The organism is Vibrio sp. 10N.239.312.D08, from assembly GCF_041466145.1.
GTDB lineage: Bacteria > Pseudomonadota > Gammaproteobacteria > Enterobacterales > Vibrionaceae > Vibrio > Vibrio crassostreae_C.
Map to the genome: position 1 here is coordinate 57,672 of NZ_JBFSSD010000010.1, position 89,443 is coordinate 147,114.

86 protein-coding genes (1 of these 86 running past the window's edge) are annotated in these 89,443 nt (G+C 45.8%); 51 read left to right on the forward strand and 35 right to left on the reverse strand.

Annotation, left to right across the window (positions count from 1 at the left end):
• Together AB6D58_RS07655 and aspA are read right to left on the reverse strand one after the other, a co-directional pair.
• A protein-coding gene (locus AB6D58_RS07655) for an anaerobic C4-dicarboxylate transporter (protein WP_017061168.1) crosses the window boundary here: on the reverse strand, positions 1-1,046 show its 5' portion. 262 nt of this gene lie to the left of the window's left edge; 1,046 of the gene's 1,308 nt are visible here — the first part of the coding sequence; its start codon is at positions 1,044-1,046; its stop codon lies beyond the left edge, outside the window.
• Positions 1,047-1,226: 180 nt separating this feature from the next.
• A complete protein-coding gene (aspA, locus tag AB6D58_RS07660) occupies positions 1,227-2,678 on the reverse strand; it encodes an aspartate ammonia-lyase (RefSeq protein ID WP_017063668.1) in 1,452 nt (483 codons plus the stop codon).
• Positions 2,679-2,962: 284 nt separating this feature from the next.
• On the opposite strand from aspA, the gene AB6D58_RS07665 reads away from it, so the two are divergent.
• Positions 2,963-3,487 carry an FxsA family protein gene (locus AB6D58_RS07665; protein WP_012604974.1) on the forward strand — a complete coding sequence of 175 codons (525 nt, stop codon included), beginning with the start codon at positions 2,963-2,965 and terminating at the stop codon, positions 3,485-3,487.
• 182 nt (positions 3,488-3,669) lie between these two features.
• Here AB6D58_RS07665 and trmL read toward each other — a convergent pair whose 3' ends face one another.
• The 4 genes from trmL to AB6D58_RS07685 form a co-directional block, all read right to left on the reverse strand.
• Positions 3,670-4,149 carry a tRNA (uridine(34)/cytosine(34)/5-carboxymethylaminomethyluridine(34)-2'-O)-methyltransferase TrmL gene (trmL, locus tag AB6D58_RS07670; RefSeq protein ID WP_372156914.1) on the reverse strand — a complete coding sequence of 160 codons (480 nt, stop codon included), beginning with the start codon at positions 4,147-4,149 and terminating at the stop codon, positions 3,670-3,672.
• An 83-nt stretch (positions 4,150-4,232) separates the two neighbouring features.
• The gene (locus AB6D58_RS07675; RefSeq protein WP_372107234.1) at positions 4,233-4,850 is read right to left on the reverse strand and encodes a superoxide dismutase; all 618 of its coding nucleotides are present in this window, start codon (positions 4,848-4,850) and stop codon (positions 4,233-4,235) included.
• Positions 4,851-4,926: 76 nt separating this feature from the next.
• Positions 4,927-6,306, reverse strand: coding sequence for an envelope stress sensor histidine kinase CpxA (gene cpxA / locus AB6D58_RS07680; RefSeq protein WP_017061164.1), 1,380 nt, complete (start codon positions 6,304-6,306; stop codon positions 4,927-4,929).
• The gene (locus AB6D58_RS07685; protein ID WP_017061163.1) at positions 6,306-6,995 is read right to left on the reverse strand and encodes a response regulator; all 690 of its coding nucleotides are present in this window, start codon (positions 6,993-6,995) and stop codon (positions 6,306-6,308) included. Before AB6D58_RS07685 ends, cpxA begins: the two co-directional genes overlap by 1 nt.
• A 187-nt stretch (positions 6,996-7,182) precedes the next feature.
• Here AB6D58_RS07685 and AB6D58_RS07690 point away from each other — a divergent pair, with 187 nt between their 5' ends.
• The 3 genes from AB6D58_RS07690 to pfkA all read left to right on the forward strand — a co-directional run bounded on the left by AB6D58_RS07690 (position 7,183) and on the right by pfkA (position 10,045).
• On the forward strand, positions 7,183-7,692 hold the full coding sequence (locus AB6D58_RS07690; RefSeq protein WP_229647415.1) for a CpxP family protein: 510 nt from the start codon (positions 7,183-7,185) through the stop codon (positions 7,690-7,692).
• 164 nt (positions 7,693-7,856) lie between these two features.
• Positions 7,857-8,765: a CDF family cation-efflux transporter FieF gene (fieF, locus tag AB6D58_RS07695; protein WP_136977490.1), complete on the forward strand. Its 909-nt coding sequence runs from the start codon at positions 7,857-7,859 to the stop codon at positions 8,763-8,765.
• Between the two features lie 317 nt (positions 8,766-9,082).
• Positions 9,083-10,045 (forward strand): 6-phosphofructokinase, encoded by a 963-nt coding sequence (pfkA, locus tag AB6D58_RS07700; protein WP_017061160.1) that lies wholly within the window; start codon positions 9,083-9,085, stop codon positions 10,043-10,045.
• A 370-nt stretch (positions 10,046-10,415) separates the two neighbouring features.
• On the opposite strand, the gene AB6D58_RS07705 is transcribed toward pfkA, so the two are convergent.
• Together AB6D58_RS07705 and tpiA are read right to left on the reverse strand one after the other, a co-directional pair.
• Positions 10,416-10,769, reverse strand: coding sequence for an endonuclease domain-containing protein (locus AB6D58_RS07705; protein ID WP_136979819.1), 354 nt, complete (start codon positions 10,767-10,769; stop codon positions 10,416-10,418).
• A gap of 142 nt (positions 10,770-10,911) precedes the next feature.
• A complete protein-coding gene (tpiA, locus tag AB6D58_RS07710; protein WP_017061158.1) occupies positions 10,912-11,682 on the reverse strand; it encodes a triose-phosphate isomerase in 771 nt (256 codons plus the stop codon).
• A 249-nt stretch (positions 11,683-11,931) separates the two neighbouring features.
• Between tpiA and AB6D58_RS07715 the strand changes: the two genes are divergently transcribed.
• Positions 11,932-12,279 (forward strand): 5-carboxymethyl-2-hydroxymuconate Delta-isomerase, encoded by a 348-nt coding sequence (locus AB6D58_RS07715; RefSeq protein ID WP_017061157.1) that lies wholly within the window; start codon positions 11,932-11,934, stop codon positions 12,277-12,279.
• A gap of 45 nt (positions 12,280-12,324) precedes the next feature.
• Positions 12,325-12,753, forward strand: a complete 429-nt coding sequence (locus AB6D58_RS07720) for a DUF805 domain-containing protein (protein WP_372128622.1) — start codon at positions 12,325-12,327, stop codon at positions 12,751-12,753.
• Between the two features lie 61 nt (positions 12,754-12,814).
• Here the strand turns inward: AB6D58_RS07720 and AB6D58_RS07725 are convergent, their stop codons facing one another.
• The 3 genes from AB6D58_RS07725 to glpX all read right to left on the reverse strand — a co-directional run bounded on the left by AB6D58_RS07725 (position 12,815) and on the right by glpX (position 15,111).
• The gene (locus tag AB6D58_RS07725) at positions 12,815-13,162 is read right to left on the reverse strand and encodes a DUF3135 domain-containing protein (RefSeq protein WP_017061155.1); all 348 of its coding nucleotides are present in this window, start codon (positions 13,160-13,162) and stop codon (positions 12,815-12,817) included.
• A 122-nt stretch (positions 13,163-13,284) separates the two neighbouring features.
• On the reverse strand, positions 13,285-13,905 hold the full coding sequence (locus AB6D58_RS07730; RefSeq protein WP_017063674.1) for a metalloregulator ArsR/SmtB family transcription factor: 621 nt from the start codon (positions 13,903-13,905) through the stop codon (positions 13,285-13,287).
• Positions 13,906-14,103: 198 nt separating this feature from the next.
• On the reverse strand, positions 14,104-15,111 hold the full coding sequence (gene glpX, locus AB6D58_RS07735) for a class II fructose-bisphosphatase (protein ID WP_017061153.1): 1,008 nt from the start codon (positions 15,109-15,111) through the stop codon (positions 14,104-14,106).
• Positions 15,112-15,435: 324 nt separating this feature from the next.
• Here glpX and zapB point away from each other — a divergent pair, with 324 nt between their 5' ends.
• Complete coding sequence (gene zapB / locus AB6D58_RS07740; RefSeq protein ID WP_008219652.1) at positions 15,436-15,678, forward strand: cell division protein ZapB; 243 nt, start codon at positions 15,436-15,438, stop codon at positions 15,676-15,678.
• Positions 15,679-15,775: 97 nt separating this feature from the next.
• Here zapB and rraA read toward each other — a convergent pair whose 3' ends face one another.
• From rraA to hslV, 4 genes are all read right to left on the reverse strand, one after another.
• Positions 15,776-16,294, reverse strand: a complete 519-nt coding sequence (gene rraA / locus AB6D58_RS07745) for a ribonuclease E activity regulator RraA (RefSeq protein ID WP_017071322.1) — start codon at positions 16,292-16,294, stop codon at positions 15,776-15,778.
• Between the two features lie 73 nt (positions 16,295-16,367).
• Positions 16,368-17,285 carry a 1,4-dihydroxy-2-naphthoate polyprenyltransferase gene (locus tag AB6D58_RS07750; protein ID WP_017061151.1) on the reverse strand — a complete coding sequence of 306 codons (918 nt, stop codon included), beginning with the start codon at positions 17,283-17,285 and terminating at the stop codon, positions 16,368-16,370.
• A gap of 155 nt (positions 17,286-17,440) precedes the next feature.
• Complete coding sequence (gene hslU, locus AB6D58_RS07755; protein WP_137001064.1) at positions 17,441-18,781, reverse strand: HslU--HslV peptidase ATPase subunit; 1,341 nt, start codon at positions 18,779-18,781, stop codon at positions 17,441-17,443.
• A 58-nt stretch (positions 18,782-18,839) separates the two neighbouring features.
• Entirely contained in the window at positions 18,840-19,388 is a 549-nt protein-coding gene (hslV, locus tag AB6D58_RS07760; protein WP_004729692.1) for an ATP-dependent protease subunit HslV, read from the reverse strand.
• Between the two features lie 298 nt (positions 19,389-19,686).
• Between hslV and AB6D58_RS07765 the strand changes: the two genes are divergently transcribed.
• Positions 19,687-19,947 (forward strand): hypothetical protein, encoded by a 261-nt coding sequence (locus AB6D58_RS07765; protein ID WP_017061149.1) that lies wholly within the window; start codon positions 19,687-19,689, stop codon positions 19,945-19,947.
• A gap of 108 nt (positions 19,948-20,055) precedes the next feature.
• Here the strand turns inward: AB6D58_RS07765 and AB6D58_RS07770 are convergent, their stop codons facing one another.
• The 3 genes from AB6D58_RS07770 to priA form a co-directional block, all read right to left on the reverse strand.
• Entirely contained in the window at positions 20,056-20,595 is a 540-nt protein-coding gene (locus AB6D58_RS07770; protein WP_372131950.1) for an SPOR domain-containing protein, read from the reverse strand.
• Positions 20,596-20,717: 122 nt separating this feature from the next.
• Entirely contained in the window at positions 20,718-21,722 is a 1,005-nt protein-coding gene (cytR, locus tag AB6D58_RS07775; RefSeq protein WP_102393044.1) for a DNA-binding transcriptional regulator CytR, read from the reverse strand.
• 240 nt (positions 21,723-21,962) lie between these two features.
• Positions 21,963-24,164 carry a primosomal protein N' gene (priA, locus tag AB6D58_RS07780; protein ID WP_372131952.1) on the reverse strand — a complete coding sequence of 734 codons (2,202 nt, stop codon included), beginning with the start codon at positions 24,162-24,164 and terminating at the stop codon, positions 21,963-21,965.
• Positions 24,165-24,495: 331 nt separating this feature from the next.
• Here priA and rpmE point away from each other — a divergent pair, with 331 nt between their 5' ends.
• Together rpmE and AB6D58_RS07790 are read left to right on the forward strand one after the other, a co-directional pair.
• On the forward strand, positions 24,496-24,714 hold the full coding sequence (gene rpmE / locus AB6D58_RS07785) for a 50S ribosomal protein L31 (RefSeq protein WP_004737142.1): 219 nt from the start codon (positions 24,496-24,498) through the stop codon (positions 24,712-24,714).
• A 333-nt stretch (positions 24,715-25,047) separates the two neighbouring features.
• Complete coding sequence (locus AB6D58_RS07790; protein ID WP_372131954.1) at positions 25,048-26,337, forward strand: malic enzyme-like NAD(P)-binding protein; 1,290 nt, start codon at positions 25,048-25,050, stop codon at positions 26,335-26,337.
• Between the two features lie 166 nt (positions 26,338-26,503).
• Here the strand turns inward: AB6D58_RS07790 and metJ are convergent, their stop codons facing one another.
• Complete coding sequence (gene metJ / locus AB6D58_RS07795; protein ID WP_004415993.1) at positions 26,504-26,824, reverse strand: met regulon transcriptional regulator MetJ; 321 nt, start codon at positions 26,822-26,824, stop codon at positions 26,504-26,506.
• A gap of 208 nt (positions 26,825-27,032) precedes the next feature.
• On the opposite strand from metJ, the gene AB6D58_RS07800 reads away from it, so the two are divergent.
• From AB6D58_RS07800 to metF, 3 genes are all read left to right on the forward strand, one after another.
• Positions 27,033-28,214, forward strand: a complete 1,182-nt coding sequence (locus tag AB6D58_RS07800; RefSeq protein ID WP_017063681.1) for an O-succinylhomoserine (thiol)-lyase — start codon at positions 27,033-27,035, stop codon at positions 28,212-28,214.
• Positions 28,215-28,216: 2 nt separating this feature from the next.
• Positions 28,217-30,628, forward strand: a complete 2,412-nt coding sequence (locus tag AB6D58_RS07805; protein ID WP_372122100.1) for a bifunctional aspartate kinase/homoserine dehydrogenase II — start codon at positions 28,217-28,219, stop codon at positions 30,626-30,628.
• 297 nt (positions 30,629-30,925) lie between these two features.
• Complete coding sequence (gene metF / locus AB6D58_RS07810; RefSeq protein ID WP_229647419.1) at positions 30,926-31,825, forward strand: methylenetetrahydrofolate reductase; 900 nt, start codon at positions 30,926-30,928, stop codon at positions 31,823-31,825.
• Positions 31,826-31,963: 138 nt separating this feature from the next.
• Here metF and AB6D58_RS07815 read toward each other — a convergent pair whose 3' ends face one another.
• The 3 genes from AB6D58_RS07815 to argE all read right to left on the reverse strand — a co-directional run bounded on the left by AB6D58_RS07815 (position 31,964) and on the right by argE (position 36,902).
• Positions 31,964-32,503, reverse strand: a complete 540-nt coding sequence (locus AB6D58_RS07815) for a PadR family transcriptional regulator (RefSeq protein WP_017061141.1) — start codon at positions 32,501-32,503, stop codon at positions 31,964-31,966.
• Positions 32,504-32,876: 373 nt separating this feature from the next.
• On the reverse strand, positions 32,877-35,513 hold the full coding sequence (gene ppc, locus AB6D58_RS07820; protein WP_372111371.1) for a phosphoenolpyruvate carboxylase: 2,637 nt from the start codon (positions 35,511-35,513) through the stop codon (positions 32,877-32,879).
• A 252-nt stretch (positions 35,514-35,765) separates the two neighbouring features.
• Positions 35,766-36,902 carry an acetylornithine deacetylase gene (gene argE / locus AB6D58_RS07825; RefSeq protein WP_009848891.1) on the reverse strand — a complete coding sequence of 379 codons (1,137 nt, stop codon included), beginning with the start codon at positions 36,900-36,902 and terminating at the stop codon, positions 35,766-35,768.
• A 153-nt stretch (positions 36,903-37,055) separates the two neighbouring features.
• Here argE and argC point away from each other — a divergent pair, with 153 nt between their 5' ends.
• From argC to argH, 4 genes are all read left to right on the forward strand, one after another.
• The gene (argC, locus tag AB6D58_RS07830) at positions 37,056-38,060 is read left to right on the forward strand and encodes an N-acetyl-gamma-glutamyl-phosphate reductase (RefSeq protein WP_372111368.1); all 1,005 of its coding nucleotides are present in this window, start codon (positions 37,056-37,058) and stop codon (positions 38,058-38,060) included.
• A gap of 12 nt (positions 38,061-38,072) precedes the next feature.
• Positions 38,073-38,861: an acetylglutamate kinase gene (argB, locus tag AB6D58_RS07835; RefSeq protein WP_017063686.1), complete on the forward strand. Its 789-nt coding sequence runs from the start codon at positions 38,073-38,075 to the stop codon at positions 38,859-38,861.
• Positions 38,862-38,974: 113 nt separating this feature from the next.
• Positions 38,975-40,186: an argininosuccinate synthase gene (locus tag AB6D58_RS07840; protein ID WP_017061137.1), complete on the forward strand. Its 1,212-nt coding sequence runs from the start codon at positions 38,975-38,977 to the stop codon at positions 40,184-40,186.
• 347 nt (positions 40,187-40,533) lie between these two features.
• Complete coding sequence (gene argH / locus AB6D58_RS07845; RefSeq protein ID WP_048659175.1) at positions 40,534-42,408, forward strand: argininosuccinate lyase; 1,875 nt, start codon at positions 40,534-40,536, stop codon at positions 42,406-42,408.
• 255 nt (positions 42,409-42,663) lie between these two features.
• Here argH and AB6D58_RS07850 read toward each other — a convergent pair whose 3' ends face one another.
• Positions 42,664-42,912, reverse strand: coding sequence for a DUF3624 domain-containing protein (locus tag AB6D58_RS07850; RefSeq protein WP_372156918.1), 249 nt, complete (start codon positions 42,910-42,912; stop codon positions 42,664-42,666).
• A gap of 87 nt (positions 42,913-42,999) precedes the next feature.
• Here AB6D58_RS07850 and AB6D58_RS07855 point away from each other — a divergent pair, with 87 nt between their 5' ends.
• Positions 43,000-43,347 carry a RidA family protein gene (locus AB6D58_RS07855; protein WP_004729674.1) on the forward strand — a complete coding sequence of 116 codons (348 nt, stop codon included), beginning with the start codon at positions 43,000-43,002 and terminating at the stop codon, positions 43,345-43,347.
• Positions 43,348-43,671: 324 nt separating this feature from the next.
• Here AB6D58_RS07855 and AB6D58_RS07860 read toward each other — a convergent pair whose 3' ends face one another.
• From AB6D58_RS07860 to AB6D58_RS07870, 3 genes are all read right to left on the reverse strand, one after another.
• Complete coding sequence (locus AB6D58_RS07860; protein ID WP_102370803.1) at positions 43,672-45,138, reverse strand: dihydrolipoyl dehydrogenase; 1,467 nt, start codon at positions 45,136-45,138, stop codon at positions 43,672-43,674.
• A gap of 275 nt (positions 45,139-45,413) precedes the next feature.
• On the reverse strand, positions 45,414-46,142 hold the full coding sequence (locus AB6D58_RS07865) for a glutathione peroxidase (RefSeq protein ID WP_017061133.1): 729 nt from the start codon (positions 46,140-46,142) through the stop codon (positions 45,414-45,416).
• A gap of 44 nt (positions 46,143-46,186) precedes the next feature.
• The gene (locus AB6D58_RS07870; RefSeq protein WP_017096544.1) at positions 46,187-46,366 is read right to left on the reverse strand and encodes a hypothetical protein; all 180 of its coding nucleotides are present in this window, start codon (positions 46,364-46,366) and stop codon (positions 46,187-46,189) included.
• On the opposite strand from AB6D58_RS07870, the gene oxyR reads away from it, so the two are divergent.
• Positions 46,365-47,258 carry a DNA-binding transcriptional regulator OxyR gene (gene oxyR / locus AB6D58_RS07875; RefSeq protein ID WP_017061132.1) on the forward strand — a complete coding sequence of 298 codons (894 nt, stop codon included), beginning with the start codon at positions 46,365-46,367 and terminating at the stop codon, positions 47,256-47,258. The two genes, AB6D58_RS07870 and oxyR, sit on opposite strands and share 2 nt — an antisense overlap.
• A 111-nt stretch (positions 47,259-47,369) precedes the next feature.
• Here the strand turns inward: oxyR and AB6D58_RS07880 are convergent, their stop codons facing one another.
• Positions 47,370-49,931 carry a penicillin-binding protein 1A gene (locus AB6D58_RS07880; RefSeq protein ID WP_032546261.1) on the reverse strand — a complete coding sequence of 854 codons (2,562 nt, stop codon included), beginning with the start codon at positions 49,929-49,931 and terminating at the stop codon, positions 47,370-47,372.
• Between the two features lie 151 nt (positions 49,932-50,082).
• On the opposite strand from AB6D58_RS07880, the gene pilM reads away from it, so the two are divergent.
• From pilM to AB6D58_RS07970, 18 genes are all read left to right on the forward strand, one after another.
• Positions 50,083-51,108 carry a type IV pilus assembly protein PilM gene (pilM, locus tag AB6D58_RS07885; RefSeq protein ID WP_017061130.1) on the forward strand — a complete coding sequence of 342 codons (1,026 nt, stop codon included), beginning with the start codon at positions 50,083-50,085 and terminating at the stop codon, positions 51,106-51,108.
• Positions 51,092-51,691, forward strand: a complete 600-nt coding sequence (locus AB6D58_RS07890) for a PilN domain-containing protein (RefSeq protein WP_372125056.1) — start codon at positions 51,092-51,094, stop codon at positions 51,689-51,691. Before pilM ends, AB6D58_RS07890 begins: the two co-directional genes overlap by 17 nt.
• Positions 51,684-52,313, forward strand: a complete 630-nt coding sequence (locus tag AB6D58_RS07895) for a type 4a pilus biogenesis protein PilO (protein WP_017061128.1) — start codon at positions 51,684-51,686, stop codon at positions 52,311-52,313. The genes AB6D58_RS07890 and AB6D58_RS07895 overlap by 8 nt, the downstream gene beginning before the upstream one ends.
• The gene (locus AB6D58_RS07900) at positions 52,300-52,818 is read left to right on the forward strand and encodes a pilus assembly protein PilP (RefSeq protein WP_017063694.1); all 519 of its coding nucleotides are present in this window, start codon (positions 52,300-52,302) and stop codon (positions 52,816-52,818) included. Before AB6D58_RS07895 ends, AB6D58_RS07900 begins: the two co-directional genes overlap by 14 nt.
• A 35-nt stretch (positions 52,819-52,853) precedes the next feature.
• Positions 52,854-54,572: a type IV pilus secretin PilQ gene (locus tag AB6D58_RS07905; protein ID WP_032545762.1), complete on the forward strand. Its 1,719-nt coding sequence runs from the start codon at positions 52,854-52,856 to the stop codon at positions 54,570-54,572.
• 176 nt (positions 54,573-54,748) lie between these two features.
• Positions 54,749-55,267 carry a shikimate kinase AroK gene (gene aroK, locus AB6D58_RS07910; RefSeq protein WP_017061125.1) on the forward strand — a complete coding sequence of 173 codons (519 nt, stop codon included), beginning with the start codon at positions 54,749-54,751 and terminating at the stop codon, positions 55,265-55,267.
• Positions 55,268-55,292: 25 nt separating this feature from the next.
• On the forward strand, positions 55,293-56,381 hold the full coding sequence (aroB, locus tag AB6D58_RS07915) for a 3-dehydroquinate synthase (protein WP_017061124.1): 1,089 nt from the start codon (positions 55,293-55,295) through the stop codon (positions 56,379-56,381).
• A 79-nt stretch (positions 56,382-56,460) separates the two neighbouring features.
• Positions 56,461-57,978, forward strand: a complete 1,518-nt coding sequence (locus tag AB6D58_RS07920) for an SPOR domain-containing protein (protein ID WP_017063695.1) — start codon at positions 56,461-56,463, stop codon at positions 57,976-57,978.
• 69 nt (positions 57,979-58,047) lie between these two features.
• Positions 58,048-58,896 carry a Dam family site-specific DNA-(adenine-N6)-methyltransferase gene (locus AB6D58_RS07925; protein WP_017061122.1) on the forward strand — a complete coding sequence of 283 codons (849 nt, stop codon included), beginning with the start codon at positions 58,048-58,050 and terminating at the stop codon, positions 58,894-58,896.
• 200 nt (positions 58,897-59,096) lie between these two features.
• Positions 59,097-59,771, forward strand: a complete 675-nt coding sequence (gene rpe, locus AB6D58_RS07930) for a ribulose-phosphate 3-epimerase (protein ID WP_010435263.1) — start codon at positions 59,097-59,099, stop codon at positions 59,769-59,771.
• A gap of 102 nt (positions 59,772-59,873) precedes the next feature.
• Entirely contained in the window at positions 59,874-60,560 is a 687-nt protein-coding gene (locus AB6D58_RS07935) for a phosphoglycolate phosphatase (protein ID WP_017061120.1), read from the forward strand.
• A 150-nt stretch (positions 60,561-60,710) separates the two neighbouring features.
• Positions 60,711-61,727: a tryptophan--tRNA ligase gene (trpS, locus tag AB6D58_RS07940; protein ID WP_016796005.1), complete on the forward strand. Its 1,017-nt coding sequence runs from the start codon at positions 60,711-60,713 to the stop codon at positions 61,725-61,727.
• Between the two features lie 385 nt (positions 61,728-62,112).
• Positions 62,113-64,707: an ExeM/NucH family extracellular endonuclease gene (locus tag AB6D58_RS07945; protein WP_372156920.1), complete on the forward strand. Its 2,595-nt coding sequence runs from the start codon at positions 62,113-62,115 to the stop codon at positions 64,705-64,707.
• A 200-nt stretch (positions 64,708-64,907) separates the two neighbouring features.
• Entirely contained in the window at positions 64,908-65,486 is a 579-nt protein-coding gene (locus tag AB6D58_RS07950; protein WP_009848915.1) for an aminodeoxychorismate/anthranilate synthase component II, read from the forward strand.
• A gap of 464 nt (positions 65,487-65,950) precedes the next feature.
• Entirely contained in the window at positions 65,951-67,162 is a 1,212-nt protein-coding gene (locus AB6D58_RS07955) for an aspartate aminotransferase family protein (RefSeq protein ID WP_372156922.1), read from the forward strand.
• Positions 67,163-67,269: 107 nt separating this feature from the next.
• Entirely contained in the window at positions 67,270-68,289 is a 1,020-nt protein-coding gene (gene astA, locus AB6D58_RS07960) for an arginine N-succinyltransferase (protein WP_372156924.1), read from the forward strand.
• A 39-nt stretch (positions 68,290-68,328) separates the two neighbouring features.
• Complete coding sequence (astD, locus tag AB6D58_RS07965; protein ID WP_017066203.1) at positions 68,329-69,786, forward strand: succinylglutamate-semialdehyde dehydrogenase; 1,458 nt, start codon at positions 68,329-68,331, stop codon at positions 69,784-69,786.
• A gap of 297 nt (positions 69,787-70,083) precedes the next feature.
• Positions 70,084-70,875: a DUF1338 domain-containing protein gene (locus tag AB6D58_RS07970; protein WP_010435216.1), complete on the forward strand. Its 792-nt coding sequence runs from the start codon at positions 70,084-70,086 to the stop codon at positions 70,873-70,875.
• Positions 70,876-71,052: 177 nt separating this feature from the next.
• On the opposite strand, the gene crp is transcribed toward AB6D58_RS07970, so the two are convergent.
• The 6 genes from crp to AB6D58_RS08000 form a co-directional block, all read right to left on the reverse strand.
• The gene (gene crp / locus AB6D58_RS07975; RefSeq protein ID WP_004729651.1) at positions 71,053-71,685 is read right to left on the reverse strand and encodes a cAMP-activated global transcriptional regulator CRP; all 633 of its coding nucleotides are present in this window, start codon (positions 71,683-71,685) and stop codon (positions 71,053-71,055) included.
• 239 nt (positions 71,686-71,924) lie between these two features.
• The gene (locus AB6D58_RS07980) at positions 71,925-72,794 is read right to left on the reverse strand and encodes a phosphoribulokinase (RefSeq protein WP_010435210.1); all 870 of its coding nucleotides are present in this window, start codon (positions 72,792-72,794) and stop codon (positions 71,925-71,927) included.
• A 77-nt stretch (positions 72,795-72,871) separates the two neighbouring features.
• On the reverse strand, positions 72,872-73,084 hold the full coding sequence (locus AB6D58_RS07985; RefSeq protein ID WP_010435208.1) for a YheU family protein: 213 nt from the start codon (positions 73,082-73,084) through the stop codon (positions 72,872-72,874).
• A gap of 95 nt (positions 73,085-73,179) precedes the next feature.
• A complete protein-coding gene (locus tag AB6D58_RS07990) occupies positions 73,180-74,172 on the reverse strand; it encodes a hydrolase (protein WP_019825349.1) in 993 nt (330 codons plus the stop codon).
• A 206-nt stretch (positions 74,173-74,378) separates the two neighbouring features.
• Positions 74,379-74,849 carry a TIGR02444 family protein gene (locus tag AB6D58_RS07995; protein ID WP_017061113.1) on the reverse strand — a complete coding sequence of 157 codons (471 nt, stop codon included), beginning with the start codon at positions 74,847-74,849 and terminating at the stop codon, positions 74,379-74,381.
• A complete protein-coding gene (locus tag AB6D58_RS08000) occupies positions 74,846-76,768 on the reverse strand; it encodes an ABC transporter ATP-binding protein (protein ID WP_017061112.1) in 1,923 nt (640 codons plus the stop codon). Before AB6D58_RS08000 ends, AB6D58_RS07995 begins: the two co-directional genes overlap by 4 nt.
• 174 nt (positions 76,769-76,942) lie before the next feature.
• Here AB6D58_RS08000 and kefG point away from each other — a divergent pair, with 174 nt between their 5' ends.
• The 5 genes from kefG to AB6D58_RS08025 all read left to right on the forward strand — a co-directional run bounded on the left by kefG (position 76,943) and on the right by AB6D58_RS08025 (position 81,535).
• Complete coding sequence (kefG, locus tag AB6D58_RS08005; RefSeq protein WP_017071307.1) at positions 76,943-77,527, forward strand: glutathione-regulated potassium-efflux system ancillary protein KefG; 585 nt, start codon at positions 76,943-76,945, stop codon at positions 77,525-77,527.
• A complete protein-coding gene (gene kefB / locus AB6D58_RS08010) occupies positions 77,514-79,310 on the forward strand; it encodes a glutathione-regulated potassium-efflux system protein KefB (protein WP_372156935.1) in 1,797 nt (598 codons plus the stop codon). The genes kefG and kefB overlap by 14 nt, the downstream gene beginning before the upstream one ends.
• A gap of 156 nt (positions 79,311-79,466) precedes the next feature.
• Complete coding sequence (locus AB6D58_RS08015; RefSeq protein WP_029235422.1) at positions 79,467-79,667, forward strand: YheV family putative zinc ribbon protein; 201 nt, start codon at positions 79,467-79,469, stop codon at positions 79,665-79,667.
• Positions 79,668-79,761: 94 nt separating this feature from the next.
• A complete protein-coding gene (gene slyD, locus AB6D58_RS08020; protein WP_017061108.1) occupies positions 79,762-80,352 on the forward strand; it encodes a peptidylprolyl isomerase in 591 nt (196 codons plus the stop codon).
• 217 nt (positions 80,353-80,569) lie between these two features.
• Entirely contained in the window at positions 80,570-81,535 is a 966-nt protein-coding gene (locus AB6D58_RS08025; RefSeq protein ID WP_372156927.1) for an isoaspartyl peptidase/L-asparaginase family protein, read from the forward strand.
• A gap of 115 nt (positions 81,536-81,650) precedes the next feature.
• Here the strand turns inward: AB6D58_RS08025 and AB6D58_RS08030 are convergent, their stop codons facing one another.
• A complete protein-coding gene (locus AB6D58_RS08030; RefSeq protein WP_009848930.1) occupies positions 81,651-81,878 on the reverse strand; it encodes a SlyX family protein in 228 nt (75 codons plus the stop codon).
• A 5-nt stretch (positions 81,879-81,883) separates the two neighbouring features.
• Positions 81,884-82,861 carry a WD40 repeat domain-containing protein gene (locus AB6D58_RS08035; RefSeq protein ID WP_372156937.1) on the reverse strand — a complete coding sequence of 326 codons (978 nt, stop codon included), beginning with the start codon at positions 82,859-82,861 and terminating at the stop codon, positions 81,884-81,886.
• A gap of 131 nt (positions 82,862-82,992) precedes the next feature.
• Here AB6D58_RS08035 and fkpA point away from each other — a divergent pair, with 131 nt between their 5' ends.
• The 9 genes from fkpA to AB6D58_RS08080 form a co-directional block, all read left to right on the forward strand.
• Complete coding sequence (fkpA, locus tag AB6D58_RS08040; RefSeq protein ID WP_372156929.1) at positions 82,993-83,769, forward strand: FKBP-type peptidyl-prolyl cis-trans isomerase; 777 nt, start codon at positions 82,993-82,995, stop codon at positions 83,767-83,769.
• Between the two features lie 205 nt (positions 83,770-83,974).
• Positions 83,975-84,700 carry a transcriptional regulator gene (locus AB6D58_RS08045; RefSeq protein ID WP_004729851.1) on the forward strand — a complete coding sequence of 242 codons (726 nt, stop codon included), beginning with the start codon at positions 83,975-83,977 and terminating at the stop codon, positions 84,698-84,700.
• Positions 84,694-85,083, forward strand: a complete 390-nt coding sequence (tusD, locus tag AB6D58_RS08050) for a sulfurtransferase complex subunit TusD (protein ID WP_017063709.1) — start codon at positions 84,694-84,696, stop codon at positions 85,081-85,083. Before AB6D58_RS08045 ends, tusD begins: the two co-directional genes overlap by 7 nt.
• Positions 85,080-85,436, forward strand: coding sequence for a sulfurtransferase complex subunit TusC (gene tusC, locus AB6D58_RS08055; protein WP_372156931.1), 357 nt, complete (start codon positions 85,080-85,082; stop codon positions 85,434-85,436). Before tusD ends, tusC begins: the two co-directional genes overlap by 4 nt.
• An 8-nt stretch (positions 85,437-85,444) precedes the next feature.
• The gene (gene tusB / locus AB6D58_RS08060; protein WP_017063711.1) at positions 85,445-85,720 is read left to right on the forward strand and encodes a sulfurtransferase complex subunit TusB; all 276 of its coding nucleotides are present in this window, start codon (positions 85,445-85,447) and stop codon (positions 85,718-85,720) included.
• A 182-nt stretch (positions 85,721-85,902) separates the two neighbouring features.
• Positions 85,903-86,277, forward strand: a complete 375-nt coding sequence (gene rpsL, locus AB6D58_RS08065) for a 30S ribosomal protein S12 (protein WP_004737194.1) — start codon at positions 85,903-85,905, stop codon at positions 86,275-86,277.
• A gap of 107 nt (positions 86,278-86,384) precedes the next feature.
• A complete protein-coding gene (gene rpsG / locus AB6D58_RS08070) occupies positions 86,385-86,855 on the forward strand; it encodes a 30S ribosomal protein S7 (protein ID WP_010435163.1) in 471 nt (156 codons plus the stop codon).
• A 166-nt stretch (positions 86,856-87,021) separates the two neighbouring features.
• Positions 87,022-89,118 (forward strand): elongation factor G, encoded by a 2,097-nt coding sequence (fusA, locus tag AB6D58_RS08075; RefSeq protein WP_017061101.1) that lies wholly within the window; start codon positions 87,022-87,024, stop codon positions 89,116-89,118.
• A gap of 147 nt (positions 89,119-89,265) precedes the next feature.
• Positions 89,266-89,443: GTP-binding protein (locus AB6D58_RS08080; RefSeq protein ID WP_262630474.1), on the forward strand; the 178-nt coding region annotated here is incomplete at its 3' end.

An 89,443-nucleotide genomic window follows, 5' to 3' on the forward strand; every position in this document is an offset into this window, starting at 1 on the left:
TGAGAGTAAAGCAGCATAGAAGCGAAGAACAGAACAAGAGCCAGCATCCATGGGTAGTCAGCCAGTAGAGCGCCTGCTACGTCTTTGATTTCAGCAACGTGTGCGTTTACAAACGTTGAACCTAACCAAGCCACACCAAGTACACATACACATGCCGTCATACCAGAACGGAACGTTGGTGCTGAAGAAATCTTCGCTGCATCAATCTTAGTGAACATCACGATAGCCGCTGCTGCTGCCAGCATTACAGACATGATCGCTTCGTTACGACCTAGCGCCGGGTTTTCAATTAGGCCAACAGAGCTAGAGATAGCCGCTGCGTAACAAACCACGAAACCAATTGCAGCTAGGAAGATGTACGTTGCTTTCTTCGCTGTAGGTAGAATTTCGCGTTTCTCTTCTGTTGCTAGCTTGATTAGACCTTTCTCTAGACGTTCTTGATAAACAGGATCGTCTTTCAATTCGCTACCCATGTAGTTAGCAACAACCGCACCAACCATACAAGCGATGAAGGTTGTTGGGATACAAACCATCAATAGCGTTAGGTAATCAACACCAAATGGTGCCAACATTGCTGCGAAAGCCACAACTGCAGCCGAGATTGGCGAAGCTGTGATAGCAATTTGAGAAGCGACAACTGCGATAGACAGTGGACGAGAAGGACGAACACCTTGGCCTTTCGCTACTTCTGCAATAACAGGAAGCGTAGAGAATGCTGTGTGACCAGTACCCGCCATTAATGTCATTACAAAGGTCACAATCGGCGCGTAAAAGGTGATGCGTTCAGGGTGTTTACGCAAAAAGTTTTCGGCAATTTGTACCAACCAGTCCATACCGCCAGCAACTTGCATTGCAGCAATTGCGGTGATAACTGACATGATGATCAAGATTACGTCGATCGGGATGAAAGATTGGCTTGTTGGAACGCCAAGAATAAGTGAAAGGGCAATAACACCAGCACCACCGGCAAAACCAATACCGATACCGCCAATTCTGGCCCCCAAAAAGATAAAGAGCAGGACGACAAACAGTTCTACTGCAATCATAAGTAACACCTCATTTAGATTTTATTATGTGAACATTCGCCGCTGGAATGTTCACATAATAGTTCTATGGTTTAGATTCAATTTGGCAAAAGCGCAACCAACGGAAATCCACAAAATAATCATGGTTAACCGTATTGGAGCCTAAAAAAGGGCTCCGTTTGGAACCCTTTCTCGCTAACTTTATTCGTAGCGCTTCGCTTTATACTGAGGATGCATCAAATTTTCAACAGAGAAAATGTCATCAAGTTCTTCTTCGGTTAATAAACCGCGTTCTAGAACTACATCACGAACACTCTTACCTGTTTCTGCACAGATCTTACCAACAATGTCACCTTCGTGGTGGCCAATGTATGGGTTTAGGTAAGTGACGATACCGATAGAGTTAAATACGTGCGCTTCACATACTTCTTTGTTTACCGTAATGCCGTCTACACACTTGTCGCGCAGGTTCACACAAGCGTTTGTCAGAATGTCTAGAGACTCAAACATGCTTTGTGCAATAACAGGTTCCATTACGTTCAGTTGAAGTTGACCACCTTCCGCAGCGAAAGAAACCGTGTTGTCGTTACCTAGAACTTTGAAGCAAACTTGGTTTACTACTTCAGGTACAACTGGGTTTACTTTAGCAGGCATGATTGAAGAACCTGCTTGCAGTTCAGGTAGGTTTAGCTCGTTCAAACCAGTACGTGGACCTGAAGAAAGTAGACGCAAGTCGTTACAGATCTTAGATAGCTTAACTGCTAGACGCTTAAGTGCGCCGTGCGTCATTACGTATGCGCCACAGTCAGACGTTGCTTCGATTAAATCTTCAGCCGCTACACACTCTAGGCCTGTTACTTCTGCTAGGTGTTTCACTGCTAGGCCTTGGTAACCCGGTGCTGCGTTCAGACCTGTACCGATAGCCGTTGCGCCTAGGTTTACTTCAAGCAGTAGTTTTGAAGTGTATTCTAGGTTTTTGATTTCTTCATTGATGGTTACAGCCCAAGCGTGGAACTCTTGGCCAACCGTCATTGGAACTGCGTCTTGAAGCTGAGTACGACCCATCTTCAAAATCGTGTTGAATTCTTGGCTCTTAAGCTCGAATGCACCTTTTAGGTATTCGATCGCATCAATCAGTTTACGAACGCTGTTGTAAACAGAGATACGGAAGCCAGTTGGGTAAGCACAGTTTGTAGATTGGCTGCGGTTTACATGGTCGTTCGGGTTGATGAACTCGTATTGGCCTTTTTCTTTGCCCATAAGTTCAAGAGCCACGTTCGCAACAACTTCGTTTGCGTTCATGTTTACAGAAGTACCAGCACCACCTTGGAAAACGTCCGATGGGAACTGATCCATGCACTTACCCGTGTCTAGAATTAGGTCACAAGCTTGGATGATGTATTTAGCCACTTCGCTTGGAATTACACCTAACTCTTTGTTTGCTAAAGCCGCTGCTTTCTTAGTCATCACCATACCGCGAACGAATTCAGGTACATCTGAGATCGTTACATTTGAGATGTTGAAGTTTTCAACTGCGCGTAGAGTGTGGATGCCGTAGTAAGCATCAGCCGGAACATGACGTTGACCTAATAGATCTTCTTCGAGACGAGTAGCTTGAGGAGCTTCAACTTGAGCTTCTGATTGAGTAGCCATAACAGGATCCTTAGAGAATTATTCTGATTATATAGTTAGTTATTAGCCTATTCTGTGTGCAAATACTCCGTTCGCTAGAATATTGGGCTGATAAATCCGTCCTGACTTATGTGGCACATGATACTGTACTTAGCGCATAAAAATATTAAGTGGATCACCTTTTTCGGTTTTGTTTCGTCAATATTTTGCAAAGTTATTCTTGGTCAATAAACACGCTTATTTACAGGATAAATTTGAGATTGTTAGGGCTTTCAGCGTAAACTGCAAGTAACAAAGGAGGGCGTGTGTTTCCTATCTTATTATTACTATTTATCTTCGTACCCATCATTGAGATTGGGCTATTTATTCAAGTTGGTGGCTTCTTAGGATTGTGGCCAACTATTGCGTTGGTTTTGATCACTGCATTTGTGGGTGCATCGCTGGTTCGTAGCCAAGGCATTCAGACACTTATGTCTGTGCAAGGTCGTTTGCAACAAGGCGAAATGCCAGCACAACAGATTCTTGAAGGCGTGATGCTTGCAGTTGCCGGTGTATTGCTGCTGACTCCGGGTTTTATGACGGACGCACTCGGTATGTTGGTATTATTGCCAGCACCAAGAGCGATGATTGCCAAGAAAATGATGGAAAAAATGGTGGTGACCAACATGTCTGGTGGTTTCCATGCCGGTGGACAAGCTGGTTTTGGCCAGAGCCCATTTGGACAAGACCCATTCAATCGCGATCCATCTGACCAATCAAAAGACGGCAACACCTTTGAAGGTGAGTTTGAGAAGAAAGACGACGACAACGATCGTAACCGCTTAAACTAATTAATTTTTTCTCTCTTTAGATAGAGGGAAAACAGAAAAGGCTCTTACCTTTATCCTTCGCAAGAAAGTGATAATGGTAAGAGCCTTTTTTATTGTCTGTCGCTAGCTGTTACTTACTGTTTACTATCGATAACAGATAACAGATAACAGATAACAGATAAAAGATAAGCTTGAGTGTTCGGTTATACCGCGCCTTCAAAACCCATTTGTCGCCATGCTTCAAAAGCAATGATTGCCACTGCGTTAGACAGGTTGAGGCTGCGCGCGTCTGGCATCATTGGAATACGAATGCGTTGTCCCATTGGCATGCTTTCAATGAACTCAGCAGGCAGGCCGCGAGTCTCAGGGCCAAACATCAGCACATCGCCTTGTTGGAATTTCGCATCAACGTGGTGGCCTGTCGTTTTTGTGGTGCAAGCAAAGATGCGGAAATCACCCTCACGTTCATTCTCTAGATACTCAAGGAAAGCTTCTAGGTTCTTGTGACGCTTAACTCGCGCAAGGTCGTGGTAATCCAAGCCAGCACGACGAACCTTCTTCTCTTCAAAATCAAAGCCAAGCGGTTCAATCAGGTGCAGATTTGCGCCGCAGTTAGCACATAGGCGGATGATGTTACCCGTATTGGGTGCAATTTCTGGTTCGTATAGAGCGATATCAAACATGTTGGTTCACAAGAGTAATCAAAGATAGCCCGAGTATACGGTGGCAAGCTGAGTGAGTACAGTTCGCCACCGTCACCATTCGCTTACGCTTGGTTCGTTAGTGCTTGCGCGTAGTTTTCAGATACGGCATTCCAATTCACCACATTCCACCATGCATTGATGTAATCAGGACGACGGTTTTGGTAGCTGATGTAGTAGGCGTGTTCCCAAACATCGAGCGCGAGAATCGGTTCGCCATCACTCGCCACGGTATCCATCCACGGATTATCTTGGTTCGAGGTTGAGATGATCTTCAGTTGCCCTTGCTCTACCACTAGCCAAGCAAAGCCGGAGCCAAAGGTATTGATCGCCGCTTGGGCGAACTGATCTTGGAATGTCTCGAAATCTCCGAAGGTACTCTTGATAGCCTCACCAAGCTCGCCCGTAGGTTCACCACCGCCGTCTCGCGACATGCAGTTCCAGTACAAGATGTGATTGTAGTAGCCACCGCCATTGTTACGAACAGCCGGGCTGTGCTGAGATATGTTGGCAAAGATCTCGGTCAGAGATTGCTGTTCTAGCTCGCTGCCAGACACCGCCGCAACAAACTTATCGTAGTAGGTTCTATGGTGCTTGCTGTAATGCACTTCCATTGTCTTAGCGTCAATGTAAGGCTCTAGGGCATCGTAAGCGTAGGGTAAAGCAGGGAAAGTGTGCGACATGGTAAATCCTCCTTAATTAGAGGATTTACCATAATGGTAATGATAATCATTATCAACTGCGATCTTTGTGGGGGTATTACACCGGTAAGATAGGCAGGGTGATTTCGAGTTGTAATCCACCGAGCTGGCTGCGGGTCGCCGTGATGGTTCCGCTGTGTTGGCGAATCGCACTTTCAGTAATGGTTAATCCAAGCCCTGTGCCGCCAGAGTTTCTGTCACGCGCTGTTGAGACACGGTAAAAAGGTCTGAAGATAGAATCGAGTTCATCCTCTGGAACACCATCACCATTATCATTGACGCAAATTGTTAGCTGATCTTGAACCACATGGAACTGTACATCCACTTGGTCTTTACCGTAGTAGATGGCATTGCGTGTAATGTTGTCTAGCGCACTCATCAGCAGTTTAGGGTTCCCCGAAATAGAGCGTTCTGGGATCTCCGAGAACGTCAGTTGTTTGCCCATCTGTTCGGCTTCAAACTCTGCGTCTTTTAAGATCTCTTCCCACAGGCTAGAGATAGGCTGAACCTCACGAGTAATATGGCTGTCGACCTGCATACGAGATAGCGTCAGCAGCTCACTGATCATCTGTTCCAAACGCTGTGCTTCGGTATCGATACGTTCAAGTTCTTGGCTCTCACCCTGTTTACGAATTGCCAGTGCGTTGGCCATACGCAGGCGAGTCAGTGGTGAGCGTAGTTCGTGTGAAATATCAGAGAGTAGGCGTTGCTGCCCGGAGATCATCTGGTTTACCGCTTCGACCATCTGGTTAAAGCTCTCACCAGCTTGTCTGAACTCTGAAGTACCTTTTTCGAGTGTTGGATCGACCTCGAATTGACCTTTCGCCACGCGTTGTGCCGCGCGTTCTAGCCTGCGAGCGGGTTGACTCAGTGCCCAAGCTAGCCAAAGCAATAGCGGGGTACTCGCCAGCATAACCGCAAGCAGTAACTGCAGAGGTCTATCAAACAGGCGTAACAAGAACGGAGGTGGTTGAGTCCACTTTATTCCGGCGTACATCAACAACTCTTCACCCGCGAGTTTGATGGGTACTGGACCTGCCACCATGTAGTGTCCGTACAGTTTTTGTTTCGGCACTTCAGGGTTATCTATCGAGGTAACAAAGTTGCGAATCGCTTTAAGTTTGTAGTCTGAATGCCTTTTCGAGGTAAGGACTGCGCCCTCAAGATCGGTCAGATAGATGCGAGCGCGAGAATCCTTGCGGCTGCGTGGTGCCTCAAGTTGGAAGACAATCTTGCCCAGATTTGGTTCTTTGGCGTAGCGTTTCTCTGTGATTTTAGCGATACGCTCGAGTTTATCGAGGTGATCTGCAGGCACATCGCGCGCGACTCGAGGGTCTAAATGGGGAAGTGACAGCACCGACAAAAGCACCAGTAACATGGTGAACCAAAAGATAGCAAAGATACGTCCATATAAGCTGGTGATTTTAGGTATACGCATTAATCTTCCTCTACCAATAAGTAGCCACGGCCTCGTAAGGTTTTGATGCGTGATTTACCGTCAGTGCGCTCAGGAATTTTCTTACGCAGGTTGGAGATGTGCATGTCTATCGCACGGTCAAACGCTGCGAGCCTTTTACCTAATACATCTAGGCTCAATGCTTCTTTGGTGATCACTTGCCCTGGGTTTTGGATAAGGTGACTCAGTAGGGCGAACTCGGTTGTGGTGAGGTCGATGAGCTCCCCATTGCAGTAGGCTTCTTGTTTGCCAGGGAAGACTTCGATGTCTTGATATTGAACTCTATCACTGGCCGCCTTAGGTGCGGTGTTGGTTTGAGTACGACGCAAGATAGCTCGAATACGAGCTAACAACTCTCGGTCACTGAAAGGTTTAGGCAGGTAATCATCCGCGCCAAGTTCAAGACCAATCACACGGTCGATCTCTTCGCCTTTTGCGGTCAGCATCAGCACTGGTGTTTCCCAATTTTCTCTCAGTTTCTTTAGTGTTTCCATGCCATTAAGACGCGGCATCATCACATCCAAAAGAATCAGGTCAATCTCATCATTGATAGCTTCCAGCCCTGCATAGCCATCATTGGCTTCGGAAACAGTGAAGCCCTCAAAGCTCAGAATGTCTTTGAGTAAGCTGGTTAACTCGGTGTCGTCATCAATAAGAAGAATGTTCGCCATTGGGAAGCCTTAATCGGTTATCTACTATTTACAGGTTAATAATACTGCTAATTATTCGTCAACTTTCACTCTTTACGATTCTTTACGCTTTCTAAACGTCACTTTACGAGGGAAAGACTAATCTATATCTAAGCGCTGAGAAACAGACGCAACACATGACTTATTATACCGAATTGAGGCAACAATTATGAAAATGACTAAGAAACTTGTACTAGCAGCTGCGGCACTTCCACTAATGTTAGGTACAGCAAGCGCGTATGCTTACGGTGGTGGTGATAAAGGTGACCACAAAGGTATGCACGACAAGTGTGGCGGTTTCGATAAAAAAGTAATGCGCCAACTAGACCTAACCGACGCTCAAAAAGAACAGTTAAAAGAGATGCGTGAAGCAGACCGTGCTGAGATGAAAGCAAAGCGCGGTGCAAACAAAACGGCAAAAATGGCGCAAATGAAAGCGCATCACGAAAAGGTTCAAGCATTGGTACTTGCTGACAACTTTGACGAAGCAGCAGCAAACGACCTAGCAAGCCAAATGGTTGAGAAGCAAACTGAGCGTCGCGTAGCAATGCTTAAGAAGCAACACCAAATGATGAGCGTACTAACGGCTGAGCAAAAGACTCAACTGAAAGAAATCCAACAAGAGCGCATGACTAAGTGTGCTGACAAAATGGGAAAACGCATGAACAAAGACAAGTAATTCATTGCTTGAAAAATCAGCGTTGAATGAAAGTGTTTAGAAAGAAGCGGCCGAGTGTCGCTTTTTTTGATCCTTAAAAATGAATGTTTCACATCATGGCTGTCATATTCAATTGGTGGTTTGCAGGTTATACTTTGTGCTATCAGTCACTTTATAGCCAAGTTATGAAACAAGAATACGCACGTTTAGTTACGCTCGCCGCTTGGGCAGCCACCACCATCGCCACTATTTTATTGATAGTGAAAGTCGCAGCTTGGTGGGTGACAGGTTCCGTGAGTCTGTTGGCTTCCGTCGTGGATTCAATGCTGGATATCGCGGCCTCTGTCGTTAACCTTATCGTGGTTCGTTACTCTCTGCAGCCTGCCGACAAAGAGCACACCTTTGGTCATGGTAAGGCTGAATCTCTCGCTGCATTAGCGCAGGCAATGTTTATTTCAGGCTCTGCATGTTTCCTTATTCTCAATGGTATTGAGCGCTTCTTCCGACCTCATGAACTGAACTCTCCAGAAATTGGTATCTACGTCAGCTTATTTGCGATGGTGATGACCTTCGGTTTGGTTCGATTCCAAAAGCATGTGGTCAACAAAACAGGCAGCCAAGCTATTGCGGCCGACTCTCTGCACTATCAATCAGACCTTTATATGAACGCCGCGATTATGCTGGCACTGGCATTGAGTTGGTTTGGGCTTGGCCAAGCGGACTCTGTATTTGCGGTGGGTATAGGTATCTACATTCTGTACAGCGCTTATCAAATGGCGATGGAAGCGGTTCAGTCTCTGCTTGATCATAAGCTGCCAGATGATGAGCTGAAACAGATTAAAGAGACATCATTGAGCGTGGAAGGCGTGTTGGGTGTGCATCAATTACGAACGCGTCGCTCGGGGCCAATACGCTTCATCCAACTGCATCTAGAATTGGAAGATAATATCCCACTTATTGAAGCGCATCGCATTTCTGACGAAGTAGAGGCTAAGCTTATCTCCGTGTTCCCTGATGCTGATGTATTAATTCACCAAGACCCGTATTCGGTCGTATTTGGACCAGAGAAGCAGCAGAAATTCCACTCGTGGTAATGCGTGCTAAAAATCAGCGGGCAAATGGTAAGTGAGTGGCTTTTGAACTAAAGTGAGTAAAAATTATTAACTGTTAGGTGATTCAAAAACCACCTTAGTAACAATTAATGTTGATTCTGATGTGAATCAACAAAGTTATTGAGTAAAACTGTAATACTCTTACAGAAGTAGAAATGTTACATAATTTTACGCGATTTGAGTGCTATTCCTGTTGAGGAAATGTAACATAACGCACAAATATAGATTTAAAATCTTGTTGATATACAATCAGCAAGAACAAGAATTGAATAATAGATTCCCAAAAATCGAGGGTGAGCATGATTAAGAAGATCGGTGTTTTGACCAGTGGTGGTGACGCTCCAGGTATGAACGCAGCAGTTCGCGGCGTTGTTCGTACTGCGTTATCAGTTGGCATTGAAGTTTACGGTATTTACGATGGCTACCAAGGCCTTGTTGAAGACCGTATCGAAAAGCTTGACCGTTCAAGCGTATCTGACGTGATCAACCGTGGTGGTACTTTCTTAGGTTCTGCACGTTTCCCTGAATTTAAAGACGTTGCTGTTCGTGAGAAAGGCATTGAGAACCTTAAGAAGCACGGTATCGAAGCACTTGTTGTTATCGGTGGTGACGGTTCTTACATGGGTGCTAAGAAGCTGACTGAAATGGGTTACCCATGTATTGGTCTTCCAGGCACAATCGATAACGATATCGCGGGTACTGACTACACAATCGGTTACCTAACAGCGCTTAACACTGTTATTGATTCAATTGACCGTCTACGTGACACGTCTTCTTCTCACCAACGTATTTCTATTGTTGAAATCATGGGCCGTCACTGTGGTGACCTTACGCTTATGTCAGCAATCGCGGGTGGTTGTGAGTACATCATTACTCCAGAGACTGGCCTAGATAAAGAACAGCTTATCAGCAACATCCAAGATGGTATTGCGAAAGGTAAGAAGCACGCAATCATCGCTCTAACTGAGCTAATGATGGATGCTAACGAACTGGCTAAAGAGATCGAATCTTCAACTGGTCGTGAAACTCGTGCAACGGTTCTTGGTCACATCCAACGCGGTGGTCGTCCTACTGCTTTTGACCGTGTATTGGCTTCTCGCATGGGTAACTACGCTGTTCACCTTCTTCAAGAAGGTCACGGTGGTCGTTGTGTGGGTATCGAGAAAGAAGAACTTGTTCACCACGACATCATCGATTGTATCGAGAACATGCAGAACCCAGACCGTTCTGAGCTGTTCCGCGTTGCAGAAGAGTTGTTCTAAGCCACGCTTAGCGTTCGCTTAAAGAATTTAAAAACCGCTGATTATTCAGCGGTTTTTTTGTGCCTGCCGTTCTTTAGATTCATTGTAAAATCCCCTCCTAGCCTCCCCTTATGTCAGGTTTCTAGATCCCTTTAGCTTTCATTGGAAAGGGGAGGAACCGTTCCGTAGTTGTTGGAGCATATACCGACTACAACTAATTTTAGCGATTAACGTAAGCTTTCCTATTAGCGATTTATTGAACATTTTATGGTTTCAGTAAGCCTAGGAACCTAAGTGAACAAAGAAAGTTCTCCCCCTTTACCTTAGATCGGCAGGGTAATCGAAAATGTTGAAATAAGGGGGAGTTAGAGGGGGATGCGTACACAGAAGTTTATTTGGGGATTGAATTCATGATTTTCACCAAAACTTCTTCAAGATTCTGATTAACTTCATTATTGGTAAAGCGAAGCACCTTGATTCCAATCTTGTTTAAGTCTCGTGTACGCTGATGATCGTAAGCCTGTGCTTGTTCTGAAAAGTGGCTATTACCATCTATCTCAATGGCCAGTTTTAGTTCACAGTTGAAGAAATCCACGACGTACTTTCCGATGCTATGTTGTCTGCGAAACTTAATACCAAGCTGCTTGTTCCGTATATAAAACCATAGCTTGCGTTCTGGTTGAGGCATGTTGTTTCGGAGCTGTTTTCGAAATGTGTTTAGATGAGCTTGTGTATAAATCTTCATAACGCAGTCTAATAAACCGGAATGTTATTAAGTTACAAAGAGCTCAGTGCAAAAAAGAGGTTGGGAGTGGCGGTTTTCGAGCGAGATCAAAAAAGGCCAACCTAAGTTGACCTTTCATCTAATCTAAACGGTGAGGTTTAAATTAAGCTTTTGCTTCAGCTGCTGCTTTAGCGATAGCTGCGAAGCTTTTCGCGTCTAGAGCTGCGCCGCCAACTAGAGCACCGTCGATGTCTGGTTGTGCGAAGTAAGCTGCTGCGTTTTCTGGCTTAACAGAACCGCCGTATTGGATAACAACTTTCTTAGCAACTTCTTCAGATTTCTCTGCGATGTGTGCACGGATTTGAGCGTGGATGCGCTGTGCATCTTCAGCTGTAGCTGCTTTACCAGTACCGATAGCCCAGATTGGTTCGTAAGCGATGATAGCGCCTTCAAGAGCTTCAACACCTTGAGTGTTGATAACAGCGTCAAGTTGACGAGCACATACTGCAACAGTTTCGCCTGCTTCGTTTTGTGCTTCAGATTCACCGATACAAAGAACTGGAGTTAGGCCGTTCTCTTTTAGGAATGCGAATTTCTTAGCTACGAACTCATCTGATTCGTTGTGGTATTCACGACGCTCAGAGTGACCGATGATGATGTGAGATGCGCCGAACTCTTTAAGCATTGCTGGAGACATGTCGCCAGTGAATGCACCGCTGTTGTTTAGGTCAGAGTTTTGAGCACCTAGGATGATCGCGCTGCCCGCTTCAGTAAGCGTACGCTCTGCTAGATCAACGAAAAGTGCTGGTGGAGCAACTGCTACGTCTACGCCTGTTACGCCTTCAAGTTCAGCGTTAAGACCGTTTAGTAGATCAACAACCATTTCTTTGCTGCCGTTTAGTTTCCAGTTACCCATAACTACAGGATGACGCATAGGAATATCTCCAAAGTATTTAAATAAATCGAATGTAAAAAAGTAAACTTTATTACGAAATAATATAACAGATTAATATCAACAGATCATGACTGTGGTCATGACTTTCTTGGATCTTACTCAATGGTCAGAGTAGATTTTGAGCATATATCAGTGATCCGGCAGACAGAATAATAGCTAACTTCTCGGATTTTTCATCGTTAGTTGTTATTAAGGGACAAACGATTGCGTTAACAACAGGAAGTAACAATGCCGAATCTAGTTCTAGAGTACTCCAATTCAGTGGATGAGCGAGTAAATATCCAAGGCTTACTGGAAGATCTCCACCAAGTCGCTCTCACATGTGGCTTGTTTGATGTGCCGTCAGTGAAGTCTCGTTCACTGCGTTGCCATAATTGGTTGGTCGGTGATGAGGAAGATAGTGTAGACTTTATTCATATCAGCTTTGAGTTACTTTCGGGACGAACGGAAGAGCAAAAGCGAGAATTGTCACGATCGTTAATGCAGATCCTGCAAGAACAAGCGAGTCATGTAAGAAGCTTAACGGTGAATATTCGTGATATGGATAAAAGTTGCTTTCAAAAAGTAATAAACTAACCATTGCTGCTGACTTTTAGCGGCGTATAAATTTGAGTATTTAAGATGTCGATGAAAGAATTACTGCTCTCTTTCAAGGGGAGAATTGGTCGTAAGACTTACTGGATTTGGAATGTTTTCTACTACATAGCGATTACCGGTTTTGCTTCAGGTATCTCTGTGTTGTTCCCTGCTTACTCTTATATCCTGCTACCAATCATCCTATTGATGCTTGTGATCCCAGACCTTGCGGTAACCGCTAAGCGCTGGCACGACCGCAATAAGTCTAATTACTGGCTACTATTGAATGTGCCATTAGTATTGGGTCGTTTAGCTTCGCCAATGGTTGCAACGACGACAGAGTCGGTATCGCCAATTCATATGGCGGCAACCGTCGCGGCATTAGTGTGTGGTTTCTGGATTCTGATTGAGTGTGGTTTGTTGAAAGGTACAGAAGGCCGTAATGACTACGGCGAAGACCCATGTGAATATTGAACAGCGAACCAATAAGAAGGGGGCATTACGCTCCCTTTTTCTTTTTAGTGCTTTGCTAATTTCAGTACATTTTAGGTTCGGTATTCGGCTTAAAAGGCACGACATTTTCAGGCAGAGATTCTTCAAAGCCGCAGCGCCCTTCGAGTGCATCTTGGAACTTACAGACCTGACAGCGCAGCTCTTGCATGAGTACGACATTGGCGTGGTGTGGGTTTTTACAACGGCTAACCACTAAGTCGATGTGACTTTGCTGCGCACGAAGTCGGTCTTGCATCACGTCTGAAGCCGAACAAATCATCTGTTCGCACATCTCGTGTTTGAATTGATTGAATGCTTTCGGGTCGCTTTTCGCGAGTTGGACAAGTTCATCAAAGGGTGGCAGTTTTTGAGCGGGTTGTGGATGCGCCATCATTCCTTCCTTAGCATTAAGCGTGTTTCATATGCTCTAAGCTTAAGAAAGAAATCTGTACAAATTTTAATCTATTTGTATTTTCTCAATATTGAGACGGTATTAGCCGATTACCTTTGCAATCAAAGGGCGGGTGTTAAGGTGTAAGTGCAGCGTCGTTCGCCAGCAATGATGTGCTCTGTACGGCTCACGTGACACTCATCTTTTAGTAACTCAGTAAACACGTTGAGCTCAGATTGGCACAGGCTAGGGCAGCGAGTTGCAGCCTTACAGATAGGGCAGTGGTTCTCAATCAAGATGTAGTGATCATCATGTTCTTGAAGCTCAGCCATGTAGCCTTCGTCTTCACGAAGCTGGGTGAGTTTTTTAAGCTTGCTGATGAGTGAATCACAGCCAGACAGCGCAGTTTGATACTGCTTAAGAGTGTGTTGTTCACGCTCGGCAGCAACCTTAGCCAGCCCTTCTTTACCAAATAGATTCTCGACAGCATCAATCACTTGAATAGTGAGTTCACCATGTCGGTCTGAAAATTGGTTATGACCTTGTTGAGTCAGGGACCAGTGGCGAGTCGGGCGACCCACTTTCACTTTCACATCATGAAACGCAAGAATACCGTCATCTTCCAGGCTTTGCAGATGTTGCCTTGCCCCCATTGTCGTCATGCCAAATTCTTCTGACAGTTGTTTCGCGGTTACCGCGCCTTGACGCTTAATGGTCTGTAAGATTCTGTCGCTTGTTTTCATACTATCCCTACCTAATGAACCTTACTATTATGAGGCAAGGTGTTTATAAAGCAAACCATTTACTATATTGATGATAATTTACTCTATAGATAGCGTTTTACTCTATTGGCTGCCATGGTCAGATTCTGGTGCGCTAATAAAACAAAAGGCTGATACTAGGTATCAGCCTTGGAATATTCTGTTTCACCGAATTTAGGCTTACAGGATATGACCTACTACTTCTGGATCTTTACGCTCTAGGTAGTGGATAGATTTGATGCGGCGAATTGTACGGCAGCGGCCACGGATAAGCAGGGTTTCTGTGGTTGCGATATTACCTTGACGAGAAATACCTTCTAGCAAGTCACCCTTAGTGATGCCTGTTGCTGAGAATACAACGTTGTCGCTGCGTGCCATGTCTTCCATCTTCAATACGATACCCGCCGTTACGCCCATTTCTGCGCAGCGCTCAAGTTCAAGTTCACCGTGCTTGCGGTTCTCTTCTGTGTCGCCTTTCACTTCGTGGCGAGGTAGAAGACGACCGTGCATGTCGCCGTCGAGTGCGCGAATTACCGCCGCCGAGACCACACCTTCAGGTGCGCCGCCGATGCAGTACATGACGTCTACTTCACTGTCTGGCATACAGGTTAAGATAGAAGCCGCAACATCACCGTCTGGAACAGCAAATACACGAACGCCCATTGCTTGCATGTCGGCGATGACTTGATCATGACGAGGCTTAGCAAGCGTGGTTACGACTAGAGTATCAAGTGTTTTACCTAGTGCTTTAGCGATGTTTTCTAGGTTTTCTGTTAGTGGCAGTTCTAGGTCAATCACGCCTTTAGCGCCAGGGCCAACAACCAACTTTTCCATGTACATATCAGGCGCTTTAAGGAAGCTGCCTTTTTCGCCCGCAGCCAATACAGCCAATGCATTTGATTGGCCCATTGCTGTCATGCGTGTCCCTTCAATTGGGTCAACTGCGATGTCGACAGCGTCGCCGCCCACACCTACGTTTTCGCCGATGTATAGCATAGGTGCATCATCGATTTCACCTTCGCCGATAACAATCTCACCGCTAATTTCGGTTTTGTTTAATAGGCTACGCATTACTTCTACAGCAGCGCCATCTGCAGCGTTTTTATCGCCACGGCCAAGCCACTTGTAACCAGCTAGTGCTGCACCTTCTGTGACACGAGAGAATGACATTGCTAAATCGCGTTTCATGCGGACTCCAAAATTTTCAAAGGGGGAATAGAAATTTCGCGGCGAATTTTACCATATCCAAAAGGAAACGTTTGCCTTTTTGTTTTTTGGAGATTGCTCTCGATCAATTCGCAGTGGAAAACAGTTATTATTCATCAAAATAATCGGTTTGCCGTTGTGGCGGTAATCGTTCACGTCAATATTCGGTAAAAAGCGCTGTTTTTTTCATCGAATGGCGCAAAATATCGAATATATTGAGTGTTTATCCTTGCTCTGCTGAGTAGAATGGGGAAATAAGTGGAGTGAACCTTCACCATCAAACGGATAACTTAAAGGTAGGCCAGAATGTCTTTTGAAGTACTAGAGCAGCTAGAAGCAAAAATTCAAACAGCAGTAGATACAATTGCACTTCTTCAAATGGAAGTGGAAGAGCTTAAAGAAGAGAAACAAGCACTAGCAACAGAAGCTGGTGAGCTTAAAGCAAGCCGTCACGAGCTAGAGCAAAAAACTCAGCAAATGCAGGAAGAGCATTCAGCATGGCAAGATCGCATCCGTAACCTTCTTGGTAAAATGGATGAAGTAGAGTAATCGACTCTTCAGATTTAAAAAAACGCCCGCTACTCAGTAGCGGGCGTTTTTGTTTGTGTTCTTATGATTTGTTTTATTATTTGAAGCTGAGTGAGAGTTACTCGACCTCTTCTTCCTCGACATCCAAATCGAGTTCTACATCTAGAGGTTCGGCAGAAAGAATGATGCCAGTGTTGTCTGCGTAGAGGTAATCTTCAGGTAAGAAGGTCACGCTGCCAAAGTTCACTGGAACGTCTAATTCACCGACACCTTCTTGGCTCGCACCAACAGGGATAGAAGCCAAGGCTTGGATACCTAGGTTCATGTCTTCAAGCTCATCGACTTCACGAACGCACCCGTAAACCACAATCCCTTCCCACTCATTGTCTTCGGCAAGTAGGGCTATCTCAGCATCGATCAGCGCTTTACGTAGTGAGCCGCCCCCATCGATTAACAACACACGCCCCAGACCGTCTTGCTCTAGTACAGAGCGAATCAAAGCGTTGTCTTCAAAACACTTTAATGTCGTGATCTGTCCTGCGAAGGATGCACGTCCACCGAAGTTGCTGAACATTGGCTCCACGACATCAACTTGATCCAAATATATGTCGCACAGTGCTGAAGTGTTGTATTCCATTAGTATACCTTTTGAACAATGAGCTTACTTTGAGTATATCGGCGCTTGATCCCTTTGCAATGATTAGTCTCATTTAACTCAATAGAGTTTGAGCTACGACAACCCCTGCAAACAATAGGTTAGTGACCAGTGAGCATTTCACAATCACGGGCATCATTGGTGCAATTTGCGCTGGCTTTTCGGTTTCCCAAACGGCTTTGCCATGCTTGTAAACAATAATAATGCTCAGCAAAAACGGCAGGCTGATCCAGACCGGCTTTTCTTGAATAAGCAGGTAGATAGCGAAAGACGCAAGGGCGAGGCCAAGCAGAGCAAAATGATAGTGTTTGGCTTTGCGTTGTCCTAGGCGAACCGCCATGGTGCGCTTACCACATTCGCTGTCGTTTTCGATATCACGCATGTTGTTGATATTGAGTACCGCAACCGCCATCAAGCCACAGCCCAATGCCGGAAGGAATAGGCTTGGTTCAACATGGCCAGTGTGCAAGAAGTAAGTCCCTGAAACACCTAATAAACCGAAGAAGATAAATACCGATAAGTCGCCAAGGCCAATATAGCCATAAGGCTTATTACCGACGGTATAAGCGATGGCAGCAACAATGGCTAATATGCCTAACGCAATGAAAGATAAGATACTTTCAATCGAGGTTAAGGCATGAAAAATAAGAATCAGCCCAGCGACCATAGTAAACACGATGTTGAGGATGATCGCTTGCTTCATGGTTTTCGCTGTTACCGCGCCAGATTGCATGGCACGTGTTGGCCCCAGACGATTTTCGTTGTCTGTGCCTTTTACGGCGTCGCCATAGTCATTGGCTAGGTTCGATAAAATCTGTAATAGGGTGGCGGTTAAAAATGCCAGTAGGGCTATCGATAAAGAAAACTGACCACCGGCGAACGCTAAACTACTTCCTGTAAGAATAGAGACAAGTGCGAGAGGCAGAGTTTTTGGTCGTGCGGCATCAAGCCAGATCAGTAGAGATTGTTTCATCGTAGGTCTAATTCTTTGTAAGTCTTCGTTTCATACTGTGATTTGAGTATACGCCCATTTTTCGGGTAATAAAAAGCCCACTCGAAAGTGGGCCTTGAATTCGCTTATTAGCTGCTATTTCTTTGAGATAGAGCAATAAGTTAGAGTTTGGTGTGCTACAGGATGAAGCGGCTTAGGTCTTCGTCTTCAACGAATTCGCCAAGTTTCGATGTTACGTAAGCTTCATCAATCACTAGCTTGCTGCCAGCTTTGTCTGTTGCTTCGAATGAAATCTCATCCATTAGACGCTCCATCACTGTGTGTAGACGACGCGCACCGATGTTCTCAGTGGTTTCGTTTACGCGCCATGCTGCGTCCGCAATCTGGTTGATGCCATCTTCAGTGAACTCAATGTTGACATCTTCTGTTTTCATTAGGGCAATGTATTGCTCTGTTAGAGATGCTTTTGGCTCAGTTAGGATGCGTTTGAAGTCATGTGCTGATAGTGCTTCAAGTTCTACGCGGATTGGTAGACGACCTTGTAGCTCAGGGATCAGGTCAGATGGCTTAGCCACTTGGAATGCGCCTGATGTGATAAACAAGATGTGGTCAGTTTTAACCATACCGTGCTTGGTTGATACTGTGCTGCCTTCGATAAGAGGCAGTAGGTCACGCTGAACACCTTCGCGAGATACATCTGGGCCTGAACTGTCGCCACGCTTACAGATTTTGTCGATCTCATCGATGAATACGATGCCGTTGTTTTCAGCGTTGAAGATCGCGTTCTCTTTCAGCTCTTCTTGGTTCACAAGCTTCGCAGCTTCTTCTTCCGTCAGTGCTTTGAATGCGTCTTTGATTTTCATCTTACGCTTTTTCTTGGTGTCGCCCGCTAGGTTTTGGAACATGCCTTGCAGCTGGTTTGTCATCTCTTCCATGCCTGGAGGTGACATGATTTCAACGCCCATTTGCGGTGCGGCTACATCAACTTCAATCTCTTTGTCATCTAGCTTACCTTCACGCAGTTTCTTGCGGAAAATCTGACGAGTGTTTGAAGAGGTTGTCTCTTCAGTTGATTGCTCGTTCTGACCCCAAGCATCACGCGCTGGTGGTAGAAGGGCATCAAGAATGCGTTCTTCAGCTTGTTCTTCAGCGCGGTATTGTACTTTTTCCATCGCTTGTTGGTGCGTCATCTTGATCGCAACGTCCGTTAGATCACGGATGATGGTTTCAACTTCTTTACCAACGTAACCCACTTCGGTGAACTTAGTCGCTTCTACCTTGATGAAAGGCGCGTTTGCTAATTTCGCTAGGCGGCGAGCGATTTCAGTTTTACCTACACCCGTTGGGCCAATCATCAGGATGTTTTTTGGCGATACTTCAACACGTAGGCTTTCTTCAAGCTGCATACGGCGCCAGCGGTTACGAAGAGCGATAGCCACTGAGCGCTTAGCGTTGTCTTGGCCGATAATGTGGCGATTGAGTTCGTGAACAATTTCGCGAGGAGTCATCTCAGACATGGTTTTTCCTTAATTCTTTAATCACTGTTGAATACAACGTTATTGATGGAAGCGGTCGTTACTCTGGCTTTGGCAGCTCAACGGTGCTTTCTAGTTCTTCAATAGTGTGGTGATGGTTGGTGAAGACACAGATGTCGCCTGCAATGTTCAGCGACTTTTCTGCGATTTCACGCGCATCTAAATCAGTATTTTCTAATAGTGCAGTAGCGGCTGCTTGAGCGAAGTTTCCGCCCGAACCGATCGCAATCAGGTCGTTCTCAGGTTGAACTACGTCACCGTTACCTGTGATGATCAGTGAAGCGGTCTCATCCGCTACTGCTAACAGTGCTTCTAACTTACGTAGAGCACGGTCGCTACGCCAATCCTTCGCTAGCTCAACTGCCGCTTTGGTGAGATGGCCTTGGTGCATTTGCAGCTTGCTTTCAAATTTTTCGAATAGCGTGAAAGCATCAGCCGTACCGCCAGCAAAACCGGCCAGTACTTTGTTGTTGTATAGGCGACGTACTTTACGGGCGTTGCCCTTCATTACTGTATTGCCCAGAGATACTTGTCCATCACCCGCGATGACGACTTTATTATTACGACGTACAGATACAATGGTAGTCACGAGTCGACCTCTTTTGATTATTATTTATGGTTACTACTTATATGTGGCTCCACTATCATGAATTCAAGTGCCACTTTTAATGGTATGTCATATCAAAAAAACTAAATGTTACCAGTTGTTTCAAGCATCCATTACCTGTTGAGCCTATGTGTGGCAAGGGTTGGTGGGTTAATAGTTTGTGATAAATATAAAAAAAGATAAAACAAATTTCTAACGTGAAATGGTTAACACTTTTTGTTTGATTTATAAGGAATGATGTTCACTAATCAGTGGTATTCACTACATAAGGAGTAGTGTGATGAATAGTGACAATATCAGTTTTTTTAATAGAGATATGGATCTGGATGAGCTGTCTATACTGCATCATCTGATGTATCAGGAGGCGGGCGAGTGTTCAACAGAACATCTAAAAAACTCGGTCAACGTTTTTCTTAAACGTCCATTTCCTAACGTTTTAGCGCACTTGGATTTTTTTGGTTACATCGAGATAAATAAGGAGCAGGTCTACCTGACTGACTTTGGGCTTGAGTACTACGAACAAGTACCTCAGTTTCGTTAAAACGCACTCTTTTGATTAACATACTGGTATTGCTTGTGCGATGAACTATTGAACGCTTTCAAACAGCAATAGGGGGAATCCTCTTCCCCCTATTATATATTGAGTTGATTAAGACCCGTCTTTCCAAATAGCGCAAGGTTCAATTTTCGCTCGTTGCAGCTTATGGCGATCGCGTTCTGCGTCACGCTTCAACTTGTATGGCCCTAAAACCACACGGTACCAGCTACTGCCATCTTTCTTGCGGATCTCACTTGAGATACCTTGGAAGGCAATATCCAACTTACGCGTTTCTGCCTGCGACGAGGTTTTGTAAGCGCCACACTGCATGATGTAAGGGATCTTAGAGATCTGTTGCTCTTTGGCTTTTACTTCAATCTCGCGGCTTGGCAGCGTTTCAACGTAGTCCCACTTCTCTTCAGGAGGCGGCGGAATCACTTTCGCTGGTTTTGGCTTAGGTTTTGGTTTGGTTGCCACAGGCGTTGGTGCAGGCGGCTCAGGATCATTACTCAATAGGTAAAGTCCGTAACCAAAACCACCGGCAAGGAGGATCGCCAAAAGACCACTGCGCCAAGGTTTACGGCGAGGGGCTTGTTTTTTGGTCGGTTTTTTCGTGCCACGACCGCGCTTTACATAATCTCTATTAGCCACAAGACAATTCAATAGTTGCTGATTCTGCCCTCATGGTAATCCAGATTGCGCGAGGATAATAGTGCAGAAATGGAAGCGGCACATCAAAATGTGCCGCAGATTTATAAGGGTATTTCTAAGGGTTATATTCGAGGTGGCGCTGTACTGCCTCGAACCACTAATTTAGCTTCAAGCAGACGCGAACCTGCTTGCACATCGTTGCCTTTTAATAGATCAAGCATCATCAACATCGCTTGGCGTCCAATCTCATAACGAGGCTGAGAAATGGTGGTTAGCGGTGGATCGCAGTATTGAGCGAATTGGATGTCATCGAAGCCGACAATCGATAGGTCTTGAGGAACGCGCAAGCCCAGCTTCTTCGTTTCTTGAATCGCACCAATCGCCATCGCATCGTTGTGACAGAAGATAGCTGTAGGTTGTTCAGGAAGTGCCAGTAATTGACGAACCGCTTGAGCGCCCGCTTCAAAGGTGAAGTCACCGACCGTGCTATAGGCTGGATTCATTGAGACTCCGGCGCGACGCAGCGCTTGCTGGTAGCCTTGTTGGCGGAACTTACACAGTGTTGCCGATACTGGTCCTGAAATTTGAGCAATACGCTTATGACCTAACTGAGCTAGGTAGTTCACCGCTTCAAAGGCAGAGGTCAGGTTATCGATGTGTACCGTAGGCAGTTCAAGCTCAGGGGCAAACTCACACGCCATCACCATTGGTGGTAAATTCTTTTGTTCAGATTTACTGACATCAAATGGATGGTCAGTGCCAAGCAATAGCATACCGTCAGCTTGTTTGGTGAAAACTAAGTTAACAAACGAAGACTCACGCTTCTTTTGTTGGCCGCTATCACCCAGTAAGACAAGGTAGTCATTTTCTACTGCGGCATCTTCGATACCACGAATGATCTCGGCGAAATAAGGGTCACAGATATCAGGAACGATAGTGATGATGGTTTTTGATTCGTTGCGACGTAAGTTTCTAGCTAATGTATTGGGTGAGTATCCAGCTTCAAGTACTGCTGTTTCCACTCGTTTACGAGTCGAAACTGAGACTTTCTCAGGGTTCATCAATGCACGTGATACCGTGGCTGTTGAGACGCCTGCTAGCTGGGCAACATCCTTCATTGTCGCCATAAATTAAACCCTCTTTTAAGTTCCTTTGTCGCCTAAGTATCTAAGGCGTGAATAATAAATGTAATCGAATAGATATTATGAAAGTGTTGCTAACACTTTTTTTATTGCAATATTTTATTCGTTTAATCCGTGTAAAGTTACGGCTAGATTAACAAAAATCACATGACTCGTGTGAACTTGCTCACGAGAAATATGAAATATTTGTGAACAAACTTATCATTAGTTTTAACCCGAAGGGGTTTAGCTCAGATCTTGCGGCTCAATATCGAGTGACCAACGGACTTTTTTCGCAGCAGGTAACATATTGATGGCCGGCTTGGCACTCATTAATAGCTTCTGCATTAACGAGCGCGTCTGAGTTTGTAAGATTAACTGCCAGCGAGATTTGCCCGCTCGTTTTGCTAACGGAGCCGGGGTTGGCCCTAACACCATGCAATATTGGTCAAACAGCGGGTGCGATTCCAATGTGTGACGAACCTGACGCAAGAACTCTTCCACCAAGCGAGTGTCATTGGCTTCTGCTCTAAACAGCGTCATAAAGGTATAGGGCGGTAACATTGCCTGCTTACGTTCTGCTAGCGCCGTCTGAGCAAAGTGGTTATAGTCTTTGTGTAGCAAGGCTTGCAACAACCCATGTTCTGGGTGGTGAGTCTGTAAGATCACTTCACCGGGTTTGCTTGCTCGTCCTGCGCGTCCCGCTACTTGGATGAATAGCTGCGCAAGACGTTCAGAGGCACGGAAGTCACTACTATATAAAGAGCCATCCACATCCAATAACGCCACAAGTGTCACGTCAGGGAAATGGTGACCCTTAGCAAGCATCTGCGTGCCGATAAGAATTTGGAATTCACCCTTACGAATCGACTCGAGCGCGCTTTCTAAGCTGCCTTTACGGCGGGTGCTGTCGCGGTCAATACGAATGGTTTTGTATTCCGGGAATAGTTGACCAAGTTGAGCTTCTAACTGCTCGGTCCCGACACCCACTGTCACTAAGTTTGCAGATCCACAGCCTTGGCAATTGTGCACGATATGCTGCTGAGAACCACAGTGGTGGCAGCGCATCTCATTGCTGTATTGGTGATAGGTGTAGTAAGCATCGCAACGTTTACACTCGGCCGTCCAACCACAATCGTGACACATTAATGCCGGAGAAAACCCTCGACGATTGAGGAACAGCATCACTTGGTTGCCAGCTTTGAGGTGTCTTTGCATCTCTGCAATTAACGACGCAGACAAACCACTTTCTAGATATTCACCTTTAACATCCAACACCTTATTGGTGGTCGGCAGTGCGACACCCGCACGTGAAGTCAGGGTGAGATAACTGTATTTGCCGATCTGAGCGTTGTGCAGGGTTTCGAAGGCTGGCGTTGCTGAGCCTAATACTACTGGAATCTGCGCTTTGTGCGCACGCATGATCGCCACATCTCTCGCATGGTAGCGCAGGCTATCTTGTTGTTTGTAAGAGGCGTCGTGCTCTTCATCGACAATAATAATGCCCAAATCTGCAAACGGTGTGAACAAAGCCGAACGGGTACCAATCACAATGCCTGCAATCTTATCGCGAGCCGATAGCCAAGCGTTCAGTCGCTCTGAATCGTTTAAACCAGAGTGGATAACCTCAACAGGCACATTAAAGCGTCGCTTAAAGCGGTTAATGGTTTGCGGTGTTAGGCCGATCTCTGGCACTAGCACTAACGCTTGTTTACCTTGGTCAAGAATCGGCTTAATCATATTCAGGTAGACCTCGGTCTTACCTGAACCTGTGACACCTTCGAGAAGGAAGCAACCAAAGTTGTTTTGACTATTTACTGTTGCAATCGCTATGGCTTGCTCTTCATTGAGCTTAGGTTTGTCTTGGTCGTTTTCGAGCTCGGCAGGCCAAGGTTGGCGCTTCGGCTTTTTCTCAACCGATTCAATCCAGCCTTTTTCTTCTAGCGTCTTGAGTACGGCGCTAGCCACTTCTTCATCAATGAACTCTTGATGAGGTACCGGGCCGTGCTCAAGCATGTGCATCACTTTGGCTTGCTTAACGGCGCGACCAAATCCTTGCATCAGTTGGTCGCGGCCTGATGGCGTTAACTGCCATTCGACGAGTGTTGCGAAGTCTGCTGCTTTGCCTTTGCGTAAAGCACTCGGTAGCGCATTAGCAAAGGTTTCGCCGAGTGGGTATTGATAGAACTGACTGCACCAGGTTAATAGTGAGTAGACAGATTCAGGCCAAACAGGTTGGTTATCCAATAGCGCTTTTATTGGCTTGAGCTTATCTAACTCGAATTCTGATTCGTTAACTAGAGCCGTGACAATCCCAGTTAAGGTTTGTCGTCCAAAAGGCACAGAGACTCGACCACCAATAATCGGGAATAGGTGGTTTGGAATCTTGTAATCGAACTGCTTGTCGAGTGGAACAGGCAGCGCCACACGGGCAATCATTGGACGCATAAAGGGACGGCTTTATCTGAATTGACGAGAGCGAACAGTCTAAAGGATAAGGCGGTTAAATTCGAGAAGCAGTTTGAATGTGATGTGGCAGAGAAGCGGGTGAGGTTGGGGCCAAGCCAAGAATCACAGTCAGCAAAGGAAATAATGCCGATATTGGCGAAAAATGTATCAAATCAGTTGATCCTACTTCACAGATTCATTACTATACTGCGCCTTAAAGGTATGGCTTCGTCGCGCTTTAGTGATGAGCGGTGTCTTTATTTCTTTTTTAAACTACGTGTGGTGTGCGGCTTAGAATCGTATAGCGACACGGCCTACTTGAGGTTATCCCATGAAAGCTGGAATCCACCCAGAATACAAAGCAGTTACTGCTACTTGTTCTTGCGGCAACACTTTTGAGTTCAACTCAACGCTAGCAAAAGAATCAATCCACCTAGACGTATGTGACAAATGTCACCCGTTCTACACTGGTAAGCAACGTATCGTAGATACAGGCGGCCGTGTTGATCGCTTCAACAAGCGTTTCGGTGCTCTTTCTAGCAAGAAGTAATTCTCGCTATTTAGACATAAAGAGGACACTTCGGTGTCCTTTTTTGTTGCCTGAAATCCGATAAAATACAAACTTTCCCTTCAAGCTTTCACTCTCTTCAACAATAAGCCGCTTAACTGAATATTATCGGGTCATTCTTGGCTTATCGCTCACCACTGTAAATCCGCACGAAAGTTCAACAAGCGATAGTAATTTCAACTGCTCACTGGTCTTATTAGTAGTGAAATCTCGTTTTTTAATGAGACAGAGGCTTTTACCACCTAGGAACTTTGAAGTACATCCATTAACATGAACAAGATCCCCCAAATAATAATATCCTAGGAACCTACACCTATGTCTGAAGACAGCCGCCAAGATCAATCCTCTCAAGAATTATCACCTCAAGAACAATTCCGTCAGCAAGCTCTTGATTATCATGAGTTCCCAATTCCAGGCAAAATTGCCGTAGAACTGACGAAGCCTGCAAACTCTGCAGAAGACCTAGCACTTGCATACAGCCCAGGCGTGGCTGAGCCTGTTCGCGAGATCGCACAGAACGTTGATAACGTTTATAAGTACACAGGTAAAGGCAACATGGTTGCAGTTATCTCTAACGGTACAGCGATTCTTGGCCTAGGTAACCTTGGCCCTATTGCTTCTAAACCTGTTATGGAAGGCAAAGCGCTCCTGTTTAAGCGTTTTGCTGGTTTAGATTCTATCGATATTGAAGTAAAACACCGCACAATCGATGAGTTCGTTGATACAGTTGCGAATATCGCAGATACATTCGGCGGTATTAACCTGGAAGACATCAAAGCACCAGACTGTTTTGAGATTGAACGTCGCCTGATTGAACGTTGTGATGTTCCGGTATTCCACGATGACCAACACGGTACTGCGATTGTAACGGCAGCGGGTATGCTGAATGCGATCGAGCTTCAAGGTAAGAAACTTGAAGAGTGTAAGATCGTTTGTTTAGGTGCTGGCGCAGCGGCGGTTGCTTGTATGGAACTACTGATTAAGTGTGGCGCTCAGCGTGAAAAAATCTACATGCTTGACCGTAAAGGTGTGATCCATACTCGTCGTGATGACCTAAACGAATACAAAGAGCTGTTCGCAAATAACACTGATAAGCGTACGCTTGAAGATGTTATCGAAGGCGCTGACCTGTTCTTGGGTGTATCGGGGCCGAATCTACTGCCTGCTGAAGCACTAACGCTGATGGCTGATAAGCCTGTTGTGTTTGCATGTTCAAACCCAGATCCAGAGATCAAGCCTGAGCTTGCACACGAAGTTCGTTCTGACCTAATCATGGGTACAGGCCGCAGTGATTACCCTAACCAAGTAAACAACGTACTTTGTTTCCCATTCATTTTCCGTGGTGCACTAGACGTGCGTGCGAGCGAAATTAATGACGAAATGAAGCTAGCGGCGGTTAAAGCGATTCGTGAACTGGCGAAAGAAGAAGTTCCAGCTGAAGTACTAGCAGCTGCGGGCGAGACTGCACTGGAGTTCGGTAAGGGTTACATCATTCCTAAGCCAATGGACCCACGTCTACTTCCTCGCGTAGCACGAGCAGTTGCGGAAGCGGCTGTTGAATCTGGCGTAGCTCGTATCGAGATGCCTGCTAACTATATGGCTTAATAGCTGTTGCTCTATTGAGCCAAAAAGAATAATAAAAAACCGACTCATCTGGAGTCGGTTTTTTTATGTCTATCATTCACAGCGCAATCATAAAAAGCTATGCGCGATGTGATAAATAAGGTTCAGCTAGAGCGAATCAATAATGAAGGCAGTGACTGAGTTGTTTTTATTCTTCGTCAAACGCTTCGAACTCGATACCCATCTCTGTCATCAGCTTTTTCACTTCAGCAGGAATATCGTCTGGGCGGTCTTTACGAAGGTCTTCATCCGTTGGTAGTGGTTGGCCTGTGTACGCATGTAGAAAGGCTTCGCACAGTAGCTCACTGTTTGTTGCATGGCGTAGGTTATTAATCTGGCGGCGAGTACGCTCGTCAGTAAGAACCTTTAACACTTTTAGAGGGATAGAAACTGTAATTTTCTTTACTTGTTCGCTTTTCTTTCCATGCTCAGCATATGGGCTTATGTATTCACCATTCCAGTCGGCCATTGCGTACCTTCATCACTTTAGTTGTTAGAATAAATTAATAGTGGTGATTTTAGCGGGATTTACTGCCATAAGCAAAGACATATAGACGTCTAGAAGTGTTGACGTCTCACGTTTATGAAAGTAAAGTGAATAACATATATCTAACACAGCCGCAAAATGCCGACAAGCCGCTGTGATTCTCAGACGCAAAACTTGTAAGGAAGCACCTATGAGCAGCCGGAAGCCAGCAACAATCGCAGTACGTACTGGTATCGAGTCAGACACGCAACACCATGCCGTTGTCCCACCCATTTATCTTTCGACTAACTATGGGTTTCCCGCTTTTGGTGAAGTGCCAAAGTACGATTACACCCGTTCTGGTAACCCAAACCGCGGTTTATTAGAGACGGCACTGTTTGAGCTTGAATCAGGCAAAGGCGCGGTTGTGACTAACTGTGGTACTTCGGCGCTTAACTTATGGGTTTCGGCTTTCTTAGGCGGCGATGATCTTATTATTGCACCGCACGATTGCTACGGCGGTACTTACCGTCTGTTTAACACTCGCTCGCTAAAAGGTGACTTCAAAGTTCTGTTCGTTGATCAATCGGATCAAGCAGCGCTGGATGCGGCGCTCGCGCTTAAGCCAAAGTTGATCTTAATTGAAACCCCATCGAATCCACTGGTTCGCGTGGTTGATATTGCAGAAACTTGCCGTAAAGCGAAAGAGGTTGGTGCTCTGGTTGCTGTCGACAACACGTTTTTGACACCTGTGTTCCAAAAGCCTTTAGAGCTGGGTGCTGATTTTGTTATCCACTCAACCACTAAGTACATCAATGGACACTCAGATGTTATTGGTGGCGTTGTGGTCACTAAGACAGAAGAACACGCTGAAGAGTTAGCATGGTGGGGCAACTGTATTGGTGCGACCGGCACACCATTTGATAGCTACATGACTTTACGTGGTATTCGTACGCTAGGTGCGCGTATGCGTGTTCACGAAGAGAGTTCACGTGAAATTCTGGCGTCTCTACAGCAACAAGATCTCGTCGGCACTATTTACCACCCAAGCCTTCCTGAACATCCGGGTCATGATATCGCGAAGAAACAGCAATCGGGCTTTGGTTCCATGCTCAGCTTTGAGTTTGCGGGCTCATTCGAGGCGCTTAAATACTTTGTTGATAAGTTAGAGCTGTTCTCTTTGGCAGAATCATTGGGCGGTGTTGAAAGTCTGATTTGTCACCCTGCGTCGATGACTCACCGCGCGATGGGTGAAGAAGCCTTAGCAGAAGCGGGTGTTTCTCAGCAACTACTGCGTCTATCTGTTGGCCTTGAAGATGCAGAAGACCTAATCGATGACCTCAAGCAAGCGTTTGAAAGAACACAGCGCTTTATCGCTGAAGGGGAGGGTTAATAATGGCAACCTTTCGCCAGCTACATAAATTTGGTGGCAGCAGTTTAGCGAATCCTGAATGTTACCAACGCGTGGTCAACATTCTTAGAGAATACTCATCAGCATCTGATTTGGTGGTGGTATCGGCAGCAGGCAAAACAACCAACCGTTTGATTGAATTTGTTGAAGCGCTCGACAAAGATGGTCGTATTGCCCATGAATGCCTACAAGCACTTCGTCAGTTCCAACTCGATCTGATTGAAGCACTGCTTGAGGGTGAATCAGCCGCACAACTTACTTCAACCATTCAACAAGAATTTACCGCTTTGGGTGAGCTAACGGCTCCCTTGAGCGAAGCACAAAAAGCAAAAGTGCTTGGACACGGTGAGGTTTGGTCTTCACGTCTACTCGCGGCTTTGTTGTGCCAGCATGATTTACAAGCCGTTGCTCAAGATGCGCGTGCTTTTTTACGTGCAGAAGTGGGCGCTCAGCCTGAAGTCGACCGCGCACGTTCTTACCCTCTGATCAAAGAAGCCTTGGCGCAGCATGCACATTGCCGCGTGGTGATTACGGGCTTTATGGCTCAGAACTGCGAGGGTGAAACGGTATTGCTTGGCCGTAACGGTTCGGATTACTCAGCAACCGTGATTGGTGCTTTGGCTGAAGTTGAACGCGTGACGATTTGGAGTGATGTGGCAGGCGTTTACAGCGCTGACCCTCGTCTGGTTTCAGATGCGTGTCTATTGCCTCTACTTCGCCTTGATGAAGCCAGCGAATTGGCTCGTCTTGCCGCTCCAGTGCTTCACAGCCGAACGCTACAGCCTGTGGCTCAAAGTGCTATGGATCTCAGCTTACGCTGCAGCTATCAGCCGGAGGCGGGCTCTACACAGATCGAGCGTGTACTGGCATCGGGTCGTGGCGCAAAAATCATTACCTCTTTGGATGAAGTGCTTATCGTGCAACTGACCTTTGGTCACGGCCATGATTTCGACCGTCTAGAGAGTGAAGTGCTTGAAGGGCTTAAGCGTGCTCAACTTGAGCCGCTTGCTTATGAGCTTGAACCGGATCAACACTGTTTGCGTCTTGCCTACACAGAAGAGATCGCTGGTGGTGCATTAGAATATCTCCAAGACCATGCGATTGAAGCGGAAATTAAGCTAAAAGAAGGTTTCTCTCTGATTGCTGCAGTGGGTGCAGGTGTGACTAAGAACCCGAACCATTGCTACGGTTTCTACCAGCAGCTTAAGAGCTCGCCGGTTGAGTTCATCTCAGAAGCGAACTCTGGCTTAAGCTTGGTGGCTGTGATTCGTAAGAGTGAAACATCAAGCCTAGTGAAAGGCATTCACTCTCAATTGTTCCAAGCGCAGAAGCGTGTTGCGATTGCCTTGTGTGGTAAGGGCAACATTGGTTCAAGCTGGTTAAGCCTGTTTGCTGAGCAAAAAGCGGAACTTGAAAAGCGCCGTGGAATGAACTTTGAATTGGTTGCCGTGGTTGATAGCCAAACCTATTGGTTCGACGATCAAGGCATTGATGCGACTTCGGTAGGTAAGCGCTTTGACGACGAAGCTATTGCTAACAATGGTAACGACTGGTTAGAGCGTTTGGGCTCTATTCAAGGTTATGACGAAGCAGTGGTTCTGGATGTGACTGCGAGCCCAGTGCTTGCAGCAAAGTATCTGCAAATCGCACAACAAGGTATTCACCTAATCTCGGCGAACAAGGTGGCAGGTTCTGCATCGAGCGAGTATTACCATCAAGTACAAGATGCTTTCGCTAAGATCAGCCGTCATTGGTTGTACAACGCGACAGTGGGTGCTGGATTGCCGATTAACCACACGGTACGTGACCTACGTGAAAGTGGCGATGACATCATTGCGTTGTCTGGCATTTTCTCGGGCACGTTGTCTTGGTTGTTCCAACAGTTTGATGGCACCGTGCCGTTCAGCGAGTTGGTTGACTTAGCATGGCAACAAGGCCTTACGGAACCTGACCCTCGTGCTGACCTAGATGGCTCAGACGTGATGCGTAAGCTGGTGATTCTGGCGCGTGAATCTGGTTTGGATATCGAACCTGAAAACGTAAAAGTGGAATCACTGGTACCTGAAGAGTTGCAAGACCTGTCGGTAGATGACTTCTTTGATAAGGCTTCTGTGCTAAGCGAAGAGTTGGCGGAGCGCTTAGAGAAAGCGCACTCTCAACAGAAGGTTCTGCGTTACGTAGCGCGTTTAGAGAAGAATGGTAAGGCAACCGTAGGTGTTGAAGCCCTATCTAAAGAACACGCTCTAGCGAACTTGCTGCCTTGCGATAACATCTTTGCGATTGAGAGCAAATGGTACAAAGATAATCCGTTGGTTATTCGTGGCCCAGGTGCCGGTCGTGAAGTAACGGCAGGTGCAATTCAATCTGATCTAAACAGAATGTCTAGTCTGTTCTGATACTCATATCGGTTGGTTTGAAACTCAGATCAATTGTTTTAGTACGTAAATGGCATACTATTCACTAAGATAAATAAGGCTGAAAGCACGATGTGTTTTTCAGCCTTTTTTCTACATTATTTCTGCTTTGCGACCCATCTAACGACTTGAGTTTTACTCACGATCTACTTGAGAAAAATTCATAATGGATCTGTTGACATTAAATCGTATTCAATACATTCTACAGACATATAGACGTCTAAACGTCGTTTAAGGATTTGAGTTTTTAGTGGTTGCTTTTGCCACAGGGAGAGTAAGATGGGATACACACACGCTAGTCATATCGACGCTTTAAATCAGAATATCGCTGAGCTTTCTGACAACATCAATGTGTCATTTGAGTTTTTTCCACCGAGCAGTGAGAAGATGGAAGAGACCCTGTGGAACTCTGTTCACCGTCTTAAAACACTTCAACCAAAATTTGTATCGGTAACTTACGGTGCAAACTCGGGCGAACGTGACCGTACCCACTCAATCATTAAAGAAATTAAAAACCAAACTGGCCTAGTGGCTGCACCGCACTTAACGTGTATTGATGCGAGTCGCGAAGAGCTGATTCAAATTGCCGACGATTACTGGGCAAATGGTATCGAGAGTATTGTTGCGCTGCGTGGTGACATTCCAGCAGGCGGCGGCGCGCCAGAGATGTACGCATGTGATTTGGTTGAGCTACTTAAATCTCGCCACGATTTTGATATCTCAGTAGCGGCATTCCCTGAGGTTCACCCTGAAGCAAAAAGCGCTCAATCTGACCTTATTAACCTTAAGCGTAAAGTGGATGCGGGTGCTAACCGTGCAATCACTCAGTTCTTCTTTGATGTAGAAAGCTACCTACGTTTCCGTGACCGTTGTGTTGCGGCTGGTGTGGATGTTGAGATTGTACCGGGCATCTTACCGGTTTCTAACTTCAAGCAAGCATCTCGCTTTGCAGCGATGAACAACGTAAAAGTACCTGGCTGGATGGCGAAGCAGTTCGAAGGTTTGGATGATGATCCAACCACTCGTCAGTTAGTAGGTGCTAGCCAAGCGATTGATATGGTTCGTACGCTGAGCCGTGAAGGTGTGAAAGATTTCCACTTCTACACGCTAAATCGTGCAGAAATGACTTACGCACTTTGCCATACGCTAGGTGTTCGTCCACAAGTCGCTGCGCTTTAAGCAAAGTCTAAGAAGTAAAGCCTAAGCACTTGTAAAAAGCCTCTGGCAGTAACATTTCAAATCCTATAGATACAAAAAAGGCTTAGACTCATAGAGTTCAAGCCTTTTGCTTTTCTAGCTTCTAGCTTCTAGCTTAACTTAAGCTAGAGCGCCAAGTTCAAGCAGTACTTCTTCAGCCCATACAATCCATGCTTCACGGATAAGTAGGTTACGACGAAGTGTTAGACGCTCAAGGCGTGCTTGCTTGTCTAGTGTTGATGGCGTTGCGTAGTAAGCTGCTTCGATTTCACGGTAGTGAGAAACCAGTTTGCGAGACTCTTCTACTAGCTCAGCAAGTTGTACACGGTAAGCGTCAGAAGGTTGTACAGCACAAGCCATTAGCTTAGCTGAGAACTCGTCACGAACGGTTGGGTGTGCAGTTGGTTGTTCAAACCATTCACCTAGCGCGCCACGGCCAGCATCAGTGATAGAGTAAACTTTACGATCAGGTTTGCCTTCTTGAGGCTCAAGCACGCAAGTTACCTGGTCGTTCTGAGCCATTTTATTTAGCTCGCGGTAAACTTGTTGATGGCTAGCTTTCCAGAAGTAACCAATGCTTGCGGAGAATTCTTTTGTGATATCGTAACCAGTAGCATCGCGTGTACTTAAAACGGTTAGAATTACGTGTGGTAATGACATGTCTGAAATCCAAATGGTAAACAGTAAACAAATACTTAAACAACAAGTGTGCTTCTAATGGCACGTTATATTGGTTATGTCTAAGTAGCACCAACTCATCGGTTGGTTATGTCACCTTACAAAGCCGTTTATCACCTAGGTTGACCAGTTTATTGGTCAAGTTGCTGCAGATTATTTTTTTGGAGTGCTTCCGCAGCGGAGCAGTAGTATATCTAAATAATAAGCATAAAGTAGAATACATGGACAAAATAACCCAAAAAACTGACAAAATACTTATTAGTGGTTATCTTGCAAAATAAAAAGGTCGCACGTGGCGACCTTTTGTTCTTTTTTTAGATATAAATGCTGATCAGGTTATAGTAGGAATCACTAATTAACCAGTGTTTCGCATACCTGCTGCAATGCCTGCAATCGTCACCATTAGCGCTTCTTCAAGCTCTGCTGGTGGTGTTTCACACTTACGAGTACGGTAAAGCAGTTCAGCTTGAAGCATGTTTAGTGGCTCAACGTAGATGTTACGTAGGCGGATTGACTCAAGTCCCCAAGGGTCGCTCTGCATTAGGTTCTCGTTGTTCTCAACATTTAGCACGGCTTTGATGTCTTTTTGCAGCTGTTCACGCAGTAACTCACCTAATGGTAATAGCTCTTCGTCAACAAGGCGTTGGTCGTAGTACTTAGCGATTTCCATGTTGCACTTCGAGTACACCATTTCCAACATACCGAGACGGGTAGAGAAGAACGGCCACTCGCGACACATCTCTTCGAGCAGGGCTTGATGGCCTTGATCTACAGAGTACTGAATCGCTTCACCAGCGCCTAACCATGCAGGCAGTACCAAACGGTTTTGGCTCCAAGAGAAGATCCATGGAATCGCACGTAGGCTTTCTACGCCGCCGTTCGGGTTACGTTTCGCAGGGCGAGAGCCAAGAGGCAGTTTACCTAGCTCCAGTTCAGGTGTCGCTTGACGGAAGTAAGGTACGAATTTCTCTTCGCCACGAACCACGTTGCGGTAAGCCTCACAAGATACTTGAGATAGCACTTCCATTAGGTCGCGCCACTCTTGTTTTGGCTCAGGTGGCGGCAGAAGGTTCGCCTCTAGAATCGCGCTTGCGTAAAGGTTGAAGCTGTTTACAGCAACGTCTGGTAAGCCAAGTTTAAAGCGGATCATTTCGCCTTGCTCTGTTACACGTAAACCGCCTTTCAAGCTCTTAGGTGGCTGAGAAAGAAGAGCAGCGTGCGCCGGAGCACCACCACGACCAACCGTACCGCCACGACCGTGGAATAGAGTCAGTTCAATGCCTTCTTCATCACAAACCTTAACCAGTTTGTCCATTGCATCGTATTGAGCCCAACCTGCAGACATTACGCCCGCATCTTTCGCTGAGTCAGAGTATCCGATCATCACCATTTGGTGATTCTGGATAAAGCCACGGTACAAGTCGATGCTCATTAGCTGTTTCATCACTGCTTCTGAGTTGTTCAAGTCGTCTAGCGTTTCGAACAGTGGACACACGTCCATGCGATACGGGCAACCACACTCTTGCAGCAGCAAGTGAACAGCCAGTACATCCGATGCAGTACGAGCCATAGAAATCACGTAAGCGCCGAAGGCTTCACGAGGTTGAGCAGCGATGACCTTACAGGTGTCTAAAACCTCTTTAACCTGTTCAGATGGCTCCCAATCACGAGGAAGTAGTGGGCGCTTAGAGCTTAATTCATTGGTTAAGAAAGCAATCTTGTCTTGCTCGCTCCACTGGTCGTAGTCGCCAATGCCTAGGTAGCGAGTCAGTTCAGACAGCACATCTGAGTGACGTGTACTTTCTTGACGAACATCGAGACGCACTAGGTGTACACCGAATGCTTTTAGGCGGCGCAAGGTATCAAGTAGAGAACCGTCTGCGATTACGCCCATGCCACATTCGTGCAGCGATTGGTAACACGCGTAAAGCGGTGTCCAAAGTTGCTCGATGTTCTGTAGTGTTTCTTTCTTCGGTACTTCAGCATCATGCAGTTTTGCATCGAGCACTTCTAACGTGTTGTTCAGCAGAGTACGTAGGCTCTTTAGGATTGCTCGGTAAGCTTCATGCTCATCACCCGCTAGTTCACGAACGGCATCATTACACTTAGTCATCGATAGTTCGGTAATCAGCTCGTTTACGTCACCTAGGTAAAGGTCAGCGGCTTTCCAGCGAGATAGGCGCAGTACTTCTTTGGTGATGGTGTGCGTTACGAATGGGTTACCATCGCGATCACCGCCCATCCAAGATGAGAAGTGTACCGGGCGCGCATCAATTGGTAGACCTTCACCAAGGTAGCCTTTTAGTCGGCCGTCCATTTCACGTAGGAAATCTGGTACAGCTTCCCAAAGTGAGTTTTCAACAACCGCAAAGCCCCATTTCGCTTCATCAAGTGGCGTAGGGCGTTGCTGACGAATCACATCTGAGTGCCAACCTTGAGCGATAAGTTGCTCTAGGCGACGTTCTGTTTTCACGCGCTCTTTGTGTGATAGGTCGCTTAATTCTAATTTAGACAGACACTCGTTGATCTTAACCAATTTGTTGATCATGGTGCGACGAGTGATTTCTGTTGGGTGTGCAGTCAGAACGAGTTCAATGTTCAGGTCGCGAACGGCTTGAGCCGCATCTAGCTTGCTGATGTCATTCTGGTTTAATTTGGAAAATAGAGATTGCAGCACGTCTGGTTCGCAAACATGCTCCTCACAGTGGCGAGAGATGGTGTGGTACTGCTCTGCCATGTTGGTGAGGTTGAGAAATTGGTTAAATGCACGAGCAACAGGAGTGAGTTGTTCGTTCGGCAGGTTTTTGATTTCTTCAACTAGGCTGTCACGGTCAGCTTTGTTGCCTGCGCGGGCGGATTTGGAAAGTTTACGGATAGTCTCCACTTTCTCTAAGATAACGTCACCATGTGCATCTTGGATTGTGTTACCTAGCAAGCGTCCCAGCATGCTTACGTTACTCTTGAGAGCGGCGTATTTCTCGTTCATTGTCATCCTGCCTCGTAAAAAAATTACATCCATTGTTCCTTGTTAAGTACACAATCTAGCGAAAAGTGCTGTATCTAGTCAAATAAAGCATTCTAAGTTTGCAATTATTAGTTTTCGAAATGCGGGAGAAGTAAATTTCCCAATAGTTCGGAATTAAAGTGAAATTTAATTACAAGATCAGGCTGTGTCTGGGATAACAGAATAAAAGCCACCTTTTCGGGTAGCTTTTATACGAAAATATTGGAAGAAAAGTAATAACTAGAAACAATATTTGCGGATCGACTTACTCAGAACATCAATCGTTGGATCGATAAAATCGAAGCTTAGGAACTCATCTGGTTGGTGAGCTTGGTCGATTGAGCCTGGACCCAGCACTAAGGTTGGGCAAAGTTCTTGAAGGAAAGGTGCTTCTGTACAGTAGTTCACGGTTTGTGATTCAGTTTCGCAAACTGATTCCATGCCACCGATAAATGGATGGTCATGTTGGCACTCGTAACCCGGGATAGGTTCGTGCAGTGGCGTAATCTCAATTCTGCCCGGCCATTTTGCTTCTACTTCTTTGAGTGCGCTGCGCAGCATGTTATCCAAACCATCTAAGCTGATACCCGGTAAAGGACGTACATCGTAGTGCAGCTCACAGCAACCACAGATACGGTTCGCGCTGTCGCCACCGTGAATATGGCCAAGGTTTAGAGTGGGGCTTGGAATTGCGAAACCCGGGTGGTGATACTCTTTGACTAGCTTGTCACGCAGTTGCATTAAAGCGAACAACACTTCATGCATGATCTCGATGGCGTTGACACCTAATGCAGGATCAGAAGAGTGACCTGATTTACCCGTTACTCGCACAGCGTTAGCAACATGGCCTTTATGGCCACGAATCGGCACAAGGCTGGTTGGCTCACCAATAATGCAGTAATCCGGTTTAAACGGTGCATTTTCAGTGAAATGACGCGCACCCAGCATGGTGGTCTCTTCGTCACAGGTTGCCAATACATATAGCGGCTTGGTCTGTTTGCTCCAATCCATCTTCTTTGCCGCTTCATAAACGAAAGCGAAAAAGCCTTTCATATCGGCTGTGCCTAATCCATAGAAGCGATTGTTGTGTTCTGTTAGTGCGTGAGGGTCGAAGTTCCAACGTCCTTCATCAAATGGCACTGTGTCGCTGTGTCCTGCGAGTAGCAAGCCACCTTCGCCCGATCCCATCTTAGCGACCATATTATGCTTGCCGGGTTCGACTTCCACGACTTCAACGCTAAAGCCTACGTCTTTAAACCATTGAGCCATTTTTTCGATCACTTTCTCGTTGCCATGATCCCAGCTTGGATCGGTCGAGCTAATAGAGTCTGTGGAAATTAGGCCTTTGTAGACCTCAAGAAAACTCGGTAATTGCATAATAACTTCACTTCTACTATTGACAGGAAAACCATAAGTCGGTAAAACACATATTAAATCATATTTAATGCATAAGAAATCAAATAAAGCTAAAAATCAAGTATGAATAGTCAAATTTGAAATGTAACTTACCTCAAAAATGGATGTGTTGAGATGTTGAAAACCACGATCATTGGCGCAAGCGGCTACACAGGAGCAGAACTGGCTCTAATGATAAACAGACACCCTGAGCTCACGCTATCAGGTTTATATGTCTCAGCCAATAGTGTAGACGCAGGTAAACCTATTGCGGCACTGCACGGTAAGTTAGCTGGTTTGATTGATATGCCAGTACAACCTTTAACAAATCCGGAAGAAGTAGCTAAACAGTCTGATGTGATTTTCTTAGCAACGGCACACGAGGTTAGTCACGACCTAGCGCCAATCTTTCTAGAGAACGATTGCCAAGTCTTCGACCTATCGGGAGCATTCAGAGTTAAAGGCGAAAACTTCTATCAAGAGTTTTACGGTTTTGAACATCAACACGAACAATGGCTAGACAAAGCGGCTTACGGTTTAGCGGAATGGAACGAACAAGAAATTAAAGAAGCTCAGCTTGTCGCTGTCGCGGGTTGTTACCCAACGGCATCACAACTGGCGATTAAACCTTTGGTTGAGGCCAAGTTACTGGATGAAACCCAATGGCCAGTGATTAACGCGACTAGCGGTGTGACTGGTGCAGGCCGCAAGGCGACGATGGTTAACAGCTTCTGCGAAGTAAGCCTGCAAGCTTATGGCGTCTTCAATCACCGTCATCAACCTGAAATGGCTGCACATTTAGGATGTGATGTGATTTTCACTCCACACCTCGGCAACTTTAAGCGCGGTATTTTAGCGACCATCACCATGAAACTGGCTGAAGGCGTGACAGAACAACAGATACAAGATGCCTTTGAACAAGCTTACCAAGGTAAACCAGCAGTGAGACTACTCGAAGAGACACTGCCAAGAATTCAAGATGTAGAACAGACACCTTTCTGCGACTTAGGTTGGAAGGTTCAAGGTCAACACATCATCGTTGTTTCAGCGATTGATAACTTATTAAAGGGTGCATCTAGCCAAGCGATGCAGTGTTTAAATTTACGTTATGGTTTTGCGCCATTAACTGCGTTAGTGTAAGGAAATCTAGATATGAGCCTTAATAATCAACCATTAATCATAAAGTTAGGTGGCGCAGCGCTATCTTGTGGTGAAACACTTAGCAAGTTATTTGGTGCTATCTCTGCTTACCAACAACAGGCACAACGACCAATCGTGATTGTTCACGGTGGCGGTTACCTTGTTGATGATTTGATGAATAAGTTGAATCTAGAAACCGTTAAGAAAGAAGGGCTACGTGTTACTCCTTATGATCAGATCCCAGTGATCGCTGGTGCATTAGCGGGCACGGCGAATAAATTACTTCAAGGTCAGGCAATTAAAGACGGTATCAATGCCGTTGGTTTAAGCCTAGCAGACGGTGGTTTATGCAAAGTGAGCGAACTGAACCCTGAACTGGGGGCGGTAGGAAAAGCGGAGCCGGGCGACTCAACCGTTCTGCAAGCGATTCTTAATGCGGGCGCACTGCCAATCATTAGCTCAATTGGTCTTACTGAGCAAGGTCAACTGATGAACGTCAATGCCGACCAAGCTGCGGTTGCCGTTGCGGGCGCACTTGATGCTGAACTGGTACTGCTTTCTGATGTAAGTGGTGTGTTGGATGGCAAAGGCCACCTCATTCCAAGTCTTAATCAACAGCAAGCCGATGACCTTATTGCCGGCAAAGTGATTACCGACGGCATGATCGTTAAGGTTCAAGCTGCACTAGAAGCCGCTAACGACCTTGGACGACCAATCGAAGTTGCCACTTGGCGATACCCAGAAAAGCTAACACAACTGTTTTCAGGTAAAAGCATAGGAACACAGTTTTTACCTCAGTAGGTCTCACAACGAGTCACTACTTAAAGAATTTAGACAAATTAAATAAACATATAATTATGAAGTCATTTCCAACGCTGACCGCCATGTGCAGTATGGAAACTAGGAGAAAGAAAATGAGCAAAGTTAACGTAAAGAAAGTTGTAGTAGCCTACTCTGGCGGTCTAGACACATCAGTAATCATTCCATGGTTGAAAGAGAACTATGACTGTGAAGTGGTTGCGTTTGTTGCGGATGTTGGTCAAGGCGACGAAGAGTTGATTGGTATCGAAGAGAAAGCAAAAGCTTCTGGTGCATCTGAGTGTTACATCGCAGACCTTAAAGAAGAGATGGTTGCTGACTACATCTACCCAACGCTGAAAACGGGCGCTTACTACGAAGGTAAATACCTACTAGGTACGTCGATGGCGCGTCCAATCATCGCGAAAGCACAGGTTGAAGTCGCACGTAAAGTAGGTGCAGACGCACTGTGTCACGGCTGTACTGGTAAAGGTAATGACCAAGTTCGTTTTGAAGGCGCATTTGCTGCACTAGCACCTGATCTACACGTAATTGCACCATGGCGTGAATGGGATCTAGTGAGTCGTGAAGAGTGTCTAGATTACCTGGCTGAGCGTAACATCCCTTGTACGGCTTCTCTTACTAAGATTTACTCGCGTGATGCAAACGCATGGCACATCTCAACAGAAGGCGGCGTTCTAGAAAACACATGGAATGCACCTAACGAAGATTGCTGGGCTTGGACTGTAGACCCTGAGCAAGCGCCAAACGAATCTGAAACAGTGACATTGAAAGTTGAAAAAGGCGAAGTGGTAGCGGTAGATGGTGAAACAATGACGCCATACAACGCACTGGTTTACCTAAATGAGAAAGGCGCTAAGCACGGTGTTGGTCGTATCGATATCGTAGAGAACCGTCTTGTTGGTATGAAGTCTCGTGGTTGTTACGAAACTCCGGGTGGCACAATCATGATGGAAGCACTGCGCGCAGTAGAGCAACTGGTTCTTGATAAAGCGGCATTCGAATTCCGTGAAGAGCTGGGTGTTAAAGCTTCTCACCTTGTATACGACGGTCGTTGGTTCACTCCACTGTGTAAGTCAATCCTTGCAGCGACAGAAGAGCTAGCACAAGACGTGAATGGTGAAGTGGTTATCAAACTTTACAAAGGCCATGCAACGGTGACTCAGAAGCGTTCTGACAACAGCCTGTACTCAGAAGAGTTTGCAACCTTTGGTGAAGATGAAGTTTACGACCAAAGCCACGCTGAAGGCTTCATCCGTCTTTACTCTCTATCAAGCCGTATCCGTGCTCTGAATAGCCAAAAGTAATGCTAACAATGAGTTAGTGAACTAGCCTTTAGCGAAAGGTTGAAGGCCAGTAAACAGACATGATTATGCAAAGCCCATTCACTATTGATTAGTGAGTGGGCTTTTTACTTTCTAATCGTCTAATAAATCAGCTTCGGTTTTTACTATGTGATGGCATATAATTCGCGCTCCACGCTGAAAATAATCAATGGATTCAATTTGCGGTGAATAAATATGTGAAAATAATGAATTAATACTTTATTTTCATTTTGAATTGCCGTAAGTTTAAACCATCAGAAAAATACTGAATCTTAATCAGAATTATCATTTGCAAAAACAGTGAGCACTGTGCAATTAGGAGATACACAATGGCATTATGGGGCGGTAGATTTACCCAAGCAGCAGACACCCGGTTCAAAGATTTTAACGATTCTCTTCGTTTTGATTACCGATTGGCTGAGCAAGACATTGTGGGCTCAATTGCCTGGTCTAAAGCTCTACTGTCGGTCAACGTATTAACAGAAGAAGAGCAACAGAAGCTTGAGTTAGCGCTGAATGAGCTAAAACTTGAGGTGATGGAAGATCCTGAACAGATTCTACGTTCTGATGCAGAAGATATTCACAGCTGGGTTGAGCAACAACTTATCGGCAAAGTCGGTGACTTGGGTAAAAAGCTTCACACGGGACGTTCTCGTAATGACCAAGTGGCGACCGATCTGAAACTATGGTGCCGTCAGCAAGGTAACCAACTACTGCTAGCGCTTGATCGTCTGCAGAGCCAAATGGTGAACGTTGCCTCTCAGCATCAAGAAACCGTGCTGCCTGGCTACACTCACTTACAACGTGCTCAGCCGGTAACTTTTGCTCATTGGTGCTTGGCTTACGTTGAAATGCTTGAGCGTGATTATTCACGTTTGAATGATGCGATTAAGCGTCTAGATACATGTCCGCTGGGTTCTGGTGCCCTTGCAGGAACTGCTTACCCGATGGACCGTGAAGAGTTAGCTCACAACTTAGGTTTCCGTCGTGCAACGCGCAACTCTCTAGATTCAGTCTCTGACCGTGACCATGTGATGGAGCTAATGTCGATTGCTTCTATCTCTATGCTTCACCTTTCGCGTCTTGCAGAAGATATGATTTTCTACAACTCAGGTGAATCGAACTTCATCGAGTTAGCGGATACAGTGACGTCAGGTTCATCTCTGATGCCACAAAAGAAAAACCCGGATGCGCTAGAACTTATCCGTGGCAAAACGGGCCGTGTATATGGTTCATTAGCAGCAATGATGATGACAGTGAAAGCTCTGCCTTTGGCGTACAACAAAGACATGCAAGAAGATAAAGAGGGTTTATTCGACGCTTTAGACACTTGGAATGACTGTATGGAAATGGCTGCTCTTTGTTTTGACGGCATTAAAGTGAACGGCGAACGTACACTTGAAGCAGCGAAACAAGGCTACGCGAACTCAACAGAGCTGGCTGATTACCTAGTAGCGAAAGGGATTCCTTTCCGTGAAGCTCACCACATTGTTGGTGTAACAGTCGTCGCGGCGATTGCTAAAGGCTGTGCACTAGAAGAATTAACCATCGCAGAGATGAAAGAGTTCTCTGAGGTGATTGAAGAGGATGTGTATGACATCCTGACCATTGAATCGTGTCTTGAAAAACGTAGCGCGCTAGGTGGTGTATCTCCACAGCAAGTGGCTTACGCGGTTGACCAAGCTGAGAAACGTTTGGCGCAGCGTGATACTTCCATCGTCAAGGTTCGTCCTGCTCGTTTGACTGACATTGAAGCATTGGAAGGCATGGTGGCTTACTGGGCGAACATGGGTGAAAACCTGCCTCGCTCTCGTAATGAACTGGTGCGTGATATTGGTTCGTTTGCGGTCGCAGAACATCATGGTGAGGTGACAGGTTGTGCATCGCTCTATGTGTATGACTCTGGCTTAGCGGAAATACGTTCACTGGGTGTCGAAGCTGGCTGGCAAGGTCAAGGGCAGGGTACCGCAATTGTGCAGCACTTGGTTGAGAAAGCGCGACAAATGGCCATCAAGAAGGTGTTTGTGCTGACTCGTACTCCAGAGTTCTTTATGAAGCATGATTTCTTACCAACATCGAAATCTCTGCTGCCTGAGAAGGTACTGAAAGATTGTGACCAGTGTCCTCGTCAACATGCGTGTGATGAAGTGGCATTGGAAGTGAACTTGGTAGAGCAGATAATTGCTAAGGTTAATGTTGCATAAGGCATTGATTTTATAGCTCCTAAAAAAAAGATCAAAAATCTGATCTTTTTTGGGAACAAACTAAGAAAAGCCCGGTCTATTAAAGTACCACTGCTTTTTCTTAGAATTTTCTAAGAAAGCCCTAGAATCGATTGGTTCTGGGGCTTTTTTCTATCTGCTGTTCGGGAGATGACAATAGCTCGAAAATTATGATGAATTATCGGATTGTTTAGCCCTGTCTCTAATCACTACTCTTTATCCAATAAAGACTTCCAGCTAACGTTTTTTGCCCTTTAACGGTAGCACCACAAACTTCATGACCCAATGCAACGACAGCAAGCCACTGAACGCGAAAGCGGCCATCATCAACGCGATGGCATTGATGGTTTTTGGGTCTTCTCTGAAAAACAGCCACCATACTCCCCAACTCAAAATCGACAACACCATCAGCTGATTCATGCAACGCTGGCAGCGACCGAGTTTGTTACGGATTTTTTCACTTTTATGGCAATGAATGCATGTCATCTTGGGTTTGATTCGCGTTATGCTTGTTGCCCTGATAATAACACGTCACAAGATATTGGATCACGGTGACACAGAGAGAGAAAGTCGATGATTGAGCGCCAAGAAACCAAGCAACGTATGAGCCGTATTGTTAAACACAACGGTACTATCTACCTATGTGGCCAAGTTTGTGCTGATGCAACTAAAGACATCACTGAACAAACTCAAACCATGTTAGATAAAGTAGAAGCGCTACTTGAGCAAGCAGGCAGCGACAAAGAGCACATGCTGTCAGCAACGATTTACTTGAAAGACATGAAAGACTTCCAAGAAATGAATGCAGTGTGGGATGCATGGGTACCAGAAGGTCACGCTCCAGCTCGCGCATGTGTGACTGGCGACATGGCTCGCGAAGCGCTACTTGTTGAGATCTCTGTGATTGCTGCTGAGAAGTAATTGCTTAAAGCTTTTAGTGACGCAATGGCTTCAAGAGATTCCAGATACCTCGTCCCTCGGTTCTGGAATGACGAGTTTAGTTTTGGTTTAGCTGATGCGTCACTTTGGTCTGCTTCAGCTTAGATGCGTTTTTAAAACGACCATCACACTGATTGGCTTCGGCTCAGATGTGCGTTAAAAGTTACGTCATTCCCGTTAGCGACGAAGGAGCGTAATCGGGAATCTATAGTTTGCTCGTTGCCAAAAACAAAAAGGAAAGCCAATGGCTTTCCTTTTTAGTATCTAACGTTTGTTAACTGCTAATTGACTGGCGCTAGTCTGAGATTAACAGCCCGGGCCACAATCCAGGCAGTGTTTCACCATCTCTGGGCCTAGGTGCAGTTTCGCATTCAGGTCACGTAGGGCAGTTCGTACACCCTCTTCGATTACTGGGTGGTAGAACGGCATGTCTAGCATCTCAGAAACCGTCATCTTGTTCTGGTGTGCCCATGCTAACAAGTGAGCCAAGTGTTCTGCGTTTGGTCCCATCATCTCAGCACCAAGGAAGCGGCCTGTACCTTGCTCGCCGTATACGTGCAGAATACCTTTGTTGCGCAGCATCACTCGAGAACGACCTTGGTTTTCGAAAGACACTTCACCCGTTGCGAAACAGCCACATGTGCCCAAGCGTGTGGTGATCTCTTTGTAGGTTTCACCAACCATCGCGATTTGCGGGTCAGAGAATACTGCCGAGATTTTAGAGCGGCGTAGGCCTGCACGAATCTCTGGGAAGCGACCTGCATTGTCACCCGCAATACGAGCTTGGTCTGCTGCTTCATGCAGTAGAGGCAGTTGGTTACTCGCATCACCAGCGATAAATATTGATGGTAGTGATGTTTGTAGCGTGTAGTGGTCTGCGATTGGCACACCACGTTCATCAAGCTCTAGAGAGGTATTCTCTAAGCCAAGCTTGTCAGTGTTAGGGCGACGACCTGTTGCTGCTAGTACGTATTCAACGACGTTAGTTTCTAATTCACCTTGTTTATTGATGAACTGGATTTCGACACGTGGCTCACCCGATTCAGTGGTAATGCGCTTCATGCTTTCGATTTTCACGTCGGCATCGAGATAGAACTCTTCATTGAAAGCTTTATCTGCATAAGCCATGATCTCTGGATCAGTTACTGGGCCAACTTGACCACCCAAACCGAACAGTTTGGTCTTCACACCTAAGCGGTGCAGTGACTGACCAAGCTCAAGACCAATAACACCAGGGCCAAATACCGCAACCGATTCTGGTAAATCATCCCAGCTGAACACGTCGTCGTTAATGATCAGGCGATCGCCAAGCTCATTCCAAACGGCAGGGTATGCAGGGCGAGAACCGGTCGCGATAACAATACGCTTAGCGGTGACAACCGTGTGGTCATCAATTTGTAGCGTGTTATCGTCTAAGAATTTTGCGTAACCAGAGATCTTGTCTTGCTCTGGGATTTCATCAACGCCTTCTAAAACAAAACCAACAAAACGGTCACGCTCAAACTTCACTCGCTCCATCACTTCACGACCGTTAATCACGATATCGCCTTGTGGGTGAACGCCAAAAGCCGGAGCTTTCTCGATTTGGTGTACGCTTTCTGCAGCTGCAATAAGCAGTTTAGATGGCATACAACCAACGCGAGCACAGGTAGTACCGTAAGGGCCGCCTTCAATCATCACGACACTGTCAGTGTGTGCTTTTGCAGCGCGGTAAGAACCTAGACCTGCCGTACCGCCCCCGATAACTGCCACATCTACATTGACTTGTTTCATAATAATTTTCTCGCAATGGCTGAATTTAGTTTGAACGACCCCCTCCAACTCTGGTGATTTTTTTGAGAGTCAGGATAACGGGTCAGTTTTGTGATTCTGTTTTATTAGGTTTAGCTTGTGACTCTGCTTTTATTGCTAACTATAGGTTAGTAAAAGACAGGCGAGTCACCAGCTATATTCTTTTTCCCAAAACTCAGATAAGAGTGTTTGGAATAGCTAACCCACAAGAGGGTGGGTTAGCTGATACTTCTAAGCCTATATCGGCGATGAAGCGATTAGCCTAGGAAAGTTTCTAGTTCTTCACTACCACCGATGTGTTTGCCACCGATGAATACTTGAGGAACGGTAGTGCGACCAGAGATTGCACGTAGGCTTACTGTTGTTGCATCTTTACCTAGAACCACTTCTTCGTAGTTCAGACCTTTGTCGATTAGGTTCTGTTTCGCTTTCATACAGAAAGGACAACCTGGCTTAGTGAATACTGTGATTGACTCTTGCTCTTTGTGCTCAGGAGCAAGGTAGTTAAGCATAGTATCTGCATCAGAAACCTTGAACGGGTCGCCTGGTACGTCTTCTTCGATGAACATTTTTTCTACCACGCCGTTTTTAACCAGCATGCTGTAGCGCCATGAACGTTTGCCGAAGCCGATGTCGTTTTTCTCAACTAGCATACCCATGCCGTCTGTGAAATCACCGTTACCATCTGGGATGAATGTGATGTTTTCCGCTTCTTGGTCTGCTTTCCAAGCGTTCATTACGAATGTGTCGTTTACTGAAACACACAGAATGTCATCAACACCGTTTTCTTTGAATACAGAGTGTAGCTCGTTGTAACGAGGTAGGTGGCTTGACGAACATGTTGGCGTAAACGCACCTGGTAGGCTGAATACGATAACTGTCTTGTCTTTGAATAGCTCTTCAGTAGTTACGTTAACCCATGCATCACCTTGGCGAGTTGGGAATGTTACTTGAGGGATTGATTGACCTTCTTTAGATGCAAACATATTGATTTCCTTAAATAGTATTTTTAATTTTGTTCTATCAGAGCTTAACGTTTTTCTTCGCTCTGTTTCGTTTCGTTGAGCCCATTATTAGATAAATCCTTTGATAGCTCTAATCGTTTGATGTTATGGTTTTGATAGGTAAATTCTATCAAGAGCATTTTTCTTTTAAATGTTTCTATTAGAACCCTTGTTCTTATTAAAACCTGAGGTAAGAGACTGATCATGAACATTCGTGACTTTGAATACTTGGTGGCGCTCGCAGAGCATAAACACTTCCGAAAAGCGGCAGAAGCGTGCTTTGTCAGTCAGCCGACACTAAGCGGTCAAATACGCAAACTCGAAGATGAAATTGGACTTCAGTTAACCGAGCGTAGTCCAAGGAAGGTAATATTTACAGAATCAGGGTTACAACTTGTTGAACAAGCCAAGCGTATTCTCAATGAAGTGAAAACTTTTAAAGATATGGCGAGTGGACACGGTGAAGCGATGACGGGGCCAATGCACATTGGTTTTATTCCAACCGTGGGTCCTTACATCTTGCCTAAGATTGTTCCTCATCTAAAAGAGAGCTTCCCAGATCTTGAGCTTTACCTGCATGAAGCTCAGACCCATCAGTTAGTGAGTCAACTTGAAGACGGCAAGCTTGATTGCTTGGTACTGGCTGCGGTTGATGAAACGGCGGTGTTTAAAGAGATTGATGTGTATGACGAGCCGTTAAGTGTTGCCGTTCCATGTGACCACGAGTGGGCTCAACAAGACACTGTCGATATGCTGCAGCTAAATGGACAAACCGTACTGGCGCTAGGTGACGGTCACTGTTTAAGAGACCAAGCCTTGGGTTTCTGTTTTGCTGCGGGTGCCAAAGATGACGAGCGCTTTAAGGCAACCAGCTTAGAAACGCTGCGTAACATGGTCGCGGCGGGGGCGGGCATTACCTTGCTACCTCAGTTATCGGTGCCAAAGGAAAAGCAGAAAGATGGTGTGTGTTACGTACCTGCGGTGAATCCAACACCTTCACGTCGAATTGTCGTGGCTTATCGTCCGGGCTCTCCATTGAAGGGACGTTTCGAGCAACTGGCTGAGACGATTCGAACTCAACTGGAGAAGACGGCTTAGCGCTTGAATTTAGAGCCTAGTCTGGTCAGATATAGATATAAAAAAAGGGTTGATATGAATGCATATCAACCCTTTTTGTTGGTTCATGTTACTAGGTTCTACAAACCTTAGTTAGAACAGTTCTTCTACTGCTTCACCTGATGAGGTTGAGTAGATGTCATCATTGAAACGTTCAGTGATGTACTCGGTTGGCTCTGTGCCTTTCTCGAAGTACTCGAACATTGATGAGCTATCGAACTTGTTGGTCAGTAAGCCAGTTTCTCGGTCGATACGAACACGGACGATGTTCTCAGGAATCTCTTTACGCTCAGCAGGAACACCCGCTAACGCCGTACCCATGAAATCAACCCATGCAGGTTCTGCTGTTTTCGCGCCAGCTTCTGCACCCGTAATTTGGTTCTTACCAAGATTTGAGTTCGCTTTGGTTCTGCCTAGGTTGCGGTTGTGGTTATCAAAACCAACCCATACCGTTGCAACCATGCCAGGGCCGTAACCGCTGTACCAAGTATCTTTCGAATCGTTGGTGGTACCCGTTTTTCCGCCAATGTCACGACGCTTCAACGGCTGTGCACGCCAACCTGTACCGTTCCAACCCGTACCTGCGCTCCAATCACCGCCACCCCAGATGTTGCTGTACATCATTTCACGAACAAGGAATGCGTTCTGTTCAGAGATAACTTGAGGTGCGTATTGTACTTTGGCATCCACATCTTGCTCTGCAAACTCATCAGCCATTGGGTCTGAGGTCATTTGCTGTTGGCAATCGTCTTTACAAACCACTTTTGGTGTCGCTTCAAATTCAGTCTCACCAAATGGTGTCTCAATGCGGCTGATGTAGAAAGGTTCAACGTAGTAGCCGCCATTAGCGAATACTGAGTAACCTTGAGCTACTTTCATTGGCGTTAAGCTACCCGCACCCAGAGCAATGGTTTCAGAGCGCGGAACTTCATCAATATCAAAGCCAAATCGAGTTAGGTAGTTACGAGTATCATCTAGACCTACTTCGCGCAGTACACGTACCGCCATTACGTTTTTAGACTGAGCTAAGCCAATACGTAAACGAGTTGGACCCACGTAAGTCGGTGGCGAGTTCTTTGGTCGCCATGCGGTACCTTGGCTCTTATCCCATTGGTTAATCGGTGCATCGTTGATCAGTGAGGCTAGCGTTAAGCCTTTCTCAATCGCTGCTGAGTAGATAAAGGGTTTGATACCAGAACCCACCTGACGAATAGATTGCGTTGCACGGTTGAACTTGTTGTGGACAAAGTTAAAGCCACCGACCATCGACAATACCGCGCCGTTGTTCGGGTTCATTGCAACAAATGCTGTGTTCGCATTCGGTACTTGGCTTAGTCGCCATACAATCGGTGTTTCTGATTCTGCAGTCGCTGACTCTTCTGTCGGCTCTTCAGAGACTTCATCGCCGGTAACGGCTTCATGGCGAACCCAGATTTGTTCACCAACCGCCAGAATTTCTTTCGCTTGAGAAGGCGCTGGTCCTTGGCGGTTATCCGTTAGGAATTTACGCGCCCAGTTCATGCCTTGCCATTCGATAGTGCCTTCACCTTGGTTCTTAACCCAAATTTGAGCACTTTTCGAATCAACCGCGGTAACAACAGCAGGGACTAGGTCACCATAGGTTGGTTGAGACTTAAGGTGTTTAACGATTTGTTCTTGATCCCACGCTGATTGCGCAGTCTGCCACAATACTTTTTCAGCACCACGGTAGCCGTGACGCTCATCGTAGCCAAGTAGGTTCTTAATTGCGGCTTGGTTCGCTGCTTTTTGCAGTTTCGAATCAACGGTCGTGTAGACCTTCATGCCTGATGTATAAGCTTCTTCACCATAGCGTTCCACCATCCAAGCACGTGCAACTTCAGCAACATATGGCGCGCTCAGTTCGATCTCTGCACCGTGGTATTTCGAGATAAGCTCTTCGCTACGAGCGTCATCGAACTCTGCTTGAGTGATGTATTTCTCGTCTAACATACGACGCAATACAACGTTACGACGGTTAGTCGCGCGCTCAACAGAGTAAATAGGGTTCATTGTCGAAGGTGCCTTTGGCATACCCGCAAGGGTCGCAATTTCACTCAGCGTGAGATCAGGAAGATCTTTACCGAAGTAAACACGTGCTGCCGCGCCAAAACCATACGAACGGTGACCAAGGAAGATCTTGTTGACGTAAAGCTCCATGATCTCTTCTTTACTAAGAAGTTGCTCAATGTGGATCGCAATGAAGATCTCTTTGATCTTACGCATGATCTTTTTCTCATTAGATAAGAAGAAGTTACGCGCAAGCTGCTGAGTAATGGTACTAGCACCTTGTTTGGCTGAACCCGACATTGCAACCACGAGTGCTGCACGTGTGATACCGATTGGGTCAATACCTGGGTGTTCATAGAAACGGCTATCTTCGGTGGCAATCAGAGCCTCAACTAAGTGGCGAGGAATCTCGTCATAAGTGACTGGATTACGACGCTTTTCACCAAATTGAGAGATCAGCTTACCGTCTTGACTGAAGACTTGCATCGGCGTTTGGAGTTCTACGTCGCGCAAAGTGGCAACATCAGGCAACTCTGGTTTTACGTAAAAATAAAACCCGAAAATTGTACTGACTCCAAGAATCATGCAAATCAATGTAAATATGAATAATCGCTTTATGAACTTCACCGGATAATCCCTGATTAGTTAAGGCTGATAAGCAGCAAACCCTTGTACTCTAGGCTAAAAACTTAGCTTTCGTTTATTAACGCTTATTTAACTAATAATCACAACCCCTAGATAATCAACGAAATGCTTGGCACTTCAGGAGCTAGGTCACATGGGTTCATCATTAATTACAGGTATAGATATAAATCATCACAGCATCAAAGCCGTGGTACTAAAACCCGTGGGGGAGTTGTATGCCCTAGTGGGATACAAAGAGCTGCCGATTTCGGACGACATTTTTACAGCTAACCATACTTTGGAGTATCAGAAAACTGTTAAGAAACTTAAAGAACTTAGGAAAGGACTGCCTTTTGGCTGTCGCAACGTCGCCATTTCGGTACCTGATAACACGGTGATCAGCAAAGTACTGCAAATAGAGAGTGAGTTAGAAGACAGAGAAAAAGAGTTTTCTATCTATCAAACCTTCGCCCATCAATCTCCCTTTCCTATCGAGGAGCTGAGTTTAGATTTTGTAAAGCTGGAAGACAAACGATTTGGTAAAGGTTCGACAAGCAGTTATCAGGTATACGCCACTCGTAAAGAAGTTGTGGATAGCCGAGCGGATGCATTAACCAAGGCTGGCTTCAAACCTGTGGTGGTGGATACACAGGCGCATGGGCTACTTAATATCTGGCAATTGGCCTCGCGCCTGTATCCCGATAAGAAAAACTGGTTGCTAGTGGATGTTGGAATCGACCAAACCTCGCTAGGGGTTATCCCGCAGAATTCGGCGCCTTTCTATAAAGACATCGCCTTTGGCACTCAAGATCTTCGCAGCTCAGATGACCCGAGTGATATCGAGAGCGTGTTCGGTACTATGGAAGAGACACATCAATTCATTGTTAACCTGATTGAGAAGCTCAAGCGTCAATTGCAGCTCTATTCATCGGGAAATGCGCAGCAACCTATCTCAGGGATTTGGTTGATGGGCGAGGGCGCCAGCATCCCTATGGTAACCGAAGAGCTAGAACGCCATTTTCAGTTGAGCTGCGAGTCATTGAATCCTTTGTCTTTATTTGAGAATAAGGTCGCCAAGAGACGCCGACTGCCGATTGACTGGCAACACTTTGGTATCGCGGCGGGTATGGCGATGAGTGGGCTCAAGTGGCAGGGAGAGAAGCATGTTGCATCAAATTAACCTGCTGCCGTGGCGTGATGAGATTCGTGCTCAGCACAAGAAGCGTTTTATCCATCTGGTCATTCTTGGCGTCATCATTGCGCTTATAGGGCAATGGGCGGTTGGTCACTATTTTCACGATCAACAAGCCAAGCAGCAAGCTCGCCTCAATTACCTCAATCAGTACATTGCTGAGCTCGACCGACAAATTCAGTCGTTAAAAGTCGCAGAGCAAGAACACAAAGCCATTCTGACTCGACTTGATGTGGTTGAGTCGCTGCAGCTTGGCCGTAATAAGACCACCGACTTCATGAACTTGATGCCGGAGCTGATTCCAGAGGGTGTCTATGTCGACAAGATAAAGATGAATGGTCAGGAGATTGAAATGTCGGGCATCAGCGACAGCACTGCTCGTCTCGCCACCATGTTGGACAACCTCGAACGTTCAGATTCTTTGAAAGGGGTCGAGATGCACTCTATCGTTCATAACCGCAAGCGCTTCAATAAAGAGTTTCAGACCTTCAAGGTCTCTTTTGTGTTTAGCCCTGCGTCTTTAGAAAACACAACCGCGAGCAGAAAAGATAAGGGGGCGCATCATGGCTAACCTTCAAAATAGGATTAGTAGGCAAAACAGAATGAGCTTGCAAGATCTCGATGTTGATGAGATCACCGAATGGCCATTGTTGCCTCAGCTTCTCGTGATTCTGGTGTTGATGGTGTTAATCCAAGGTGTTGGCACTTGGCTGTATCTGCTGCCGCTCGACGAGGAACTGAAACAGATGAAGCAACAGGAGCAGACCTTAAAAACGACCTTGAGGATAAAGGCGAATAAGGTTGCAGCCTTGCCTAAGTTGCAGAGCCAGTTGGATGAGCTAACTAGTCGCTACGATTATCTATTAGAGCAGCTGCCCGTTCAAAAGGAGTTAGCGAGCATGTTGGCCTCCGTGAATGAGCTCGGCTTGGATAACTCGCTGACCTTCACACGAATCGATTGGGGGCAAAAGCAGAATAAGGAGTTTCTCTATCGATTGCCTCTCAATATAGAGCTGACAGGTGACTATCACGAGATTGGTGACTTCTCTGCTGCCATCGCCAAGCTGCCGCGTATTATTAGCTTTGATGATGTGAATTGGCAGCGAGTCAGTCAAGAAAGTAGCACGCTGCACTTTAGGGTTCGAGCTTATACCTACCAGTTTAAATCGGAGGTTAATGATGAAACCCAATAGCGCGTTTTACTCAATCGTATTGATGCTTGCGTTGTCAGGCTGCAAAGCTAATCAAGACTCACTGCAAGATTTTGTGGCGCAGGTTGAAGCCAAGGCGAGAAAAGATGTCGAGCAACTTGTCCCAGCAACTGAATTCACGGCGGCGACTTATCAGCGCCGATCTTTGCGTCCTCCCTTTGAACTGCCTAAAGAAGCCATTGTGCAAAACCAACCCTTGGTTAAGAAAGACTGTTGGCAACCCAGCGCCCGTTCTCGTAATGGCAAGTTAGAGAAGTACCCGCTGAGTAAGCTTCGTTTAAGAGGCGTGATGGGCAGTGGCTCAAGCGTGTTTGGCTTAGTGCAAACACCCAAAGGCAACGTGGTAAACGTCAAGAAAGGCCAGTTTATCGGCTTAAACAATGGCCGAGTTACTAAGGTGACGAGCCAATACGTTCAGATTAATGAAACTCTTCCAGATGGCTTAGGTTGTTGGCATAAGCGCAACGTTAGGCTGGCTCTGAAGTAAACCAATGTCACATGATGTGGATATGAGATGTAAATATGATTAAAGGAATAAGTGGATTAGTGAGCAAGGCTCTACAAGGTTTTGCTGTGTCTGTGATGTTGGTTGTTAGCGTGCTCAGCCATGCCGAGAGCTTACCGAACAAATTGGAGAATATTGATTTTAGGGTCAATAAGGATAAAGACGCCGTCATCATTATTGAGCTGGCGACCAGCACAGCAGTGGTGGATGTTCAACGAGCTCAGGAAGGGTTAAGTATCGAGCTAATCAATACTCAAGTTGATGATGACAAGCTCTACCTGCTGGATGTGAAGGATTTCGCTACCTTGGTTGAAGGCATTGAAGTCTATAAAGAGACACCAAGCACTCGGCTTCTAGCGACGATTAGCAATGACTATCAGTATGAATACAACCTAAAGGGGCGCTTTATTGAGGTGGTGATCAGCAAACCGGTGCTCGATGAAGCGACCAAAGAAAAAAGCGTTCTAGAGAAAGAGGGCAAGCTGATATCGATTAACTTCCAGGATATCCCGGTACGAAATGTCCTGCAACTGATTGCCGATTACAACGACTTCAATCTCGTGGTGTCTGATTCGGTAGCCGGAAACCTGACGTTACGCTTAGATGGCGTACCTTGGCAGCAAGTTCTCGACATTATCTTGCAAGTTAAAGGCTTGGATAAGCGTGTTGATGGCAATGTTATCTTGGTCGCGCCGAAAGCGGAGCTCGACCTTCGAGAGCAACAAGCGTTAGAGAAATCGCGCTTAGAAGAGGAGTTAGGGGAGCTTAAATCGGAAATCATCAAGATTAACTTTGCTAAAGCCACCGACATCGCTGACATGATTGGAGGTGAAGGTGCGGTCAGCATGTTGTCCGATCGTGGTTCGATTACCATTGATGAGCGCACCAACTCACTGCTCATTCGTGAATTGGAAGAAAACATTGCCGTGATCCGAGGCATCATTGAATCGTTAGACATTCCCGTGAAGCAGGTACAGATAGAGGCGCGTATTGTCACGGTTACTGAGGGTAATCTTGATGAGCTTGGCGTGCGCTGGGGCGTTTCCTCAACCAACGGAAGCTTCACCGTTGGTGGCTCAATCGAAGGTAACCACCCATCAGCGATTACGCCGTATGACGACGATAGCGGCAGCAGCGTGATTGATGACTATCTCAACGTCAATTTAGGGGCAACATCGCCGAACGCCTCGAGTATTGCGTTTCAGGTGGCCAAACTGGGTTCAGATACCTTACTCGATCTTGAACTGTCGGCACTGCAACAAGAGTCAAAAGCTGAAATCATTTCTAGTCCACGCTTAATCACCACCAATAAAAAGCCGGCTTATATTGAGCAAGGTACTGAAATTCCTTACTTAGAGTCATCTTCAAGTGGCGCTACGTCGGTTGCATTTAAGAAAGCCGTGTTGAGTCTTAAGGTGACACCGCAGATCACGCCCGATAATCGTTTGGTATTGGATTTGAGCGTGACTCAAGATAGGCCAGGGCAAGTGGTAAAAACTGGAACCGGTGAAGCGGTCGCCATTGATACGCAAAGAATAGGTACGCAAGTGCTTGTTAATAATGGTGAAACTGTCGTGCTTGGCGGGATATTTCAGCACAGCGTGAGCAGTACAGTGGATAAAGTTCCTCTGTTGGGGGACCTGCCAGTTTTGGGCGCATTGTTCCGTCGCAGCTATGAAAATGTGGGTAAAAGTGAACTACTTATTTTTGTCACACCCAAAGTTGTGATTCAGTAATGAACAATTAGATTAAAAATAAAGTTGCATTAGTGGCACCTAACCTTGATAATTTCGGGTCTTATCACGAATTATCTGTGAGGAATCGGTGCCACGGGCCTTTTAATTTCAGTACTTGTACTGACCTACCTTGTGGCGATGTCATTGAATTAACGTTGTAAATTACTGCTAAAAACATGGCTGAGAAACGCAATATTTTTCTTGTTGGCCCAATGGGCGCCGGCAAAAGTACAATTGGTAGACACCTAGCTTCCCAACTTCATATGGAGTTTCTAGACTCTGACACTGTGATCGAAGAGCGCACTGGCGCAGACATCGCATGGGTTTTTGATGTTGAGGGCGAAGAAGGTTTCCGTAAGCGCGAAGAATCTGTAATCAATGATCTGACAGAAGAACAAGGTATTGTTCTTGCGACAGGTGGTGGTTCAGTGTTGAGCAAAGAAAACCGTAACCGTCTATCTGCACGAGGCATTGTTGTATACCTAGAGACAACAATTGAAAAGCAACTTGCTCGCACTAACCGCGACAAGAAACGCCCTCTACTTCAAACAGACAACCCGCGTGATGTGCTAGAAGATCTAGCTGTATCTCGCAACGCACTATACGAAGAAGTGGCGGACTACACAGTTCGTACTGACGACCAAAGTGCAAAAGTGGTAGCCAACCAGATCGTAAAAATGCTAGAAGAACGTTAAGTTCATTTTTTCGGAGAGCAAACCCATGGAACGGATTACGGTCAATCTAGCTGAGCGTAGCTACCCTATCTCTATTGGCGCCGGGTTATTTGAAGACCCGGCGTACCTTTCTTTTTTATCAGGTAAGCAGAAAGTTGTTGTTATCAGTAATGTGACAGTAGCGCCTCTTTATGCTGATAAAATTTTATCGCTATTGGATCAAGTCGGCTGTCAGACATCTCTTCTCGAGCTGCCAGACGGTGAACAGTACAAAACCCTTGAAACGTTCAATTCAGTGATGAGCTATATGCTTGAAGGAAATTACAGCCGCGATGTGGTGGTGATTGCTTTAGGAGGTGGTGTTATCGGTGACTTGGTCGGTTTTGCTGCCTCTTGTTACCAGCGCGGTATTGATTTCATTCAAATCCCGACGACCCTTCTTTCTCAAGTGGACTCTTCTGTTGGTGGTAAAACCGCAGTAAACCATCCTCTTGGTAAGAATATGATCGGCGCTTTTTACCAACCGAAATCTGTGATCATCGATACCAACTGTTTATCAACGCTTCCAGAGCGTGAGTTTGCAGCGGGCATTGCTGAGGTGATCAAATACGGCATCATTTACGATGAAGCCTTCTTTGATTGGTTGGAGCAGAATCTAGAGAAACTTTATCAACTTGATGAAGAAGCACTGATTACCGCGATTGCTCGTTGTTGTGCAATTAAGGCTGAAGTGGTGGCTCTAGATGAAAAAGAGTCAGGAATCAGAGCGTTATTGAACCTAGGTCATACATTTGGTCATGCGATTGAAGCAGAACTAGGCTATGGTAATTGGCTACATGGTGAAGCTGTGTCGTCAGGCACTGTAATGGCAGCTAAAACAGCTCAATTACAGGGACTGATCTCTCAGCAGCAACTTGAGCGAATTATTTCTATACTCAAGAATGCGAAACTACCAATCCATACGCCAGAAAGCATGTCTTTTGAAGACTTTATGAAGCACATGATGCGCGATAAAAAAGTGCTGTCTGGTCAGTTGCGTTTGGTATTACCAACAAGTATTGGTACTGCTGAAGTGGTTGCTGATGTGCCTCAAGACATCATTAAACAAGCGATCGATTTCTGCCGTACTCTTTAAATTTGGTTGTGAGGTTGCCTAGCTAAACTCTAGGCAATTGAAGCGTTTTACTGATCGATCTTATCAGTAGGGATCCCCAATGAGTTTGGCTCATGAATTAAGAGTATTAGAGTTAGAATCTCAAGTTGAGCTGCTAGAGCGCTTACAGCTTTTGACTAACTTTGGTTCAAACCTTGTGACGGTTGCTGGCAAAGCTGGCTCTGGCCGATCTTGGTTGGCTCAGCGTTATCTTGAAGCATGGTCGACAGAAAAAAATCAGTGTTTACTGCTTTGTCATCCAAGCCAAGACGATCAACAACGCCGCGCGCTTATTCTTAGCCAAATTGTTTCTGATCCCCTGTTTAATCAACATGATTCTTTATCGGATAGCCTAACAAGGTTACTGGATGGAGAACCGTGTAATGTGGTTGTCGTCGTTGATGATGCCCAACGACTTTCTGAGCTATTGGTATCCGAATTATGGATGTTGGTACTGGAAGCTCAATCAAACACTCAATGGACGATCAATATCGTTCTCTTCTCGGAACCTGGCCACTTAGATACGTTATTAACGCGTTTGAGTTACGGTCAACAACACAAACCTATCGATCTTGAGATCGATGACCTTTCGCAACCAGAAGCTGAACATTTCTTTGAATCACTGGTGATTCGATATGTTGATGATGAGTCTGAAACTCGCGTGCGACGTGCGTTTAATAAAGCGCAACCTCTGCCCGGTGAGTTAATGGCTTTAGGAGAATTGAAAGTGGAAAAAAGGATTATTATTCGCTCAATTATTGGCTCACCCATCAATATCGCGATTGTGGTGGCCTTGCTGTTGATTTTAATTGGTGGTGGTTATTGGTGGATGTTCAGTCAACCAACCCCTGACGATAAAGCGCAATCTCTTATCGCTCCGATTGAACAGACAGCTATCCCAACTTTTGAAGTGGAAAGTGGTACCGAGCAAGCTGGAATCGACGGAATGGACGATTCTGAAGCCGAAGCTGACATGAGTTATCAAGGTGCTGATGACGACAGCTCATCTTTGCCACCGACTGTCGTTGAAGATACCGCGAGTGTTGGAGAAGTCGAACAAGATCAGCAGCGTGTCGTAATCACCTCTGATGTGGTTGATGCCTTGCTTGATGATAAACCTGAAAGTGCCGATACCAGTGCGATTGATGCTGCTGTTGAAGAAAACACAGGTGCCGCGGTGAGTTCGCAATCAGATGCAGACAAAGTGGAGTCACAGCCTTCAGCCGATGAAGCAACAGACCTAACACAGTCCACGCCACCGACTAAGAAAATTACATTCTCATTTTCTCGCGAAGAGTTACAAGCTATCTCTCCGCGAGCTTATACTTTGCAGTTGAGTGCGATGACCTCATTGGACGACGTACAGTCTTTCATTGAAGAGTATGACCTTGAGAACAAGGTTCGTATTTACCCAACACTTCGCAACGACACCAAGTGGTTTATTATCACTTATCAAGATTACCCAACGATTCAAGTGGCGAGAGACGCGGTAAGTGCGTTATCAAAACCCCTTCAACAGTTGGAACCTTGGGCAAAATCGATGAATCAAGTGCATCGAGAGATAGAACGTGCGAAATAACCCTGAGCTTAGCCTCAAAATATGTTACATTCCGCAGCCTTATTTTTGAGTTGATAGATAGAGCAGTAAATGAAAAAGCAGCGTGCCTTTCTAAAATGGGCTGGTGGTAAATATGGCCTAGTTGAAGACATCCAACGTCACCTGCCACCTGCTCGTAAATTGGTAGAACCGTTTGTCGGTGCCGGCTCAGTATTTCTGAATACTGACTTTGAACAGTACCTGCTTGCAGATATCAATCCCGATCTTATCAACCTGTACAACCTGCTTAAAACCGATCCTGAAACTTATATCACGGAAGCGAAGCGCTGGTTCTGTCCTGAGAACAACCGTAAAGAAGCCTTCTTAGATATTCGCGCTGAGTTCAATGGTACAGATAACGTCATGTATCGTTCATTGGCTTTCTTGTATATGAACCGATTTGGCTTCAATGGCCTATGTCGTTACAACAAGAAGGGCGGTTTTAACGTTCCATTTGGTTCTTATAAAAAACCTTACTTCCCAGAAGCTGAGCTGGAATTTTTTGCCGAGAAAGCGAAAAAAGCCACCTTCGTCTGTGAGGGATACCATGAAACCTTTAGCCGCGCGCGCAAAGGCTGTGTGGTTTACTGCGATCCTCCATACGCACCACTGTCGAACACGGCAAACTTTACCTCTTACGCAGGTAATGGCTTTAGCTTAGATGACCAAGCTGCACTGGCGGATGTTGCTGAAAAAGCAGCGATGGAACGAGGCATCCCTGTCTTGATCTCAAACCATGACACCACCTTAACGCGCCGTTTATACCATGGTGCAGAACTGAACGTGGTCAAGGTTAAGCGCACCATTAGCCGTAATGGCGCAGGGCGCAATAAAGTCGATGAGTTACTGGCACTTTTTCATAAAGAGAAAAACCAGCAACACGCTTCAGAAGAATTGTAGCGGCCAACATAACCCTCGAACTCATTAAATTGAGTGACCAACGGGTACTTTCATAAACTAATCTTTCGAACTGCTAGGATCTGCTTAGTTGCTTAGGTAGAATTGCACACCAAATAGTCTTGGAATTGAGTCTTGTATTTGTATATGAGATGTCACAAGGCGGTGATATTCGCAATTTACTCACTCTTAAGAGGTTTGGTATGAAAGATTTTCTAATCGCTCCATCGATTTTGTCTGCAGATTTTGCTCGTCTTGGTGAAGACGTAGAAAAAGTACTCGCAGCTGGTGCTGATGTTGTGCACTTCGATGTGATGGACAACCACTACGTACCTAACCTGACTTTTGGCGCGCCTATCTGTAAAGCGCTGCGCGACTACGGTATTACGGCTCCTATCGATGTTCACCTTATGGTTAAGCCAGTAGACAGCATCGTGCCTGAGTTTGCTAAAGCCGGCGCATCAATGATTACCTTCCACGTTGAAGCTTCAGAGCACATCGATCGCACTCTACAGCTAATCAAAGAGCACGGCTGTAAAGCGGGTGTGGTTCTTAACCCTGCAACGCCGCTTTCTTGCTTAGATTACATCCTAGACAAAGTAGACATGATTCTACTGATGTCTGTGAACCCAGGCTTCGGCGGTCAATCTTTCATTCCGCACACGCTAGATAAACTACGTGCTGTTCGTAAGCTGATTGATGAGTCAGGCCGTGACATTCGCCTTGAGATTGATGGCGGCGTGAAGGTTGATAACATCCGTGAAATCGCAGAAGCGGGCGCAGATATGTTCGTTGCGGGTTCAGCTATCTTCAATCAACCAGATTACAAAGAAGTGATTGATGAGATGCGTGCAGAGCTTGCAAAAGTAAACGCATAATCGTAAAACTAAAGATAGATTGAATATTAAGGGGCTAATTTGCCCCTTTTTTACGTCTTATAGCTCAACTCATAAGACGAACATAATAAATAGGAAAGTAAGATGTCATTAAGCTCAATAAAACTGATCGCCTTTGATTTGGATGGAACCTTGTTAGACAGCGTGCCTGATTTGGCCGTTGCTGCTGACCAAGCTTGTCAGGAGTTGGGCTTCCCTTCAGTGAGCGAAGAACAAGTTCGCGACTACGTAGGTAATGGTGCTGATGTTCTTATCGGACGTTCACTCAGCCGCAACCTGACGGTTGACCCAAGCCTTGAGCCAGAGCTCCTGAAAAAAGCGCGCATCCTGTTTGATGATTTCTATGAGCAGGGCGGTCACAAGCTAAGTCACCTTTACCCATCGGTTAAAGAGACGCTGGCTGAGCTGGATAAAGCCGGCTTCACTATGGCGCTGGTTACCAACAAGCCATCGAAGTTTGTACCAGACGTACTGGCGCAACACGGTATTGATAAGTACTTTGTTGATGTGTTGGGTGGCGACTCTTTCCCAGAGAAAAAACCGAACCCAGTCGCTCTGAACTGGTTGCTAGAAAAGCACAATGTAAAAGCGGAAGAGATGTTGATGGTTGGTGATTCAAGCAACGACATTAAAGCGGCTAAGAATGCAGGTTGTCACTCGTTTGGTCTGACTTACGGTTATAACCACGGCGAGCCGATTTCAGCATCAAACCCTGACTATGTCGCGGATAACGTCGCGCAATTACTAGATGTCGTTCTAGTTTCAGCATAAAGCGGACAAAAGTTAGCTAACCTACTAGCAAAATACTTATCAATGAGTACACTGGATGAGCCGTACAGAAGAGCTGTGCGGCTTTTCTATATTTAAGTTAAGAAGCTAAGCGTTCAATAAACTTAGCGAATAAGCAAAGGAATTAAAACCATGAGCAAGCCCATCGTATTGAGTGGTGTTCAACCATCTGGTGAACTAAGTATCGGTAACTACTTGGGTGCTCTACGTCAATGGCAACAGATGCAAGATGATTACGATTGCCAATACTGTGTTGTAGACCTTCACGCAATTACGGTTCGCCAAGATCCGAAAGCACTGCATGAAGCGACTCTAGACGCACTAGCAATCTGTCTTGCTGTCGGTGTTGATCCAAAGAAGAGCACGCTATTTGTTCAGTCACACGTACCAGAGCATGCTCAACTTGGTTGGCTTCTTAACTGTTACACACAAATGGGTGAACTGAGCCGTATGACTCAGTTTAAAGATAAGTCTGCACGTCACTCAAACGACGTAAACGTAGGCCTATACGACTACCCAGTGTTGATGGCTGCAGACATCCTGCTTTACGGTGCTCACCAAGTACCTGTAGGTAGCGACCAGAAACAACACCTAGAGCTAGCGCGTGATATCGCAACTCGCTTCAATAACATCTACGGTCCTGAAACGCCAATCTTCCAAGTACCAGAACCTTACATTCCAACAGTGAATGCACGTGTAATGAGCCTGCAAGACGCGACGAAGAAGATGTCTAAGTCGGACGACAACCGTAAGAACGTGATTACTCTGCTAGAAGAGCCTAAGTCGATCATCAAGAAGATCAACAAAGCGCAAACCGATGCAGAAACACCACCACGCATTGCTCACGATTGGGAAAACAAAGCGGGTATCTCTAACCTAATGGGTCTGTACTCTGCAGCGACGGGTAAAACGTTCGAAGAGATCGAAGCGCAGTACCAAGGCGTTGAAATGTACGGTCCGTTCAAGAAAGACGTAGGCGCAGCATTGGTTGAGATGCTTGAGCCGATTCAAGCTGAATATCACCGTATCCGTGCTGACCGTGCCTACATGGACGCAGTAATGAAAGCCGGTGCTGAAAAAGCCTCTGAACGTGCTGCAGTGACACTGAAAAAAGCATACGAAGCAGTAGGTTTTGTTACTCGCCCATAGGGTGAACTAACACAACTCGCTTGAGAATTTGAGCCCAAAGTAGCTGTTGTTTACTTTGGGCTTTTTCATGCCCATTCCATTTGCCTTCCTCGAAACCCCCTTGTTTGAATTGATAATTTACCCAGTATTTAGCTAGCATATCCATCGCTGTAATGCTGTGCAGATGATCTTATTTGGTACCCTCAAGCTTTATAAAATCACACTCGTTTCTATATATGTTGGAAATATATAACGTGCCAAACAATTGATGATTCCAAAGTGATAAGTTCCTCATTTTCTTGCCAACTGACTTATTCCTTTCATAAATAAACCTGATAGTTACCACAAAATACATGACTGCCCATAGATGGCAGTGACTATAACTCGATGAACTCAGGTGAAACGGATGGCTCTTTTACACAAACCTTCATTGCTAGCAGTGGCAATTGGTAGCTTGTTAACTACAAGCGCACACGCTGATTTGTTTATTTCACAATATGTGGAAGGCGGCAGCTATAACAAAGCGGTTGAGATTGCCAATAGTGGCGATAGCAGCATTAGTTTAGATGGTTACTCATTGGCGAAATCTGCCAATGGCAACGGATCATGGGGTGCCACTTTACCTTTAGATGGACACGTTTTAGCACCCGGTGAAGTACTCGTGGTCGCACATTCTAGTGCGAGTGATGAGATTAAAGCTCAAGCTGACATCATTAATGCCTCTATCGCCAATCATAATGGTGACGACCCGCTGGCTATCTTGAATTCAGACGGCTCGGTACATGATGTTGTTGGTTTGATGGGCGATGTGGACTGGGGCAAAGATGTTACTTTGGTTCGTGCGACACAAACACCTTCTGCGACGTTTGATGCTTCACAATGGGTATCGCTACCAAAAGACAGCATTGAAGGCCTAGGTTCACTAGACAGCGTTGAACTGCCAGAAGCGTTCACTTGTACACAAGATGGCTCTGACCCAGTATTCACCACCATTCAAGAAATCCAAGGTGAGGGCGCTACATCGCCATTCATCGATGGCTACCCGTACATCACCGACGATGAATATTTCGTAAAAGGTGTGGTAAGTGCGGTAACAACAGGCCTAACTAAAGGCTTCTACCTGCAAGCACTTGAGGATGATTTCAACTCAAGCACTTCTGAGGGTCTATTTATTCATACCAACCAGTCGAGCTCAGAGCTAGTAGCCGGTGATGTAGTGTGTGTGAAAGGCAAGGTTCAAGAATACTACAGCCACACTCAGCTGAAAGTAGAAAACAACCAATGGCTAAAACAGGGCGAGCAGCAGGCACCTGAAGCGACGGCGATTGAAGTGCTAGACAGTGACGAGAACTTCGCTGCAACGCTTGAACGCTACGAAGGCATGTTGGTGAAAACAACCGAAGCGCTTGATATGCGTGTGACGCGTGCCTTTGGTTATGACTACGCAGGTCGTCGTAACAACATGGTACTGGCGCATGAGCGTATTAACATGCAGCCGAACCAGCTTTTCGCCGCGGGATCTGACGAAGCGAAGCAGCAAACTGAAGACAACGCAGACCGCCGTCTTTTCGTTGAAACCGATCAAAAAGCGGCTGATGGACAAGTCCCTTTCTACCCAGATTTTGGCCGCACTGATATCGACCAAGATGGTTCAACAGAAGATTACATCCGCATTGATGACACCATTGTTGGCCTAGAAGGCGTGCTGACTTACAGCTACGGTGAGTACCGTTTAATTGCGACTAACCAGATCTCGGCTGAAAACTATGTGCGTAACGATCCGCGTACCGACAAACCAGACATGGATGAAGGCGACCTACGTATTGCGACCTTCAACGTATTGAACTACTTCAACTCTCCATTTGGTGGCGACGCGAATCAGCACGGCAATAACCGTGGCGCGAACACCATCACTGAGTTTGAGATGCAGCAAGAGAAGATTGTGAACGCGATTCTTCGCTTAGATGCAGACATCATTGGCTTGATGGAAATTGAGAACAATGGCTTTGGTGAAGGCTCTGCCATTCAGCAACTTGTAAACCAACTGAATGATCGCATTGAGCGTAAGAAAGACCGTTATACGTTTGTCGCTGTTGATTCAAATGAAGATGGCGTAACCGACGAGATGGACTCGATTGGTACTGACGTAATCACAACGGGTGTTATTTACCGTAAGAAGGTAGTTAAGCTAAAAGACAGCCGCGTTATCGCGATGCCAAGCCAACAAGCACCAGAGGTGTTAGACGATTCAGGTAAGGTGATTGAGGACGGTAAGAACTACCAGCGTGACTCATTAGCGCCAACCTTCAAGGTCAAAGGTACCAAAGAGAAACTGACCGTAGCGATTAACCACTTTAAATCTAAAGGCTCTAAGTGTTGGGAAGATGCAGCACCGGTTGAACAGGGTGGTCAAGGTGGTGTTGATGCCGACAAGCAAGGCTCATGTGAGAACTTCCGCGTAGCTGCGGCGGTGGCACTGGGTGAAGCGCTCGATGGTATCAAAGGTCACAAAGTGATCCTGGGTGATATGAACTCGTACGGCATGGAAGATCCAATGCTGGTGCTAACCGATTACTCGGAAGAGAAATACGGCAAGCAGATCAAAGCAGCCCGTAATACCTACATTGATGGTGTTGAGCAGTTTGGTGATAGCGGTGCGGTGATTACGAAGAACTACGGTTATATCAATGCTGTGGCTCAAAAGCACCCAGACAGCTGGAGCTACTCATACAATGATGAAGTTGGCGCTCTAGACCACCTGCTGATCAGCGAAAGCCTGAAAGATAGGGTTGTCGATGCTACCGATTGGCACATCAATGGTGGTGAGTCGACGTTGTTTGACTACAACGAAGAGTACAAAGGTGACCTACCTAAGTACCAAGATCACTTCCGTTCATCGGATCATGATCCTGCCGTTCTTGAGCTAAGAGTAGGCGGTTCATTTGGCTTCGGTGCTCTTATGTCACTATTTGGCTTAGCAATGTGGCGTCGTCGTAAGTAGCTCAATCACAAATAGATTGGCTTGCCATACAAGTAAGCCAATTCAGATAACTTAACGCTATCTGTAAACAATTAAGGTCAACTTAGGTTGGCCTTAATTATTGGCGAAATGCAGTTTCCACTTGCCTTTCGCTATGGGTATTGCACAATACCGCCCCTATATCTCCCAATCCTTTAGTATTTAGCAAACGATTTCGACCCATGTTACTTATCATCGATAACTACGACTCTTTTACCTATAACTTGTATCAGTATTTCTGTGAGTTAGGGGTAACTGTAAAAGTTGTTCGCAACGATGAGATTGATATTGCGGGCATCGAAGCGCTAAATCCTAGCCATCTTGTTATCTCGCCGGGCCCATGTACGCCCGATGATGCGGGAATTTCGCTGCAGGTGATTGAACACTTCGTTGGTAAGCTGCCGATCTTAGGTGTGTGTCTTGGTCATCAAGCCATTGCTCAAGTCTTTGGTGGTGAAGTGGTGAGAGCCAGACAAGTGATGCACGGTAAAACCTCGCCTATTCGTCATAACGGGAAGAGTGTTTTTCAAGGTCTCAATAACCCTCTGACTGTGACTCGTTACCACTCTTTAGTGGTGAAAAACGGCACATTACCAGACTGTTTTGAGCTGACGTCTTGGACGGAATTTGAAGATGGTAGCATGGATGAGATCATGGGTTATCAACACAAAACCTTGCCGATTGATGCCGTCCAATTTCACCCTGAATCGATTAAAACAGAGCAAGGACACCAGCTTCTTGCTAACTTCTTAGCGCGTTGAGTGTTTAAATTTGGCTTTTCATTCGTTCAAATAAGCCAGTTAAACGTATTACCTCGTTCGTTAAGCGTTTTAATTCGGGCGCGCCGCGTCTTCATCCCTCTGACGCCGATCACTTTTTATAACATTTCTCCCTCTTCAGGCTAAGTTTTTAGTCTATGCAATATTATTCGCCTTATTTCCTCTCGAACCCCTTATACCGCTGTACCAGTAAGGCTTTGCTGTTGATGGATAGACGTTTAGTTAAAAAAAGCTTCATAAAACAGATTGTTTGATGCATAAATAGTCATAGGTAGTGACGTTTAGCTGGTTGTTAGGGATGGCTAAAGAATAATCTACTATTGAAAAGGTTAATTAAATGTAAATATAATGCTGCAGCGGGATTATGGCGGGACAAAATATCTTTATCTCACTTATGAACCATTACGCTTATTTGCGAAGCTTGCGGTATCGAGAAGGAATGTACGATGACAGTGGAAAATAAAGTAGAACGTAGTCTTTTTAATGAGGTGATGGTGCCTTGTTATAACCCAATGGAAATGATCCCGGTAAAAGGGGAAGGCGCACGCGTTTGGGACCAACAAGGCCGAGAGTATATCGACTTTGCTGGCGGTATCGCTGTGAGCTGCTTGGGTCACTGTCACCCAGCAATGGTGAATGCCGTTACTGAGCAAGCAAACAAGATTTGGCATCTGAGTAACGTGATGACCAACGAACCTGCACTGCGTCTAGCGAAGAAGCTAACTGACGTATGTTTTGCAGAAAAAGTATTCTTTGCCAACTCTGGCGCAGAAGCGAATGAAGCAGCATTGAAGTTGGCTCGTCGTTGGGCGGCAGATGTTCATGGCCCTGAGAAATCTGAAATCATTGCATTCAAACAAGGTTTCCATGGTCGTACTTTCTTTACTGTAACTGTAGGTGGTCAAGAAGCTTATTCTGACGGCTTCGGTCCTAAACCGGGCGATGTAACTCACCTGCCTTACAATGATATTGCCGCGCTAGAAGCGCACATCTCTGATCGCACATGTGCAATCATGATGGAACCTCTGCAAGGTGAGGGTGGCATCATCTCTCCAACCTCTGAGTTTGTGAACACGGTTCGTGAGCTGTGTGACAAGCACAATGCGCTGCTTATTTTTGATGAAGTGCAAACAGGTAATGGCCGTACGGGCAATTTTTATGCGTATCAAGGCCTAGGTGTGACACCTGATATCTTAAGTACAGCAAAATCACTCGGTGGTGGTTTCCCTATCGGCGCGATGCTAACAACGACTGAACTCGCGACACACCTAAAAGTCGGTACGCACGGTTCAACATACGGCGGTAACCCACTAGCGTGTGCCGTTGCTGAAGCGGTTGTTGACGTCGTTAGCCAACCAGAAACCTTAGCTGGCGTAAAAGAGCGTGAAGCGCTATTCCGTGATGGTCTAACTAAGATTAACGACAAATACCAAATTTTCAGTGAGATTCGTGGTAAAGGCCTATTGTTAGGTGCTGCACTGAATGACGAATGGCAAGGGCGTGCGCGTGACGTATTAGTAGCAGCAGGCGAGCAAGGCCTAATGGTACTGGTTGCGGGTGCAAACGTGGTTCGTTTTACTCCATCACTGGTTATCACTAAACAAGAAATTGAAGAAGGTTTATCAAAACTAGACAAAGCAATCGCTACGCTAGTTTAGCCTGAGCGGCGTCATAGGAATGATCGCCAATAGAGCGATCCCATGACGTTCTGCTAAAGGCCCAAGCTTCTGGTTTTGGGCCTATTTTGCATCTGGAGGGAATATTGATGCTAGTTGTTCGCCCAATAAAACTGTCTGATTACGATGCGCTGCACACCTGTGCAGTTGAATCAGGTCATGGATTCACATCTCTTCCGGTTAACGAAGAATTGTTAACTAACCGAATTACCCATTCTGAATACAGCTTTGCGAAAGCAGACGTGACCGAACCCGGTGATGAAGGCTATCTAATGGTGGGTTTCGACGCTGAAACTGGCGAAGTTGCTGGTACAACGGGTATCGAAGCTTCCATTGGCTGGGATGTGCCTTTTTACTCGTACCACATCAGTAAAGTGGTTCACTCTTCACAGCGCCTTAAAGTGAATAACGTGGTTAAGCTGTTGACGTTTGGTAATAACTACACAGGCTGCAGCGAAATTTGCACGTTATTCTTGCGCCCTGACTTCCGTGGTGGTTTGAACGGTCGTTTGATGTCGAAGTGCCGATTCTTACTGATGGCTGAACACCCAGAGCGTTTCTCGAAAACAATTTTTGCTGAGATGCGGGGGGTATCGGATGCCGAAGGTAATTCTCCTTTCTGGCAATGGCTGCAAGAACACTTCTTCTCGATTGATTTCACACTTGCTGATTATCTAACCGGTATTGGTAAGAAAGGCTTCATTGCTGACCTAATGCCTAAGCTACCTATCTACGTGAACCTACTGAGCAAAGAAGCTCAAGCGGTGATCGGAGAGGTACATGACAATACGCGCCCTGCACTTAAGTTGCTGGAACGTGAAGGTTTCACCAACCGTGGTTATGTCGACATCTTTGATGCAGGCCCAACGGTTGAGTGTGATCTAAGAAACATCGAATCTGTGCGTCACTCAATTCGAGCACAGGTTCAAATTGCAGAGCACTCTAGCTCTAAAGACTTCCTAATTGGTAATACCTCGTTTGAGAACTTCCGCGCAGTAGCCGCGAAAGGTGCGTATGACCAAGCAAGCGACACAGTGATTTTATCATCTGAAGTAGCGAGCGCTCTTGAAGTAAAAGAAGGCGAATTCGTTCGCATGTTGGCTCAGTAAGAGCGGCGATTATCTGTCGAAGATTTTAAGGATAGAAGTATGACTCAGTGGATAGCAGGACAGTGGGTGGCAGGTCAAGGTGACGCCATGACATCAGTAAGCCCATACAACAATGAAGTAGTGTGGCAGGGTGATAGCGCAACACCAGCGCAGGTTGAATCTGCAGTAGCAGCAGCTCGTGAAGCCTTCTTGGTTTGGAAAAAATTGAGCTTTGCAGAGCGTGAAGCGATCGTGTTGAACTTTGCTGAGAAGGTAAAAGAGAACAGCGAAGAGATTGCACAGATTATTGCAAAAGAGACGGGTAAACCGATTTGGGAAACTCGCACTGAAGCGGGCGCGATGGCAGGCAAGATCGCCATCTCTATCCGTGCTTACCACGAGCGTACCGGTGAAGCTTCACGTGAAGCGGCTGGCAACCAAATTGTACTGCGTCACCGTCCATTGGGCGTGATGGCGGTATTTGGGCCTTATAACTTCCCTGGTCATCTACCTAACGGTCATATTGTTCCAGCTCTGCTATCGGGCAACACCGTAGTATTCAAGCCTTCAGAGCAGACACCTTGGACGGGTGAATTCGCAATGAAGCTATGGCAAGAAGCGGGTCTTCCTGCTGGCGTAATCAACCTAGTGCAAGGCGCTAAAGAGACAGGTATCGCACTGGCTGATGCTAAAGGTCTTGATGGCGTGCTATTTACGGGTAGTGCGAATACTGGTCATATCCTGCATCGTCAATTCGCGGGCCAACCGGGCAAGATGCTGGCACTAGAAATGGGCGGCAACAACCCTATGGTGATCAGCGACCAATACGGTGATGCAGACGCAACGGTATACACTATCATCCAATCGGCGTTCATCAGTGCTGGTCAGCGTTGTACATGTGCTCGTCGCTTGTATGTGCCTGTTGGCGAGAAGGGCGATCTGCTTCTAGATAAACTGGTCGCAGCTACGCAAAAGATTCGTGTCGATCAGCCTTTCGCGGAACCAGCTCCTTTCATGGGCCCTCAGATCTCTGAAGCTGCCGCTAAATTTATTCTAGACGCGCAAGCTAATCTGCAATCGTTAGGTGGTGTCAGCCTAGTAGAAGCAAAAGCGGGTCAAGCGGCGTTTGTTTCTCCTGGTATTATCGACGCAACCAACATTGCTGAACTGCCGGATGAAGAGTACTTCGGTCCATTGCTGCAAGTGGTTCGTTACCAATCGCTAGAGCAAGCGGTTGAGCTAGCTAACGACACTCGTTTTGGTTTGTCTGCGGGTCTTGTATCAACAGATGATTCTGAATGGGAATACTTTGTTGACCATATCCGTGCGGGTATTGTTAACCGTAACCGCCAGCTAACAGGCGCAAGTGGTGATGCACCATTTGGTGGCCCGGGGGCTTCGGGCAATCTACGCCCAAGTGCTTACTACGCCGCGGACTACTGTGCTTACCCTATGGCTTCAATGGAAGGTGGTGAAACTCAACTTCCAGCAACGTTTAGCCCGGGTATTGAGCTTTAATTTCTGAACTACAGGTTTATGAACCATAGATTTATGAAGCACAGGTTTATGGACCGTGGTTTTATAAGCTTAATGCTTTTTTGACTTAGGCTTATAAGGTACTAGGCTCATTCGTTAACTTTGAAATAAGGAAGTGGTGTTATCGCTTCCTTTTTCCATCACGTCCGACACCTAGATTGGGCGGTAGATAATAATAGAACAAGTATGTCACAGGCTGATGGCTGCTGACTCTGTGTCCAGCCTCTCCCTCTCTAATCCAAATTACTAGCTTGCTAGAACCTCTGACAAGGAGTCACCATGACGCCCGATCTACTCTTTAAATCACTTTGGGACGATTACATTCACAGGCTTTGTCCATCGGCTGAGAAAGTACATCACTTGCTGAAAGAAGACGAAGCTCTGATTAATGATCACATTGCACTGCGTACTTTCAATGTTGCTCCGCTAGGTATTGAAACATTGGCTAAGCCTTTCCTTGAGCTAGGTTATAAAGCGTGTGGCGATTACTTGTTTGAGAGTAAGAAGCTAGTCGCGAAGCATTACGAGCACCCAGATCCAAATCAACCTAAAGTGTTCATTAGTGAGTTGAAGGTCGAAGAGTGTTCAAGTGACTTACAACAGATCGTTGCTAAATTGGTTGAGCAAGTCGACGTAAGCAAGCTTCAAGGCCATGAATTCTTGTTTGGTGGTCGTCTATGGGACTTGAGCTTCGCAGATTTCCAAGTGCTTGCAAAAGAGAGTGAATACGCGTCTTGGCTCGCAGCTCATGGTTACGGTGCCAACCACTTTACAGTGAGCGTTAATCAACTCGATGCTTTTGATGAAGTGCAGGCAGTGAATGATTATTTGAGCGAATCAGGCTTCACGATCAATGCATCTGGTGGCCAGGTTAAAGGCTCTCCAGAGGTCTTATTAGAGCAATCATCAACAATGGCAGATAAAGTCCCAGTTTCATTTGTTGAGGGCAATGAGATGATTCCTGGAGGCTTCTATGAGTTCGCTAAGCGTTATGCGATGGCTAATGGTGAGCTTTATACCGGTTTTGTGGCAGCATCGGCTGACAAGATCTTCGAAAGCACTAACGGTTAAAGAAAGATACGAGTACGGACTTTACCCTAAAGATGCAGATAGGCTTCGCTTCGAGAGTGTTTGCGCTTCGAAGCTGTAGGTGTTTCATTCGTATTTTCTTTGTAGATCTTTAGAAAACAAAAAAGCCACCAAATTTGCATTTGGTGGCTTTCAAATTTTAGGCTCAGTTAATCGAGATTAACGAGTGCCATATACCACGATAGTTTTACCGTGTGCAGAAATTAGGTTCTGCTCTTCTAGCATCTTCAAGATACGACCAACTGTCTCACGAGAACAACCAACGATCTGGCCAATCTCTTGGCGAGTGATCTTGATTTGCATGCCGTCAGGGTGAGTCATTGCATCTGGTTGTTTTGCTAGGTTTAGTAGCGTTTGTGCGATACGACCAGTTACGTCAAGGAACGCTAAGTCACCAACTTTTTGGCTAGTTACTTGTAGACGGTTTGCCATTTGCGCTGATAGACGCATTAGGATGTCTGGGTTCACTTGGATAAGTTGACGGAATTTCTTGAAAGAAATTTCAGCTACTTCACAAGGAGATTTTGCACGAACCCAAGCTGTACGCTCTTGGTCTTCTTCGAATAAGCCTAGCTCACCGATGAAGTCGCCTTGGTTTAGGTAAGAAAGAATCATTTCCTTACCTTCTTCGTCTTTGATAAGAACTGCCACAGAACCTTTAACAATGTAGTACAAGGTTTCTGCCTTTTCACCAGCATGAATCAAAGTACTTTTTGATGGGTACTTATGAATATGACAGTGTGAAAGGAACCACTCTAATGTTGGATCGGTTTGAGGTTTACCTAGAACCATAATATCTCACTTCCTCTGCAGGGTATGCTTGCCGCTTTCCGTATTTTAGCTAAGCCTGGATTGACTTGTAGGATAAGAGCACTCGTTGAGCGCTGCAAGCTATCTTGTGTTTCGTTTAAGAATAGTATCCTTTTTCAGGTACTATTTCTTGATTTTAATCGTGACCAAGCTACGATTTTTTACGCAAAATTGTGCACATGATCACGGTATGAAAAGTAATCAACCAGAATGGTGCTCTGTTAACCAATTTTTCCGGTTTCGATGAGTTGTTGTAGGATCGGCCTTACAATGAGCTCCATAGCAAAACTCATCTTCCCTCCTGGTACCACAAGCGTGTTGTGGCGAGACATAAATGAGCCATCAATCATAGCTAAAAGGTAAGGGAAATCGACGTTTTTGATGCCGCGCAAACGTATAACAACGAAGCTTTCGTCTAAACTTGGGATCCCTTTAGCGTTGAGAGGGTTTGATGTGTCTACCGTTGGAACACGCTGAAAGTTGATGTGAGTACGCGAAAACTGAGGAGTAATGTAGTTAAGGTAATCATCCATCGAGCGAACAATCGAGTCCATTACTGCTTCACGAGAATGACCACGATCGCGTGTGTCGCGAACGAATTTCTGGATCCATTCTAAGTTGACGATAGGTACCATGCCGATCAGCAAGTCGACGTGTTGAGAAACATTGATATCGCCATCAACCACACCGCCGTGCAGGCCTTCGTAAAACATCACATCTGAATTTTCTGGGATCTCTTGCCATGGCGTAAAGGTGCCTGGCATTTGATTGTAAGGAACGGCTTCATCGAACGTGTGCAGGTAGCTACGTACCTTGCCTGTACCTTCGTTACCGTATTTACGGAAGAACTCTTCTAGCGCACCAAAGTCGTTGGCTTGTGGACCAAAGTAGCTGATGTGCTTACCTTGCTCGCGCGCTTTACGGATCTCGACATCCATCTCTGGGCGAGTGAAGCGATGGAAACTATCCCCTTCAACCCAAGCGGCCTTCACGTCCATCATATTGAACATTTTACGGAAGGCTTCTGAGGTGGTGGTGGTGCCGGCTCCAGATGAACCCGTCACCGCAATAATTGGATGTTTAGCGGACATGACAACCCTTGTCTTTTGAGTAACTTACTTGTTAGCAATCGTTTACCACTATAACACGGCTCATTTATGAGCGCAGCTTAGAAGCGTTTTGTGACTTGAATATCAACGGTTTCATGGAGCTCAGAAAACACAATGCTGACTTCTCCTGAAGCTAATTGATGTTTCACTTGATCAATCTTGTTTTGCAGTGAAACCTCTACGTCGCCGTAGTCTGTGCCTTCACGCAGCACGAACTCTTTGATGAGGTTTTCCAGCGTCTCTGGCGCAATGTCTTGCCATGGGATGATCATAAATACTTCTCTCTTTTATGTTCATAAATAGGTTTATTGATGTAGAAATGCGTGTGCTTAGTATTGTTTTACTTCTATTTACTAAGGCTCGGTCATTATGCCGAATCTTGGATACTTTCATAGTAGGCAGGCAAGGCTTCTTCTAACCAAAACCTTGGCTTGAGTGTACTGCCAGTAATAAACCCAACATGGCCGCCTTTTTGAAACAGTCGATAATCGATGTTATCGGGCAGAACAAATTTTGGGATCACATCATCGGTCATGAAAGGGTCGTCTTTGGCATGAATGATCTGAGTCGGTAGTTTGATCTTATTGAGCTTAGGCAGAGCAGAACATTGCGCATAATAATCTTGTGCATTTTTGAAGCCGTGCAGAGGCGCAGTGATTCGTTCATCAAACTCATACAGTTTGGTGATGTTCTTGATGGCTTCAGCGGTGATGCCAAGTTTTTCCTGCAGCAGGTTAACCTTTTTTAGCGCATTCGATTTTAGAGAGTTGAGCAGGTACTTCTTATAGAGCTTGGAGAAACCACGCTCAATACGACTAGAGCAACACGCTAAGTCAAAAGGAGCAGATACGATGGTCGCCGCCGACAGCAATGGGTCGTCTGCGTACTCAGCCAAATAGTTCGCCAGCATGTTTCCACCTAAAGATATGCCAACCGCAACCTTAGGGTTATTCGGAAACTGGGCGTGCAGGTGTCTTAGAAAAAAGCGCGCGTCTTCGACTTCACCTGAATGGTAAGCGCGAGCCAGGCGATTGGGTTTTCCGCTGCAGCCTCTGAAGTGCATCATCACGGACAACCAACCATCTTTAGCAAACGCATTCATTAATCCATTGGCATAAGGGCTCTCAAAGCTACCTTCTAAACCGTGGAATAGAACGAATATCGGCTTGCTACTGCGATCATTCTTATTTGAGGTGTCACCGTCTGGTGATTCGCTCCAAGCAAGATCAAGAAAGTCACCATCGGGTGTTTCTAAGGTTTGCCAGTGAGGATGAAACAGCGCCTGCTTTCGAATAAACCGTGGCACTAAGGTTTGTAAGTGCGGATTAGAGAGACCAGCAGCTGCGGTAAATATTGTCATAAAAACGATCCATGCTTCTTTTACGGGTTTTGATAACGTGTTGAGTTTGTAACGAAACGCCCACGTTTTTATTTGAGCTTGGTTGATTCTCGGCATAAGCGCAAGGCTTCACTTATACGAGATACAAAAACAGGCTATGGGTAACCGTTTGAATAATATCAAGGTTAAGCTTGGATCTTGATTGAATAAAAGGGAAAGAGAATGAGCTAGGGCTGTGGTGCTGGTTCAGAAAAAGCGTCGTAGAGGTTTTCAGCCCCTAATAAACGACAGTACTGAAAAGTGAGCGGTGATTGCTGGTTAGCGTACAGCTGTAGGGAGTTTATACAGTCGACCAGATCGGACTGTTGTTGCTTTTCAAGCTGTAACTCAAACTTTAGCGCTTCACGGTATAGAGAGTCGACAACGTGTGCTTTGAGATGTTTACGTAGCTCTCGATAGCTATGAAGCAGGGTTTCAGAGCGGCTCAAGCACTGTTGAACCTTGTGCCACTCCTCTTCAGCAAAAGACAATTGCTGCTCATCAAGCCATTTGAGAAGCAGCAGTAGATTGACGTTGCCGTGGAACTGGTTTTGCAAAGCTAGGCACGCATCCTTTACACCGCGCACACTGTAATACTGAAGGCTAAATTGCCATAGTCGTTCCAGTGTTAGTGATATTGGGGCGTGCTCTGGGCTCATAAGCTATCCATATCCTGTTCCATCTGCTCAAGCTCTTCTTGAGTGGACATCCAATCCATTTCAACTTCTTCTAGCTGTGACTTACTGCTCGCTTGGAGAGCGAGTACTTTATTCAGTTTAGCCTTATTTTCAGCTTCATACAGTGATGTGTCGGATAATTCTTGCTCAGCTTCTTCAAGAGCCTGCGTTAATTTATCCATCTGCTTTTCAAATTGAGTGAGCTTTTTACGAAGTGGTGCCGTCAGTTTACGGAACTCGGCTTCTTTACGTTTCTGCTCTTTTTTCGCTGCTGCACTGTTGGCGCCGTCTTTGGCTGGTGCCAATGCTTGTGCTTCTTTGCGCTCAACTTTCTGTTGCTCGGTTAGCCACTTGTAGTAATCGCTTAAGTCACCATCAAACGGTGCGACTTGGCGGTCGTGTACAAGGTATAAATCATCGGTAGTTGCACGCAGTAGGTAACGGTCGTGCGATACGATAACCATTGCGCCTTCAAACGTCTGCAGGGCAAAAGTCAGCGCTTGACGCATGTCGAGATCCAAGTGGTTGGTTGGTTCATCGAGTAGCAACAGGTTCGGTTTTTGCCATACCAGTAGCGCCAGAACTAAACGCGCTTTTTCACCACCAGAGAAGGGTGCCACTTTATCGAGCGCTTTTTCACCTTGGAAACCGAAGCTACCTAGGTAATCACGCAATTGTTGCTCGGTGTGTTTAGGGGCAATCTGCATCATGTGCTGCAGCGGTGTTTCTTCTGGGTGCAACGTTTCTAACTGGTGCTGTGCAAAGTAACCAATCTTAACGCCTTGCGAATAACTCAGTTCACCGCCTTGCTGTTTAAGTTCGCCAGAAAGCAGTTTAATCAGTGTTGATTTACCAGCACCATTTCGACCAAGTAGACCAATACGGCTACCCGGTACTAGGTTCAGGCGAATTTTCTCTAGAATCAGATTGTCATCATAGCCCGCTGATACTTCATCCATCATCATGATTGGATTTGGTAGCGCGTCTGGTTCTCTAAACTCAAAGCTGAATGGATTATCAAACTGAGCAGGCAGCACTTGTTCCATTTTCTCTAGCGCTTTAATACGGCTTTGCGCTTGGCGAGCCTTTGAAGCTTTGTAACGGAAACGGTCAATGTAGCTCTGCATGTGAGACATCTGTTTCTGCTGCTTTTGGTACATCGCTTGTTGCAGAATCAGTTTTTGCGCTCGTTGGGTTTCGAACGATGAGTAGTTACCCGTGTACTCATTGAGCTGTTGGTTTTCAACGTGCACGATGCGGTTGACGATAGGGTCTAAGAAGTCTCTATCGTGCGAGATAAGCACTAGCGTGCCAGGGTAGCTTTGTAACCAACGCTCTAACCACATTACTGCGTCTAAATCCAAGTGGTTGGTAGGCTCATCGAGTAGCAGTAGGTCACTGCGACACAGTAGGGCTTGCGCTAGGTTCAAACGCATACGCCAACCACCTGAGAATTGAGTCAGGTTCCATGTCATTTGTTCTTGGCTAAAGCCTAGGCCATCCAGTAACTCGGCAGCACGTGCCTTTATGCTGTAACCACCAATGGTTTCAATCTTGCCGTGGATCTCTGCTACCAATGTGCCATTGTCGGCTTGTTCAGCTTTCTCTAGTTGATCTTCAAGGCCGCGGTATTCACGGTCACCATCAATCACGTATTCAATTGCTGTTCTTTCTAATGCAGGGGTTTCTTGAGCAACCCAAGCCATTTCCCAATGGGCAGGTTTGCTGAATGAGCCCGCATCAATAGACAGTTCGTCCTTAATTAAGGCGAATAGCGTAGATTTACCACAGCCGTTTTTACCAACCAAACCGATCTTGTCGCCAGGGTGAAAAGTCGCAGATGCTTGGTCGAGGAGTGGCTTACCGCCGCGTAGCAATTGAATATCAGAGAAAGTAATCATAATTGAAATAGCATAGAAATTAGAGGTGAACAGACGCCTGCATAGTAGGCTGAAACCAGATAAAAGTCGATCACAATGCAATTTGCGTTATGATGCCAATAACATATTAATAACTTTTGCTTAAATTCTTGTGGCCTTGCCACCGTTTAGCCCTCAAAGGAATGTTTCAAAGGAATGAGTAATACTCCCTCGACAGACAAAGTCGTGCCAAAGGTGTTGATCATCTACGCGCACCCAGAGCCGCAAACCTCTATTGCTAACCAGATGATGGTTAAGAAGGTAGAGTCGCTCGGTCATGTCAAAGTTCATGATCTCTACGCCATCTACCCTGACTTCTTTATTGATGTGCCTTATGAGCATGAACTGCTTCTGCAGTACGATGTGATTGTGTTCCAGCATCCTCTGTTTATGTATTCTTGTCCTTCGTTATTGAAGGAGTGGTTTGATCGAGTATTAGGCAAGGGCTTTGCGTTTGGTGAGCAAAGTGCACTTAAGGGTAAGCATTGGCGCAGTGTTATCACCACGGGTGGTAAAGAAGAGGCGTTTGGTGCTGCAGGCTATAATAAGTATCCCTTACAAGAGATCTTGCAACCGTTTGAGCTAACTGCCGCTTTGTGCCAGATGCACTGGATGTCACCTTTAGTTTTACATTGGGCTAGAAATGTCTCGGATATGACGCGTTACCAACACGCTGAAGAATATCGAAATTGGTTGCGAGATCCGCTACAAGATATAGGAGCGAATGATGGCTCTGACTAATGATTTCCTACAAAGTAGCGCTATATTTTTAGCGGCGGCTGTGGTTGCGGTTCCTATCGCGCAGCGAGCAGGCTTAGGTTCAGTATTAGGTTACTTATTAGCGGGTGTCGCTATTGGTCCATGGGGGCTTGGCCTAATCAGTGACGTAAAGGCCATTCTACATTTCTCAGAGTTCGGGGTGGTGCTGCTGCTCTTCCTTATTGGTTTAGAGCTTAACCCCAAAAAACTGTGGCAGATGCGGGCGCCTATTCTCGGCTTAGGGGGGGCGCAAGTGTTGATCACCACCTTGATTATTACCGCCATCGCCTGTCTATTTGGATTAACCTGGCAAACCAGTCTCGTGATAGGTATGGGTTTGGCGCTGTCTTCGACTGCGATTGCCTTGCGTGTTATTGAAGAGCGAGAGCTCGGCGGCAAAGAAGCCGGGCAGTCGGGCTTTGCAGTACTGCTTTTCCAAGATATCGCTGTTATTCCAATGCTAGCAATGTTGCCTCTACTTGCGGGTAATACCGGCGGTAGCTGGGCTGACATGCTGTGGATGCTGGGTGGCGTGATTGGCCTACTGGTCGGTGGCCACTTCTTGTTGAGACCACTTTTCCGATACGTAGTGATGAGTGGTGTGCGTGAGTTATTCACCGTCGCGGCGCTGTTACTTGTGATTGGTATTGCTGTGATCATGCAACGGATTGGCTTGTCGATGGCATTAGGTACCTTCCTAGCGGGCGTACTTCTGGCTGAAAGTGAATATCGACACGAGCTTGAGATCGCGATTGATCCATTCAAAGGTTTACTGCTTGGTCTGTTCTTTATCTCTGTGGGTATGGCGGTAAACCTAGGTCTACTGGCAGAAAGCCCATTCGCAATACTTATTGCAGTGTCGTCGCTAGTCGTATTGAAAGGTTTGGTGCTGTATGCGCTGGCTCGTATCTTCGGCACTCAAGCTAAAGCACGCAGCCGAATGGCGATGATCCTTAGCCAAGGTGGTGAGTTCGCTTTCGTTATTTTTACTGCGGCGAGTGCTCAAGGCATCTTAAGTGGCGAACAAGTGTCGTTCTTACTGGTGGTTGTGAGCCTTTCTATGGTGACCACGCCATTGATGCTTAAACTGCAAGACCGATTCTTTGCACGTCAGCTTAATCAAATCAGTGAAAGTGCGATGTCTTCGGATGTGGTTGATCGCAGCCCTCGAGTGATTATTGCGGGCTTTGGTCGTTTTGGTCAGATCATTGGTCGTCTGATGTATGCCAACAAGATTCGTATCACTGTCCTTGAAAGTGATGCCAGCCAAATACACATCCTTAGAAAGTTCGGCTACAAGGTGTTTTACGGAGACTCGACTCACCTAGAGCTATTACGCGCAGCCGGTGCTGATAAAGCAGAGGCGATTGTGTTGTGTACTGACTCCCCAGATGAAATCATGAAAACCGTCGATTTATGTAAGCAGCACTTCCCACGCTTAAAGATCTTGGCGCGTGCACGAAGCCGTGTTGAAGCGTATCAACTACTTAACCACGGTGTGAGTAACTATTCGCGTGAAACCTTCCTTGGAGCATTGGATTTAGGTCGTCAAACATTGACTGAACTTGGCATGCATCCATATAAAGCGAAGCGAGCAGAAGCACACTTTAGAAAGTTGGATAATGGTATGCTGAAAGAGTTGCTGCCTCAGCATAACGAAGATGCCGAGTTAGCCCAAAGAGCGAAAGAGGCTCGTAAAGAACTTGAAGAGATCTTTGGACACGAGATGGAAAACGATCACCAATCTCGAAACTATTGGCAGTAGCTTGAAGTGATAACTCATGCTTGAGCTTAGAAATAGAGCTTGGGCATAGAAATAACAGACTATAGAACTAACCTAATAATAAACGCGGTCTCTGCTTAACTTATCAATAAAGTGAGTGGGAAGAACCGCGAATCCAGAGCAGTAAAGGATATGAACGTGAAACAGAAAAAACGCTTTATCGCAGGGGCAAGCTGCCCAAGTTGCAACACTCAAGACACACTCCGTTGGTGGATTGAAAATAATATCGAGCTGGTGGAATGTGTCGATTGTGACTTCACAGAACAGCGTAAACCGAAAACTGTAGAGAAATCTGAACACGCGAATCAAGAAATGATCGGTATTTTTAAGCCAGAATGATTGAGTTTCGTTAATTGATCCCCATAATATCCCGGTACAGAATTTTTCCTAAGCTCAACTGTTCGAGCTTAGTCCAAACCTCCTTGGAGCTCTCATGAAAATTGAAAAGAACGTAGTAGTTAGTGTTGCATATCAAGTGAAACTTGAAGATGGCGTAGTAGTTGACCAATCAACTGCAGAAGCTCCACTAGATTACCTTCACGGTCACAACAACCTAATTACAGGTCTTGAAAAAGAGCTTGAAGGCAAAGTAGCTGGCGACAAGTTCTCTGCAACTGTTACTCCAGAAGACGCATACGGCGAACACAACGACGCACTAGTTCAACGTGTTCCTGCTGACGTATTCCAAGGTGTTGAGCAAATCGAAGTTGGCATGCGTTTCCTAGCGGATACTGACCAAGGTCCAATCCCAGTTGAAGTTACTGAAGTAGATGGCGACGAAGTTGTTGTTGATGGTAACCACATGCTAGCTGGCCAAACTCTAACGTTTGACGTTGAAGTTGTAGCGGTTCGTGAAGCGACTGAAGAAGAAGTTCAACACGGTCACGTACACCAAGAAGGCGGCTGTGGCGGTCACGACCACGATCATGACCACGAAGGCGGTTGCTGTGGTGGCGAAGGCCATGACCACGGTGAAGAGAAAAAAGACGGCTGCTGTGGCGGCGGTAGCTGTGGTTCTCACTAATACCGAATTAACGGTTTAGTTTAAGAATCTTGAAAGCCTCCCTTGTGGAGGCTTTTTGCGTTTAGGAGTCTCGCTTTTTGACCTCGCTTTTCTCTACCAAACTAAGTGTCCGCAAATCTAAGCATTCGTAAAAGTTTGGTTTTCGTTATCAGACATCGAACCATGGATGTGGTATTGATAGCACAACATTATAAGACGACGTCAGTGGAGAGTTTGTATGTCACAGCCTTTTTCAATTGCCATTCATGGTGGTGCAGGAACCATCTTGCGCGAGCAAATGAGCTATGAATTAAAAGCGGGTATTACCGAGGCTTTGGAAAAATCGGTTTTGGCTGGTTATCAAATATTGCAATCGGGTGGTGATGCTCTGGATGCGGTAGTGGCATCGGTTAAGGTGATGGAAGACAGTCCCCACTTTAATGCCGGCAAAGGCTCGGTTTTAACGCATGATGAATTTGTTGAGATGGACGCTTCTGTGATGCATGGCCGCGAAATGGATGCAGGTGCTATTGCAGGCGTTCGCCATATCAAAAACCCAATTGAGCTTGCACGTGATGTGATGCGGAAAAGCGACCATGTGTTGCTGATTGGTGAAGGTGCCGAGAAGTTTGCGTTTGAGCATGACTACACCTTTACCGAGCAAGACTACTTCTTTACTGAGCGCCGCTATGACCAACTTCAGTCGATGAAAGAGAAAGGCATCTTTGCTCTGTCTGAAGCGAAATATGATCAGCAGCAAGCTGAGAAATACCCTGACGATAAAAAGTACGGCACGGTTGGTGCGGTCGCATTAGACCAAGCGGGTAACTTAGCGGCAGCAACCAGTACCGGTGGCGTGACCAATAAGAAATACGGTCGTGTCGGGGATTCTCCGATTATTGGTGCAGGAACCATGGCTGAAAATGGCAACGTTGCTGTCTCAACAACCGGGATGGGCGAGTTCTTCTTAAGAAAGATGGTTGCGAGTGATGTGGCGGCACGAATGCGTTATCTCAAAGAAGATGTGCATACCGCTTGTGAACACATTATCCAAGGTGAACTGAAAACCATGGGCGGGGAAGGTGGCTTGATCGCTATCGATGACCAAGGCGATATTCATTTTGGTATGAACAGCTCTGGGATGTATCGTGCAAGCGTTGATACTCAAGGCCGTGTAGAAGTGAAGATTTATGCTGATGAGTAATCTCATACAGGCGTAAATTAAATTACCAAGTACATAAACAAAGGGCGACAGATATTTTCTGCCGCCCTTTGTTTTTCAATTATGGCAAATGAGCAGTAGCCCATTTGAATCGAACTTAATAGTGTGGAGGTGGCGTCTCTTCTGATGCGTCTGCTAGGTTAGAGCCATCCATATTTTTCACTTTGCCAACCACGAACTTCATCTGATCTTGCATTCTCGTGATCAACATTTGTTGTTGGCTAAGCGCTTCATTGAGTTCTTCAATGGTCTGTTCTTGGAAAGCTAGCTGACACTCTAGGTCATTAACGCGGCTTTCTAGTTGTTCAACTCGCTTTTCTGTCATCGTTCTTAATCCACATTCCAAGCTTGGGCTATGCCCGCAGAGGTGCCCGATATCACACGGTTCTTATCATCAAAGGCTGCATCATACACTACCGCACGAGGAGGGCGAGCATCTTTTAGTGGCTCAGCATCGTGGCGAGAAATTCGTTTGCCATCCTGAGTATTCCACACACTCACTTGGCTAGATGGTGTGCCTGTCACCAACATACTGCCGTCATCAGAAAAACGAGCACTCGAGAAAATCAACTGTCGAGACCAGCTTTGCAGTTGTGCTTGAGGTTCGCCCGTTTCAAGATCCCAAATCATTGCTTGGTTGCCGCCATCAGAGGTAAAAGCCAGCTCACCATCGCGTTGTAGCGCGACTCGTACTACTCTTTGTTCATGCTCAAAGGAGCGCAATACCAAGCCCGACTCAGTATCCCAAAGGTAGGCTTTGTAGTCGTTGCCACCGGATAAGGCGTAGCGACCATTGGATGAAAGGGACACGGAATTCACTTTTTCTCGGTGAGCGAGGAACTCCAGACGGCGTCCGGTGACTAAGTCCACATAGATGGCTTTGCCATTAGAAAGGCCAAGCAGTACTTTTTCACCATTGCTAGAGATATCGACATCGCGAATCAAGCCGTCTGAGATAGACCATAGCCCTTGTGCTTGAGTCCAAGATAAGTCCCAAACGGCGAAGTTCATTTGGCTCGCGGTAATGGCAAAACGGCCATTGTCCGAGATACGGATATGTGATACTTGGTTTTCTAACTGATCTTGTGGGCCAAGCTGAGCCAACTCTTGGTTTTGGGCGAGATCCCAAAGCAGTAGTTGTTTTTGCTGAGAGTAGAGCAGGGCGAAGCGTCCATCTCTGCTGAGTGCAAAGCTGGTGGCACCGTTGGGTTCAATTTCCCAACGTTGCTCATCATCTTGGAAGAAAAAACATCCATTTAACAAGGTGATGACAATTGCACATAGCAATGAATGGAAAAATATTTGCATCACGTCTAATAATCCGGTTTTTGTCGAAAGACATATGACTAGTATATTGTTATAACTAACGTATTCACACCAATCTAATCATTAGATTTGTGCACAATAACCAATGGCTTGGCCATTAATTGGAGAATTCAATGAAATCAGTTTTAAAAGTATCACTGCTTGCCGCAACGGTTATGCTAGCAGTTGGTTGTCAGAAAGAAGAACCAAAGGCAGAAGCTCCACAGGTAGAAGAAGTTAAAGTTGAAGCAGTAAACTTTAAAACAGAAGATGACAAAGCGGCTTACGCAATCGGTGTATCTTTCGCTAACTACCTAAGCACAAGCATTGATAAGCCAAGCGAGCTAGGTATCAACCTAGACAAAGATATGGTTCTTCAAGGTATCGAAGACGTATTTGCAGAGAAAACAGCACTTAACGAAGAAGAAACTCGCGCAGCTCTTGAAGCTCTAGACAAGCGTGTTGCTGAAACGATGCAAGCACAAGCGGCAGAAAAATCTGCAGAAGTGAAGAAAGCTGGTGATGACTTCCGTGCTGAGTTCGCTAAAACTGAAGGCGTTAAGCAAACTGAATCTGGCCTACTTTACCAAGCAATGACACAAGGTGAAGGCGCTTCTCCAAAAGACACCGATACCGTTCAAGTACACTACAAAGGTACACTAACTGATGGTACTCAGTTCGATAGCTCTTACGATCGTGGCGAACCAGCAACATTCCCACTAAACCGCGTAATCCCAGGCTGGACTGAAGGTGTACAGCTGATGCAAGTCGGTTCTAAGTACAAGTTCGTTATCCCGCCAGAGCTAGCATACGGTGAGCAAGACACACCGACTATCCCAGCTAACTCAACGCTAGTATTCGAAGTAGAGCTACTAAACATCGATAACGCTGAAGCAGCTCCTGCACAGTAATATCGGTCAAAAGCCTCGTACTAAAATACGTTGATTGAATAAAAAGCCTAACTTTGAGTTAGGCTTTTTTTATGATTTGAAGATGAGTATTTGATTTTTAAACTTGTTCTAAATCACTAGTTGCAATGTTAGCTAGGTGTGCAATTAAAATTTTCTGATAAACTTACATAAATTTGTTGATTTTTCACACGAAGGTAAGGAATAAGTGACTACTACAGAAACAGTCAATGCAGATGTGTTACTTGAAATGGAATCAGTCCACGTTATGCCATTCAGTGAACACGATAAAATCATTCTAAGATCTTATGAGGCCGTTGTTGACGGTATTGCGAGCCTTATTGGTCCGTTTTGTGAAATCGTTTTGCACTCTTTAGAAGACCTCAATACTTCTGCGATTAAAATTGCCAACGGCGAAAATACAGGTCGTCAGGTTGGCTCGCCGATCACCGATCTTGCATTGAAGATGCTAAAAGATATTGAAGGTTCTAAGCGTAATTTCTCACGTTCATACTTTACTCGCGCTAAAGGCGGAGTGTTGATGAAGTCGATCACGGTTGCTATCCGTAACGGTGAAGACCGAGTGATTGGCCTACTGTGTATTAACGTGAACCTAGACGCGCCATTCTCACAAGTACTGCAATCGTTCATGCCAACACAAGACGCAGACGAAGCCGCATCATCGGTTAACTTCGCTAGTGACGTTGAAGAACTTGTCGACCAAACGGTTGAACGCACCATTGAAGAAATTAACGCTGACAAATCGGTATCGAACAATACTAAGAACCGTCAGATCGTGATGGAGCTGTACGACAAAGGTATTTTCGATATCAAAGACGCGATTAACCGCGTTGCTGAGCGACTGAACATCTCTAAGCACACCGTGTACCTATACATCCGCCAACGTAAAACAGAGGATGAAGAGGGTTGCTAAGCTATACACTCCTAGTTAATGGGCCGGTATATGGCTCACAGTCAGCAAGAAGTGCCTACCAGTTTGCCGTGGCTCTGATTAAACAGGGCCACAAACTTCACAGTGTGTTCTTCTATCAAGATGGCGTTAGTAACGGCTCAGACCTTACCGTACCGGCTAACGATGAATTTGACTTAGCTTCAGCTTGGCAAAAGCTGGCTGATGAGCACGATGTTAGCCTTGAAACCTGTGTGGCTGCTGCGCTAAGACGCGGAGTGATTAGCTCTGAAGAAGCAGAGCAACATCAACTAAGTGCCTCTAACCTAGCAACTGGATTTACTCAGGCCGGATTAGGGAGCTTATCGGAAGCACTACTAACGCAAGATAGGGTTGTGCAGTTTTGAGAAAGTTAGCCTTTATATTTAACAGTTACCCTCATACGACCGCTGCGGGTAGAGAAGGGTTAGACGCCCTGCTTGCTGCGTCCGCATATAGTGAAGACATTGCCGTGTTCTTTGTTGGCGATGGCGTGACACAGCTTCTCAAAGCGCAGCAGCCCGACGAAACACTATCGCGTGACTACATCTCTGCATTCAAACTTATGGACCTGTACGACATCGAACAGGTGTATGTGTGTCAGCGTAGTCTGAGTCAGTTTGGTCTTTCAGCAGACAACCTGCTGATCGATGTGACCACCGTTGAAGCCGACGAGTTAACGCAGAAGTTAGCTCAGTGCCAACGGATACTGACTTTCTAGGGGACGCTATGCTTCATATTGTAAAATCAGTCGACAAACTTAAACTCGCATTGACCTATTCTCAGCCACAAGATCAGTATCTTTTGGTGGAAGATGCGGTGTATGTTTGCCTTCCCAATCATGAGTTATTCACTCAAATCTGCGCAGTAGAGCAGGTGTCGGTGTTAAAACCAGATCTCGATAGCCGAGGTTTACAACTACTTGTCTCAAGTACCATTGATCAAGTTGACTTCGATGGCTTCGTTAAACTGACGGTTTTGAACGACAAATCAGTCACTTGGTAGCTGTGTTTTATCAGTTTGGTTAAAAGTAGACCATCCTGAGCTCTAGACGGCTAAAAAAGATCTGTATATTTCTTGACACACCTCCCACTGCTGAATAGAATTTTGCGTCCCTAATTACGACTTGTGATTAGGGATAGATTTTTCACAAAGCTTACTTTCAAGTAAATTTCAGGAGCTAGTTAATGGCAACTATTAACCAGTTGGTTCGCAAACCTCGTGTAAAGCAAGTTGTTAAAAGCAACGTGCCTGCACTAGAAGCGTGCCCACAAAAACGTGGTGTATGTACTCGTGTTTACACTACTACACCTAAAAAACCTAACTCGGCACTACGTAAAGTATGTCGTGTACGTCTAACTAACGGTTTCGAAGTAACTTCGTACATCGGCGGTGAAGGCCACAACCTACAAGAGCACAGTGTTGTACTAATCCGTGGCGGTCGTGTAAAAGACCTTCCGGGTGTTCGTTACCACACTGTTCGCGGCGCACTTGACTGTGCTGGCGTTAACGACCGTAAACAAGGTCGTTCTAAGTACGGTGTGAAACGTCCTAAGTCTTAATTGATTCTCTTTTTTAAAAAGAAATCGTTAAGTAAGGCCAAACACTATTTTATTTATTATTCTGAAAAGTTTTGGAAAAAACCTGAAGAAGACAACGGAGAATATCCATGCCACGTCGTCGCGTAATAGGTCAGCGTAAGATCCTTCCAGATCCTAAGTTCAAATCTGAATTGCTGGCAAAATTCGTTAACATCCTTATGGTTGACGGAAAGAAATCTACTGCAGAAAAAATCGTTTACACTGCACTAGATTCAATGGCTGAGAAGTCTGGTAAAGACCACTTAGCTGTATTTGAAGAAGCTCTTGAAAATGTTCGCCCAGCGGTAGAAGTTAAATCTCGCCGTGTAGGTGGTTCAACTTACCAAGTACCTGTAGAAGTTCGTCCGGTTCGCCGTAACGCTCTTGCTATGCGTTGGGTAGTTGAAGCTGCGCGTAAGCGTGGTGAAAAATCTATGGCTCAACGCCTAGCTGCTGAAATGCTAGACGCGTCTGAGAACAAAGGTACTGCGGTTAAGAAACGTGAAGACGTTCACCGCATGGCTGACGCAAACAAAGCGTTCGCACATTACCGTTGGTAATACCTTTTTAGTGCTGCAAGGTTCCTTGCAGCACTTCTTTAGTTCCTATGCTTATGCTAGGAACTATTGCTATTTCTAGGGCAAGCAATTTTTAGCGAAGCATCGCTTTTAACGCCTAATCTAGACATAGCAATAGTCCCTAAGTCTCTAATAAGAGGATTCAACCGTGGCTCGTAAAACTCCTATAGAGCAATACCGTAATATCGGTATCGTTGCTCACGTAGATGCAGGTAAAACAACCACAAGTGAACGTATTCTGTTCTATACCGGTCTTTCTCACAAAATCGGCGAAGTTCACGATGGTGCAGCAACCATGGACTGGATGGAGCAAGAGCAAGAGCGCGGTATTACGATCACTTCAGCAGCAACCACTACGTTTTGGCGTGGTATGGAAGCTCAGTTCTCGGACCACCGTATTAACATCATCGACACTCCTGGACACGTTGACTTCACAATCGAAGTAGAACGTTCTTTGCGTGTACTTGATGGTGCAGTTGTTGTGTTCTGTGGCTCATCTGGTGTTGAACCTCAGTCAGAGACAGTATGGCGTCAAGCTGATAAGTACCAAGTTCCACGTATGGTTTTCGTTAATAAAATGGACCGTACCGGCGCAGACTTCTTGCGCGTAGTTGAACAGATCAAGGATCGCCTAGGCGCGACTCCTGTTCCAATTCAACTGAACATTGGTGCTGAAGAAAACTTCCAAGGCGTTGTCGATCTTATCAAGATGAAGGCAATTAACTGGAACGAAGCTGACCAAGGCATGACTTTCACATACGAAGATATTCCTGCAGACATGCAAGAAATGGCTGAAGAATATCGTACAGAACTTGTTGAAGCTGCTGCAGAAGCAAATGAAGAGCTGATGGATAAGTACCTTGAAGAAGGTGAACTAACAGAAGCTGAAATCAAACAAGGTCTTCGTACTCGTACCCTTAATAATGAAATCGTACTTGCTACTTGTGGTAGTGCATTCAAAAACAAAGGTGTACAAGCTGTTCTAGATGCAGTTGTTGATTTCCTTCCTTCTCCAGTCGATGTACCTGCAATTAAAGGTATCGATGAAGACGAGAACGAAGCAGAGCGTCACGCAGACGACAAAGAACCGTTCTCAGCGCTAGCATTCAAGATTGCAACAGACCCATTCGTTGGTACTTTAACTTTCATCCGTGTTTACTCTGGTGTTGTTGAAAGCGGTAAAACAGCTTACAACTCTGTGAAGAAACAACGTGAACGCTTAGGTCGCATTGTTCAAATGCACTCAAACAAGCGTGAAGAAGTAAAAGAAGTACGAGCAGGTGACATCGCAGCCATCATTGGCCTGAAAGATGTGACTACTGGTGAAACCCTTTGTGACCAGAACCATAAGATTGTTCTTGAGCGCATGGAGTTCCCAGATCCAGTGATTCAGATCGTTGTAGAGCCAAGCTCTCAAGCTGATCAAGACAAAATGACTATCGCTCTAGGTAAACTAGCAGCGGAAGACCCATCGTTCCGCGTTGATATGGATGCGGAAACTGGCCAGACTCTGATTTCTGGTATGGGTGAACTACACTTAGATATCATCGTTGACCGTATGAAGCGCGAATTTAGCGTGAACTGCAACGTTGGTAACCCGCAAGTGGCTTACCGTGAGACTATTCGTGGTACAGCGAAAGCGGAAGGTAAATTTATCCGTGAACATGGTGGTAAAGGTCAGTACGGTCACGTATGGCTGAAACTAGAACCATCAGAAGCTGGCGAAGGCTTTGTCTTTGTGGATGAAATTGCCAATGGTATCGTACCGAAAGAGTTTATCGCTTCAGTTGCTAAAGGCGTTGAAGAGCAGATGAACAATGGTGTGCTTGCTGGCTATCCAGTTTTGGATATCAAAGCTACACTATATGATGGTTCTTACCATGAAACAGATTCAAGTGAGATGGCGTTTACAATCGCTGCCTCTATGGCTTTCAGAACGGGTGCACTTGAAGCGCAACCGGTTCTGCTTGAGCCTATGATGAAAGTTGAAGTAACTACTCCAGAAGACTGGATGGGTGACGTTGTTGGCGATATTAACCGTCGTCGCGGCATCATCGAAGGTATGGACGAGGGGACAGCTGGCCTGAAGATAATTCGTGCACAAGTTCCGTTGTCTGTCATGTTCGGTTACGCAACTGATTTACGTTCTGCGACACAAGGTCGTGCTTCTTACTCTATGGAGTTTAGTGAGTACGCTGAAGTGCCTAACAATGTTGCAAAAGCAATCATTGCAGAGCGTGGTTAAACAAAAGGAAGGCATTTTTTTTCATTTTTTGAAAGAACAATGCGTCCAAATATTGCGCTAACGAGAGTTGGCGCATAAAATAGCAATTTCTGGCGCGTCTCGCTCAATAATGAACGTGGCGAATCATAACTAGGAAGGAACACGATTGTGTCTAAAGAAAAATTTGAACGTACGAAACCGCACGTAAACGTTGGTACTATCGGCCACGTTGACCACGGTAAAACAACTCTAACTGCTGCTATCTGTACTACTCTTGCAAAAGTATACGGCGGTGTTGCTAAAGATTTCGCATCTATCGATAACGCTCCAGAAGAGCGTGAGCGCG

Excerpts from the sequence above, each read along its gene's own strand:
- zapB (WP_008219652.1), top strand. The coding sequence starts at position 15,436 with ATGTCTTTTGAAGTACTAGAGCAGCTAGAAGCAAAAATTCAAACAGCA.
- AB6D58_RS07895 (WP_017061128.1), top strand. The coding sequence starts at position 51,684 with ATGGCTAACCTTCAAAATAGGATTAGTAGGCAAAACAGAATGAGCTTG.
- AB6D58_RS07855 (WP_004729674.1), top strand. The coding sequence starts at position 43,000 with ATGATTGAGCGCCAAGAAACCAAGCAACGTATGAGCCGTATTGTTAAA.
- crp (WP_004729651.1), bottom strand. The coding sequence starts at position 71,685 with ATGGTTCTAGGTAAACCTCAAACCGATCCAACATTAGAGTGGTTCCTT.
- glpX (WP_017061153.1), bottom strand. The coding sequence starts at position 15,111 with ATGAAACGCGATTTAGCAATGTCATTCTCTCGTGTCACAGAAGGTGCA.
- AB6D58_RS08000 (WP_017061112.1), bottom strand. The coding sequence starts at position 76,768 with ATGATTACTTTCTCTGATATTCAATTGCTACGCGGCGGTAAGCCACTC.
- rraA (WP_017071322.1), bottom strand. The coding sequence starts at position 16,294 with ATGGAATACAACACTTCAGCACTGTGCGACATATATTTGGATCAAGTT.
- kefG (WP_017071307.1), top strand. The coding sequence starts at position 76,943 with ATGAGTAATACTCCCTCGACAGACAAAGTCGTGCCAAAGGTGTTGATC.
- AB6D58_RS07870 (WP_017096544.1), bottom strand. The coding sequence starts at position 46,366 with ATGATCAGTCTCTTACCTCAGGTTTTAATAAGAACAAGGGTTCTAATA.
- trmL (WP_372156914.1), bottom strand. The coding sequence starts at position 4,149 with ATGTTTGATATCGCTCTATACGAACCAGAAATTGCACCCAATACGGGT.
- argH (WP_048659175.1), top strand. The coding sequence starts at position 40,534 with ATGGCATTATGGGGCGGTAGATTTACCCAAGCAGCAGACACCCGGTTC.
- AB6D58_RS07805 (WP_372122100.1), top strand. The coding sequence starts at position 28,217 with ATGGCAACCTTTCGCCAGCTACATAAATTTGGTGGCAGCAGTTTAGCG.
- AB6D58_RS08035 (WP_372156937.1), bottom strand. The coding sequence starts at position 82,861 with ATGCAAATATTTTTCCATTCATTGCTATGTGCAATTGTCATCACCTTG.
- AB6D58_RS07945 (WP_372156920.1), top strand. The coding sequence starts at position 62,113 with ATGGCTCTTTTACACAAACCTTCATTGCTAGCAGTGGCAATTGGTAGC.
- AB6D58_RS07905 (WP_032545762.1), top strand. The coding sequence starts at position 52,854 with ATGATTAAAGGAATAAGTGGATTAGTGAGCAAGGCTCTACAAGGTTTT.
- AB6D58_RS07750 (WP_017061151.1), bottom strand. The coding sequence starts at position 17,285 with ATGAAACAATCTCTACTGATCTGGCTTGATGCCGCACGACCAAAAACT.
- metF (WP_229647419.1), top strand. The coding sequence starts at position 30,926 with ATGGGATACACACACGCTAGTCATATCGACGCTTTAAATCAGAATATC.
- astD (WP_017066203.1), top strand. The coding sequence starts at position 68,329 with ATGACTCAGTGGATAGCAGGACAGTGGGTGGCAGGTCAAGGTGACGCC.
- AB6D58_RS07800 (WP_017063681.1), top strand. The coding sequence starts at position 27,033 with ATGAGCAGCCGGAAGCCAGCAACAATCGCAGTACGTACTGGTATCGAG.
- cpxA (WP_017061164.1), bottom strand. The coding sequence starts at position 6,306 with ATGCGTATACCTAAAATCACCAGCTTATATGGACGTATCTTTGCTATC.
- AB6D58_RS07980 (WP_010435210.1), bottom strand. The coding sequence starts at position 72,794 with ATGTCCGCTAAACATCCAATTATTGCGGTGACGGGTTCATCTGGAGCC.
- AB6D58_RS07920 (WP_017063695.1), top strand. The coding sequence starts at position 56,461 with ATGAGTTTGGCTCATGAATTAAGAGTATTAGAGTTAGAATCTCAAGTT.
- rpmE (WP_004737142.1), top strand. The coding sequence starts at position 24,496 with ATGAAAGCTGGAATCCACCCAGAATACAAAGCAGTTACTGCTACTTGT.
- AB6D58_RS07850 (WP_372156918.1), bottom strand. The coding sequence starts at position 42,912 with ATGACATGCATTCATTGCCATAAAAGTGAAAAAATCCGTAACAAACTC.
- rpsG (WP_010435163.1), top strand. The coding sequence starts at position 86,385 with ATGCCACGTCGTCGCGTAATAGGTCAGCGTAAGATCCTTCCAGATCCT.
- tpiA (WP_017061158.1), bottom strand. The coding sequence starts at position 11,682 with ATGCGTCATCCTGTAGTTATGGGTAACTGGAAACTAAACGGCAGCAAA.
- AB6D58_RS07985 (WP_010435208.1), bottom strand. The coding sequence starts at position 73,084 with ATGATCATCCCATGGCAAGACATTGCGCCAGAGACGCTGGAAAACCTC.
- AB6D58_RS08025 (WP_372156927.1), top strand. The coding sequence starts at position 80,570 with ATGTCACAGCCTTTTTCAATTGCCATTCATGGTGGTGCAGGAACCATC.
- AB6D58_RS07725 (WP_017061155.1), bottom strand. The coding sequence starts at position 13,162 with ATGGCGCATCCACAACCCGCTCAAAAACTGCCACCCTTTGATGAACTT.
- kefB (WP_372156935.1), top strand. The coding sequence starts at position 77,514 with ATGGCTCTGACTAATGATTTCCTACAAAGTAGCGCTATATTTTTAGCG.
- fkpA (WP_372156929.1), top strand. The coding sequence starts at position 82,993 with ATGAAATCAGTTTTAAAAGTATCACTGCTTGCCGCAACGGTTATGCTA.
- AB6D58_RS07675 (WP_372107234.1), bottom strand. The coding sequence starts at position 4,850 with ATGTCGCACACTTTCCCTGCTTTACCCTACGCTTACGATGCCCTAGAG.
- rpsL (WP_004737194.1), top strand. The coding sequence starts at position 85,903 with ATGGCAACTATTAACCAGTTGGTTCGCAAACCTCGTGTAAAGCAAGTT.
- AB6D58_RS07790 (WP_372131954.1), top strand. The coding sequence starts at position 25,048 with ATGTCTGAAGACAGCCGCCAAGATCAATCCTCTCAAGAATTATCACCT.
- AB6D58_RS07860 (WP_102370803.1), bottom strand. The coding sequence starts at position 45,138 with ATGAAACAAGTCAATGTAGATGTGGCAGTTATCGGGGGCGGTACGGCA.
- AB6D58_RS07840 (WP_017061137.1), top strand. The coding sequence starts at position 38,975 with ATGAGCAAAGTTAACGTAAAGAAAGTTGTAGTAGCCTACTCTGGCGGT.
- AB6D58_RS07990 (WP_019825349.1), bottom strand. The coding sequence starts at position 74,172 with ATGACAATATTTACCGCAGCTGCTGGTCTCTCTAATCCGCACTTACAA.
- fieF (WP_136977490.1), top strand. The coding sequence starts at position 7,857 with ATGAAACAAGAATACGCACGTTTAGTTACGCTCGCCGCTTGGGCAGCC.
- priA (WP_372131952.1), bottom strand. The coding sequence starts at position 24,164 with ATGCGTCCAATGATTGCCCGTGTGGCGCTGCCTGTTCCACTCGACAAG.
- AB6D58_RS07970 (WP_010435216.1), top strand. The coding sequence starts at position 70,084 with ATGACGCCCGATCTACTCTTTAAATCACTTTGGGACGATTACATTCAC.
- AB6D58_RS07705 (WP_136979819.1), bottom strand. The coding sequence starts at position 10,769 with ATGAAGATTTATACACAAGCTCATCTAAACACATTTCGAAAACAGCTC.
- AB6D58_RS07690 (WP_229647415.1), top strand. The coding sequence starts at position 7,183 with ATGAAAATGACTAAGAAACTTGTACTAGCAGCTGCGGCACTTCCACTA.
- aspA (WP_017063668.1), bottom strand. The coding sequence starts at position 2,678 with ATGGCTACTCAATCAGAAGCTCAAGTTGAAGCTCCTCAAGCTACTCGT.
- AB6D58_RS07995 (WP_017061113.1), bottom strand. The coding sequence starts at position 74,849 with ATGAGCCCAGAGCACGCCCCAATATCACTAACACTGGAACGACTATGG.
- AB6D58_RS07765 (WP_017061149.1), top strand. The coding sequence starts at position 19,687 with ATGAATAGTGACAATATCAGTTTTTTTAATAGAGATATGGATCTGGAT.
- metJ (WP_004415993.1), bottom strand. The coding sequence starts at position 26,824 with ATGGCCGACTGGAATGGTGAATACATAAGCCCATATGCTGAGCATGGA.
- pfkA (WP_017061160.1), top strand. The coding sequence starts at position 9,083 with ATGATTAAGAAGATCGGTGTTTTGACCAGTGGTGGTGACGCTCCAGGT.
- AB6D58_RS07720 (WP_372128622.1), top strand. The coding sequence starts at position 12,325 with ATGTCGATGAAAGAATTACTGCTCTCTTTCAAGGGGAGAATTGGTCGT.
- rpe (WP_010435263.1), top strand. The coding sequence starts at position 59,097 with ATGAAAGATTTTCTAATCGCTCCATCGATTTTGTCTGCAGATTTTGCT.
- AB6D58_RS07730 (WP_017063674.1), bottom strand. The coding sequence starts at position 13,905 with ATGAAAACAAGCGACAGAATCTTACAGACCATTAAGCGTCAAGGCGCG.
- AB6D58_RS07925 (WP_017061122.1), top strand. The coding sequence starts at position 58,048 with ATGAAAAAGCAGCGTGCCTTTCTAAAATGGGCTGGTGGTAAATATGGC.
- argE (WP_009848891.1), bottom strand. The coding sequence starts at position 36,902 with ATGCAATTACCGAGTTTTCTTGAGGTCTACAAAGGCCTAATTTCCACA.
- argC (WP_372111368.1), top strand. The coding sequence starts at position 37,056 with ATGTTGAAAACCACGATCATTGGCGCAAGCGGCTACACAGGAGCAGAA.
- AB6D58_RS07715 (WP_017061157.1), top strand. The coding sequence starts at position 11,932 with ATGCCGAATCTAGTTCTAGAGTACTCCAATTCAGTGGATGAGCGAGTA.
- tusB (WP_017063711.1), top strand. The coding sequence starts at position 85,445 with ATGCTTCATATTGTAAAATCAGTCGACAAACTTAAACTCGCATTGACC.
- hslU (WP_137001064.1), bottom strand. The coding sequence starts at position 18,781 with ATGTCTGAGATGACTCCTCGCGAAATTGTTCACGAACTCAATCGCCAC.
- AB6D58_RS08030 (WP_009848930.1), bottom strand. The coding sequence starts at position 81,878 with ATGACAGAAAAGCGAGTTGAACAACTAGAAAGCCGCGTTAATGACCTA.
- AB6D58_RS07955 (WP_372156922.1), top strand. The coding sequence starts at position 65,951 with ATGACAGTGGAAAATAAAGTAGAACGTAGTCTTTTTAATGAGGTGATG.
- AB6D58_RS07865 (WP_017061133.1), bottom strand. The coding sequence starts at position 46,142 with ATGTTTGCATCTAAAGAAGGTCAATCAATCCCTCAAGTAACATTCCCA.
- argB (WP_017063686.1), top strand. The coding sequence starts at position 38,073 with ATGAGCCTTAATAATCAACCATTAATCATAAAGTTAGGTGGCGCAGCG.
- cytR (WP_102393044.1), bottom strand. The coding sequence starts at position 21,722 with ATGGCGACAATGAAGGATGTTGCCCAGCTAGCAGGCGTCTCAACAGCC.
- aroB (WP_017061124.1), top strand. The coding sequence starts at position 55,293 with ATGGAACGGATTACGGTCAATCTAGCTGAGCGTAGCTACCCTATCTCT.
- pilM (WP_017061130.1), top strand. The coding sequence starts at position 50,083 with ATGGGTTCATCATTAATTACAGGTATAGATATAAATCATCACAGCATC.
- oxyR (WP_017061132.1), top strand. The coding sequence starts at position 46,365 with ATGAACATTCGTGACTTTGAATACTTGGTGGCGCTCGCAGAGCATAAA.
- aroK (WP_017061125.1), top strand. The coding sequence starts at position 54,749 with ATGGCTGAGAAACGCAATATTTTTCTTGTTGGCCCAATGGGCGCCGGC.
- ppc (WP_372111371.1), bottom strand. The coding sequence starts at position 35,513 with ATGACAATGAACGAGAAATACGCCGCTCTCAAGAGTAACGTAAGCATG.
- astA (WP_372156924.1), top strand. The coding sequence starts at position 67,270 with ATGCTAGTTGTTCGCCCAATAAAACTGTCTGATTACGATGCGCTGCAC.
- AB6D58_RS07685 (WP_017061163.1), bottom strand. The coding sequence starts at position 6,995 with ATGGCGAACATTCTTCTTATTGATGACGACACCGAGTTAACCAGCTTA.
- AB6D58_RS07815 (WP_017061141.1), bottom strand. The coding sequence starts at position 32,503 with ATGTCATTACCACACGTAATTCTAACCGTTTTAAGTACACGCGATGCT.
- AB6D58_RS07890 (WP_372125056.1), top strand. The coding sequence starts at position 51,092 with ATGTTGCATCAAATTAACCTGCTGCCGTGGCGTGATGAGATTCGTGCT.
- trpS (WP_016796005.1), top strand. The coding sequence starts at position 60,711 with ATGAGCAAGCCCATCGTATTGAGTGGTGTTCAACCATCTGGTGAACTA.
- AB6D58_RS07900 (WP_017063694.1), top strand. The coding sequence starts at position 52,300 with ATGAAACCCAATAGCGCGTTTTACTCAATCGTATTGATGCTTGCGTTG.
- slyD (WP_017061108.1), top strand. The coding sequence starts at position 79,762 with ATGAAAATTGAAAAGAACGTAGTAGTTAGTGTTGCATATCAAGTGAAA.
- AB6D58_RS07950 (WP_009848915.1), top strand. The coding sequence starts at position 64,908 with ATGTTACTTATCATCGATAACTACGACTCTTTTACCTATAACTTGTAT.
- AB6D58_RS07935 (WP_017061120.1), top strand. The coding sequence starts at position 59,874 with ATGTCATTAAGCTCAATAAAACTGATCGCCTTTGATTTGGATGGAACC.